Source organism: Streptomyces sp. NPDC059832 (genome assembly GCF_042731715.1).
GTDB lineage: Bacteria > Actinomycetota > Actinomycetes > Streptomycetales > Streptomycetaceae > Streptomyces.
Genome location: NZ_JBHWIY010000002.1, coordinates 345141 through 440162, shown reverse-complemented (window position 1 = coordinate 440162; position 95022 = coordinate 345141). Strand labels below are relative to the sequence as shown.

Below are 95022 nucleotides of genomic sequence, written 5' to 3'. Positions count from 1 at the left end.
GCGGAGAAGCACTCGATGGCGCCGATAGAGATGGGGGGGGCGCGTCATGGTCCCCGATCGCACCCCCCCCCCCACTGCCGTGTGCGCGGCCGGGCGGGCACCGTCCGTACCGCGGACAATGGATTGGACAAGAAAGCCGTGGACATACGCATCATGGAGCGGCAACCGTCTCAGTTCGTACGTTCGAAGGAGTCCCTGTGAAGGTCGGAATCGTCGGCGCCACCGGTCAGGTCGGCACAGTCATGCGCAGCATCCTGGCCGAGCGGAAGTTCCCTGCCGACGAACTGCGGCTCTTCGCCTCCGCGCGCTCCGCGGGCTCGACGATCGAGTGGCAGGGCCGGGAGATCACCGTCGAGGACGCCGCGACGGCCGACTACACCGGACTGGACATCGTGCTGTTCTCGGCCGGTGGCGCGACGTCGAAGGCGCTCGCCGAGAAGGTCGCCTCGCAGGGTGCCGTCGTGATCGACAACTCCTCCGCCTGGCGCAAGGACCCCGCGGTCCCGCTCGTCGTCTCCGAGGTCAACGCGCACGCGATCACCGACCGGCCCAAGGGGATCATCGCCAACCCGAACTGCACCACGATGGCCGCCATGCCCGTGCTGCGTCCGCTGCACGACGAGGCCGGTCTCCAGGCGCTGACCGTCGCCACCTACCAGGCGGTGTCGGGTTCCGGTCTGGCCGGCGTCGCCGAGCTGCACGGCCAGGCGTCCAAGGTCGTCGCCGACGCCGACAAGCTCACCCACGACGGCGAGGCCGTCGAGTTCCCCGAGCCGGGCGTCTACAAGCGTCCGATCGCCTTCAACGTGCTGCCGCTGGCCGGTTCGATCGTGGACGACGGCTCCTTCGAGACCGACGAGGAGCAGAAGCTCCGCAACGAGTCCCGCAAGATCCTGGAGATCCCGGAGCTGAAGGTGTCCGGCACCTGTGTCCGGGTCCCGGTCTTCGCCGGTCACTCGCTCCAGGTCAACGCCCGTTTCGCCCGTCCGATCAGCGTGGAGCGCGCGTACGAGCTGCTGAAGGACGCGCCGGGCGTCGAGATCTCGGAGATCCCCACCCCGCTCCAGGCGGCCGGCAAGGACGCCTCGTTCGTCGGCCGGATCCGGGTCGACGAGACCGTGGAGAACGGCCTCGCGCTCTTCGTCTCCAACGACAACCTGCGCAAGGGCGCGGCGCTGAACGCGGTGCAGATCGCGGAGCTGGTCGCGGCGGAGCTGAACGGCTGACGCCCGGGGCACGCAGCTGACGTTCGAGGCACGCAGTTGACGCTTGAGGCATGCGGGAAAGGGTGGCCACCGGTGTGCGGTGGCCACCCTTTCGTATGCGCGCACCCACCGCGGACCGGGCCCCCGCCGGAGCGCGCGACGTGGAAGGATGACCGGAAACGTCACATACCAAGGAGATGACCGCGTGCCTGGCACCAATCTGACCCGCGAAGAGGCACAGGAGCGGGCGCGCCTGCTGACCGTGGACGCGTACGAGATCGATCTCGACCTCTCCGGAGCGCAGGAGGGCGGCACCTACCGGTCCGTGACCACCGTGCGCTTCGACTCCGCCGAAGCCGGTGCGGAGACCTTCATCGACCTGGTCGCCCCGGCCGTGCACGAGGTCGAGCTGAACGGCAAGGCGCTGGACGTCGCGGCCGTGTTCCGCGACTCGCGCATCACGCTCCCGCACCTGGTCGCGGGCTCCAACGAGCTGAAGGTCGTCGCCGACTGCTCGTACACCAACACGGGCGAGGGCCTGCACCGCTTCGTCGACCCGGTCGACCAGCAGGCGTACCTCTACACCCAGTTCGAGGTGCCGGACGCGCGCCGGGTCTTCGCGAGCTTCGAGCAGCCTGACCTGAAGGCGACGTTCCGGTTCACCGTGACGGCGCCGGAGGGCTGGACCGTCATCTCGAACTCGCCGACGCCCGAGCCGCGGGACAACGTCTGGTCCTTCGAGCCGACGCCGCGCATCTCGTCGTACATCACGGCCCTGATCGTCGGCCCGTACCACTCGGTGCACAGCAGCTACGAGAAGGACGGCCAGTCCGTCCCGCTCGGCATCTACTGCCGTCCGTCGCTGGCCGAGTTCCTCGACGCGGACGAGATCTTCGACGTCACGCGGCAGGGCTTCGACTGGTTCCAGGAGAAGTTCGACTACGACTACCCGTTCGCCAAGTACGACCAGCTCTTCGTCCCGGAGTTCAACGCCGGTGCGATGGAGAACGCGGGCGCGGTCACCATCCGCGACCAGTACGTGTTCCGTTCGAAGGTGACGGACGCGGCGTACGAGCGGCGTGCGGAGACCATCCTGCACGAGCTGGCACACATGTGGTTCGGCGACCTCGTCACCATGGAGTGGTGGAACGACCTGTGGCTGAACGAGTCGTTCGCCACGTACACCTCGGTCGCCTGCCAGGCGTACGCGCAGGGCTCGAAGTGGCCGAACTCCTGGACCACGTTCGCCAACTCCGAGAAGACCTGGGCCTACCGCCAGGACCAGCTGCCGTCCACGCACCCGATCATGGCGGACATCCGTGATCTGGACGACGTGCTGGTCAACTTCGACGGGATCACCTACGCCAAGGGCGCCTCGGTCCTGAAGCAGCTGGTGGCGTACGTCGGCATGGACGAGTTCTTCAAGGGCGTCCAGGCGTACTTCAAGGCGCACGCGTTCGGCAACACCCGGCTGTCCGACCTGCTGGGCGCCCTGGAGGAGACCTCCGGCCGCGACCTGAAGACCTGGTCGAAGGCGTGGCTGGAGACGGCGGGCATCAACATCCTGCGCCCGGAGATCACCACGGACGAGAACGGTCACGTCACCTCGTTCACCGTGCTCCAGGAGGCCCCGGCCCTCCCCGCCGGTGCGAAGGGCGAGCCGACGCTGCGCCCGCACCGCATCGCCATCGGCTGCTACGACCTCGACGGCTCCGGCAAGCTGGTCCGCAGGGACCGCATCGAGCTGGACGTCGACGGTGCGCGCACGACCGTGCCGTTCCCGGCCGGTACCGCCCGCCCCGCCGTGATCCTGCTCAACGACGACGACCTCTCGTACGCGAAGGTCCGGCTCGACGAGGAGTCGCTGCGCGTCGTCACCGAGCACCTCGGCGACTTCACGGAGTCCCTCCCCCGCGCCCTGTGCTGGGCCTCCGCCTGGGACATGACCCGCGACGGCGAGCTGGCGACCCGCGACTACCTCGCCCTGGTGCTCTCCGGCATCGGCAAGGAGTCGGACATCGGCGTCGTCCAGTCGCTGCACCGCCAGGTGAAGCTGGCGCTGGACCTGTACGCGGCGCCGGAGTGGCGCGAGGCCGGGCTGACGCAGTGGACCGAGGCCACCCTCGCGCACCTGCGTGCGGCGGAGCCGGGCAGCGACCACCAGCTGGCCTGGGCCCGCGCCTTCGCGGCGACGGCCCGCACCCCGCAGCAGACGGACCTGCTGCAGTCGCTGCTCGACGGCAAGGAGACGGTCGAGGGCCTGGCCGTCGACACGGAGCTGCGCTGGGCGTTCGTCGAGCGGCTCGCCGCGACCGGTCTCCTCGAAGAGGACGAGATCGCCGCCGAGTACGAGCGCGACAGGACGGCGGCGGGCGAGCGCCACGCCGCGACCGCCCGCGCGGCACGCCCCACCGAGGAGGCGAAGGCGGAGGCGTGGGCCTCGGTCGTCGAGTCCGACAAGCTGCCGAACTCCCTCCAGGAGGCGGTCATCGCCGGCTTCGTCCAGACCGACCAGCGCGAACTGCTGGCTCCGTACACGGAGAAGTTCTTCGCCACGGTCAAGGACGTCTGGGACTCGCGCAGCCACGAGATGGCACAGCAGGTCGCCATCGGCCTCTACCCGACCCTCCAGGTCTCGCAGGCCACGCTGGACGCCACGGACGCCTGGCTCTCCTCGACGGACCCGAGCGCGGCCCTGCGCCGGCTGATGTCGGAGTCCCGCTCGGGCGTCGAGCGCGCCCTGAAGGCCCAGGCCGCGGACGCGGCGGCGGCCACGGCGTGACGCGCTGACCGGTGAGACAGTGAGGGGCGCCTCCCGTGACGGGGGGCGCCCCTTCGTTCGTGCTCCGGACGGCCTGGTGCTGGAAACCGCCCGTCGGGCGGGCGCGGTCGCGCAGCCGTCCGACGGGCGGGAGCAGGGGGCGCGGAGCCAGGGTGCTACGCGCCGGACTCCTCGTAGCGGCGGGCCAGTTCGGCCGCGCCGGACTCCGTCAGGCTGCCGTGCAGGCGCATGCGGGCGACACCGCCGTCCGGGAAGGCGTCGAGGCGGACGTGGGTGACGATCGCCTGGGCGCGGAGCGGGAAGCGGTGCGGGGTGTCGGGCTGGAGCCTGGTGCGGGGAATGATCTCGAACCACTCGCCGGTCTCGCCGTTGCGGCCCTGGAGTGCGATCCAGCCGGCCGCGTTGCCCTTGAGGTAGGCGGTGTCGATCTCGACCGCGCGGACCGCGCCCTGGGCGGGGAGGCGGAAGCGGACCCAGTCGTTGGTGTCGCGGACCCGGCGGCGGCGGTTCTCCCAGCCGTCGTCCATCTTGCGGGAGGTGCCGGGCAGGATGATCTGGGTCGGCGAGGAGTAGAAGCGGTCCGAGGCGTCCTCGTGACTGCCGCCGTTCAGCACCGAGATCAGGTCGAACGTGCCGAGCGTGGCGAGCCAGGACGGGTCGGGGAGGACCTCGCCGTGGACGCGGAGGCGGGCGATGCCGCCGTCGGGGTGCTGGCACAGGCGTACGTGGGTGCAGCGGCGGCCGCCGGTGATCTCGAAGCTGTTGGCGGCGTGGCCGCGTACGGGGGTCGGCGGGACGATCTCCTCCCACTTCACGTCGTCGGCGAGGAGTTGGGCGGGGCTGGGCGAGCCCTCGACCGCGGTGGCCTGGATCGAAACGCGCTGCGGGTAGTTGCCTCGGAAGTGGGCCGTGTCGACGACGATGCCGCGGATGATGCCGGGGGCGCCGAGCCGGATCAGGGCCCAGTCGTGCTCGTCGGGGGCCGGGAACGGGTGGTCCGCGTCCGCGCCGCGTCGGCGGCGGGTCTCCCAGCCGTCCATGATCTTGCCCTTGTGGCCGAAGTGCTCGGGGTCGAAGGCCGCGCGCTCCCGGACCAGGAGATTCTCGCGCTGGGCGAAGAACTCGTCGTTGGCGGCGATCACGCCCGCGCCGAGTCGGCGGTCGGCGAGGTCGACGAGTTCGGTGAAGGGCAGGTCGGTGCCGCGGTAGTCGGCGTACGGGTCACCACCGCCGTACGGGGCCGCGTCGTTGGCGTGGGGGTCGTCGTGGTGGTTCTCATTCTGGTCGAAGGTCATGCACCTACTGTCACGGCCCATGACCCATCAGGTCCATCGAAAGTTTTTGCATCGTTTATTCAGTTGAAGTGAACGATTCGGCGGCCGCGGTGAGCGCCGCGAGCACCCTGGCCACCGCGGGGCCCCGCTCGGCGCCCTGCCGCACCGCCGCCACCACATGACGGCGCGGCTGGTCGGCGTCGAGCGCGCGCATCACCACGCCGCCCCGGCTGTGCCGTTCCGCCGACGCCATCCGCGGGATCAGCGCCACCCCCAGACCCGCCTCGACCATGGCCAGGATCGCCGTCCAGCCGGAGGCGCTGTGCGCCTGCTCGGGCACGAATCCGGCGGCCTCGCACGCCGCCGTGGTGATCTGCGACCAGGGGCCCGAACCGCCGAAGATCCACGGGTCGCCGGAGAGGTCCGCCAGGCGGAGGGCGGGCGCGGCGGCGAGGCGGTGGTCCGCGGGCAGGGCCACGTCCAGCGGGTCGGCGAGCAGGGGCAGCACCGCGAACCGGGGGTCGCGGGCCGTCGGGGCGTGCGCGGCGAGGGACAGGGCGAGGTCGACGTCACCGGCGACCAGGAGTTCGTACGCCTGCGCGGCCTCCGCCTCCCGCACCCGTACATCGGGCCCCGGGCGCTCCTCGGCGCGCAGCCGCCGGATCGCCGGTACGACGAGAACGGGCACGGCCGTGGAGAACGCGGCGATCCGCACCTCGCCGGCCTCGCCGCGCAGATAGCCGGTCAGTTCGGCGTCGGCGCGCTCCAGTTGGGCGAAGACGGCCTCGGCGTGGCGCAGCACGAGATGCGCGGCGTCGGTGAGCCGGACGCGTCGGCCCTGGGCCTCCAGGAGCGGCACACCGAGCTGCCGGGAGAGGCTGGACAGTTGCTGCGAGACCGCGGAGGGCGTCATCAGCAGGGCCTGCGCGGTCGCGGTGACCGTGCCCCGGTCGCGCAGGGTGCGGAGGATGCGGAGCTTCTTGACGTCCCACTCGATCATGGCCGCAACCTACCCGGCGCCGAGGGCGGGGTGCCCGGCCGCGGACATGCGTGTGCGCCGCGCGGTACTCACGGAGTACCTGCGGCGCACCCGGGACGAGCGTGTGGGTACTAGGCCTGCTTCTTGGACTTGTCCAGGACCATGACCAGGCCCGTGATGACCAGGAACAGGACGATGGGTGCCACGACGTAGAGGCCGATGGTCTCCATCGCGCTCAGGCCGGGCCCCGGGTCGTCACCGTCGTCGCGGGTGAGCGCGAGCGCGGGGGACGACATGAGCAGCATCATCAGCGTCGTTCCGGCCGCGACGGCGCCGGCGCGCATAGCGTTCTTCTTGTCCACGGTGCAAACGTAGCGAACGCCCGCGAGGGGCGCGCGCCCGGGGGTGCCGTACGAGGTCGGGGGCGGATCACGGGCGGGGGTGAGGGCGGACTTCCGGGTGGTCTTCCGGGCGGTCCCCGCTCGGGCGGAAGACCTCCATCAGCCGGTGCAGGCGGGGTGCGGCGGCCAGCTCCTCCAGGGTGACCGGGTGGCCCTCCGCGTCGGCGACGGGCAGGCGCCAGTTGGGGTACTGGTCCCAGGTGCCGGGGAGGTTCTGCGGGCGACGGTCGCCGAGCGCGTCGGGCAGCCAGACGCCGGTCAGGCGGGCGGGGGTGCGCAGCAGGAAGCGGTGCACGGCGCGGACGGCACCCTCCTCGTCGCCCTCGCCCTCGGGGAGCAGTCCGAGCCTGGCGAGATACCCCAGCCATTCGGCGGTGTCGGCCGCGTCCGCCGTCAGCTCCTGGTGCAGGGGGTGGGTGAGCAGGCCCAGGCGGTGGCGGAGCATCACATGGTCGCCGGTCAGCCGGGCCGCGGTGGACGGCAGATCGTGCGTGGTGACGGTGGCGAGGCAGCCCTCGCGCCACTCCTCGGGGGCCAGTGGGCGGCCGGTGCCTGCCCAGTCCCGTTCGAACCAGAGGACGGAGGTGCCGAGCACGCCGCGCCGGGCCAGCGCCTCACGGACCCCCGGCTCGACGGTGCCCAGGTCCTCCCCCATGACGACCGTGCCGGCCCGGTGCGCCTCCAGGACGAGGACGGCGAGCATCGCCTCGGCGTCGTGGGCGACATAGGTGCCCTCGGTGGGCGGGCGCCCCTCGGGCACCCACCAGAGCCGGAAGAGGCCCATGACGTGGTCGATGCGCAGGGCGCCCGCGTGGGCGAGGAGCCCGCGCAGCAGTCCGCGGTACGGGGCGTAGCCGGAGGCGGCGAGGACGTCCGGGCGCCACGGGGGCAGGCCCCAGTCCTGGCCCCGGGCGTTGAAGGCGTCCGGGGGCGCCCCGACGGACATGCCGTGCGCGAAGGCGTCCTGCTGGGCCCAGGCGTCGGCGCCGCCGGGGTGCACACCGACGGCGAGGTCGTGGACGATGCCGACGGCCATGCCCGCGTCGAGGGCGGCGCGCTGGGCATCGGCGAGCTGACCGTCGGTCAGCCAGGCGAGCCGGCAGTGGAAGTCGACCCGGTCCAGCAGTTCGCCGCGGGCGCGGGCGGTCTCCTTGGAGCGGGGGTCGCGCAGCCCGGCGGGCCAGCCGTGCCAGTCGGAGCCGTGCACCTCGGCGAGGGCGCACCACAGGGCGTGGTCCTCCAGGGCCTGCCCCTGCTCGGCCAGGAAGTCGCAGTACGCGGCGCGACGGCCCGGGGTGAGGGGCACCCGATGCACGAGTTCGAGAGCCTGGCGCTTGAGCTCCCAGACGGCGTCACGGTCGATCAGGGCGCCCTTGTTGAGGACGGTGTCGCTGAGCGTCGCGGCGTCCTGGCGCAGGTCGTCGAGGGTGCCCCGGTCGGTCACGTGCCCGTACTCGGGGATGGACTCCAGGTGCAGATGCACGGGGTCGGGGAAGCGCCGCGACGAGGGGCGGTACGGGGAGGGGTCGGTGGGGCGGCCGGGCACGGCGGCGTGGAGCGGGTTGACCTGGACGAATCCGGCGCCGAGGGCCCGCCCGGACCAGGCGGCGAGGTCGGCGAGATCCCCGAGGTCGCCCATGCCCCAGGAGCGGGCGGAGAGCAGGGAGTAGAGCTGGACGAGGAAGCCGTGACCGCGGGCGGGCGGCCGGGGCGCCCGGGGCGGGGCGACGACGAGCGTGCCGGTCGCACTCCGGCCGCCGGTCGCACTCCGGCCGCCGGGGGCCCGTACGGCCAGCCGGTGCACCCCGAACGGCGGCTCGGCCCACCAGGCGGGGACCGCGGGCGCTCCCGCCCCCGCCGCGCCCACCGGATCCGCAGGCCCGTGGGCGGCGCCCCGTACCGAAACGGCCGGATCCGGTCGGTCGGCCGGAATGCGCATCCGCGGGGGCGGGGCCGAACCGGGGTCCTCGGGGCCGATGTCCAGCGTGGTGCCGGGCGGCAGGGCGGTCAGGGCGTCGGGCAGCGGCTCACCGGACCACACCACCACCGTCGGCGGAAGCAGCCGGGAGCGGGCCGCGGACTCGGCGGCGGCGAGCGATTCCCGTACCGCTCCGGGCGTGCCGGCGTCCACGCCGAGCGCGGCGAGCACGGCGACGACCGTCTCGTCGGGGACGGACACCGTCACATCGGCGGACGGGGAGTAGGAGGTGGCGACGCCGTGCAGTGCGGCGAGCCGGGACAAGCCCATTCAGACTCCTGGGAACTCCGTGCCCCACGCGCCGCCGGACGTGGCCGGCTCGCTGGTCAGCGGGGCATTTACGGCGAGCGGGGGCTCGCTGGTCAGAGGTGTGGCGTCGGCGAGCGGCGGCTCGCTGGTGAGAGGTATCGCATCGGCGAGCGGCGGCTCGCTCGTCAGCGGGCCGGGCGCGGGGGCCAAGAACGCGTCGGGCCACGGGGCGGCGGGGCCGGGTACCTGTGCGTGAAGGGCGGGGAGCAGAAGCTTCGCGGCGGCGGGCATGGCGGCCTCCTGGCCGTGGGGAAAGCAGGACACAGCAGGCCTACCCGGCGGGCTCGACCACAGACGTAGGCGTTATCACAACGAATTCAACGTGCTCTGGGTCACATTCCGTTCCCCGCAGGCCCGTTCTCCGTAAGTTGTCCGCTGTTTTCGGCCATCCGGCGTCATCTTTGGCGTCCACCACCTCGGCCTACCGGCCCCTGCCCCACCTGCCGCATCGGGCATTTCCGGCACACCACCCACGCGCATTGACACCCTCGCGCGCGGGTGGTGGGCTCGGAGCCCACCGGCGGTGACGAGGGAGACGAGCGATGCGGCTCAGGCGCGGAAAGCAGGCAGCGGCCATCGCGGTCGCCGTGCTCGGCGGACTGCTCTCCACGGGAGCACCGGCCGCCGTCGCGGCCCCTTCGGATCCCGGCTCCACCGCCGTCGCCACCCCCGACCGCACGGACGACGCCGCGCTGCCCGCCGTGTGGCCCCGGCCGCAGTCCATCGAGGCCGCCGGGGCGTCCGTACCGCTCTCCGCCGAGGTCACCCTCGTCGCCGGTTCGCACGCCGATCCGTACGCGGTCGACGCGCTCCGGAAGATCCTGCGGGACGCGGGCGTGCGGACCGTCCACGAGGCCCTGCCCGGCCGCGGGCCGCTCATCAGGCTCGGCGGCGACGGCGCCGGGGACGCGCTGCGCACGCTGCACGCCCCCGAGCGCGGCGATCTGCCCTCCGGGGGCTACCGGATCGCGGTCGGCCGGGTCGCGGGGCGGGACACCGTCGCCCTGGACGGTGTCGGCGAGGACGGCCTCTTCCACGGCGTGCAGACACTGCGTCAGCTGATCCGGGACGGAGGCGTCGCCGGGGTCACCGTCAGGGACTGGCCGGGCACCGCCGTACGCGGAATGACCGAGGGCTTCTACGGGCAGCCGTGGACCCTCCAGGAGCGGCTGGCCCAGATCGGCTTCATGGGGCGTACGAAGCAGAACAGGTATCTGTACGCGGCGGGCGACGATCCCTACCGGCAGGCCCGTTGGCGCGACCCGTACCCGGCCGACCGGCGCGCCGGCTTCCGGGCGCTGGCCGAGCGGGCCCGCGCCGAGCATGTGACGCTCGGCTGGGCCGTCGCCCCCGGCCAGGCCATGTGCATGTCCTCGGCCGACGACGTGAAGGCGCTGACGAAGAAGCTCGACGCGATGTGGGCGCTGGGTGTGCGCGCCTTCCAGCTGCAGTTCCAGGACATCAGCTACAGCGAATGGCACTGCGACAGCGACGCCGAAACCTTCGGCAGCGGCCCGCAGGCGGCGGCCAGGGCGCAGGCGCGGGTGGCCGGCGAGGTGGCGCGGCATCTCGCGGACCGGTATCCGGGTTCGCAGCCGCTGTCGGTGATGCCGACGGAGTTCTACCAGGACGGCTCCACCGACTACCGCGAGGCGCTCGCCGAGGAACTGGACGACCGGGTCCAGATCGCCTGGACCGGTGTCGGGGTCGTGCCGAGGACCATCACCGGCGGGGAGCTGGCCGGTGCCCGCGCCGCGTTCGGGCATCTGCTGGTCACGATGGACAACTACCCGGTCAACGACTACGCCCAGGACCGGATCTTCCTCGGCCCGTACACCGGCCGGGACCCGGCGGTGGCCACGGGTTCCGCGGCGCTCCTCGCCAATGCGATGGAGCAGCCGTCCGCGTCCCGCATTCCGCTCTTCACCGCCGCCGACTTCGCCTGGAACCCGAAGGGTTACCGGCCGCAGGAGTCCTGGCAGGCGGCGATCGACGATCTGGCGGGCGGTGACGCACGTACCAGGGACGCGCTGCGCGCGCTGGCCGGGAACAGCGCGGCGTCCGTGCTGGGCGGTGACGAGTCCGCGTATCTGCGGCCGTTGCTGGCCGCGTTCTGGAAGTCCCGCGCGGCGCACGACGCCACGGCGCGGGCCGACGCGGCGCGCAGGCTGCGGGAGGCGTTCACCGTGATGCGGGAGGCCCCGCAGCGGCTGAAGGGCCTGGCGGACGGGCGTCTGGACGACGAAGTGCGGCCGTGGTCGGAGCAGTTGTCCCGGTACGGCCGGGCGGGCGAGCTGGCCGTCGATCTGCTCCAGGCCCAGTCGCGCGGCGACGGCGCCGCCGCCTGGCAGGCTTCGCTGGCCCTGGAACCGGTGCGCAAGGCCGCGAAGGCGGACGGCGCCACGATCGGCAAGGGGGTCCTGGGCCCGTTCCTGGACCGGGTGCGCCGGGAGGCCGATGCCTGGACGGGCGCGGACCGCGGCGACGGTACGGTGACGAAGGCTCCGGGGAGCTACACGGTCCGGCTGGACCGGGCCCGCCCGGTGGAGGCCGTGACGGCGATGACCCTGCCCGGCGGCGGCACCTTGGCCGGCGCGGCGCTGGAGGCCCGGGTGCCCGGCGAGGGCTGGCGCCGCCTGGGCGCGTTGTCGGCGAGCGGCTGGACCCAGACGGCGGCGAAGGGGCTGCGGGCCGACGCGATCCGGATCAGCTGGCCCACGGGCGGTCCGTCGTTGCCCCCGGTCCTCTCCCGCACCCTGGCGCCGATGGCCCCGGGCGGCGATGTCTCCGGGAGCGCCCGGGTACCGGCTCCGCGGGTGCACGCGCTCGTGCCCTGGTTCGGCGACGAGCCCGCGGCCCGGCTCGATCTCGCGCGCGGCGAGACGGACGCCGAGATCGGCGGCGGGCCGCAGCGGGTCGAGGCGCGCCTCGCCGGTCGCCGCCCGGCGGAGGTACGGGGCGCGCTCACCGCGAAGGCGCCCAAGGGCATCAAGGTGGACGTCCCGAAGCAGACCAGGGTGCCGCGCGGTTCCCGTACCGACGTCCCCGTCGACATCACGGTCCCGGCGGGCACCCCGGCCGGGGAGTACGAGGTGCCGTTCAGCTTCGGCGACGAACGCAGCACGCTCACCGTCCGGGCGTTCCCGCGCAGCGCGGGCCCCGATCTGCTGGGCACCGCCACCGCGTCCTCGTCCGGCGACGAGACTCCGGACTTCCCGGCGGCGGCCGCCTCCGACGGCGATCCGGGGACCCGCTGGTCCTCACCGGTCGAGGACGGCGCCTGGTGGCAGGCGGAACTGCCGCGGCCCGCCCGGATCGGCCAGGTGGTGCTGCACTGGCAGGACGCGTACGCCACCCGCTACCGCGTCCAGGTCTCCTCGGACGGCCGCAGCTGGCGCACGGCGGCGACCGTCCGGGACGGCAGGGGCGGGCGCGAGTCGGTCCGGATGGACGCGAAGGACGCCCGCTACCTCCGGGTCCAGGGCGACGCCCGGGGCACCGAGTTCGGCTACTCGCTCTGGTCGGTGGAGGCGTACGCCGTCGCCGCGACGGAGTAGCGATCCGGGCCGTTGCCGCCCCGGGACGACGAAGGCCCGGATCTCTCAGGCAGAAATGCCGTCGATCCGGGCCATGGCGTCGTCCGCGCCGAACGGTTGCAAGTACGGCAACCAGCGCGGGTCGCGGTGTCCCGTGCCGATGATCCGCCAGGCGAGGCCCGTCGGCGGGGCGGGTTGCTGGTGCAGCCGCCAGCCGAGCTCCGGCAGGTGCCGGTCCGCCTTGACGTGGTTGCAGCGGCGGCAGGCCGCGACGACGTTGTCCCAGACGTGCTGCCCGCCGCGGCTGCGCGGAATCACGTGGTCGACGCTGGTGGCGGCGGCGCCGCAGTACATGCAGCGGCCCCCGTCCCGGGCGAACAGCGCCCTGCGGGTCAGCGGTACGGGTCCCCGGTAGGGAACGCGGACGAACCGCTTCAGGCGGACGACGCTGGGGGCCGGGACGGCCCGGGTGGCACTGTGCATGAAGGCGCCGGACTCCTCGAGACAGATGGCCTTGTTTTCGAGGACGAGGACGAGCGCGCGGCGCAGCGGTACGACGCCGAGTGGCTCGTACGACGTGTTGAGAACCAGGACATGCGGCACGGTGGATGCCTCCTTGTACGCCGGCGGCGCGTGGCTCGCGCCGGGACGATCCGATCTCAGTCTCTACTCCTGCCTGGTGGAAGCGCCACCACGTACGGGTAACGGGCCGGGAGGATTTTTGCCCCGGTCCCCCGCCGCTCGCGCCGCGGCCACAGGCGGAACGGGCGCTTCGGTCCCGCTGTCGCGGCGGCCCTTGGCCGGTGTGCGATCGGCCACAGAAGGCCGCTGCCGGCCCCTCCCCGCTCCTGCTCCCCACCTCCGGCATCCCCCCGTGAGACGCGTCTCTCCCCTCGGTCGCGACAACGGAGTACTCCCGATGCCCCGTTAGTGTGGTCGGGCCGCCGTCGCTTATCTGGAGGTCCCACCGTGTCCCTGTCCGCCCTGTTGGCCGCAGCCCCGTCACCCGAGCCCGGCAGCTCGTTGGACGAAGCCGCCAAGCAGGCCGGCGACGCCGCGGGCTGGGTGGAGGAGAACTGGTCCACCTGGCTGAACACCGGTCTGCGCATCATCCTCATCGCGGCCATCGCGATCGTGTTGCGGATCGCGATCCGGCGTGCTCTCACCAAGCTCATAGAACGGATGAACCGCAGCGCCCAGGCGGTGGAGGGCACCGCGCTCGGCGGGCTGCTGGTCAACGCGGAACGCCGCCGTCAGCGCTCGGAGGCGATCGGTTCGGTACTCCGCTCGGTCGCGTCGTTCCTGATCCTCGGCACGGCCGCCCTGATGATCCTGGGCGCGTTCCAGATCAACCTGGCCCCGCTGCTGGCGTCCGCCGGTGTGGCCGGTGTGGCGCTCGGTTTCGGTGCGCGCAACCTGGTCACCGACTTCCTCTCCGGTGTCTTCATGATCCTGGAGGACCAGTACGGCGTGGGCGACACCATCGACGCGGGCGTCGCCTCCGGCGAGGTCATCGAGGTCGGCCTGCGGGTCACGAAGCTGCGCGGCGACCACGGCGAGATCTGGTACGTCCGCAACGGCGAGGTGAAGCGGATCGGCAACCTCAGCCAGGGCTGGTCGACGGCCGGCGTCGATGTGACGGTGCGTCCCACGGAGGACCTCGACAAGGTACGTACGGTCATCACCGAGGCCGCCGCGGCGATGGCCAAGGAGGACCCCTGGAACGAGCGCCTGTGGGGGCCGGTGGAGGTCCTGGGCCTGGACGCCGTGCTCCTGGACTCGATGACGGTCCGGCTGAGCGCGAAGACGATGCCGGGCAAGGCGCTGGGCGTGGAGCGCGAGCTGCGCTGGCGGGTCAAGCGGGCCTTCGACGAGGCGGGCATCCGCATCGTCGGCGGTGTCCCGGCCCAGGCGGACGAGCCCTCCGCGGCCGACCCGGCGGCCGGCATGGCCGCCCCCTCGGCCTACGCCTCCGCCACGTCCCCCCAGTCCCTGGCCACGGCCCCGATCGCCCCGCCGAACATCTCGAAGTAGTACGCGCCGCGCGAGCGGCCGGCGGGCCGATGGGACCTCAACTCGGTTCGCCGACGACCCGGTTGGGCATGCGTCACCATGGACCCGGACATTCCGGAAGTGTTCCAGGTAACGCTTTGGTTGCCACCGCGGCGCTTCCCATTGACGGCCAGGTGACGCGCGCATACCGTCCTGTCACCGAATAGGAAACTTTCCTAACAGAGGGCAGGTGCAGCACTCATGGCCGGAACCACACCGGGTACCCCCCGCGTTCTGCGGGCCATGAACGACCGGGCCGCCCTCGATCTGCTGCTGGAGCACGGTCCCCTCTCGCGGACCAGGATCGGGAAGCTGACCGGGCTCTCCAAGCCCACCGCTTCGCAGTTGCTGGCACGGCTGGAGGCGGCCGGACTGGTCGTCGCGACCGGGACCGTGGCCGGGCGGCCGGGGCCCAACGCGCAGCTGTACGGGGTGAACGCGCGGGCCGCCCATGTCGCGGGACTGGATGTGAACGCCCGCCGGATCGTCGCCGCCGTCGCCGATGTGACCGGCGAGACGGTCGGACGGTTCGAGCTGCGCACCCCCGGGCGGCGCGCCGACGGCGTGGTGCGGCAGGTGGCGGACGCGCTGGACGGGGCGGTGAAGGACGCCGGGCTCACCCGTTCCGATGTGCACCGGGTCGTCATCGGCACCCCGGGCGCCTTCGACCCCGGTACCGGGCGGCTGCGGTACGCCTCGCACCTGCCGGGCTGGCACTCCCCCACCCTGCTGGAGGAGCTGGCCGCCTTCCTGCCGATGCCGGTGGAGTACGAGAACGACGTGAACCTGGTCGCGGTGGCCGAGCAGCGGCTGGGCGCGGCGCGCGGGCACGAGGACTTCGTCCTGCTGTGGAACGAGGAGGGGCTCGGTGCCGCCCTCGTCATCAACGGACGGCTGCACCGCGGCTTCACCGGCGGCGCGGGCGAGGTCGGCTTCCTGCCGGTGCCGGGTACCCCGCTGGTCCGTCAGGTCACCAAGGTGAACGCGGGCGGCTTCCAGGAGCTGGCGGGTGCGCAGGTGCTGTCCCGGCTGGGCCGGGAGCTCGGCATCGACGACGAGCTGATCCGCGCCCCCGGTACCCACCACGAGGTCGCCGCCCGGCTGCTCGCCCGCGCCGCCGAGGCCGCGGAGGCGGGCGAGGACGGCCCGTACCCCCGGCTGCTCGATCTGTTCGCCACCGGCCTCGCGACCGGTCTCGCCTCCATGATCGCCGTGCTCGACCCGGAAGTCGTCGTGCTGTCCGGCGAGGTGATCGCGGCCGGCGGGGAGCCGCTGCGCTGCCGGGTGGCGTCCGAGCTCACCGAGCTGGCGGCCTCACGTCCCCGGCTGATCGCCGGGGACGTGAAGCACCGCCCCGTACTGCGCGGCGCGCTGGAGAGCGCCCTCGCCACCACCCGCGACGAAGTCTTCGACACGTCCCGCTGACCCCTTCTCGGCCCGCCCTCTTCCTCCGCACCTCCGCCCCCATCCTTCACCGGGAGACCGCCATGTCCGGAAACCGCCGGAAGACGGCCGCCGCGTTCGCCGCGACCGCCGCCATATCTCTGCTCGCCTCGGCCTGTACGGGCCAGAGCAACTCCGGTGCCAGTGATGACCCGTCCAAGGAGACGACCATCAACTTCTGGCACGGCTGGAACTCCCCGAACGAGGTCAAGGGAATCCAGGCGACGGTCGACGCCTTCGAGAAGGCGCACCCCAACATCCATGTGAAGGTCATCGGCAACATGACCGACGACAAGATCAACCAGGCGCTGCGGGCGGGCGGCTCGAAGGCCCCGGACGTCATCTCGTCGTTCACCACGAACAACGTCGGCAAGTTCTGCTCGTCGAAGGCGTTCGTCGATCTCAACCCCTTCCTGAAGAAGGACGGGATCGACCCGGACAAGACCTTCCCCAAGGCGATGAACGAGTACACCCAGTTCGACGGGGTGCGCTGCACCGTGCCGCTGCTCGGTGACGCGTACGGCCTCTACTACAACAAGGACGCCTTCGAGAAGGCCGGGATCACGAGGCCGCCGAGGACCTGGTCGGAGCTGGCCGAGGACGCCAAGAAGCTGACGAAGACCAAGGGCGACTCGTACGAGCGGCTCGGTTTCATGCCGAACTACCACGGCTACGAGACGACGACCGAGCACTACCTCGGCGCCTGGGACCCGAAGTACTTCGACGCGGACGGCAAGTCGAACATCGCCAAGGACCCGTCGTTCGCCGCCATGCTCACGACCCAGAAGAAGCTGGTCGACGACCTGGGCGGCTACGAGAAGCTGGAGAAGTACCGCACGTCCTTCGGTGACGAGTGGGGTGCAAAGCACCCGTTCCACACGGGCCAGGTGGCGATGCAGCTGGACGGCGAGTGGCGGCTCGGGATGGCCGAGGAGACCAAGCCGAAGTTCGAGATCGGCGTCGCCCCGATGCCCGTCGCCGACGACCAGGCCGACACCTGGGGCAAGGGCTATCTGACCGGCACCATCGCCGGGATCGCCGCCACCTCGAAGAAGCAGAACGCGTCCTGGGAGCTGGTGAAGTTCATGACGACCGACACCGACGCCGTCGTGAATTTCGCCAATGCCATTCACAATGTGCCGTCCACCCTGGCAGCGCTGAAGTCCCCGAAGCTGAAGTACGACCCGCGCTTCAAGACGTTCCTGGACATCGCCGCGAACCCGAAGAGCACCACCACCCCGCCCTCGGTGAACGGCGGCGCGTACCTGGTGTCCCTGCAGAACCTCGGATTCGACATCGAGAAGGGCAGGCAGAAGGACGTCAAGGCGGGCCTGGAGAAGACCGCCAAGGAAATCGACGCGGCAATCGCGCAGGCGAAGTAGAAGCGCGATGACCACCTACACACTCCGTTCGAAGCGCCGCCGGTCGGCGCTGCGGACCGCGGCCTTCATGTCGCCGTGGCTGATCGGGTTCTGCGTCTTCTTCGCCTATCCGCTGATCTCCACCGTCTACTTCTCCTTCACCGACTACGACGGGTTCTCCGCCCCCGAGTTCAGCGGGCTGAAGAACTGGTCCTTCGTCTTCAACGACTACCCGCTGTTCTGGCCGGCGCTGCGCAACACGCTCTGGCTGGTCGTGGTCATGGTCACCTGCCGGGTGGTGTTCGGCCTCGGTGTCGGGCTGCTGATCACCCGGATCAAGACGGGCGCCGGGGTCTTCCGCACCCTGTTCTACCTGCCGTACCTGGCCCCGCCGGTCGCGGCGACCCTCGGCTTCGTCTTCCTGCTCAACCCCGGGACCGGGCCGGTCAATTCGATCCTCGGCGAGCTGGGGCTCCCCACGCCCGGCTGGTTCACCGACGCCGCCTGGTCCAAGCCGGCCCTGACCGCGCTCGCGGTGTGGGGGGTGGGCGACCTGATGGTGATCTTCATGGCCGCCCTGCTGGACGTACCGAAGGAACAGTACGAGGCGGCGGAGCTGGACGGGGCGACCTCGTTCCAGCGGTTCCGCTTCGTCACCCTGCCGAACATCTCGCCGATCATCATGTTCGCGGTGGTCACCGGGATCATCCAGACGATGCAGTACTACACCCAGCCATTCGTGGCCGGGAAGGTCGCCTCGGGTGTGATGGGCGGCTCCGGGCAGCAGTTCGAACCGGGCTATCCCGACAAGTCGACACTGACGCTTCCGCAGGTCGTCTACAACCTCGGTTTCCAGCGCTTCGACTACGGCTCCGCCTGCGTGGTCGCGCTCGTTCTCTTCGTACTCGCCATGGCGTTCACCGCACTGCTGATGCGACGCCGCAGCGGACTGATCCAGGCAGGTGAGTGACGTGGCGCAGGTACTCGACGCCGTCAAGGAAGCCGACCCCGCGACCGGCCCGGTCACCCCGGCCGAACGCAGGGCGCGCCGCAAGTCGCTGCTGAACTGGATCGCCGTGCACTCGCTCGGGGTCGCCGCCGCGCTCTTCTTCGTGCTGCCGTTCGTCTTCCTGGTGCTCACCTCGCTGATGAACGGCCAGCAGGCGCTGACCCGCGATCTGTGGCCGCACCCCTTCGAGTGGAGCAACTACCAGCGGGTGTTCGACACCGACGGCTTTCTGACCTGGTGGAAGAACACCCTGCTGTACGCGGGGCTCGGCACCGTCCTCACGGTCGTCTCCTCACTGCCCGTGGCGTACGCGCTCGCCAAGTTCCGCTTCCGCGGCCGGCATCTGTCGCTGATGCTCGTCATCTCGATGATGATGCTGCCGCCGCAGGTCGTCGTCATCCCGATGTACCTGTTCTGGGCGAAGCAGCTGGACCTGTCCGGCACGCTCTGGCCGCTGATCATCCCGATGGCCTTCGGCGACGCGTTCTCCATCTTCCTGCTGCGGCAGTTCCTGCTGACCATCCCGAACGAGTACCTCGACGCGGCGAAGGTCGACGGCTGCGGCGAGCTGCGCACCCTGCTCAAGGTCGTCGTGCCGATGGCCAAGCCGGGCATCGCCGCCGTGGCCCTCTTCCAGTTCTTCTACGCCTGGAACGACTACTTCGGACCGCAGATCTACGCCTCGGAGAACCCGGCCGCCTGGACACTCAGTTACGGCCTGGAGTCCTTCAAGAGCGCACACCACACCGACTGGAACCTGACCATGGCCGCGACCGTACTGGTCATGGCCCCCGTGATCCTCGTCTTCTTCTTCGCCCAGAAGGCATTCGTCGAGGGCGTCACACTGACCGGAGTAAAGGGCTGACCTATGAAGCTCGCAGTAGTTGGTGGCGGGTCCACCTACACACCTGAACTGATCGACGGTTTCGCCCGGCTGCGGGACACGCTGCCCATCGAGGAGCTGGTGCTCGTCGACCCGGCGGCCGACCGTCTGGAACTCGTCGGCGGCCTCGCCCGGCGGATCTTCGCCAAGCAGGGCCACCCGGGGCGGATCGTCACCACCTCGGACCTCGACGCGGGCGTCGCCGACGCCGACGCCGTCCTGCTCCAGCTGCGCGTCGGCGGCCAGGCCGCCCGCAACCAGGACGAGACCTGGCCGCTGGAGTGCGGCTGCGTCGGCCAGGAGACCACCGGCGCCGGCGGCCTCGCCAAGGCGATGCGCACCGTGCCGGTCGTCCTGGACATCGCCGAGCGGGTCCGCCGCACCAACCCCGATGCCTGGATCATCGACTTCACCAACCCGGTGGGCATCGTCACCCGGGCGCTGCTCCAGGCCGGGCACAAGGCCGTCGGCCTGTGCAACGTGGCGATCGGCTTCCAGCGGAAGTTCGCCCGGCTGCTCGACGTCACCCCGGCCGAGGTCCACCTCGACCATGTCGGGCTCAACCACCTGACCTGGGAGCTCGGGGTGCGCCTCGGCGGCCCCGAGGGCGAGAACGTCCTGCCGAAGCTGCTCGCCGAGCACGGCGACACGATCGCGGACGATCTCCGCATGCCCCGGGCGATCGTCGACCGGCTGGGCGTCGTTCCCTCGTACTACCTGCGCTACTTCTACGCGCACGACGCGGTCGTGCGGGAACTCGGCACCAAGCCGTCCCGCGCGGCCGAGGTCGCCGCGATGGAGAAGGAACTCCTCGCCATGTACGGCGATCCGGCGCTGGACGAGAAGCCCGCGCTGCTCGCCAAGCGCGGCGGCGCCTTCTACTCGGAGGCGGCCGTGGACCTGGCGTCCTCGCTGCTGGGCTCGGGCGGCTCCCCGGTGCAGGTGGTCAACACCTACAACAGGGGAACGCTGCCGTTCCTGCCGGACGACGCGGTGATCGAGGTGCAGGCCCGGGTCGACGGCACGGGCGCCACGCCGCTCGCCGTTCCCGGGCTGGACCCGCTGTACGCCGGTCTGATCGCCAACGTGACGGCGTACGAGGACCTCGCCCTGGAGGCCGCGCTGCGCGGTGGCAGGGACCGGGTGTTCAAGGCGCTGCTCGCGCACCCGTTGATCGGCCAGTTCGAGTACGCCGAGGCGCTCACCGACAAGCTGATCGCGCACAACCGGGAGCACCTGGCGTGGGCGTGAACGCTTTGGTCCTCGCGATCGACGCGGGGAACAGCAAGACCGACGTGGCGCTGATCGGTGCGGACGGGACGGTGCTGTCGACGGCCCGGGGCGGTGGTTTCCAGCCGCCGGTCGTCGGCGTGGAGGCGGCGCTGGACGTCCTGGCCCCGTTGCTCGCACAGGCCCTGGCCGGCTCCGAGCGGCCCGTCGACGGCGTGGAGCACGTGTCGGCGTGCCTGGCCAACGTCGATCTCCCGGTGGAGGAGACCCAGTTGACCGAGGCCCTGGTCCGCAGGGAGTGGGGCCGCACGGTCGAGGTGCGCAACGACACCTTCGCGATACTGCGCGCGGGGGTGGACGAGCCGCGCGGTGTGGCCGTGGTCTGCGGTGCGGGGATCAACTGTGTCGGCATGCTGCCGGACGGGCGGACCGCGCGGTTCCCCGCCATAGGCCGGATGTCCGGTGACTGGGGCGGCGGCGCCGGGCTGGCCGAGGAGGCCATGTGGTTCGCCTCGCGGGCGGAGGACGGCCGTGGTGAACCGACCGAACTGGCCCGCACCCTGCCCGCGCACTTCGGGCTCGGCTCGATGTACGCGCTGATCGAGGCGCTGCATCTGGGCCGGATCGAGTTCGAGCGCCGGCACGAGCTGGCTCCGGTGCTCTTCGCGACCGCGGCGGCCGGGGACCCGGTGGCGGGCGCGCTGGTGGACCGGCTGGCGGAGGAGGTCGTCGCGATGGCGTCGGTCGCGCTGGGCAGGCTGGACCTGCTGGGCGAGGAGGCGCCGGTGGTGCTGGGCGGCAGCGTGCTGGCGGCCCGCCACCCGCAGGTGGACGCGAAGATCACCGAACTCCTCGCGGTACGCGCCCCGAAGGCGGTGCTGCGGGTGGTGGTGGAGCCGCCGGTGCTGGGAGCCGCGCTGCTCGGCCTGGATCACACGGGCGCGCCCGCCGCGGTCCACGAGAGGCTGCGCGCACAGTACAGCTGACAGGTCGTTCCCGGCCAAGGGGCGTTCCACGGTGTTCTCACGCCGCGGGACGCCCCTTGCGCACGGGAACCGTTCAGTTGTCCCGGACGTGTTCATGAGTGGGGAGATCGGCCCGCACCGGGTACTGGTCCGTCGATCGGCTTGATCGGCGGCGCAGGCCTTGATCGAATGCGTGTGATCGCATCCATGGGCCGATGCACGATCCAGACGTTCCTGGTGTGGATGTCGGTCCCTGCGGCCATACTTCATGGCCGGGCACCAGTCCCCGATCGGCCGGGGGTCGGGCCACCGTCAGTGACCGAGGGGGAGGTCGAGTGACATACCCGCCGAATGTGCGCACGGCGCCGGAACACGAGCGGGCACAGCCGCCCGTGCCCGCGACCGTACCCGCTCCGCCGCAGCGCGGTGCGCTGTCCGTGACGGCCGACAAGGTGCGGGCCGCGGCCACCACCGAGCCGGGCAGGCTCCAGATCATCGGGGCCGTGCTGGCCCTGCTCGTCGTGGCGTTCGGGGCCGTGACGGCCTTCGAGATCGCCGACCGGGCGTCCGCCGCCGACGACGTGGTGGGCCGCAGCCAGCCGCTGAGCGCCGACGCGGCAGCCGTCTACCGCTCGCTGGCGGACGCCGACACCACCGCGGCGAGCGGCTTCCTTGCCGGGGCGCAGGAGCCGGCCGATGTCCACGCCCAGTACGAGAAGGACATCAAGGAGGCGTCCCGCCTCCTGGTGAGGGCCGCCGCCAACACGGACGCGTCGACGAAGTCCGGGCAGGAGATCACCACGCTCAACGTGGAACTCCCCCGCTACACGGGCCTGATCGAGCGGGCCCGCGCCAACAACCGGCAGGGTCTGCCGCTGGGCGGGGCCTATCTCCGGTACGCCAACCAGAAGATGAGCAATGTGCTGCTGCCGGCCGCCGAGCGGCTGTACGCGGCGGAGACCGGCCGGCTCGGCGAGGACAGCGATTCGGCCAGGACCTGGCCGTTCTTCTCGTTCGGGCTCGGTGTCGTGACGCTGGCCGCGCTGTTCTGGGCGCAGCGGCGCAACTACCGCAGGACGAACCGGGTGTTCAGCCACGGGCTGCTCGTCGCGACCGCGGCGTCCACCGTGGTGCTGCTGTGGCTGGCCGTGGGGCACACGGTGGCGCGGTCCGAGCTGCGTGCCGCCGATGTGAACGGGCAGCAGTCCCTCGATGTGCTCAACCACGCGCGGATCGACTCGCTGAAGGCGCGCGCCAATGAGAACCTCACGCTGGTCGCCCGTGGCGCGGTGCTCACCGCGGACGGCAAGCACGACAAGTACGAGACCGACTACAACACGGGCATGAAGGCCCTCGGTGAAGAGCTGCGGAGAGCCGGGCAGCTCGCCGGTGACGACGACGGGGGGAGCGGACCGGTGGCGAAGGCCGTCGATGCCGTCTCCGAGTGGCAGGGCCGTCACCGGACCGCCCGCACGGCCGACGACAGCGGCGACTACGAGGGCGCGCGGACGCAGATCATCGGGGCGAAGGACTCCACGGGCGAGTCCTTCGAACGGGTGGACAAGGCCCTGGAGCAGGCGCTCGCCCATGAGCAGGACGAGTTCACCCGGGCTGCGGAGGACGGGCGCGGGGCGCTGTGGGGTCTGCCGGCCGGGGCCGCGGCGCTGGCCGCGCTGGGGGCCGTGGCCGCGATCATGGGGGTCAACCGCAGGCTCTCGGAGTACCGGTGAGAGGGGTAGCGATGACCAGGAAGCGCGCGGGCGCGTGGTCCGCCCGGGTGAGGCTGCGCGGCTGGGGCGGGGTGACGGCCATGGCCGCGGCCTGCGCGGTGACGGCCTCGCTCACCCTGCTGCCGCTCTCCCACGGCGGCGCCGAGGCGTTCCGCGGGGACGTCGCGGGCCAGGGTGCCGCACAGGCGGTCCAGACCAGGGCCGACGAGTGCACGGACCCGGAGGCGAGCCTTCCACCGCGGTCCGACAGCGGTCCGAGCATCGAGAAGATCAAGGCGCGCGGAAAGCTGATCGCGGGCATCGACCAGAACAGCTTCAGCTGGGGCTACCGCAACCCGGAGAGCGGCAGGATCGAAGGCTTCGACATCGATCTGGTGCGGGCCATCGCCGAGAACATCCTGAACGATCGGAACGCGGTGATCTTCCGGGCGATCCCCACCAACAAGCGGGCCGAGCTCCTGGCGAACGGCACGGTCGACGTCGTCGTGCGCACGATGACGATCAACTGCAAGCAGCTGCAGAAGGTCTCGTTCTCCACCGCCTACTTCCAGGCCGGGCAGCAGGTCCTCGCGCCGAAGGAATCGACGATCACCGGGTACGACAAGTCCCTGGCCGGCAAGCGGGTGTGCACCGCCAACGGCTCGACCGCCTACGACGCGTTGAAGAAGCAGTCGTTCGGGGCGGTCTTCGAGGACCCGCACGACGGCACCGACAAGGACGAGAACCAGCTCACCGTCCCCAACCAGCTGGACTGCCTGGTGCGGCTGCAACTGGGCGAGGTCGACGCCGTGGTCACGGACAACGCGCTGGCGGCCGGCCAGGCCGCCCAGGACCCGGCGGTCGAGCTCAAGGGCGACAAGCCGTTCACCACCGAGTACTACGGCGTCGCGACGAAACGCGACGCGGACGATCTGGTGGCCCGGGTCAACCAGGTACTGGTCGACTACCGCAGGGGCGGCAAGGACAGCCGCTGGATGCAGTCGTACCGGGACTGGCTGCAGGACGGTCTGCCGGGGATAGCGGGGCCGCCGGCCCCCAAGTACCGGAGCAACTGACGCCGGGCCGGCCGGGTTGACGCGACGGAGCGGACCCGGCCGGAGAGACAGTGGCACTGATCCTGCCGGGACCCGTCCCGGCAGGAGGAGCGGAGAGGTGATCGATGGGCGTCGCGGGCCCCTTTCCCGGCCATGCGGCCGGGCCCCCCGTCCCGGTCATGGACCGGGACGAGGCGGACCGTGCGCTGGCCCGGCTCGGCGCGGAGCACGAGGCGATCGAGACCTCGCTCCTCGCCCTCCAGGACCACGCGGGCCGCCGGCTCCTGGAGGGCGCCGATCTGACCGGTGTCACCAAGGAACGCTGGGCCTCGACCGATCAGGCCATCACGCTGCTGTGGGGGTATTTCGACGCCTACGCGGGGGCGCTCGCCCAGGCGCGTGCGGTGCGGGCCCGCCGCCGCTATCCCAACCGGGACGATCTGGTGGCTCTCACCGAGCTGCTGCGCGGCCAGGGCGTCACCGTGGCACACGCCGCGGCGCGCCCCGATCCGTCGATCGCCGGTCCGGCCAGGCTCTCCGAGCGGTTCACGCTGGAGGAGCTGGTCGCCCGGATGAACGAGCTGTACGCCCGCTCGCTGGACATGGTCGTCGCCTCCGACTCCGTATGGTCCGCGCTGCCGGCCCGGATAGATCTGCTCGCCGCCGAACTGCACCGCACCCGTTCGCTGGCGCATTCCGTGGGGGTGCGGCCCGGTGAGCACCCGGCGGGCGACGACCTGGAGGCGATCACCCACGAACTGGCCACGCTCCGGGTGCAGGTGATCTCCGATCCGCTGGCGTTCTGGCTGCCGGGACCGGGCAGTTCGGCGCCCGGCGGCGGCCGCCCCGACACGGCGCGCTACGACCGGGCGGCCCGCGCCCTGGACGATGTGCGCCGCGAGATCGAGGCGGTGCTCGCGGTCCGGCAGGACGCCGAGCAGCGCCTGGTCCAGCTGCGCGACGTGCTCTCCCGCGCGGACCGCACCCTGACCGAGGCCCGGTCGGCGCGCGGCGAGGTGCTGGCGAAGATCGCGGCCTCCGAGGTGCCCGCGGTCAGCGGCCCGGCAACCGTGCTCCAGGAGCGGCTGGCCGCCGCTTCGGAGTACCGCAGGCATGCCCAGTGGCACCGGCTGTCCCCGCTCCTGGAGACGCTGGAGCGGGAGGCCGAGGAGGAATTGCTGCGGGCCCGCGAGTCGTTGACCGCGGTCACGGCCCCGCTGGCGGTACGGGCGGAGCTGCGCGGCAGGCTCGACGCGTACAAGGCGAAGGTCGCCCGGCACGGTCTGGCCGAGGACCCGCTGCTGATCGAGCGGTACGACGCGGCGCGCCGGATGCTGTGGAGCGCGCCGTGCGATCTGCGGGTCGCCGGACAGGCGGTGCTGCGCTACCAGGAGGCGGCGGCCGAACTGCTGTCCCAGCGCCGGGCACCGGGGCCGGAGGACCGGCGATGATCACAGGTGTGCGCAAGGTGGAAGGGCCGCTGCGGCGGCGGGGCGATCAGGGGGACCGACCATGAGTACGCAGTGCCAGCGCCCCGCGTGCGAGGGCAGTTACGAGGACATGGGCGGCGGTGAGCTGTACTGCGACACCTGCGGTCTGGCTCCGGTCGTGTCGCCAGTGGGGCCTCCCCTGTTCGAGCACAGCCGAGAACTTGGGGATGGGCTGGTGAGCTCGCCGCCGACCGGGATCGCGGGCGGCGGCGCGAACAGCCGGGGCAGCAGGGGCAGTAGGGGCAGCAACAGCAGTTCGCGGTCCTCGTCCCGGGCGTCCTCGCGTGCCTCGTCCCGTTCGTCGACCTCCCGGCGTTCGGTGTCGGGGCGGCTCTCGCGTTCGCTGTCCGGCTCCGCCACCTCCCCCTCGGTCTCGGTGCGTTCCTCCGGTTCGTCCTCGGGCGCCTCCGCCCGGGGCAGGCTGGGTGTGGGCCTGGTGCAGGTGCCGGACGTACCGCGTCCCGACCCGCGCTCGGCGGTGATGGAGAACCCGGAGGTGCCGGAGCGCAAGCGTTTCTGTTCGCGTTCCGACTGCGGGGCCCCGGTCGGCCGGTCCCGCGGTGAACGGGTGGGCCGCACGGAGGGGTTCTGCACCAAGTGCGGTCACCCCTACTCGTTCGTGCCCAAGCTCCACGGGGGCGACATCGTGCACGGCCAGTACGAGGTCGCGGGCTGTCTGGCGCACGGCGGGCTCGGCTGGGTCTATCTCGCGGTCGACCGCGCGGTCTCCGACCGCTGGGTGGTCCTCAAGGGCCTGCTCGACACCGGTGACCAGGACGCCATGGCGGCCGCCATATCCGAGCGCCGCTTCCTCGCCGAGATCGAGCACTCCAACATCGTCCGGATCTACAACTTCGTCGAGCATCTCGACCAGCGCACCGGCTCGCTCGACGGCTACATCGTGATGGAGTACGTCGGCGGCAAGGCGCTCAAGGACATCGCCAACGAGCGCCGCACCGCCACCGGGAAGCGCGATCCGCTGCCGGTCGAGCAGGCCTGCGCGTACGGCATCGAGGCGCTGGAGGCGCTCGGCCATCTGCACAGCCGCAACCTGCTGTACTGCGACTTCAAGGTCGACAACGCGATCCAGACCGAGGACCAGCTGAAGCTGATCGACATGGGCGCCGTCCGCAGGATGGACGACGACGAGTCGGCCATCTACGGCACGGTGGGGTATCAGGCGCCGGAGGTCGCGGAGGTCGGCCCGTCGGTCGCCTCCGATCTGTACACGGTCGCGCGGACGCTCGCGGTGCTCACCTTCGACTTCCAGGGCTACACCAACGTCTTCGTCGACTCGCTGCCGGACCCGGACAACATCGAGGTGTTCCGGACCTACGAGTCGTTCTACCGGCTGCTGGTGCGGGCCACCGACCCGGATCCGGCGCGGCGGTTCGCCTCGGCGGCGGAGATGGCGGAGCAGCTGACGGGTGTGCTGCGCGAGGTGGTGTCGCTGCAGACGGGACGGCCGCGCCCGGCGCTGTCGACGCTGTTCGGCACGGAAGTACGGGTCACGGACACGCAGTTGTTCCCCGAGCTGACGGACGATGTGTCACGGCTGGGGGCCCGCGCAGCCGCTCCGGCTCCGTCCGGCCGGTCCGGGCGGCGGCGCGGCGCGGCGGGGGGCTCCGCCCCGGCCATGACGCCGGTGACGGCCGCCGCGCCTGCGTCGGGCGCGCTGCCCGCTCCCGGGTACACCGCGCCGGGGGCCGGTCCACTGACCGCGCCGCCCACCCACGTCCGGGCCGGCGGCGCGCCGGGCCGGAGCGGCGAGGTCCTCGCGTACGGGCAGACGCAGGCCGCGATCCCGGCCCCCCGGGTCCCGGCCGGTACCCCCGGTGCGCCGTCGGGACCTCCCTTCCCGGCGGGCCCCCGGCTGGTCGGGCTGGACGCGCGGTCCACCTCGCTCGCGCTGCCCGTGCCCCGGGTCGACGCGAGCGACCCCAACGCGGGATTCCTCGCCGGGCTGATGACCACCGCCCCGTCCGAGCTGATCACCGCGCTGGGCGCCGTGCCGGCGGCCTCGCTGGAGACCCGGCTGCGTGAGCTGCGGGCCCGCCTGGAGATGAACGAACTGGGCGCCGCGGGCCAGACCCTGACGGCGCTGGAAGGCCAGTACCCGGACGACTGGCGGGTCGTCTGGTACCGCGGCATCACCTCGCTGGTGACCGGTGACAACGAGAACGCGGCGCTCTCCTTCGACGCGGTGTACGACGCGTTCCCCGGCGAGCCGGCGCCCAAGCTGGCGCTGGGGATCTGCGCGGAGGTCCTGGGCCAGCTGGACAACGCCGCCGAGTACTACCGGCTGGTGTGGACGACCGACCCGAGCTTCGTCAGCGCCGCCTTCGGGCTGGCCCGCGTGCAGATGGCGGCCGGGGACCGGGCCGGGGCCGTCGGTGCGCTGGAGTCGGTGCCGGAGGCGTCGATCCACTACACCGCGGCACGGGTCGCCGCGGTACGTGCCCGGCTGCGCGAGCGGGCCCCGGACGAGCCGCTGATCGCCGATCTGATGGCCGCCTCGGCCCAGGTCTCGGGGCTGGCCGGTTTCGGGCTGGACGCGGTGCGCCGGGAGCAGTTGTCGACCGAGGTGCTGGGTACGGCGCTCGACTGGGTACTCTCCGGTAGCCCCACGGCCCGGCCCCCGGCCCAGTCGCCCGCGCCTGCCGGGACGACCGGGCCGGGAACACTGCTCGGCAGTGAGCTGGACGAGCGGGGCCTGCGCTTCGGGCTAGAGCGTTCGTACCGGATGCTCGCCAGGCTTGCGGAGCCAGGCGATGAGAGGATCGAACTGGTGGAGCGGGCCAACCGTTTCCGCCCCCGGACGTGGGTGTGAAAATGTCGCAGAAGCCTCAGGAGACGGCCCTGTCGAAGTGCCCCGGCTGCGAGGAGCCGCTGGAGCCGGGGGACCTGTTCTGCGGTGCGTGCGGGTACGACCTGTCGGCCGTGCCCCCCGCTCCGCAGGACCACCCGACGATCGCCATGGCCGCACCGGCGGAGAATGGTGCGGCGGGCCGCGCTGCGGAGGTCCGCTTCGACCGGCGGGCCGAATCTGCCGGACCGGCTGGATCGGACGGACTGGCTGGACCGGACGGACCGGACGGATCGGCTGAATCGGATGGATCGGACGGGCCGACCGAATCGGCCGGACCGGGCGACTCGGGCGACTTCGAGCTGGCCGCGCCCGCGCCGGCCGGTACGCCGTCCGCCGGTACGCCGTCCGCCGATGTCCCGGCGCCCGCGCCCGACCCCCGTACCTCCGCCGCGGAACCGGTTGCGGCCACGCCGTCGGCCGGCACCCGACTGTGTGTGGCCTGCCGGGCCGGCAGTGTCGACGTCGACGGCTACTGCGAGAACTGCGGTCACGCCCAGCCGCGCGAGCGCGACCACATGGAGCAGGAGCTCGGTTCGGTGGCCGCCGTCAGCGACCGGGGGCTGCGCCATCACCGCAACGAGGACTCGTTCGCGGTGTCGACCACCGCCCTGCCCGACGGTTCGCCGGCCGTCGTCGCGATCGTCTGCGACGGCGTCTCCTCGGCCAGCCGCCCCGACGAGGCGTCGGCGGCCGCCGCGAGCGCCGCCAACGAGGCGCTTCTTGAGTCGCTGCCGCGCGGCACCCATCCGCAGCAGGCGATGCACGAGGCGATCCTCGTGGCCGCCGAGGCGGTCAACGCGCTGGCGCAGGAGCCCGGCCGGGCCATGGAGCACGACCGGCACCGCCACCAGAACGCCCCGGCGTGCACCCTGGTCGGCTCGATCATGGCGGGCGACCTGCTGGTCGTCGGCTGGGTCGGCGACAGCCGCGTCTACTGGGTGCCCGACGACCGCGCCAACCCGCCCGCCCGGCTGACCGAGGACGACTCCTGGGCCGCGCAGATGGTGGCGGCGGGCCTGATGAACGAGGCCGAGGCGTACGCGGACGAGCGCGCCCACGCCATCACGGGATGGCTCGGCGCCGACGCGTACGAGCTCGAACCGCACACCGCGTCCTTCAAACCGGACCGGTCCGGTCTCGTGGTCGTCTGCACGGACGGCCTGTGGAACTACGCGGAGTCGGCGGCCGAGATGGCCGCGGCGGTGCCGGCCGACGCACATCAACGGCCGCTGCACGGCGCCCAGGTGCTGGTGGGTCACGCGCTCGACGGTGGGGGCCACGACAACGTAACAGTGGCCCTGCTGCCGTTCGCCGTGGAGCCTCAAGGGGCAGGATCGGCCTGCGGTACCACGTGAGTCCCGTTCCGTAACGCTTGGTTCCAGTTCCGACCGCTCAGCCCGTCACCGCCGCCTTCGCCCGTTTTTCTTCGCTCACAGCTGTCTTCATCCGACACCTGGAGTCCCAAGGAGCCGACCAGATGGCCAACTTCTCCAAGTCGAACGTGCCGCAGTTCTCCGTCGAGGTGTACCAGAACGAGTACCTGCCGGAAGGCGGTCGCGAGGTCAACGCGATCGTCACGGTCACCTCGACCGGGGGCGGCACCACCGGCGGCGTCCCGCTGTCCGGTGCGGCCGTGCCGCCCCCGCGCGTTCCCGGACAGGCGCCGGGCGCCGCCGTGGTGATCATGGTCGACTGCTCGGGCTCGATGGACTATCCGCCGACGAAGATGCGCAATGCCCGCGACGCGACGGCCGCGGCCATCGACACCCTGCGCGACGGCACCTCGTTCGCCGTCGTCGACGGTACGCATGTCGCCAGGGAGGTCTACCCCGGCAACGGCAGGCTCGCCGTCGCCGACTCGCGGACCAAGGCCCAGGCGAAGGGGGCCCTGCGCGCGCTCAGCGCCGGTGGCGGTACGGCGATCGGCACCTGGCTGCGGCTGGCCGACCGGCTGCTCGGCGCGGCCGATGTGAACATCCGGCACGGCATCCTGCTCACCGACGGCCGCAACGAGCACGAGGCGCCGGAGGACCTGCGGGCCGCGCTCGAATCCTGCGCGGGCCGCTTCACCTGTGACGCCCGCGGTGTCGGCACCGACTGGGAGGTGAAAGAGGTCACAGCCATCGCCTCCGCGCTGCTCGGCACGGCCGACATCGTCGCCGACCCCTCGGGGCTGGCCACCGACTTCACGCAGATGATGGAGAACGCGATGGGCAAGGAGGTCGCGGATGTCGCGCTGCGGCTCTGGACGCCCGTCGGGGTCGAGATCAAGTTTGTGAAACAGGTCGCACCGACGGTCGTCGACCTGACCGGCCGGCGCACCGAGGCGGGCCCCCGCGCCGGGGACTACCCCACGGGCTCCTGGGGCGACGAGTCCCGCGACTACCACGTGTGCGTGCAGGTGCCGCAGGCCGGGATCGGGCAGGAGATGCTGGCGTCCCGGGTCTCGCTGGTCCTCCCCGACCCCGCGGGCGGGGCTCCGCAGACGCTTTCGCAGGGCCTGGTCCGGGCCGTGTGGACCGAGGACATGGTGGCGTCCACCTCGATCAATCCGCAGGTCGCGCACTACACCGGCCAGGCGGAACTGGCACAAGTCATCCAGCAGGGGCTCGATGCCCGCAAGTCGGGAGACTTCGACGGCGCGACCGCGAAACTGGGCCGCGCGGTGCAGCTGGCGTCGGCGTCCGGGAACGAGGACACTGCGAAACTGCTTTCGAAGGTGGTGGACGTCGTGGACGCGGCGACCGGTACTGTGCGACTGAAGGCCAAGGTCGCGGACGCCGACGAGATGACGCTCGAAACGCGCTCGACCAAGACCGTTCGCGTCAAGAAGTGAACACAGAGCCGTACAGCGAGTAACCACAGAGCCACACAGTCGAGCCGCCCGGCCCGGAGCGATCCACCGGGAGGCGAAGAGCAAGAAAAATCGCCGGCCCCGGGGCCGGCCCAGGAGAGGGGGAAGCGCCGACATGCCGACCTGCCCGAACGGACACCAGTCGGGTTCCGATGACTGGTGCGAGGTCTGCGGCCATCGCATGACCGGCGCGGGCGCGCCTGCGGGCGCGGTCCCCCCGCCTCCGCCGCCCGCTCCCGGATACGGCTACCCGCCGGGCCCGGGATCCGACGCGACCCAGCAGGCCGAGCTCTGCCCGCAGTGCCGGACGCCCCGCGAGGCGATGGCGCCGTTCTGCGAGGAGTGCCGCTGGAACTTCCTCACCAACACCGCGACGTCGTACACGCCACTGGCCCCGGCCCACGGCGTTCCCGGCCCGCCGCCCGGACTCAACCTGCCGCCCGGCTTCCAGGCACAGCAGCCGCCGGCTCCGCCGCAGCAGCGCGATCCGTTCGAGTACCAGGGCTCGCGGCCCTCGCAGATGAACCGCCCGGCCGAGCCGCTCTCCTCCGAACAGGGAAACCGCCCGGGTCCCCCGGCGCCCGGTCCGGGTCCGCAGTCGCACCCGGCCCCCGGCCCGCAGTCGCCCCCGCCGCCGTTCCAGCAGCAGGGTCCGCCGCCTCCGCCCGCCTTCCAGCAGCAGTCGGCGCCGCCCTCGCCGTTCCAGCAGCAGTCCCCGCCGGCGCCGTTCCAGCAGCAGTCGGCGCCGCCCGTGTTCGAGCAGCCCGGTCCGCCGGCTCCGCAGCCGCCCGCCCCGCCGCAGGGACCGCAAGGGCCGCAGGGGGCGCAGGGGCCGCAGGGCGACGACGACTGGATGCTGTCGCCGCCGTCCCGTACCCAGGCCCCGCAGCAGCAGCCGGGACCGCCGCAGCACGAGCAGCCGCCGTTCCCGGGGCAGGGCCGGAACCAGCCGCCCGCGAGCTGGACCGCGGTCATCGCCCCGGACCGTGAGTACTTCCTGGCGATGATGCAGCGCAGCGGTCCCGAGGCGACCGGGCTGAACCTGCCCGCGTACTCCCCGGAACAGCAGCTTCCGCTGTCCGGCAACCAGATCACCATCGGTCGCCGCAGGCAGAGCACCGGCGAGTCCCCCGACATCGATCTGTCCGTGCCGCCCGAGGACCCGGGCGTCTCGCACCAGCACGCGGTGCTGGTGCAGCAGCCCGACGGCAGCTGGGCCGTGGTCGACCAGAACTCCACCAACGGCACCACGCTCAACGGCGCCGAGGACCCGATCCAGCCCTATGTCCCCGTCCCGCTCCAGGACGGCGACCGGGTGCATGTCGGGGCGTGGACGACGATCACGATCCGCCGGGGCTGATCCGCTTCACACGGTGGGCAGTGGCCAGGCGTACGGCCCCTCGGGGTCGTCCAGCCAGGCCCACTGCCGCCCGTCCGTGACCGTGATGCCGAATCTCTCCCGCTCGGGGCGCTTCTCGCGCCGCCAGAGGGAGTGGGCCTCGCGCGGATCGAGGGAGCCCTCGGTCAGCGCCAGCATGAACCGGAAGAGATCGTTCTCGCTGACCCGCCTCGGCACCGAGCCGGTGTGCGGGCGCCGTGCGGTCTGCGCCGGTGTGCCGCGCAGCGGTACGAAGTAGGCGGCCGTGTGCAGGAACCGGCCCTCGGCGTACTTCCCGTGCGCCCCTTCCCGTACCCGCAGCGCGATCAGTCCGGTGGCGAACGGGGCCAGTATCCGGGCGCCCGGTACGCACTGCTCCAGCCAGGGCCGCGGTACGCACGGCAGGGTGCAGGTCGCGATGATCCGGTCGTACGGGCCGCGCCGGGGCCAGCCCCGTGTCCCGTCCCCGGTGATCACCGCGGGGTGGTACCCGGCCGCGGCCAGGTGCCGTCGGGCCGACTCGGTGATCTCCGGGTCGAGGTCGACGGTGGTCACGGCGTCGTCGCCGAGCCGGTGGGCGAGCAGCGCCGCGTTGTAGCCGCTGCCCGCGCCGATCTCCAGGACCCGGTGTCCCTCCCGTACGTCCAGCTCTTCGAGCATCCGGGCCATCAGCGACGGCTGGCTGCTCGACGAGATCAGTTCGCCGTCCCGGATCCGGGTGGCCAGCGGCCCGTCCTCGTACGCCCCGCGCAGCCACCGGGCCCGCCGGTCCGGGTCGGGGTCCTCGCACCACAGGCGGTCGTAGCCGCCGGCCACGAAGTAGTAGGGCACGAACAGATGCCGCGGCACCTCCTCGAAGGCGGCCCGCCAGCCGGGATCGCCCAGCGCCCCGCCGGCCACGATGCCCCGCACCATCGCCCACCGCTCCTCGGCGGCGGCCGCGGCGAACCGGTCGGTGTGCGCGTCCATACCTCCACCTTCCTGCGCCGGGGGCCCGGGGGCCAGGAAGCCGGGCGGGCGGGGGACTGTCGGGTAGTCCTAGGACCCGGGTCCTCGGCCGGTGCGTCTGCGACGATGGACGGGTGACAGAGATTCCGCGCGACACGCTGCAGGAGCAGACCTTCTACGAGCAGGTCGGCGGCGAGGAGACCTTCCGGCGCCTGGTGCACCGCTTCTACCAGGGGGTCGCCGATGACCCGCTGCTCCGGCCGATGTACCCGGAGGAGGATCTGGGCCCGGCCGAGGAGCGGTTCAGGCTGTTCCTGATCCAGTACTGGGGCGGGCCCCGTACCTACGGCGAGCAGCGCGGACACCCCCGGCTGCGGATGCGGCACGTCCCGTTCCGGGTGGACCGGGCGGCGCACGACGCCTGGCTGAGCCATATGCGGGTGGCCCTCGACGAGCTCGGGCTCGCGCCGGAGCACGAGCGGCAGTTGTGGGACTACCTGACCTACGCCGCGGCCTCGATGGTGAACACCCAGGGCTGAACCCCCGCCCGTTCACCGCCGCCTCCGGCGCGGAATTCGGTCCTCCCTCACCGATAAACGGTCACAATCGCATCAAGTACGTACGCAAGCGGTTTCCAAGAACCCCTGCGGCTTGAAAGCATCCATGCAACGCCGGGGGGCGTGTGTGTGCTGAGGGCCCAGGGGGGCGTGAGTGACGGGGTTCGTCTTTCTCCGGGTGCGGGCCCATCGGCTCCTGCTCTCCGCGGCCGTCCTCGCCGTGCTGTTGACCACATCGGTGCTGGCCGCGCTCACCGCCTTCTCCGGCTCCGTCGGCGACGCGGCGCTCCGCCACGCCCTCACCCACCGTTCGGCGGCCGCCGCCTCCCTCGTGATGTCCGCGCAGGTGGCGCCCGCGCAGCGGGACGCGGCCGACGTGATCGCCCGCAGAGCGGCCCGCGAGGCCTTCGACGGCCTTCCGGTGACCGTCCGGACGCTGGAGACCTCGGGGGCGTACGCGCTGCCGCGCGATCTGCGGGCCCCCCGGGCCCGGGGCGGCGAGCCCGATCTCACCCACTTCGCCTCGCTCGACCGCAGCCGGGTCCGGATCGCCGCGGGCCGCATGCCGGCGTCGGGCGGCGGGAAGCCCGGCGATCCCGTCCAGGTCGCCCTGCCGCGGACGGCCGCCGAGGCGCTGAAGCTGAAGCCCGGCGCGCGGATCACCGTCACCGACCGGCTGACCGACAAGCCGCTGCACGTCCTGGTCACGGGCGTGTACGAGGTGTCCGACCCGGCCGATCCGTACTGGCAGCTGGACGAGCTGGGCGGGCGCGGCATCCGCAAACTCGCCTTCACGACCTACGGCCCGCTGCTCACCGGCCCCGGCACGACCGGTTCCGGTCGGGTCAGTTCCGGGACGATGTCCTGGCTGGCCGCCGCCGACTTCCGCACGGTCACCACGGACCGCATCGACTCGCTGCACCACGCCGCCACGGCCGCGCCGAAGACGGTGACCTCGGCCTCCGAGTTCAAGAGCGGGGCCACCGCGCGGACTTCGCTCCCCCGGGTGCTGGAGCAGATCGACCGGGCGCTGCTGGTCTCCCGCTCGACGCTGATGATCGTGGCCGTCCAGCTGGTGCTGCTCGCGGGTTACGCGCTGCTGCTGGTGGCCCGGCTGCTGAGCAGCGAGCGCGACGGGGAGACCCGTGTGCTGCGGGCCCGGGGCGGCTCGCGCGGCCGTATCACGGCGCTCGCCGCGATCGAGGCGCTGCTGCTCGCGCTGCCCGCCGCGCTCGTCGCCCCGCTGCTCGCCGGGCCGCTGACCCGGCTGCTCGCGGGACGCGGCGCGCTGTCCCGGATCGGGCTGCGGCTCGACGGCGGCACCACCGCCACCGTCTGGCTGGTCGCCGTGGTCACCGCGTTCGCCTGCGCGCTGGCCGTCGTGGCGCCCGCGCTGGCGGCGGGTGCCGGGGAGCGTCGGGGCGGCCGTGCCGCATCGCTGCCCGCGCCGCTGCGGGCCGGTGCCGACCTCGGCCTGCTGGTGATCGCGGCGGTGGCGTACTGGCAACTCGACCGCCGGGCCTCGGATGTCGGCGGCGGTGCGCTGAGCGGGGACCGGCAGGGCCGGCTCGGCGTCGATCCGCTGCTGGTCGCGGCTCCCGCGCTGCTGCTGCTGGCGGGGACCGTACTGACGCTGCGGCTGCTGCCGCCCGCGGCCCGGCTCGCGGAGCGCGGTGCGGCGGGCGGCCGGGGGCTGATCGCGGCGCTGTCCGGCTGGCAGTTCAGCCGGCGCCCGCTGCGCAATGCGGGGCCCGTGCTGCTGCTGGTCCTCGCGGTGGCGATGGGCATGCTGGCCGTCGGGCAGCGCGCGTCCTGGGACCGTTCGCAGGGCGACCAGGCGGACTTCAGGGCCGGTGCGTCGGTGCGCGTGCTGACCGGTGCCGACGACGATCCGGCGAAGTCGGGCCGGTACGCGCGGCTGCCGGGGGTACGGGACGCCGCGCCCGCGTTCCGCGCGACCACGGAACTCTCGGGCGACCGCACCGCCGCGGTCCTCGCCCTGGACACCGCGCACGCCACCGAACGCATGCTGATCCGCGACGACCTCGGCGACCGGCTGCCCGAGCGGCTGTTCGACCCGCTCGACCCGCCGAGGACCGCGCGGGCCGGGCTGGCGCTGCCGGAGAACAGCGAGCGGCTCCGGTTCGACGTACGGATCACGACGGCCGGGGCGCACGCGGGGAAGGGTGACGATCCGGTCCTGGCCGTGCTGCTGGAGGACCGCTACGGCCTGCCCTACCGGGTGTCGGCCGGAACCGTGCCCGTGGACGGCAAGGCGCATCCGGTCGCCTTCGCGGTGGCGGCCGCGGGTGACCTCGCCGTGACCGGCTTCGAGCTGAACGGCAACCGGCCGACCGGCCGGGGAGAATCGCACCGGCTCGACGTCGGCGGCCTGCGGACCGTGACGGCCGACGGCACCGAGCGGCCGGTCCCGGTCCCCGAGGGGTTCGGCTGGCACGCCGAGCTGACCGCCACCGGATCCGGTGCCGAGGCGCGGCCCGGCGAAGCGGTGGACGCGACGGCCTCCGCGAAGAGCCCGCTGGCCTTCGGGTACGACACCGGCTCCGCCCCGAACATGTGGGATTACACGCCCTCCTTCTCCGTACGGGTCACCGCGCCCCGCCCGGAGGCGCCGATGCCGAAGGCCGTCGTCACCGACGCGTATCTGATGGCCGCCGGAGCGAAGAAGGGACAGAGTGTCGATGTCACGCTGGCCGGCGAGACGGTCCGGGTGAGGATCGTGGACGTGGTGCGCCGGCTGCCGACCACCGGCACCGGCGCGGACGACTCCGCTCCCGGGCGCGTCAAGGACCGCGACGGCGGGGCCCTGCTGCTCGACTTCAGGGCCGTCGGCCAGGTCTTCGCGCAGCGCCCCGGCGCCGTGCTCACCGCCAACGAGTGGTGGCTGAGCACCGCTCCCGGACAGGCCGCGAAAGCCGCCGCCGCGCTGCGCGCGCAGCCCGACACCGAGCCGGCCCAGGTCCTGGTGCGGGACGAGATCGCGCGGGAGCTGGTCGGCGATCCGCTGGGCGCCGGGCCGCAGTCCGCGCTGCCCGCGGTGGCGGTGGTCGCCGCGGCCCTGGCGGCGGTCGGCTTCGCGGTGAGCGCGGTCGGCGCGCAGCGGGAGAGGTCCGCCGAGTTCGCCGTGCTGCGGGCGCTGGGCACCCCGCGCCGACGGCTGACCAGGATGATCGCCGTCGAGCAGGGCGTGCTGATCGCCATCGCGCTGCTGGTCGGGACCGTGCTCGGGGCGGTGCTGAACCGCGCCGTCGTACCGCTCGTCGTACTGACCGGACAGGCCACCGCGCCGGTGCCCGGGGTGCTGGTGCAATTGCCGGCCGGGCAGATCGCGGCGCTGCTCGCAGGCGTCGCCGCGCTGCCGCTGGTGATCGTCGTGTCCCTCGCTCTGCGCGGCGCCGACCCCGCGGCCTCGCTGCGTGTCCAGGGGGACAACTGACATGACTCCGCGTTCCGTTCGAGACGGCGGCGCCCCCGCCGGTGCGCCCTGGGTCCGTACCCGGCTGCGCACCGCTCCCGGCACGGCCTGGGCGCTGGGCCTGCTCGTACTGCTGACCTCGTGCCTCGCGGCCGCCTTCCCGCGCGCCGTCGAGCAGTACGCGGACGAGGGGCTGCGCCACGACATCGCCGCCGCGGACCCCCGGCACAGTGTGCTGGAGCTGAACAATCCGCAGCCCGAACTCCAGATCCCCCCGGAACAGCGCGAGGCGGACGTGCGCGAGACGGCGCTGGCGTCCGTCCATCACAAGGTGCGGTCCGCGCTGCCCGCCGCGGTGCTGCCCGGCACCGCCGATTCCGCGTACGGGTTCCGCACCGGCAAGCCGATCGCCGCGCAGGACCGCTGGCTGCCGCGGCCGGACCTCGTCGACCCCCAGCTGAGCTACTCCACCCTCTCGGACCTCCCGGGCCACGCCACCCTGCGTGCCGGGAAATGGCCCGCCGTCCGCGGCGAGGTCACCGAGAACACGCCCGAGGTGGAGGGCGCGGTCACCGAGGAGACGGCGAAGGCGCTGCGTGCGAAGCCCGGCGCGGCCATCACCGTACCGACCCAGGACGGGAAGCGGCTGACCGTCCGGATCACCGGCATCGTCGCCCCGAAGCACCCCCGGACGGCCTACTGGTCGGCCCAGCCACTGCTCCGGACCCCGGCCCTGGTCCCCGAACCGAATCTGTACCCCCCGCGCAACTACTGGACCGCGGCCGTCCTGCTGCCGCCGGACGCCGCGCCCGTGCTGCTCGCCACGACGGGCGAGCCGGAGATGTTCTGGCGGTTCGCACCGGACGCCTCCGGCCTCACCGCCTCCGACGTAACGGGGCTGCGTTCGTCGCTCGCCTCGCTGGAGGGCGGTCCCGGGCTGGTCAGGATGCGCGCGGTGGCCGGCGACAACGCCACCTTCACCACCGATCTGGACAAGATCCTCACCGGGTACGACACCCTGCGTACGGCGATCGACCCGGTCGTCACGGTCGCCGCCGTGGGCATCGGGGCCGTCGCCGGCGTCGTGCTGCTGATGATCGCCGGGCTGATCGGCGGGCGGCGCCGCGCCGAACTGGCGCTGCTGCGTGCGCGCGGCGGATCGCTGCGCGGCATCGGCGGCCGGCTGTTCGCCGAGACGGTGGTGATCGCGGTGCCGGCGGCGGCACTGGGTCTGCTGATCGCCGTGGCGGTCTTCGACCGGGCCCGGCTGTGGCCCTCCGTCGTCGGGCCGGCCGCCGTCGCCGCGCTGGTCTGCATCGCCCTGCCGCTGGGTTCGGTGCTGCCGCACCGCAGACCGCGACTGCCCGGAGCCCGCGACGACCTGATGGACGCCCGCCCGTCCCGGCGGCGCACGGTCGCCGAACTCACCCTGCTGGTGCTGGCCGTCGGCGCGGTCGTCGGCCTGCGCCGACGCGGCACGGGCGGCGACGGCGGCAGCGACCTGCTGGTCAGCGCCGCCCCCGTACTCGTCGGGCTGATCGCCGCCCTGGTCCTGGTACGGCTCCTTCCGCTGCCGCTGCGTCTCGCCTCGCGCGCCGTCGCCCGGCGGCGCGGTGCGGTCGGCTTCCTGTCGCTGGCCCGCGCCGGGCGGGGATCGGCGGGCGGCGCGCTGCCGCTGCTGGCGCTGCTGCTCGCGCTGACCACGGCGGCGTTCGGCGGCTCGGTGCTCGCGGGCGTCGCGGACGCGCGGGACCGGGCGGCCCTGCACACGGTCGGCGCGGACGCCCGGATCAGCGGCGTGCTCGACGCCGTGCCGCTGCCGGAGCGGCTGATCCGTGAGGTCCGGGCGGCGCACGGCGTACGGGAGGTGGCGGCGGTCCAGGTCGTGTCCGGCGTGCCGCTGCCCGCCGACCAGGACGGGAACGGCCGCATGAAGAGCGCCACCGTGCTGGGGGTCGACCCGGCGGCGTACGCCCGGCTGGCCCGGTCGACGGGCCTCGGCCCGTTCCCCGCCGACCGGTTGAGGGCCGCGGGCGGCGCGGCGGCGAAGGGGGCCGCCCCGTCGAAGGACGCGGTGCTGCCCGTGATCGCGTCGCCGTCCGTCGCCGCGGAGCTCGGCGACCGGCCGCGCGAGCTGTCCACGCCGGCCGGGGACCTCACGGTGCGGGTGGCCGGCGTCGTCCCGCGCACCGCCGCCGTCCCCGACAGCGACTTCCTGATCGTCGACGCCGCGTCGCTGACCCGCAAGCAGACCACCACCCTGCTGGTCACCGGCGGCTCCCCGGACGCGAAGGCGCTGCGGGCGGCGGCACGGCACGCGGGCGAGGGCTTCTCCGTACGGCTGCGCTCGGAGGAGCGCGCGGCGTTCGTCGACACCCCCCTGCAGCGGGGTGCCTGGGCGATCTACGCGGCGGCGATCACGGTCGGCGCGGGCTACGCCCTGATCGCCGTGCTGCTGTCACTGCTGCGGACCGCCCCGGAACGCACGGCCCTGCTGTCCCGGCTGCGGACCATGGGCCTCACCTCCCGGCAGGGCAGGCGGCTGCTCGGCCTCGAATCGCTGCCGCAGGCCCTGCTGGCGGCCTTCGGCGGGGTGCTCGTCGGCTGGGCGACGATCGCCCTGCTGGCGCCGGGTGTCGATCTGCTGGGCCTGGCGCTCTCCGCCGGGCCCGGCTCCACCGCACTCGACACCGCTCCGCTGCGGGCCGACCCGTGGTCGCTGACGCTCCCGGCGCTCGGCGTGGTCGTCCTCACCGCCGCGGTGGCCGCCGTCCAGGCCCGGTGGGCCGGCCGCCGCGGACCGATCACCGAACTCAGGTCAGGAGACCCCCGATGACGTCGCCCGACACCACGCTCGCCGAGCTCGAACAGCGCGCCGCGACGCGCCGCGACCGGCCCTCGTACGGGCACGACGCGCTGATCGCCTGCGACCGGCTGGTCCGCATCTTCTCGGCGGACGGGGTGGAGGTGCAGGCCCTCCAGGGCCTCGATCTCCTGGTCACCGAGGGCGAGTTGATGGCCCTGGTCGGCGCGTCGGGCAGCGGCAAGTCGACCCTGATGAACATCCTGGCGGGCCTCGATGTGCCGACGGCCGGTTCGGCGAAGGTGGCGGGCTGCGATCTGCTGTCGATGGGGCCGAAGGAACGGCTCCGCTACCGGCGGGACGTCGTCGGGTTCGTCTGGCAGCAGACCGCCCGCAATCTGCTGCCGTACCTCACCGCCATCCAGAACGTCACCCTGCCGATGCAACTGCGCGGCCGGGGCCGGGTCCGGGGTGCCGAACGGGCCGCCCGCGCCGAAGAACTGCTCCGGATCCTGGAGGTCGCGGACTGCCGCGACCGGCGCCCGCAGCAGCTCTCCGGCGGCCAGCAGCAGCGGGTGGCGATAGCGGTCGCGCTCGCCAACAACCCGTCGGTGCTGCTCGCCGACGAACCGACCGGCGAGCTCGACTCGGCCACCGGCGAGCAGGTCTTCGCGGCGTTCCGCCGCGCCAACGAGGAGCTCGGCACCACGATCGTGATCGTCACGCACGACCAGGCGGTGGCCGACGAGGTCCGCCGCACGGTCGCCATCCGCGACGGCCGTACCTCCTCCGAGGTGCTGCGCCGCACCGAGGTCGACGCCGCGACGGGCCTGGAGTCCCAGGTGGCCCGGGAGTACGCGATGCTCGACCGGGCGGGCCGGCTGCAACTGCCCGCCGACTACACGGAGGCGCTCGGCATGGAGCACCGCGTGATGCTGGAGCTGGAGCACGACCACATCGGGGTCTGGCCGGACGACCAGCCGCGCCCGTGACGGGTGTTGGTGGTGCTGGCCCCAGGTCGCTTCGGCCGGGTGGCCCGATGTTCTCGCACCGCGTACGCCCCTAGCGTCGTGCGGGAGTCATCCACCTGATCCGAGGAGCACGATGCGCGTCGCCCCACTGCTCACCGCCGGTCTCGGCCTGACCGGCTTACTCGCGGGCGGTGTGCCCGCGTCGGCCACCCCCGCCACCCCCGCCGCACCCGCCCACCAGCGGCTCGTCTGGGGCCCCTGCTCGCCGCAGCAGCAGGAGCTGAACGAGGCGGGCGCACAGTGCGCGAAGGTGACCGTTCCCCTCGACTACGCCGACCCCGGCGGCCCGACGATCGAGATCGCGATCTCCCGCATCGAGGCCGGCGCGAAGCACGGGAAGCGGCGTGGCGTCCTGTTGTCCAATCCGGGCGGTCCGGGCGGCACCGGGCTCGCCAACACCCTCTATCTGCGACCCGCGTTGAAGGACGTCGCGGACCGCTACGACCTGATCGGCTTCGATCCCCGCTTCCTCGGCGAGTCCACCCCCATCACCTGCGACCCCGCCGCCCCGACACCCCCGCCCGGCCCGACCACGACCCGCCGCGAGGACTTCGAACGGTCGGTACGGTCCGCCCGCGACACCGCACGCCGCTGCGAGGAGCACGGGGACAACGCCCGGCTCCTCCCGCACGCCACGTCCAGGAACGTCGCCCGCGACATGGACGCGATCCGCGCGGCGCTGGGCGAGCGCAGACTGTCGTACTACGGCGTCTCGTACGGTGCCGATCTGGGCGCCGTCTACACCCAGATGTTCCCCCGCCGCGCCGACCGCATCGTCATCGACTCCTCGACCGACCCGACGGCCACCCAGTACGAACTCTTCCAGCGGGCGGGCAGGCCGCTCGAAGAGGCACTGGACGCCTGGGCCGGATGGACCGCACGGCACGACGGCACCTACCGGCTCGGCAGGACGCCCGCCCAAGTGCGGTCGAATGTGCAGCAGCTGCTCGACGGGGCCGAGCAGCGCCCGGTCACCGTCTCCGGCATCCGGCTCGACGCGCCGTTGCTGCGGCTGGTGCTGAGACAGCTCATCCAGCACGAGGAGTACGACCCGGCGCTCGCCGGTACGGTGCGCGACCTGACCGATGCCGCCGCGGGCAGGCCGGTCGAGCCCGGTCCGGAGCTCGCCGCCATGCTCGAACTGCTCGCGTCGCCCGAGCTGGCGGACAGCATGCTGGGCGGGGCCCTCTTCATGTGCGGCGACAACGGCTGGCCGGCCGGTGGCTGGCCGAAGAACCCGGCGACGTACTGGAAGAACATGGAGCGCAGCCGCGCCGCCCAGCCCGTCTTCGGCCCGCTCGTCAACAGCATGATGGCCCCGTGCGCGTTCTGGACGAGCACATCCCGTGAACCCGCCACGGTGATCGGCAACGACGTACCCGTGCTGATGCTCCAGGCCCGGCGCGACAACAACGTCCCCTACGAAGGGGCACTGGCTCTGCACCACCGGCTGACCGGTTCACGGCTGGTGACGGCGGACATCCGCTCGCACGGGGTGTACGGGCGCGGACTCGACGGCCTCACCCCCGTCCCCTGCGCCGACGAAGCCGTCGACGACTATCTGCGCGACGGCACACTGCCCGGCGCCGACCTGACCTGCCCCCGCACCGGGGAGGACCGGTGATCAGCAGACGTACGGGCCTGGCGGCCACGGCGGCCGCCCTGCTCACCGGAGCGTCCGGACCCGCGGCGACGGCCGCCGCACCCCACCGCTCCCCCGGCCTCCGCGGCCGTCTCCAGAGCGATGCGGACGCGATCCTGGCCACCGGCGCCACCGGCGTACTGGCCGAGGTGCAGAGCGCCCACGGCCGGACGACGGCCCGTGCCGGATCCGCCGGCCTGCGGGCCCCGCACCACCCGGTCCCCTGGGACGCCTACTACCGGATCGGCAGCGACACCAAGACCTTCACGGCCACGCTCGCCCTCCAACTGGCGGGTGAGGGGCGGCTCGCGCTCACGGACACCGTCGAGCGGTGGCTGCCCGGCGCCGTACGGGGCAACGGCAACGACGGCCGCAGGATCACGATCGCCGATCTGCTGCGCCAGACCAGCGGGCTGAACGACTATCTCGCCGTCTCACCGGACTCGGCCGATGCGTTCACCCCGGACGGCTACCGCCGGTCGCGGTTCCGCACCACGGCCCCCGAGGACCAGCTGAAGGCGGCTCTGAGCCGGCCGCCCCTGTGGGTGCCGGACGCCGAACTCCCCGCCCATGAACGGCGCTGGGGCTACTCCAACACCAACTACGTGGTGGCGGGCCTGGTCATCGAGCAGGTGACCGGCAACTCCTGGGCGCAGGAGATCCACGACCGGATCATCGAACCCCTGGGCCTGCGCCACACGTTCACACCGGGAACCTCGCCGTACGTCCCCCGCCCCACGGCCACCTCGTACACCTGGTTCCCCGGCTGCGCCAGGCCGACCGACACGACGCTGACGTCCGGCGGCGGGGCGGACGGCTCCGTCATCAGCACCACCCACGACCACGGTGTCTTTCTGCGCGCCCTGATGAGCGGCCGGCTGCTGCGCCCGGCCCAGCTGGCCGCGATGAAGGAGACGGTCGTGGCCGAGGACTGGAGTCCGGCGCCGGGAGTCCGTTACGGACTGGGCATCGCCTGGCGCCCGGTGGCGGGGAGCAGCGGCGGGATCTGGTTCCACGGCGGAACCCATCTGGGGATCGTCTCCGAGAGCGGGGTGACACCGGACGGTGCGCGGGCCGCGACCAGCGCCACGTTCACCCTGCGGATGGGCGATCCGGCACAGGACGCCCAGGACCTGGCCGCGCTCCGGCTGGTGGACCGGGCCCTGACCGGCTAGGTCCTGTCAGTCCATCCGTCTGTCCGTCTGTCCGTCCGTCCGTCCATCCGTCCATCCGTCTGTCCGACGGATCCTGTCGTCGGGCCGGTCGCTCAGCCCGCGCCCACCGTCACCGCGAGCGGGCCGAGCCCGCTGTCCGGGCCGCGCAGGGCGATGGAGCCGAACGGGGTGCGCAGCCGCAGCCAGGCCCCTGCCGCGAGCAGGGCGACCGGGAAGTCCGGCGACGGGCGGAGGAAGCCGAGGGACTGGGCGGCGTGCACGGCCCGCAGCGGAAGTTCGGTACCGGCGACCGTGCGCGACCAGATCTCGCGGCCGATCAGGTCCCGCTCGGCCCGGGTGCGCCGGTCCTCGGGCAGGGCCTCGTCGCGGGAGCGGAACTCCGCCACCGCGGCGGTGACCGCTGTGCGCAGGGAGACCGGGTCGGGCAGGCCCGGCAGTTCGTGCCAGCCCCCGCGGGGCGGGAGGACACCCGTCCACGGCGGCCCGGTGACGGGTGCGGGCAGGGTGCCCGGACCGGCTGCCGTGCCCTCGACGTCGAGGGATTCGAGGAGTTCGCCGGCGGACACGGTGATGTCGAAGTCGTCCGGCACGGCCAGCCGCGCCGCCCGGATCGCCAGGACCTCGAACGACGGCGGCCTGCCGAACACGGCCAGCGCACCGCCGCCCGCCTGCATCCGCACCGCGGCGGCCCGGTCGTAGTGGAGCAGCCGGCCGAGGAAGGCCGCGAGATCCGCGGCCTCCCTCGGGTCGGCGAACTCCAGCGACCGTACGGGCACCGTCATGCTGCGGCCGGCTCCTCGGCCAGGTACTGCTGGAGGTAGAGCTTCTCCTCGGCGGAGATCCGCCGGGGCCGCTCCTCGGCCAGGTTGTACGGCACGACGACGGTCGAGGCCCGTACGTACACCTGGTCCGGGTCCTTGATCTCGTACGCGATCGTCAGCGACGCCGCGCCGATCTTCGTGACCCACGACTCGACGGTCACCGGCTCGTGCCGGTGGACCAGCGGCCGCACGTAGTCGATCTCGTGCCGGGCCACGACGGAGCCGCCCGAGAAGGACGGCGAACCGTCCCCCGGCGCCAGCCGGAACATGAAGTCGATGCGTGCCTCCTCCAGGTAGCGGAGGAAGACCACGTTGTTCACATGGCCGAAGGCGTCCATGTCCGACCAGCGCAGCGGGCAGTTGTAGATGTGACGAGCCAAGACGATCAGCCTCGCGTGAGCTTCTTGTACGTGGCGCGGTGCGGGCGGGCCGCGTCCGCGCCGAGGCGCTCGACCTTGTTCTTCTCGTACGACTCGAAGTTGCCCTCGAACCAGTACCACTTGGAGTCGCCCTCGTACGCCAGGATGTGCGTGGCGACGCGGTCCAGGAACCAGCGGTCGTGGGAGATGACCACTGCGGCGCCCGGGAACTCCAGGAGGGCGTTCTCCAGCGAGGACAGGGTCTCGACATCGAGGTCGTTGGTGGGCTCGTCGAGGAGCAGCAGGTTGCCGCCCTCCTTGAGCGTCAGCGCCAGGTTGAGGCGGTTGCGCTCACCACCGGAGAGGACGCCGGCCGGCTTCTGCTGGTCCGGGCCCTTGAAGCCGAACGCGGAGACGTAGGCGCGCGAGGGCATCTCGACCTGGCCGACGTTGATGTAGTCCAGCTCGTCCGAGACGACGGCCCAGAGGGTCTTCTTCGGGTCGATGTTGGCGCGGGACTGGTCGACGTAGGAGATCTTGACCGTGTCGCCGACCTTGATGGAGCCGGTGTCCGGGTTCTCCAGGCCCTGGATCATCTTGAACAGCGTGGTCTTGCCCGCGCCGTTCGGACCGATGACGCCGACGATGCCGTTGCGCGGCAGCGTGAACGAGAGGTCGTCGATGAGGACCTTGTCGCCGAAGGCCTTCGAGAGGTTCTCGACCTCGACGACGATGGAACCGAGCCGCGGGCCCGGCGGAATCTGGATCTCCTCGAAGTCCAGCTTCCGCATCTTGTCCGCCTCGGCCGCCATCTCCTCGTAACGGGCGAGACGGGCCTTGGACTTGGTCTGCCGGCCCTTGGCGTTGGAACGGACCCACTCCAGCTCGTCCTTGAGCCGCTTGGCGCGCTTCTCGTCCTTGCGGCCTTCGACCTTGAGGCGGGCCTGCTTCTTCTCCAGGTACGTGGAGTAATTGCCCTCATAGGCGATGGCGCGACCGCGGTCGAGTTCGAGGATCCACTCGGCGACGTTGTTCAGGAAGTACCGGTCGTGCGTGACGGCGATGACGCAGCCCGCGTACTTCGAGAGGTGCTGCTCCAGCCAGTTGACCGACTCGGCGTCGAGGTGGTTGGTGGGCTCGTCGAGGAGCAGCAGGTCGGGGGCCTCGATCAGCAGCTTGCAGAGCGCGACGCGGCGCTTCTCGCCACCGGAGAGGTTGTTGACCGGCCAGTCGCCGGGCGGGCAGCCCAGGGCGTCCATGGCCTGCTCCAGCTGGGCGTCCAGGTCCCACGCGTTGGCGTGGTCCAGGTCCTCCTGGAGCTTGCCCATCTCGTCCATGAGCGCGTCGGAGTAGTCGGTCGCCATGAGCTCGGCGACCTCGTTGAAGCGCTTGAGCTTGCCCATGACCTCGGCGGCGCCGTCCTGGACGTTCTCCAGGACCGTCTTGGTCTCGTCGAGGTGCGGCTCCTGCATGAGGATGCCGACGCTGAAACCGGGCGTCAGGAACGCGTCACCGTTGGAGGGCTGCTCCAGGCCCGCCATGATCTTCAGCACCGTGGACTTACCGGCACCGTTGGGACCCACCACACCGATCTTCGCCCCGGGCAGGAAGCTCAGCGTGACGTCGTCAAGGATCACCTTGTCGCCGTGCGCCTTGCGCGTCTTGCGCATCGTGTAGATGTACTCAGCCAAGAGAAACCGTCCGGCAATCGATGTGTGGGCAGATACACCCCATCTTGCCTGACGGCCACCTCTTGACGGAAACCCGTATCAGCAGGGACCTGTGACCTGCCCCTACGCCGTCCCCGCGCGTAGCGGATCCGTCACCGGTCGTCGCCGGATCCCGCACAAGGCGGCGGGCGCGACGACATCCGCGGTCTCCGCGGGTCGGCCTTGGTCTCTTCGGTACGTCCGCGCAGCACGTCCGCCCGATGTGGGGCCCTCGGCTCCCGGCGGCGGCCTTGGGCCGGCGGTCATGCGCATCCGACCGCGGTGAAGCCCCGGACCGATGTCCGGGGCTTCACCGGAGGGTGCGGGCTTCGCGACTCTGCACGGGCCTGTCCGTCCGGGTTCACGGTCGTTCGGGAGCCCGGCCCATGGGCTGCGAGCAGGAGCACCGACCGGCCGCCGCCCCGCCGCTCACTGCCCGTACGCGACCAGCAGGTTGGTGGCCGGAACCACCACGAGTCCGCCGCCCGCGCCGAGGCCGGTCAGGGGCTCGGACACGTTCTGCTCGTCGGGCTCGTTGATCGGCGCGCCGACGTCGGTGGACCAGACGGACTGACCGGTGGCTCCGTTGAGCGCCCACAGCCGGCCGGTCCGGGAGCCGACGTAGACGTAGCCGTTGACGACGATCGGAGCCGTGCTGATCTGGCTGTCGCCCTCGAACTTCCAGCGGGTGGCCAGGGTGCGGCTGTGCCGTTCCTGGAGGACACCGTCGTCGACGAAGTAGCCCTGGCGGCCGTCGAAGGCCGGGGCGGGCGACCGGCCGGAGGCCTCGTAGGTGCCGCGGACCTGCCCGTCGGTGGTGTTGAGGACCGAGGGGGTCATCCCGGCGGCGTCGCGGACCCAGACTCCGCCGTCGGCGAGAACAGGGGTGCGGCCCCCGCCGCCGGAGCAGTCCGTCCGGTGGTGCCAGACCGGGGTGCCCGACTTGGGGTCGAAGGCGTACGTCTGCTCGCAGGCGTAGGAGACGTAGACCCCGTCGGCCGTGACGGCGGGCGAGCTGTTGTCCCCGTTCGCGACGGGCTGGGTCCAGAGCACGGCGCCGTCGGCCGCGTCCACCGCGTACAGGGTGCCGCCCGAGCCGACGCCGCCCGTGTACACCACACCGCCGACGAAGGTGGGCGGCGAGGTGAAGGAGGACTGCCCAGGCAGCGTGACGGTCCAGATCTTCGCCCCGGTGGCCGGGTTGAACGCTGTCAGCACGCCGTCGTAGTTCTGGGCGTACAGCCGACCGCCCCCGTAAGCGAGCGCGGACCACCAGTAGGTGCCACCGAGGTCGACGGGCTCCCAGGCGTTCTCGCCCGTGGCCGCGTCGATGGCGTGGAGGATGGTGCCGTACCCATCCGGCGAGGCAGCGGTGGCGAAGACGCGCCCGCCGGCCACGATGGGGTAGGAGACGTTCCCGCCCAGATCGCGGGACCACTTCTGGCTGAGCGGCGGCGCGCCCACGGCGGTATCGACGAGACTGCCGTCGTGCCGTGCGTTGATCTGGTAGGTGGTCGAGGCTCCGGTCTGCACCGGTTGCGCACCGACCGGTGCCACGAGCACGACGACCGACAGTGCCGCACCGAACACGACGGCGATGGTTCTTCGAAGATTCACTCGGACATCCCCCATCATCCGGCATCGCCGTGGCGATGCGCACAGGGCGGACCGGCCACCCGGATCCGGTGGCCCGCTTCGGGCCCAATAGTCCCCTGCGGATGCCTCAACCGCCTCTTATTTTCCGGCAGTTGAACCCCACCTCCCGGCATGCGACGGCCCCGGCACGCGTCTGCGTGCCGGGGCCGTCATCGGGTGGACGTGACCGTCCGCCCGTCGCTCGTCACTCCGCCGTCAGCCTGCGGAGGGGCGGTGCGGGGTCACTGCGCGGAGGGCTGGGCCTTGCGCTTGCGGAGGAGGAAGACCGCGCCGCCGCCGACGACGACGAGAGCGATGGCAACGCCACCGATGACCGGGGTGGCGCTGGAGCCACCGGTCTCGGCGAGGTCGCCCGAGCCACCGGTCGAGGAGCTGCCGCCGGACGTGGCCGGGGTCTTGTCCCCACCGGTCTGGGTCTCGGTGCCGCCCGTGGCGCTGCCGCTGGTCTTGCAGTCCAGGACACCCTTGAACGTCTTCGTGAAGCCACCGGGGCCGGTGATCGTGAAGTCGTACGCCTGGTCCTCGGCGACCGGGACGGTGATCGTCTCGGACTTGCCCGCCTCGATGGTGTGCTTCACACCGGCCAGCTCGAAGGTGAAGGCCTCGTCGCCCTCGTTGGCGGCGGTGACGTCCACGCCGCCCTTGGCGCAGTTCTTCTTCGCCGAGACGGCCGGGATGGCGCCCTTCTTGGCCCAGGTCCCGGTGGCGGTCGCGGAGACCGTGGTCTCGCTGGAGCCGGCCAGGATCATGGTCTGGCTCTTGGTCACACCGGCGAAGGCCCGGCCGACCGGCACCGAGGTGGTGGCCTGGACCGTCAGCGAGGCGGTGCCGTCGGCGGCGCCGTCCGGCACGTCGAAGTAGAGCTCGGCGCCGTTGGCCGCGGCGCTGACGGGCTTGCCGGCCTTGTCGGTGACCTTGACACCGCTGGCGGCGTCGGCGGGCGGGGTCACGGAGACCTGACCGGCGTTGGTACGGACGGTGACCGGACCGAGCCGCTCACCGGACTTGCCGGAGACCGCGGCCGGGTCCAGGGCGAGGGACGCCTTGGGCTCGGCCTGGTCGACGGCGCTGTGCTCCAGCCAGTCGGCGAGCTTCTCGGCCTGGGCGTCGGAGGCCTCGACGTCGACGTTGTCCGAGTAGCGCCAGATGGCGACCTGGGTGCCCGCCGCCGCGGTCTTCTCGGTGAGCGGCCCGGTGCCGGCCTCCTTGGCGAGCGCCGCGAGGTCGTCGACCTGCGGGTAGGAGTGCTCCAGGATCCAGCGGATCTTGCCGGCGTTCTTGTTGCCGCCGAGCGAGGTCTGGTTCCAGGGGGTCTCCAGGTACTTCGCCTGGTCCTGGGTGGGGTTGTGGATGTCGATGCAGTACGTCTTGAGCTGGCCGCCGCCGTCGACGGTCATCTCGAAGAGGCCGGCGGGCAGCTGCTGGTCCCTGCCGTCCGCGTGCAGTACCGCGCGGTCGAAGGTCTTCAACCCGTCCAGCACCGCGGCCGCGCCACCCTGGTGCTGCGGCGTCTCGTCGGCGACCGCGCTGCCCGCACCGACGAGGGCGCCTGCCATGACCAGACCGGATGCCACCACTGATGCGGCCAGCCGGGCTATGCCGCGCCGCCGTGGAGAATTGGCCGTCGTCTCCAAGGACGACGAAGCGGTCGCTGAAGAAGCAGAAAACACAGAATTCCCCTCCGGGCGGGACCCTCCGCGCCTGATGCGCGTGTGGGGACTGCCCCGCCAGTCGACTCAAGTGCCCCGTGAGTACTGGGGAATCCTAAGGACGAAGCGATGAACAGTCCCCCGTCATACCGTCGTACAACCATTCCGAATCGGAATCGTTATCGCCGGTATCACTCGCGTTCGTCTCCCCGGCCCGCCCCTGACCCGTCTCCCGGCCCGTTCTCGACCCGTCACGGCACCGACGCGAGCTCCTGCGCGGCCTTCTGACGCCCCGTCGACCGCCTGCTCCTGGAGCGGTCCGGCTGCCGGGACTCACCGGGGCCGTCCGGCCCGGCGAACCCCTCCGTCCCGGCGCCCCCTTCCGGTCCGCCCGGTCCGCCCGCCCCGGGTCCGCCCGCCCTGTCCACGCTCCCCACCCGTGCCGTCAGCGCGGGCTCCCCCCTCATCACCCGCCGGAACGCGGCAGTCCCCCGTGTCAGATCGTGGCCCACCGCGACCGCCTCGATGTCCACGAACGTCCGGCGCTGCCCCTCCCGTTCCTCCTCGCGCACCTTCAGCCTGCCGTGGACCACCAGTGGTTCCCCGACGGAAACGGAACCGGCCAGGTTCAAGGCCAGAGTCCGCCAGGCCCACACGGTGTAGAAGCTGGTGTGCCCGTCCGTCCAGAGCTGTTTCTCGCGGTCCCAGCGACGCGGCGTCACCGCGAACCGGAATCGCGCCATTCCGCCGGTCGCGGTCTCCCGGAACTCCACGCCCGTCGCCGCGTTGCCCACCAGTGTCACCAAGGTGTCGCTCATGACTCCGCCTCCCCTTCGGCCTTCGGATCGGTGATCGCGTCCACGCGGTCACTGATCCCAGGTTGAAGGGGAGGCGGAAATCCTGCTGGGGCCTGTGGACTACCCGCCGGTTGTGGAAATCTCCGTCACCGCCGCGTACCTCTCCCGCACCTCGCGGTACCGCACGAGTTCGGCGGCCACCGGATCGAGCACCCGGGCCCGGCCGCAGGCCGCCGCCGCCTCGCGCAACTGCCGCTCGGCCTCCTGCCCGTACCGCCGCGCCGGCCCACGTGCCGCGGCCGCGCACGACCACTCCACCAGGGGACCGCCGACGACCCCGGCCAGCATCACCAGGGCGGGCGTGAGGAATCCCGGTTCGAGTACGCCGACGATCTGGCCGACCAGCCAGAGACCGCCGAAGATCTGCAGCAAGGTCATCGACGCCTGCGCCAGCACCGCGGCGGGCCACCACTTCGGCCGCGGCGGCTTCCCGCCCACACGGCCGCTGTGCGCCACGCCGGAGGCCCCGGCCACGCCCGTCGCCACCACCGCCGAACCGGCCGGGGCGTGCTCGGTGCCGGCCCTTTCCGCCAACGCGTCGAGCGCCTCCGGCAGCCCGTCCGCACCGTGCACCGCGGCCTCGCGGACCGCCTGCGCCCAGGGGCCCGGCAGCCCGTCGGCCGCCTCGTCCGCCACCGTCCGTACCGCCTGCTCGACGCACTGCCGGGCGGTGAGCTGCTCCTCGGGGGGCTCGGGCTGCGCCGGGCGCTCCAGGCTTCCGGGGCGCCGGGTGGACTCGTACCAGCGCCACAGCCGCAGCCACGGCGTACCGCACGCCCGTCCGGCGTTCCTGCGCCACTCGCGCTCAGCCGCCTGGCCCGCCGCGGCCGCCCCGACGGCTTCCGCCAGCCGGTCGGCGAACTCCTCGCGGGCCCCTTCCCCGAGACCGGGGCGTCCCTCGGCCACGTACACCGGGCGGAGCCTGGCCGCGGCGGCGTCCACGTCCGCGGAGAGCCGGCGCGCCGCCGCGGTGCGCTCCTGGACGAACCGGCCGAGCACCTCGCGCAGTTCGCCGACGCCGTCGCCGGTGAGCGCGGACAGGGACATGACGGTGGCGCCCGGTTCGCCGTGTTCGCCGAGCGCCATGCCGTCCTCGTCGAGCAGCCGGCGCAGATCGTCGAGGACCTGGTCGGCTGCGTCGCCCGGCAGCCGGTCGATCTGGTTGAGGACGACGAAGGTGATCTCGGCATGCCCGGCGAGCGGCCGCAGATAGCGCTCGTGCAGGGCCGCGTCCGCGTACTTCTCCGGGTCGACCACCCAGATCACCGCGTCGACCAGCGCGAGCACCCGGTCGACCTGCGCCCGGTGTTCGGTCGCCGCCGAGTCGTGGTCGGGCAGGTCGACGAGGACGAGGCCCTGGAGCGCCTCGTCGGTGTCCGCGCCGCCCTGCTGCGGCCTGCGCCTGAGCCGTCCGGGAATGGCGAGCCGGTCGAGCAGTCCGGCGGCCCCGTCGGTCCAGGAGCAGGCGATGGGGGCGGCGGTGGTCGGCCTGCGCAGCCCGGTGTCGGAGATCTGGGCGCCCGCGAGGGTGTTGAAGAGGGTCGACTTGCCGCTGCCGGTGGCCCCGGCGATGGCGACGACGGTGTGCCGGGAGGAGAGCCGCTGCCGGGCCGCCGCTTCGTCGAGCACACGTCCCGCTTCGGCGAGGGTGTCGCCGTCGAGCCGGGCCCTGGACAGCCCGACGAGTTCACGCAGCGCGTCGAGCCGCGGCCGGAGCGGGCCGCCGGAAGGCACGTAGGCCTCGACCTGGGGCGGCCGTGCGTCGTCGTCCAGGGCGGTCCCGGGCTCCGGGTCCGCCGCCTTGGCCGCCGCCCGCCGGGCGATGAGCCCGTCGTTCCAGTCCCGGCCCGCCTCCGGGATCCGGCCCGCCCCGGGGGCCCGGCCCGCCTCCGGGATCCGGCCCAGCCCGTCCGCGACCCGGTCCTCGTGGGAAGCGGGACTCCCGATCCGGCCGGTTCCCTCGTCAGTGACGGCAGTCATCGCTGCCACCTCTCCTTCTGCAGTACGGACAGCGCGGCGATCAGTTCGGCCTGCGGCTCCGGGGCCACGTCGAGCGCGTCGAGCGGTGCGAGCCGCCGGTCGCGCTCGCCGTTCAGCACCCGGTCGAGGCAGTCGGTGAGCAGCACCCCGCCCTTGTCGCGCAGCCGCAGCGCGCCCTGGGCGCCGATCCGTTCGGCGAGCTGCTCCCCGGCGCCCCGGGTGCGGCGTCCGCCGAGCAGTGCGGCGGCCAGCAGCGCCGCCACGGTCTCGGTGTCGGGCGCGGCATTGCGTTCCAGACGGCGCACCTCTTCCTCGGCCAGCTCCTCCAGGACCCGCCACCAGCGCCGTACGGCCATGGTGATCCGGCCCCGGATATCCTCGGCGGGTCCCCATCCCCCGGCCTCCCGGCCGACGTCCTCGAAGCCGAACTCCCTGGCCGCGGGTTCGCGTTGCCAGGTCGTACGGATCTGTTCGTCGGCGGCGGCCACGGCGCACTGCAGGAGTGCGGAAAGGCTTGCGACCAGCGCTTCGAGGAGTTCCCCGGAGGTGCTGTACAGCGGGTATCCGCGCCATCTGGTCCGGGCGCCCCCGGCGAGCACGCCGCCGCTGCGCAGCCTGCGCCGGACCCGGGCGCCTTCCGCGCGGTAGGCGTCCTCGACCACGCCGGTCAGCCGCACGGCCGCCGCGTACTGCGCCGCGACCGCCCCGGCCAGCTCGGGCATCCGCACGTCCAGCGAGTCGATGACCCCGGCCGCCGTACGCCCGACCGCCTGCTGACGGGCTGCCGGGTCCTGGGCGCGGTGGCTGAGCCAGGCCCGCAGCGGGGCGACGGCGGTCGTGGGCAGCAGCCCGCTGCCGCCACCGGCCGATTCGGGCAGCTCGGGAATGGTGAAGCGCGGCACCTCACCGAGGCCCGCCCGGGTGAGCAGCGCCCCGTACTGCCGCGACACCTCGGCGATCACCTGGTGCGGCACCCGGTCGAGGACGGTGACGAGCGAGGCGTCGTACTGCTTGGCGGTACGCAGCAGATGCCAGGGCACCGCGTCCGCGTACCGGGAGGCCGTGGTCACCATCACCCACACGTCCGCGGCGCAGATCAGCTCGGCGGCCAGCATCCGGTTCCGCACCACGAGCGAGTCGATGTCGGGCGCGTCGAGCAGCGCGAGCCCGCGCGGCAGTCCGGGCGAGGTCTCGACCCGCAGCGCGGTTCCGTTCTCCTCCTCGCTCCCGTCCAGTCCGCCGAGCCCGTCGAGGTCGTCGCACCGGCCCGGCTCCCCGGACTCCTCCGGCGGCAGCCAGACCCGGGTCAGCTGCGGCAGTACGCGCACTCCCGCGAACCAGTGGTGATCATCCGGATGGCAGACGAGCACGGGTGTCCGGGTGGTCGGCCGCAGCACTCCGGCCTCGCTGACCGGTCGTCCCACCAGCGAGTTGACCAGCGTCGACTTCCCCGCCCCGGTCGACCCGCCGATGACCGCGAGCAGGGGTGCTTCAGGATCCCTGAGCCGGGGAAGCAGATAGTCGTCGAGCTGGGCGAGCAGCTCGCTCCGGGTCTGCCGGGCACGCGCGGCCCCCGGCAGCGGAAGTGGAAGACGCACGGCAGCGACACGGTCGCGCAGGGCGGAAAGTGCGTCGATGAGCTGAGGCCGTACGTCCAAGGTCACCACATGCGAAGAATGCCCAATTTTGGCGCCTTTTTGAAGCGTATAGCCACCTCTGCGCGCCGGTTCTCTCCCAGGAACCAAGTCGGGACAGACGGGACGAGTGGGGCGCAGGCATAACGAGTGCACAACACCCGGGGCGCGAGGCGCGAAAAGCGCTGCACGAATCCCACCTACCTGCGATTATCGGTTCGCTTCACCGAACCTCCACATCGTGCCACGCAGGTGAAGCAACCAGGACGAGGCGATCGGAGCCCTATCCTTGTCCCGGCAGGTCACCGACCGGCCCGGCCCCAGGGCTTCAGGCCGCCGAGGCCACCACCCGGCCCCCGTAGCTCAGTGGATAGAGCAGGCGCCTTCTAAGCGCTTGGCCGCAGGTTCGAGTCCTGCCGGGGGCGCACAGCGCGCGTGATCACGAGGCCCTCCGCACCGGGGGGCCTTTTTCTCGGCCCGGGGCACGCCAGCGAGCGCGGCGTAGCGGCGGCGTAAGGCTGGACGCGGCTGCCGGCGGGGCGGGCGACGGGCCGGTCGTCAGGCACGCAGGACGATCGGGACCGCAGGACGATCGGGCACGCAGGACGATCGGGCACGCAGGAAGATCAGGACCGCAGGAAGATCGGGCGCGCAGGAAGATCAGGACCGCAGGAAGGTCAGGACCGCGAGGACCCTGCGGTGGGTCTCGTCGGCCGGCGGGAGGTCCAGTTTGGCGAGGATGTTGCCGATGTGCTTGCCCACCGCCGCCTCGGAGACGACCAGTTCGCGGGCGACGGCGCCGTTCGACCGGCCCTGGGCCACCAGGGCGAGCACCTCGCGCTCCCTGGCGGTGAGGCGTTCCAGCGGATCGCGGCGGCGGCGCAGTAGTTGGCGTACGACCTCCGGGTCGACGACCGTGCCGCCGTCGGCGACCTCCCGCAGCGCGTCGATGAACTCCTCGATCTGGCCGACCCGGTCCTTGAGCAGATAGCCGACGCCCGAACCGTCCCCGGAGTCCAGGAGGTCCGCGGCGTAGGTGCGTTGCACGTACTGGCTCAGGACCAGTACCGGGAGGGTGGGCCGGCTCTCGCGGAGCCGGACCGCCGCGTGCAGGCCCTCGTCCTGGAAGCCGGGTGGCATCCGGACATCGGTCACGACGATGTCCGGTCCGTGTTCGGCGACGGCCGCCACGAGCGCTTCCGCGTCGCCGACGGCGGCGACCACCTCGTGGCCGAAGCGGCCGAGCAGACCGGTCAGTCCCTCGCGCAGCAGCACGCTGTCCTCGGCCAGGACTACGCGGAGCGATCGGTCCACTCGCAAGGAATCTCCACACGCAATCGGGTCGGGCCCCCGGCCGGGCTGGACAGCGCAAGTCTGCCATCGAGCACGGACACCCGGTCGGCCAGGCCGGTCAGCCCGCTGCCGCCTCCGGACGTGCTCGCCCCGCCCCGTCCGTCGTCGCGGATCTCCAGGAACAGCCGGCCTCCGCGGTGGCCTCCGCGGACCTCGGCGCGGCCCGCGCCGCTGTGTCTGGCGACGTTGACCAGCGCCTCGCAGACCACGAAGTACGCGGCCGCCTCGACGGCTTCGGGGAGTCTGCCGGGCAGTTCGACGTCCAGCCCGACGGGGATCACGGAGCGTTCGGCGGCGTCGGCGACCGCGGCCTGGAGGCCGTAGTCGGCCAGGACCTGGGGGTGGATGCCGTGGATCAGTTCGCGCAGTTCCGCGAGCGCCTTGCCGGCCTCCTCGTGGGCCCTGGCGAGCTGGTCGGCGAGGGGGCCCGGCGGGGCGTCCAGCCGGGCCAGGCCGAGCATCATGGTGAGGGCGACGATGCGCTGCTGGGCGCCGTCGTGCAGATCGCGTTCGATGCGGCGGCGCTCGGCCTCGAAGGCGTCGACCAGGCGGACCCGGGAGCGGGTCAGTTCCATGACCCGCTCGTCCGGCCCGGCGGGCGCGGGGGTGAGCAGGAGGCGGGTCAGCTCCGCCCTCGCCCCGGCCAGCACACCCAGGGCGTAGCTGCCGAGCACCAGGAGGACGAGTCCGCCGGCCGCCGTCGCGAAGGCTTCGGGCCGGGTCGTGACCGTCCACAGCTTCACCACCCGGAACTCCGTGCCGTCCCCGTAGACCTCCATCAGTACGGGGGTGCTCAGCATCGCCAGCGGTACGGCCGTACAGACGGCCACCGCGAGGGCGTCGAGCGGCCACAGGACCACGGCGAACAGCAGCGCGTACCCGAGCTCCCACCAGGTCGCCCGTTCCCGGAACCGGCAGGCCGCCCAGCTCCGCAGCCCCGGTTCGGCCGGCCGGCGGTGCGGGTCCGGGGCCGGGACGGGGCCCATCAGGCCGAGCCTGCGCCGCTCCAGGGCCGCCACCGGAATGCCGGTCAGGGCCAGGAGTGCGAGCAGCGGCAGCCCGATCAGTACGACGGAGAGCGCACCGCCCACGACCGCACCGGTCACGGTCACCACCAGGACGACCGCGCCGGTCAGGGCACCGCTGATCAGGTAGCCGGCCGACCGCCAGGGCCAGGAGGACAGCGGGTAGCGGGGCGACGGCAGGGCCTGCCACACGGTGCGGGGGTGCATGGCCTCACCGTAGGAGGAGGTCACCGGGGCGGAACATACCCGCTGCCCGACTCCCGGGGGTGGGGCCGGCCCCACCCCCGTTCCCGTGCGGTCAGCGGTTGAACGACGATCCCAGCGTCGCGGACGTTCCCACGGTGCCCAGCGTGCCGTGGCCGAAGGTGAACGAGCCCTTGGCCGTCAGGCCCGCCGCCGTGGTCGGGAAGACCCACAGGGAGCCTGCGTCGCTGTTCTCGCCGGGGGCGCCGACGGCCAGTTCGCTGCGGCCGTCGCGGTTGGCGTCGACCAGCTTGGCGGCGCCGCCGAACAGGTCGCCGGCCTCGGCCGCCCCGGGGACGTCCGCCGTGTCCTGGTTGAAGCCCACCGTGCCGGTCCCCGTCGGGCCGGACGCGGTGCCGGGGAGGACCAGGACCGAGCCCGCGTCCTTCTTCGTGCCGATGTCCTCCTGGGCGACGCCGACGGCGATGTCGCCGTAGCCGTCGCCGTTCATGTCGCCGATCGACAGGGACGCGCCGAATCCGTCATGCACTTCGGCGGCGCCGGGGACACCGGCGCTGTCCTGGTTGAAGACCTTGGCCCGGTCGCCGCGCGGCCCGGTGGCGCTGCCCGGTACGTAGGTGATCATGCCGCCCAGGGCGAGCGGGTAGTCCAGATCGCTGTCGTAGCCCTCGACCGTGCGGCCCACGACGAGGTCGGCGTACTTGTCCCCGTTGATGTGGCCGGCCGTGATGGTCTCGCCGCCCTGGAGGCGGTAGCCGTTGGGCCGGTTGACGGTGGTGTAGTCCTCGGCGAGGCCGGTGGCGCCGCCGTTGCGGATGAGGATGCGCCGGGCGTCGTACTCGTCGCCGTCGTGGACGACGGCGGCCAGGTCGTCGCGGCCGTCGCCGTTGAAGTCGCCCGCGGCGATGTCCATGTAGCGCAGATCGTCCATGTCGGGGATCTTCCGGGCGGGGGCCGCCGCGCTGCCGTCGCGCTTGAACGGGCCGGACAGGACACGGATGTTGCCCAGCCCGAGCGTGACGATGTCCATGGCGCCGTCGCCGTCGAAGTCGCCCACGGCGGTCTGGGAGCCGACCCCGTCGTACTCCTGATCGCCGGTCAGGAGGGTCGCGCCGCCGGAGAGCCCCTTCTCACCGCCCCAGATGACGGTGAGCGAACCGGCCTGCTTGAACGTGCCGATCTTCTCGTTGCCCGCGCCGACCACGAGGTCGCTGTAGCCGTCCTTGTCGAGGTCGGCGGAGACCATGGAGCTGCCGAACGCGTCGCCGCTCGCGGCGGCGTCCGGTATTCCGGGCGAGTTCTGGGTGAAGACCTGCTTGGTGGAGGTCTGCAGTCCGTTCTTGGAGCCGTACACCACACCCACGTATCCGGCCTTGGCCTTGCCGTCGACCGTGGCACCCGGCGCGGTGAACGCGAGGTCCGGGTAGCCGTCCCCGTTGAAGTCGTCGCGGCGCGGGGCCGGTGCGGGCACCGCCCCGTTCGCGGACGCCGACACCGAGGTCGTGGCGCGCGCGGGCGTCGACGCCTGGGCGGTGGAGAAGGTGGTCACGGCGGTCGCCACGGTGATGGCGAGGACCACGGTGGTTCCTAGGGCACGGGATGCCACGTGGACTCCTTCGTTCGGGTTTCGGAAGGTTCGGGTGAACAGTGCGGTGCGTCGGTGGAGCACCGGCACCGCGCAGTCTCAGACAGGCGGCGGCGCGCGACGGTTGCCTCCCCGAAGCGACCGTTACAGCTCTGCCACGCGAACGACCGGCGAACGCCGGGCGACGAAACGCGGTCGCCGCGGCCGGAGTTGAGCAGCAGGAGGCGCGCCACGACCCTCCGGGGCCCTGTCCGGCCGGGCCCGCTCCGTGTCATGGTCGGCTCCATGGACGCTTCCGAGGCTCGGCCCACCCGGCAGCTGCTGGAACGGTTCACCGCCGATGTCGGTCGCGTCGTCGGCCTGGAGGCCCTCTGGGCGCACGGGTCACTGGCGTTGGGCGACTACCGGCCCGGACGCAGCGACCTCGACCTCGTGGCCCTGGTGGGCGCGCCGGTCAGCGGCCCGCAGCGGCAGCTGCTCGAAGAGCTGCACCGCACGTTGATCTCACAGGTGCCGGAGGCGGCCGGGCTGCACTGCTCCTACGTGGTGCGTGCGGAGCTGCCGGACGCCGGGCGCGACCATGTGACCTGGGCGCAGTCCCGGCTGTTCGAGCGGCCGGTCACGCCGGTCAGCCGGCGGGAGCTGTGCACGGGCGGGCTGGCGCTGTTCGGTCCGGGGCCCGCCGGGATCGTCGCGGAGGTGACCGACCGGGAGCTGGCGGAGTTCGTCCGGGGCGACCTGAAGGGCTTCTGGTATCCGGCGAGCGCCCGGCCCTCGCTCTGGCTGAGGGACATCTGGGTGGACCTCGGGCTGCTGACGCTCGCGCGGGCCTCGGTCACCCTGCGGGACGGACGGCTCATCACCAAGGGGCAGGCGCTGGAGGTGCTGACCGAGTGGGGTGCGCCGGCCGAGGTGGTCCGCGACATCCACCGGCGCCGGTACGGCACCGGTCCGCACCGCACGTCCGATGCGTGGCGCATCAGGCGCGGCCGTCTCGCGCGGGCCTTCGTCCGGACCGGCATCGAGCACACGCTGGCGTCCCACCCGGGCCCTTGACGAGCGGCGCGGAACGGCGGTCGGCAACAGGCACGCCGCCGGACCATTGACTGCGCCCGCAATCCCCGTCTAGCTTCCGAGCTACCTCATTGAATCCTTTCACGGTGTGGACACCGCGCTCCACCCGCGCGTGCCACCGCTGAGGAGCCTCCATGAACCAGCCCGCCAAGGGCCCGCCCCCGGCCCCGGTCCCCGTCGCCCCGGTCCTGGCGCTGAAGGGCGTGAGCAAGTCCTTCGGCGCCGTACGCGCCCTGCACGACGTGTCCCTGTCCCTCCTCCCCGGCGAGGTCCACGCGCTCGCCGGGGAGAACGGCGCGGGCAAGTCCACCCTCATCAAGACGCTCGCCGGCGTGCACCGCCCGGACAGCGGGCAGTTGCTGCTCGACGGGGAGCCCGTCGTCTTCCACGGGCCCGCCGACGCCCGCGACGCCGGGATCGCCGTCATCTACCAGGAACCGACCCTCTTCCCCGACCTGTCGATCGCCGAGAACATCTTCATGGGCCGCCAGCCCCGGCGCGGCCTCGGCCGGATCGACCGCCGCGCCGTGCACGCGGCCACCGCGGGGCTGATGCGCCGGCTCGGTGTCGACCTGGCGCCCGACCGGCCGGCCCGCGGGCTCTCCATCGCGGACCAGCAGATCGTCGAGATCGCGAAGGCGCTCTCCTTCGACGCCCGGGTCCTGATCATGGACGAGCCGACGGCCGCGCTCACCGGCGGCGAGACGGCCCGGCTCTTCTCCGTGGTGCGGACGCTGCGCGACGAGGGTGCGGCCGTGCTGTTCATCTCGCACCGGCTCGACGAGATCTTCGAGCTGTGCGGGCGGGTCACGACGCTGCGCGACGGCCGCCGGATCTCCTGCGAGCCGCTGGCCGGGCTGACCGGGGACGATCTGGTGCGCCGGATGGTCGGCCGCGATCTGGACGCTCTCTATCCGAAGCAGGACACGGCGGTCGGCGAAGTCGCCCTGTCGGTCGGCCGGCTGACCCGCGAGGGCGTCTTCCGCGATGTGTCGTTCGAGGTCCGGCGCGGGGAGATCGTCGCGCTCGCCGGGCTCGTCGGCGCCGGACGGACCGAGGTCGCCCAGGCGGTCTTCGGCGTCGACCGCGCGGACGCCGGGGAGGTACGGGTGGACGGCACCGTACTGCGCCCCGGATCGCCCACCGCCGCGATGGCCGCCGGACTCGCGCTCGTACCTGAGGACCGCCGTCGGCGCGGGCTCGTCATGGAGCTGTCCATCGAGCGCAACATCGGCCTCACCGGCCTCGGCGACGTCCGCAGGCGCGGGCTCGTCCGCCGCGCCCTGGAGCACGACCGGGCCGCCGACTGGGCCGTGCGCCTCCAGCTCAGGTACCACCGCCTCGCCGACGCCGTCGGCGTGCTGTCCGGCGGCAACCAGCAGAAGGTCGTGCTCGCCAAGTGGCTCGCGACCGAACCGTCCGTACTCATCGTCGACGAGCCGACCCGTGGCATCGATGTCGGCACCAAGGCCGAAGTCCACCGGCTGCTCTCCTCGTCGGCGGCGGACGGGCTCGCGGTGCTGATGATCTCCTCCGACCTGCCCGAGGTGATCGGGATGGCCGACCGGGTGCTCGTCATGCGCGAGGGCCGGCTCGTCGCCGAACTCCCGCGCGGGAGCGCCACCGAGGAGACGGTCATGGCCGCGGCGACCGGACTGGGCGAAAGGGCGGTGGCATGACCACCACCGTCGAAGGCCCGCCGGACATCGGCTCCGGGGCTCCGGCGCGCGGCGCCTCCTCGCTCGTGGACGCGGTGTTCCGGGCCCGTGAGATCTCGATCGCCGGGGCGCTCGTCCTGCTGATCCTCGGCACGTACGTCGCCAACCCGCGGTTCCTGTCCGACCAGGGCATCAAGGACCTGCTGCTCAACGCCTCGATCCTGGTGCTGCTCGCGGTCGGCCAGTCGGCCGTCGTGATCACCCGCAACATCGATCTGTCGGTCGGTTCCGTCGTCGGTCTCTCCGCCTTCGCCTGCGGCAGGTTCGTCGCCGGGACGGACCACGGTGTGCTCGCCGTGATGCTGCTCGGCGTCGCCGTCGGCGTGGTCTGCGGGCTCGTCTCCGGCGCCCTGGTCAGCTTCGGCGGGGTCCCGGCGCTCGTCGTGACGCTGGGCATGCTCTACATCATCCAGGGCGTCGACTACTGGTGGGCGCAGGGCGACCAGATCGGCGCCGCCGAGGTGCCCGACCCGATTCTGGGGCTCGGCAGCGGCAGCGTCCTCGGCGTGCCGTATCTGCCGCTGATCGCCCTGGTCCTGCTCGCCGCGACCGCGTACTTCCTGCGCAACCACCGCTCGGGCCGGGAGCTGTACGCGATCGGTTCGAGTCCCGAGGCCGCCGTGCTCGCCGGGGTCCCGATCCGCCGCCGGATCCTTGCCGCGTACGCCTTCTCCGGGGCCGTCGCCGGTTTCGCCGGGGCCCTGTGGCTGGCCCGGTTCGGCACGGTCGTCGCGGACAACGCGCACGGCTGGGAACTGACCGTCGTCAGTGCCGTCGTCGTCGGCGGTGTCGCCATCACCGGTGGTACGGGAACGGTCTGGGGCGCGGCGCTGGGCGCCCTGCTGCTCACCACCATCGGCAGCGTCCTGGTCGTGCTGAAGGTCGACTCCTTCTGGCAGGGCGCCCTCACCGGTGCGCTGCTGCTGCTCGCCATCAGCGTCGACCGGATCGTGAACCTGCGGATGACCGCCGCACTGAGGAAGAGGAGCGCCCGGCATGGGAACGGCGCCTGAGAGGCTGTCGGGTGACCTCGGACCGGAAAAGCGGACGCGGTCTGGTGCGTGCGATTCCAAGGCGGAGGAGGGAGGCGACGCGGAGCGTCGTCGACCGACGACAACGCGGGAAGCGTGCGTGCCAGGGCGTGGCCGCCCGGTCCGAGGTCACCCGACAGCCTCTGAGACGCGGAAGGCGGCGGACGCCGCCCGGACGACGGGCAGGGACGCCGGTGGCCGCGTACGGAGCCTGGCGCTGCGCTGGGACACCGCGGTAGGCGTGCTCCTGGTGGCGGTCCTCGTCATCGGCCTCGGCTCCACGGACGGCTTCGGCTCCGGCGAGAACCTCGCGTTCGCCTTCAACGACATCGCCGAGGTCGCCATCATCGCCCTGCCGATGACGCTGCTCGTCGTCGCCGGCCAGGTCGATCTCTCGGTCGCCTCGATGCTGGGCCTGGGCAGCGCGCTGACCGGTGCGCTGTGGAACGCCGGCTGGGCCTTCGAGACGATCGTGCCGGTGGTGCTGCTGGTGGGCGTGGCGGGCGGGCTGCTCAACGGCTGGCTGGTCACCCGGGTGGGGCTGCCCTCGCTGGCCGTCACCATCGGCACCCTGGCCCTCTACCGCGGGCTGGCCTCGGTGGTGCTGGGCAGCGACGCGGTGACCGACTTCCCGCGGACGTACGCGGACTGGACGGTCGACACCACCACGGTGCCCGGCACCTTCGTCACGTACCCGGTCCTGCTGTTCGCCGTCCTCGCGGTGCTCACCGCGATCGTGCTGCACGCCACGGGCCTGGGCCGTTCGCTGTTCGCGATCGGTGCCCAGGAGGAGGCGGCGTACTTCGCGGGCATCCGGGTCAAGCGGATCAAGCTGCTGCTGTTCGTCGTGACGGGGTTGTTCGCCTCGTTCACCGGTGTCCTGTTCACCCTGCGGTACGGCAGCGCCCGCGCCGACAACGGGCTCGGCTTCGAAATGCTCGTCATCGCCTCCGTGCTGCTCGGCGGCATCGACTTCGACGGCGGAAAGGGCACCCTCTTCGGCGCGGTCGCCGGGGTGCTGCTGATCGGGGTGCTGAAGAACCTCCTGACGCTCAACGACATCGCCAACGAGGTGCAGGTGATCGTGACCGGCCTGCTGCTCGTGGCCTCCGTCCTCACCCCCCGGGTGATCGCCGCTGTCGTCGAACGACGGCACCGGCGCGCCGCGAACGCCCAGTCCTGAACTCCCCTCCCGCAACCCGTCGAAAGGCACACCGTCGCCATGATGCTCCGCACCGCCGCCGGACGCCGCGCCGTCGCGACCGCCGCCACCGCCGTGTCGCTCGCTCTCGCCCTGAGCGCCTGTTCCGGCACCACGAAGAACAGCGCGGACCAGGGCTCCGCGAAGGCCGGGACGACGGCGAAGGCCGATCCGGACGCGCCGCTGAAGAAGGGCCTGAAGCTCGCCTTCCTGCCCAAGCAGATCAACAACCCGTACGAGAAGATCGTGGACAACGCGGGCATCGCGGCCGCCCGGGAGTTCGGCGGTACGGGCAAGGAGGTCGGCCCGTCCGACGCCGGGGCCTCCTCGCAGGTCAGCTACATCAACACACTGATCCAGCAGCGCCAGGACGCGATCCTGGTGGCGGCCAACGACCCCAACGCGGTGTGCGGCCCGCTGAAGCAGGCCATGAAGAAGAACATCAAGGTCGTCGCGTACGACTCCGACACCGCGAAGGACTGCCGCCAGCTCTTCATCAACCAGGCGAGCTCCGAGGAGATCGGTCGCAGCCTGGTCCAGCACCTCGGTGAGCAGATCGGCTTCCGGGGCAGGATCGCGATCCTCTCGGCCACCCAGAACGCCACCAACCAGAACACCTGGATCGGCTTCATGCAGGACGAGTTGAAGCTGCCCAGGTACAAGAACATGAAGCTGGTGAAGGTGGCGTACGGGGACGACGCGGACCAGAAGTCGTTCCAGCAGACACAGGGCCTGATGCAGGCGTACCCGGACCTCAAGGGCATCATCTCGCCCACCACCGTCGGCATCGCCGCCGCCGCCCGCTACCTGAGCGACTCCTCGTACAAGGGCAAGGTCGTGCTGAACGGACTGGGCACGCCGAACCAGATGCGCAAGTACGTCAAGGACGGCACCGTCGAGCAGTTCTCGCTGTGGAACCCGGAGGAGCTGGGCCTCCTCGGTTCGTACGCCGCCGCCGCGCTGGCGTCGGGGCAGATCAACGGCACCGAGGGGGAGAAGTTCAAGGCGGGCAGGCTCGGTGCGTACACGGTCGGCAAGGACGGCGAGGTCGTCCTCGGCAAGCCGACCGTCTTCGACCGCGGGAACATCGACAGGTTCGACTTCTGAGCGGCGTGACGTCCGGTGGGCCGGTTCCTTCGCGCGAAGGGACCGGCCCACCGGCCCAGGCCCTGTCGTCGAACCGCGCGGCAGACGGCAGTTCGACGACAGGGCCTAGAACTCCGCCCCGACCACGGCCAGCAGGGCGAACGCGGCGAGGGACAGGACCGTCCGGACCCGGTGGAGCCTGTTCCAGGGGGACTCGAACGCCGCGCGGGCCGCGCTGTCGTCGCCTCCCTCGGACTCCGCGAGCGCCTTGTTCAGCGGGATGTTGCCGGCGATCGTGATCAGGTGGCCGGCGACCGCGCAGACCAGCGCCGCGACGGCGAGCGCCCGGTCCGGGCCGCCGTCGCCGCCGAGGACCACGGCGGCCGGGAAGGCGATCACACCGAGGAAGAGGACCAGGAAGGCCGGACCCGGCACCTTCTCGTTGAAGCGGCGCATGGCGGCCGTGAACCGCTCGTCGGGCAGCGCCGCGATGCCCGGCATGATCGCGATCAGGAACGTCAGCATGAATCCGGCGTAGAGGCCCGTCGTGATCACGGCGAGCGCCAGGAACAGGGAGGAGGACATGGTGGCCATCATGTCCTCGGCGGGCACGTGGCCGCTCCCCGTTCAGTCCAGTTCGCCCTCCGGCGCTCCCCCAAAACCGCCGTCGCCCGAGCCGCCCTTGAGCCGGTCGGCCTGTCCGATCATGGTCGCCAGCTTCCGCACCGACTCGTCCTCGGTCCCGGACGCCAGCTTTCCTGCCCGCGAGGCGAGTTCACCGAGTCCGGGCGCGCCCGGCAGCTGTTCGCCGCGCAGCGCCTCGGCGAAGTACGCGGCGACCGCGGTCACTTGGAGGCGCTTGCTGTCACCGCCCCACAGCGGGCCGTCGATCGCGTTCGTCCCGACCGTGCCCTGCTGCTCGTGCGGCGCCCGGGTCCTGGGGTCCAGCCAGCGCACGGTCGCCGTCGCCACATGGCCAAAGGCGCCCGCCCTGAGACGTACGGCGTAGAGCGCCGTCACCGTGTGGCCGGGGCCGACCTCGCCGCCGTCGACGCGGTCGTCGCGGAAGTCCTCGTCGGCGACCTTGCGGTCCTGGTACCCGATGAGCTTGAACTGCTCGACGGTGTCCCGGTCGAAGGCGACCTGGGCCTTGGCGTCGCGCGCCGTCAGTTCGAGGTGTGCGGGCAGCTGGTCGACGAAGACCTTGCGGGCCTGGTCCTCGTCGGCGATGTACGTGGTGTGGCCGTCGCCCTTGTTGGTGAGCCGTTCCATCAGCGCGTCGCCGTAGTCGCTGCCGACGCCGACCCCGAAGAGGGTGATGCCGTAGTCGCGGCGGGCGGAGCCGATGCGTTCCAGGATGGCATCGGCGTCGGTCTCGCCGGTGTTGGCGAGGGCGTCGGAGAGCAGGACGACCCGGTTGTTGGCGCCCTCGACCCGGCCGTCGACCGCCTCTTCGTAGCCGCGGCGGATGCCGGCTTCGACGTTGGTGGAGTCGGTGGCCTCCATGGAGTCGACCCGGTCGCGGATCCTGCCGCGGTGGTCCCGCAGCCGGGTCATCGGCAGCAGGGTCCTCGCCTCGTCGCTGAAGGTGACCAGGGAGACCGAGTCGTCGTCGCGGAGTTCGTCGGTGAGGATGCCCAGCGACTTCTTCACCAGGTCGAGGCGGCCGGTCTCGGCCATCGAGCCGGAGATGTCGACGACGAAGGTGAGCGCGGCGGGCGGGCGTTCGTCACGGGCGGGGGCGGCCCGGGTGGCCAGGCCCACCCGCACCAGCGACCAGTCGCCGCCCTTGCCCCCGGCGCGGGCCCCGTCGACGTTCACGGTGAAGCCGTTGCCGTCCGGGCGCCGGTAGCCCTGGCGGAAGCTGTTGACGAACTCCTCGGGCCGCACGGTGGACGGGTCCGGCAGGCCGCCGTCGCCGAGGGTGCGGCGCGCATAGCCGTACGAAGCGGTGTCGACGTCCAGGGCGAAGGTGGAGAGGTAGTCGGGCGGTGCGGACTCCCGCAGCCCGTCCTGCTTCTTCGCCCCCTCGCTGTCGGCGGCGCCGCCCGACGCGGCGGGTGCGGGCGCCGGGAGCGGGCCGCCCCCGCCCCGGCCCTCGGAGGCGCTCTTGTTCCCGGTCGACGTCCCCGAGCACCCGGTGAGCAGCACCCCGCCCGCCAGCAGCACCCCGAACGCGCCCTGCCATGTCCGCACGTACCGTTTCGCGTACTTGCCTGTCCGGCGTTCCATCGCCTGCCCCCAACGTCGTCGTGCCAGCACTTGTGAATGTGACGTGCGAGACGGCGCCTGGGAGCGGACGAAGACATTGCGGATGGGTCTCGATGCGGCAACGGGGGCCTGGAGAGCGGCGGAACGTCAAGCTCAGGACACGATGTCCTTACGACTGAACCCGCGGAAGGCGAGGGCGAACAGGATCAGGGCATACGTCACCGAGATCGCCGCGCCCTTGACCATGCCGCCCCATTCGATGCCGGGCTGGAGCGCGTCCGCCCAGGCGAACTGCCAGTGCGCGGGCAGGAATTCGCGCCAGGACCCGAGCGCGGTGACGGCGTCCAGCACATTGCCGACGATGGTCAGCCCGACCGCGCCGCCGACCGCGCCCAGCGGGGCGTCGGTCTTCGTGGACAGCCAGAACGCCAGCCCCGCGGTGACCAGTTGGGACACGAAGACGAACGCGACGACGAGCGCGAGCCGTGGCACGGTCTGCGAGGCCGCGAGCGCTCCCCCGGTGGGCAGTTCGAGCGGCCCCCAGCCGTACGCGACGGCTCCCGCGGCCAGCGCGACGAGCGGCAGCAGCACCATCGCGGCCAGGCTGAAGCCGAGGGCCACGACGAGCTTGCTCCACAGCAGCCTGGCCCGTGGCACGGGCGCCGCCAGCAGATAGCGCAGCGACGACCAGCTCGCCTCGGAGGCGACGGTGTCCCCGCAGAACAGCGCGACCGGGACCACGAGCAGGAAGCCGGCGGAGACGAACAGGCAGGTCGCGGCGAAGTTCGCGGCGGACGCGGTCGCGGTGTCCATCAGGGTGATCCGGTCGCCGGCGCCGCCCCGCGAGTCCGGGGTGCCGCCGATCGCGAACGCGATGATCAGGATGAACGGCAGCGCGGCCAGCACCCCGCCCATGAGCAGGGTGCGGCGCCTGCGCAGCTGGCGTACCGCCTCGACGCGCAGCGGCAGGGTGTGCCGGGCGCGGTAACCGGGGGCTTCGGCGCTCCCGGTGAGTTCGACTGCGGCACTCATGCGGAGCCTCCGGAGATCAGGGTGAGGAACGCGTCCTCCAGGCGGCGGTGCGGTCCGGCACCGGTCACCGGCACGTCCAGCCGGACCAGTTCGGCGATCAGCCCGGACGAGGTGGCGCCGTCGAGCCGGACCAGCAGTCCGAGTCCGTCGTCGGTGCGGACCGCCGAGCCGATCCCGGCCAGGGCGGCGATCTTCTCCACGAGCGGTTCGGGGACCTCCTGCGCGGTGGTGACGAGCAGCATGTCGCCGGAGCCGGTGATCTCGGCGACCGGGCCCGCCTGGACGAGTCGGCCGCGGTCCATGACCACGAGGTGGGTGCAGGACTGCTCGACCTCGGAGAGCAGGTGGCTGGAGACGATGACGGTCCGGCCCCCGGCCGCGTAACGGATCATCACGTCACGCATCTCGCGGATCTGGGGCGGGTCGAGGCCGTTGGTCGGTTCGTCGAGGATGAGCAGGTCCGGCAGGCCGAGCATGGCCTGGGCGATGGCGAGCCGCTGCCGCATGCCCTGCGAGTAGGTACGGACGGCGCGGGCCAGGGCGTCGCCCAGCCCGGCGATCTCCAGGGCCTCCGCCAGGTGCGCGTCCTCGGCGGGACGCCCGGTGGCCTGCCAGTACAGCTCCAGGTTGGCGCGCCCGGACAGGTGCGGCAGGAATCCGGCGCCCTCGACGAACGAGCCGACGCGTGACAGTACGGGTGCGCCCGGCCGGATGGCCTGTCCGAAGACCCGGATCTCGCCGTCGTCGGGGGTGATGAGCCCCATCAGCATGCGCAGCGTCGTGGTCTTGCCCGCACCGTTGGGACCGAGGAGGCCGAGCACCTGCCCCTTCTCGACCCGGAAGGACAGTTCCTTCACGGCGTACCGGTCACTGGACCTGGCGTACTTCTTCGACAGGCCGGTGATCTGAAGGGGTACGTCGGCGAGCGCCGGGTCGGGTGCGGGCGTCGCGGTGCGGCGGCGGGCGGTGAGCAGCAGCAGGGCGGCGATCACCACGGCGGCGGCCGGGAGCCCCCAGGTCCACCAGGGCAGGGTGGCGGGCGCGGTCTTCAGGCCGGGGGCGGTGGGAAGGCTCAGCGGGCCGGCCGGGGTCACGGTGTACGTCGTCGGCTCGGCCGGTGAGGCGTAGCCGAGGTCGGTGGCGGAGAGGACGAGGCGGAGCCGGTGTCCCGCGTCGAACCGGTGGTCGATGGCGGGAAGGGTCAGCCGGATCTCCTTGCCCTGCTGGTCCGGGGTGATCCGGAAGGGGGCGACCAGCTGGGAGGGCAGCAGCTGCTGCTTGCCGTCCGGCGACACGTCGTACACCTTGCCGAACAGCACCGCGTCGCCCTGCCGCGCCTCGACGTCGACCCGGACGGTCGGTGAGCCGGTGACGCTCAGCGTGCTGTCCAGCGGGGCCGAGTCGAAGCGGGCGTACTGCCCGGGGAAGTCGATCGAGAGGCCGACGCCGAGCGAGGAGAGCTGGGCGAGACCGCCGCCGACTCCGGGGACGGCGGAGATGGCGGGCGGGTTGGCGCCGGCGGGGTTGCGGAAGGTCTGGGTGCGACGGCCCAGGTCGATGCTCTCGGCGCCGTTGTCCAGCCCCGGGTAGGTGTCGCTGCTCGCCCCGCGTACCAGGGTGGCCCCGTCGGTGGAGTCGATGCCTCCGGTGCGCGTGACGCGGAAGCCGGGCCCGGTGTCGGTGCCCTTGTCGTCCTTGAGGTACCGGTCGAACCAGTCGCCGATCCGCCGTTGGACGCGGTCGGTCTCCGGGTTGCCGCCGTCGTGCCCGCCGGCGATCCAGTCGACGGCGACCGGTGCGCCGTTGCCGCTGATGGCCTTGGCCATGGCGTCGGCCTGGCCGAGCGGGAAGAGGGAGTCGGACTGTCCCTGCACGATGAGCGCGGGCACCTCGATGCGGTCGGCGACGGCGCTCGGTGACCGTTCGGTCAGCAGGGCGCGCGCGGCGGCGTCCGGCTTTCCGCTGACGGCGACCCGTTCGTACATCTCGCAGAGCCGCTTCTCGAACTTCTGGCAGCCGCCGCCGGTGGTGACGAAGATTCCGGCCCAGAGCTTCTTGAAGACCCCGTCGGGGAAGAGCGCGTCGGCGAGGTTCCAGTACGTGATCTGCGGTGCGACGGCGTCGACGCGCTTGTCGTACCCGGCGGCGAGGAGCGAGACGGCTCCGCCGTAGGAGGCCCCGGTGATCCCGACACGGGGGTCGCCCTTCGCGTCGAGTTCCACCTCGGGCCGGTCCGCGAGCCAGTCGATCAGCCGGGACACGTCCTTGACCTCGCGGTCGGGGTCGTTGAGCCCGATGTCGCCGCCCGACCTGCCGAACCCGCGGGCGGACCAGGTCAGCACGGCGTACCCGGAGCGGGCCAACTGCTCGGCCTGCGCCCGCACATCGTCCTTGCTGCCGCCGAAGCCGTGCCCGATCAGCACGGCGGGCCGGCGCCCGCTGCCCCCGGCGGTGAAGTACGAGGTGTCGATGGACACCCCGTCGGCCTTCATCGTCCGGTCCTGGCGGTGCACGCCGGGCCCGCTGTCGTCGGCCGCGGCGTTCCAGGTGCCCGCGCCGGCCAGCACGGCGAGCGCCGCCAGGCCCGCGGCCCACCGGCCGCGTCCGCGGTGCGGCAGCCGCCGCCACCGGGACCTGCTCGCTTCGGGAGTCTCCATGATGCGACCCTAAGCGGGCCGCCGCGGCGCACGGCCCGCCACTGGGCGGAAGTCTCCGGCCTCCTTGCGGCGTACGGCGTCCGGCGCCCGTACTCCATGCGCGGTATGCCGGGCCGTTCGCGTGCGCAGAGCCGCCGGATGCGGAGCACGTGGCACCGGGAACAGCGGCGGGCGGCTCACATGGTGTTGACGATGAGGCCGATGTGGGTGAAGTAGTTGAGCCCGCCGAAGAGCAGGAACGCCAGACCGGCCAGTCCCCAGACGACCCCGGTCACCGGAGCCATCCAGCTCGACGGCCGGCGCAGCACGAACGGGAACAGCAGGGCGCCGATGCCCACCAGGACATACAGCCCGGACATGAAGCTCGCCTCCAGGATCGGCCACCGCGCGAACTCCCCGGAGATGGGTTCCTCGGGCGGTGCGGCGAAGAGGGTGTACTTCCAGCCCGCGGCGGCGATTCCGAAGCAGGCGAGCCCGAGCCCGAACACGAAGACCGAGATGGGCATGGCGACCCGGGCCGATCGGACGATGCGGTCCGCGCTGTTGAGTTCGGCTCCGCGTCTCCAGAGGTAGAAGGACGCGGCGAAGAGGAAGACACCGAAGGCGAGCGCCGGTTCGCCGAAGATGATGTTGTCGAACGGGAAGCCCTGTCCGGCGAGCGGCCAGGTCAGGGTCATGTGGAGGCCCGTGGTGACCAGGGTGAAGCCGAGGGCCCCGAACGCGAGGACCCAGCCTTCGGGGTTGATGGTGCGTCCGGGCGTGAGGAGCTGGCGCCCCAGCGCCACCACGAGCAGCAGCCCCGCGCCGGCGGCCACCGACATGATCGTGTTGTACGTCGGCATCCTGGCCCAGTCGATCTTCAGGCCGGATGCCGCCAGGGGGATGACATGGTGGATCATCCCGGGAGCGTATCGATGGATATGCACCTGATGCGGCATTTGCCTGCTCACCCGAGTCGCACATACGCGGCATGTCCCCGCGTCCCCGGCCGTGCGGCCCGGCAGCGGCTCAGGCGGCCGATACCGGGAGCGGGACGCCGCCCGGCGGGTACGGCGACTCCGTGGGCAGCAGTCCTGCCGCGTCGTCGAGCCGCCCGGCACGCACCAGTTCGTGGACGTGCCGGGCGAGCGGGGTGACGTCGCGGATCGACACCGTCCACTCGTCCGCGTACCGCCGTGATGCCTCGCCGGAGAGCCCGAGCTGGAGGGAGCGGTACGGCAGCCGGTCCAGGCGGAGGTCGCGCTCGGGGTCCCACTGGACGCGGGCCGGGGCGCGGCGCAGGTTCCGCCGCCAGGTGTCGCGGTCCGGGTGGACTCCCCTGACGTAGTGCGAGAGTTCGGCGTTCCCCAGGGCCCAGTCGAAGCCCTCGCGGGTGATCTCGACGGCCAGGACGGTCTCCTGCCCCTCCTTCACGGACCAGCCGCAGCGATACATCATCCACAGGAAACTCGGCTTGATCCATGTCATGCGGTCGCGCTTCCAGGCGTCGGGGAAGCGCCCGTCACGCACGGCGGGAAGGCCGATGAGGGGTGCGTACGCCTGGTACACGGTGACGGTGGTGTCCGTGTACTGGGCGCGGATCTCGTACTGCGGCCTGGTCGGAGCGGTCATGGCCCCCATCAGAGCACCGGCCCGCCGGGCGCGGCGAACGGTTTACCGGTGCACCGGAGTCCGGGATTCCGCCGGGTGGTGAACGGTCGTGTCACCGGTGGGGGCTGACATTCGTCATACGGAGCTCGGTACACCCGGCTCTGCCGGGCACCGGGCCCCGGCGGCCAGTCTGTACATATCGAGAGCGGGGCCGCGAAGGCACCCGCCGGTACGGGAGAGGAACCCCCGATGACCAGCCCGGCAGCCACAGTCACCGCCCCTGTCGCAGATGCTCCGGCCGCCACCGCCCCGCTCGCGCCGCGCAAGACTCTGCTGGACAGCCTGATGCCGCTGCTCGTGGATGTGGGGGTGCCGCTCGTCTCGTACTACGCGCTGAAGGCGGCGGGCCTGAGCACCTTCGCCGCGCTGGCCTGGAGCAGTGTGCTGCCGGCCCTGCGCACCGTGTGGGGCGTGGTGCGCAAGCGGCAGCTCAACGGGCTGGCGGCGCTGATGGTGACGGTCAACGCGGTCAGCCTGGTGACGAGCCTGGCGGTCGGGGACCCCCGGCTGATGCTCGCCAAGGACAGCGGGGTGAGCAGCGTCATCGGGCTCGTCATCCTGGTGACCGCCCTGAAGGGGCAGCCGATGATGAGCGCGGGGGTGCGGCCGATGCTGGTCAAGGGCGACGCGGCCAAGGACACCGCCTGGCAGCGGCTCTCGGCCGGGTCGGCGGCGTTCCGGCGGGCGGAGATCCGGTTCTCGGCGGTGTGGGGTGCGGCGCTGCTGGGCGAGTGCGTGGTGCGGGCCGTGGGCGCGTACACGGTGCCGGTGGAGACGATGGTGTGGCTCGGCACGGTGATCATGGTGGCGACCCTGGTGCTCGCGTTCCTGGTCTCGGGGCGGGTGGGCGCGGTCCCGATGGAGCGGATGATCGCCGAGGAGGCCGGTGCCGCGAAGGCGGCGGACACCGTGCGCTGACGGGCCGGGGCCGGAGAGGGTCCGGAAAGGGGCCGGAAAGGGGCCGGAGAAACAGAAGAAGCCGGGGAAAGGGAGCCATGACGGCTCTCTTTCCCCGGCTTCTCTTCGGTCCCGGCCCGGGACGCCCCCGGCACGGTCATGCGACGTGGATACCCTGCCCCGCTCAGTAGGCGGAGTTGACGTTGTCGATGGAACCGTAGCGGTGCGCGGCGTAGTTGGAGGCGGCGGCGATGTTGGCCACGGGGTCGTAGACGTTCTTAGAGGTGCCGCTGACGTGGTACGCGTTGAAGGTGGGGTCGATGACCTGGAGCAGCCCCTTGGACGGGATGCCCTTGGCAGCGTTGGAGTCCCAGTTGTTGATGGCGTTCGGGTTGCCCGCGGACTCACGCATCAGGTTGCGGTGGATACCTTCGTACGTGCCCGGGATGCCCTTCGCACGCATGACCTCGAGCGCCTGCTTGATCCACATGTCCACGTTGCCGCCGGCGGCCTTGGCGGGGGTGGCGGCCGAGGCACTCGGGGCGCCGGCGACGGTGCCGGCCACGATCGCCGCACCGGCGGCGAGCATGCCCAGCGAGGCCTTCTTGGTGCGGGTCATGCGGGCGAACTTCTCGGGCATCGCGGTGATCTGCATTCGGAATTTCCTCTTTCGTCGGTGGGGCGATGCCAAGAATTGTTATGCCAAGAGGAAATCCAGGTCAATGATGGCCTTTTACTAAAAGTAATCGTATGTGGCGTCGGAAATGATCCAGGAATGCGCACGACAGCCCGGACGACAGCGTCGCCCCTCTACTATTCCGCATCATAGTGACGCCCGTCACGTGGCCCACCACACACGGCAAACGCTCCAAATCGCCACAAGAGTGGCGCGCGCCACGTGGCCTGCGTCATATAAAGAGCGGTCCATTGACTCACCGTAATGCGAAATAAGCACACCGCATTGATTGCGAGTGGTGAATCGTCTGCCCGCCGCCGGCCCTGCGACGGTCTCCGCCGGGCGCTCGCCGGCCGCCCCGGGGGGCGGCCATGACCTCAGAGGTAATTGAGCGGATGCCGGGCCCGTCCTTACCGTTCGCAGACCAGAGCGACCGCATGACAACGACAGGAGGACCCAGTGATGTCGTCCCAGAACGCGAGTACGGTCCCGGCGACGGGCACCGCCCGCTCCGACGGCCTTCTCCGGGCTGCCCTCGTGGCAGATGTGATCCTCACCGGCGCGAACGGCATCGGCTATCTCGCGCTCGCCACCGTCCTGGACTCGTTCCTCGGCGTGCCGCTCCCCGTCCAGTACGCGGTGGGCGTCTTCCTCACGGTGTACGCGCTGTGGGTGCTGACCGTCTCGCGGCAGGAGGACATCAGCCGCGGCGCGGTCACCGTCGTCATCGCCCTGAACGCGGCCTGGGCCGTGGCCGGTGTCGTGGCCGTCGCCCTGGACGCGCTGACCGCCACGACGGTCGGCAACGGCTGGATCGTGTTCCAGGCCTTGGTGGTGGGGGCGATGGGCGCGGTCCAGTACGCGGGGCTGCGGCGCATGTGAAGCGCGGGGCGAGGGCCCGTACGGACACGGCGACGGCCCGCACGGACGGGGGATGCGTCCGTACGGGCCGTCGGCCGGGATGAGGGATCAGTGGTTGCGGGGGAAGCCCAGGTCCACGCCCGCCGGGGCGTCGGCCGGGTCCGGCCAGCGGGTGGTGACGACCTTGCCGCGGGTGTAGAAGTGCACGCCGTCGTTGCCGTAGATGTGGTGGTCGCCGAAGAGCGAGTCCTTCCAGCCACCGAAGGAGTGGTAGCCCACCGGCACCGGGATCGGCACGTTGACGCCGACCATGCCGGCCTCGATCTCCAGCTGGAAGCGGCGGGCGGCGCCGCCGTCCCGGGTGAAGATCGCGGTGCCGTTGCCGAACGGCGAGGCGTTCATGAGGGCGACGCCCTCCTCGTAGGTCTCGGTGCGCAGGACGCACAGGACCGGGCCGAAGATCTCGTCCTTGTACGCGTCCGAGTCGGTGGACACGTTGTCGAGGAGGGAGAGGCCGATCCAGTGGCCGTCCTCGAAGCCCTCGACGGTGAAGCCGGTGCCGTCCAGAACGACGTCGGCGCCCTGGGCCGCGGCGCCCGTGACGTAGGAGGCGACCTTGTCGCGGTGGGCGGCGGTGATCAGCGGGCCCATCTCGGAGGCCGGGTCGTTGCCGGGGCCGATCTTGATCTTCTCGGCGCGCTCCTTGATCTTCGCGACCAGCTCGTCGGCGATGGAGCCGACCGCGACGACCGCGGAGATCGCCATGCAGCGCTCACCGGCGGAGCCGTACGCGGCGGAGACGGCGGCGTCGGCCGCGGCGTCGAGATCCGCGTCCGGCAGCACCAGCATGTGGTTCTTCGCGCCGCCGAGCGCCTGGACGCGCTTGCCGTTGGCGGAGGCGGTGGCGTGGATGTACCGGGCGATCGGGGTGGAGCCCACGAAGGAGACCGCGGCGACGTCCGGGTGGTTCAGCAGCCCGTCGACGGCGACCTTGTCACCGTGCAGGACGTTCAGCACGCCGTCCGGCAGACCGGCCTCGGCGGCCAGCTCGGCCAGCAGGTTGGCGGCCGACGGGTCCTTCTCGCTGGGCTTGAGCACGAAGGTGTTCCCGCAGGCGATGGCAAGCGGGAACATCCACATCGGCACCATGGCCGGGAAGTTGAACGGGGTGATGCCCGCGACGACGCCGAGCGACTGACGGATCGAGGAGACGTCGACCCGGCTGGAGACCTGGGTGGACAGCTCGCCCTTGAGCTGGGTGGTGATGCCGCAGGCCAGCTCGACGATCTCCAGACCGCGGGCGACCTCGCCCAGCGCGTCCGAGTGCACCTTGCCGTGCTCGGCGGTGATCAGCGCGGCGATCTCGTCGCGGTGGGCGTCGAGCAGTGCCCGGTAGCGGAACAGGACCGCGGTGCGGGCGGCCAGCGAGGACGTGCCCCAGGTGGCGTAGGCGTCCTTGGCTGCGGCGACCGCGGCGTCGACCTCTTCGAGGGAGGCGAGCGCGACCTGGGTGGTGACGGCGCCGGTGGCCGGGTCGGTGACCGGGCCGTAGTTGCCCGACGCGCCCTCGACGGTCTTGCCACCGATCCAGTGGTTGACGGTCTTCATGACAGAACTCCTTCAGAGGTGGTGGCGTCGGTCGGCGACGTGGCGGTCGTACTCTTCCCGGGCTCTCACGGCCGACGGCCGGGTGGCCGTTTCGGCTACGGGAACATCCCACCACGCCTGTGCCGGAGGGGGGCCCGACACAATGTCTGCCGTTTCGGTCTCGACGTAGACACAAGTGGGACGGTCCGCGGCCCGCGCCTCGGCGAGGGCTTCGCGCAGGTCACGCACGGTCTTGGCACGCAGCACCCGCATGCCGAGGGAGCCGGCGTTGGCCGCGAGATCGACGGGGAGCGGCGGGCCGGTGAACGTGCCGTCCGCGGCGCGGTGCCGGTAGGCGGTGCCGAGGCGCTCGGCGCCGACCTGCTCGGAGAGGCCGCCGATGGACGCGTAGCCGTGGTTCTGGAGGACGACCAGCTTCACGGGGAGTTCCTGCTGCACCGCGGTGACGATCTCGGTGGGATTCATCAGATACGTGCCGTCGCCGACGAGCGCCCAGACGGGGCGGCCGGGGGCGGCCAGCTGGACTCCGATCGCGGCCGGGATCTCGTAGCCCATGCAGGAGTAGCCGTACTCCACGTGGTACTGGTGCGGGGAGCGGGCCCGCCAGAGCTTGTGCAGGTCGCCGGGGAGCGAACCGGCCGCGTTGATCAGGATGTCGTCCTCGGTGACGAGGGCGTCGAGCAGGCCGAGGACCTGGGCCTGGGTGGGCCGGGCGTGCGGGTCCTCGGCGGTGAACGCGGCGGTGACGCGCTGCTCCCACCGCTCCTTGGCGTCGGTGTACTCCGTCTCGTAGGCGGGGTCGACGCGGTGGTTGCGGGCGGCGAGCGCGGCGGTGAGCGCTTCGAGGGCGGCGCGGGCGTCGGCGACGAGCGGGAGGGCGCCGAGCTTGTGGGCGTCGAAGCCGGTGATGTTGACGTTGAGGAAGCGGACCGCCGGGTTCGAGAAGAGTGTGGCGGAGGCGGTGGTGAAGTCGGAGTAGCGGGTGCCGATGCCGATGACCAGGTCGGCGGTGCGGGCCAGCTCGTCGGCGGTCGCGGTGCCGGTGTGGCCGATGCCGCCCACGTCGGCGGGGTGGTCGTGGCGCAGCGAGCCCTTGCCGGCCTGGGTGGAGGCGACGGGGATGCGGGTGGCGGCGGCGAACGCGGCGAGGGTCTCCTCGGCCGCGCCGTGGTGGACCCCGCCGCCCGCCACGATCAGCGGCCGGCGGGCACCGCGCACCGCCCGTACCGCCCGGTCGAGTTCGTACGGATCGGGGGCGGGGCGGCGTACGTACCAGACGCGCTCGGCGAAGAACTCCTCCGGCCAGTCGTACGCCTGGGCCTGCACGTCCTGTGGCAGCGCGAGCGTCACCGCGCCCGTCTCCGCCGGGTCGGTCAGGGTCCGCATGGCCTGGAGGGCGGCCGGTACCAGGGCCTCGGGGCGGGTGATCCGGTCGAAGTAGCGGGAGACGGGGCGCAGGCAGTCGTTGACGGAGACGTCGCCCGCGGACGGGACCTCCAGCTGCTGGAGCACGGGGTCGGCGGGCCGGGTCGCGAAGGTGTCCCCGGGCAGGAGGAGGACGGGGAGGCGGTTGACGGTGGCGAGGGCGGCGCCGGTGACGAGGTTGGTGGCGCCGGGGCCGATGGAGGTGGTGACGGCGTGCGCGGAGAGCCGGCCCGACTGGCGGGCGTAGCCGACGGCGGCGTGCACCATGGCCTGTTCGTTGCGGCCCTGGAGGTAGGGCATCGCACGGCCGGACTCGACGAGCGCCTGACCGACCCCGGCGACGTTGCCGTGGCCGAAGATGCCCCAGGTGGCGCCGATCAGGCGCCGACGCCTGCCGTCGCGCTCGGTGTACTGGCGGGACAGGAAGGACACCAGGGCCTGCGCCGTGGTGAGGCGGCGGGTACTCATGGGCGTGCCTCCGTCCCGTAGAACGGCAGTCTGGGGTCCACCGGCTGCGAGGGCCAGGTGTCGCGGATCCAGCCGTGGTCCGGGTGGTCGCTGATCAGCCACTCCCGCTGCTCTCCCGGGCCCGCCATCACATTGAGGTAGTAGAGGGTGCGGCCGGGCGAGGCGATGGAGGGGCCGTGCCAGCCGTCGGGGATCAGGACCGCGTCGCCGCTGCGGACCTCGGCGAGGACATCCGTACCGCCGTCCCGGGAGGGCGACACCCGGTGGTAGCCGAGGCCGTCGTGCTCCACCTCGAAGTAGTAGATCTCCTCCAGCACGGACTCGGCGCCGGGGCGGTGCTCGTCGTGCTTGTGCGGTGGGTAGGACGACCAGTTGCCGCCGGGGGTGAGGACCTCGACGGCGATCAGCCGGTCGCACTCGAAGGTGTCGGCGGCGGCGAAGTTGTTGACCTGGCGGGAGCAGTTCCCGGAGCCGCGCAGCTCGACGGGCACCTCCGGCGCGGGGCCGTAGCGAGCGGGGAGTCGTCGCTCGCACTTCGCTCCTGCCAGGGCGAAGCGGCCTCCTGCGCCGGAGGCGATCTGTGCTCGGGCGTCACGCGGTACATAGGCGAAGTCGGATACCCCGCTGAACACGCTTTCCCGGCCCAGCAGTTCAAAGATCTCACCTGAGGAGTGCACCGTACAGCCACCGGTCAACGGCAGAACGATCCACTCGCTCTCCCCGGTGACGAGCGTGTGAACTTCACCGGGCCCGAGCTCCAGGACACGCAGACTCGACCGGTCCCAGCCGGCCCGCTCCGGGTCGATGTCGAGGGTGCAGGAGCCGCTCGCCGTGCTCCCGGCCTTCAGGTGGTGGCGCGGTTCGTGGTCCGTCGTCATGTTCTCGGCTCCATTTCTCTCGGCTCCAGCAGCGAAACAGCCGTGTCGACGGCCGCGGCCACCTCTCCGTCGGCCGGATAGAGCAGCGAACGCCCCACCACCAGCCCCTGGACGGTCGGCAGCCGCAGCGCCGTGCGCCACTTCTCGAACGCTCCGTCGAGGTCGTCGCCCACCTCCCCGCCCAGCAGCACCGCGGGCAGCGTCGACGCCTCCATCACCCGGGCCATGTCGTCGGGGTTCTCGGTGACGGGGACCTTGAGCCAGGTGTACGCGGACGTCCCGGCCAGCCCGGACGCGATGGCGATCGAGGTGGTGACCGCCTCCGCGCCGAGGTCGTTGCGGACATGGCCGTCGGTGCGGCGGCAGAGGAACGGTTCGACGAAGACCGGCAGCCGGTGTGCGGCCATGGCGTCGATGGCGCGGGCGGTGGCATGCATGGTGTCGAGCGAGCCGGGGTCGTCGTAGTCGATGCGGAGCAGCAGTTTGCCCGCGTCGAAGCGGAGGCGGGCGAGGTCCTCGGGGCGGTGGCCGGTGAACCGGTCGTCGAGTTCGAAGGCCGCGCCCGCGAGTCCGCCGCGGTTCATCGAGCCGATGACGACCTTGTTCTCCAACGCGCCGAGGAGCAGCAGGTCGTCGAGGATGTCGGCGGTGGCGAGCACTCCGTCGACGCCGGGGCGGGAGAGGGCCAGGCGGAGCCGTTCCAGCAGCTCGAAGCGGTTGGCCATGGCCAGTGCGCGGTCGCCGACGGCGAGGGAGCCACGGGCCGGATGGTCCGCCGCGATGATCATCAGCCGTCCGCCGCTGCCGACCAGGGGGCGTCTGCGGCGGCGCGCGGCGGCCTCGGCGACGGCCTCGGGGTGGCGCATGCGCAACTGGACGAGTTCGGAGACGGAGGAGGCCGTGGGCGTCATGGGGTGGCTCCGGTGGGACGGGAGGTGACGGCGCCTTCGGTCAGGGCCGCTTCGACTTCGTACGGGAACGGCATGGCGGACGAGCAGGCGAGCCGGGAGGCGACGATGGCCCCCGCGGCGTTGGCGTACCGCATGATGCGCCCGGTCTCCCAGCCCGCGAGAAGCCCGTGGCAGAGCGCCCCGCCGAAGGCGTCGCCGGCGCCGAGGCCGTTGACGACTTCGACGGGCAGCGGCGGCACTTCGGCCACCGCGCCGTCGCGGTGGACGGCGAGGACGCCCTCGGGACCCTGTTTGACGACGGCGAGTTCGACGCCGGCGCCGATCAACGCACGGGCTGCCGTGTGCGGTTCGCGCTCGCCGGTCGCGATCTCGCACTCGTCGAGGTTGCCGACGGCGACGGTGGCGAGGGCCAGGGCCTCGCGGTAGCGGACGGTGGGGCCGTCCTGCGACGCGTCCTGCGCGGTGTCCCAGAACATCGGGCGCCAGTCGAGGTCGAAGACGGTGATGCCGGAGCGGTCGCGGGCGCGCAGTGCGGCGAGGGTCGCGGTCCGGCTCGGTTCGGCGCACAGCCCGGTGCCCGTCATCCAGAAGACCCGGGCGGACCGGATGGCTTCGAGGTCCAGCTCCGAGGTGTGGATCTCCAGATCGGGGGCCTTGGGCTGCCGGTAGAAGTAGAGGGGGAAGTCGTCGGGCGGGAAGATCTCGCAGAAGGTGACCGGTGTCGGATACGCGTCGACCGGCGTCACCCACCGGTCGTCCACCCCGAACTCCCGCAGCTGGTGGTGGAGATACTCCCCGAAGGCGTCCCGGCCGGTGCGCGTCACCACCGCCGTCCGCCGGCCGAGCCGGGCCGCCGCGACGGCGACATTGGACGGTGAGCCGCCGAGGAACTTCCCGAAGGTGTCGACCCGGGACAGTGGCAGACCGGTCTGGAGGGGGTAGAGATCCACACCGATGCGGCCCATGGTGATGACGTCGTACCGCTCAGGCATAACCATCCCTTCGACCGGCGTCCGGGGTGACTGCCCCAGGTCTAGCCCTCCCCCGGAACCGTGTCAATGCTTTGTCCGGACATACGGACGAATGATTGACACCCGCTCCCCCGGCGGGAAGTCTTGACGGCATGACCTCCTCCGCAGGGGCCCCGGCCCGTATCCGTATCGGTTCGGCACCCGACTCGTGGGGGGTGTGGTTCCCCGACGATCCGCTCCAAGTGCCCTGGCGGCGCTTCCTCGACGAGGTCTCCGCGGCGGGTTACGAGTGGATCGAGCTCGGCCCGTACGGCTACCTGCCGACCGACCCGGCCCGCCTCGCCGACGAGACCCGCCGCCGCGGGCTCTCGGTCTCGGCCGGGACCGTTTTCACCGGATTGCACCATGGACCGGACGTCTGGGACCGGACCTGGGCGCATGTCGCCGACATCGCGGCACTCACCCGGGCGATGGGCGCCGGGCATCTGGTGGTCATCCCCTCGTTCTGGCGCGACGACCGGACGGGCGAGGTCCTGGAGGACCGCAGCCTCACCGCGGAGCAGTGGCGCGACCTCACCACCCAGACGGAGCGGCTGGGCCGGGAGGTGCGCGACCGTTTCGGGCTGCGCATCGTCGTCCATCCGCACGCCGACACCCATATCGACACCGAGGAGAACGTCGGCCGCTTCCTCGACGCCACCGATCCGGATCTCGTCTCGCTCTGCCTGGACACCGGGCACTACGCCTACTGCGGCGGCGACAGCGTCAAGCTGATCGAGACCTACGGCGAACGGATCGGCTATCTGCACCTCAAGCAGGTCGACCCGGAGGTCCTGGCCCAAGTCGTGGCGGACGAGGTGCCGTTCGGGCCGGCCGTGGCGCGCGGGGTGATGTGCGAACCGCCGGGCGGGGTGCCCGCGCTGGAGCCCGTGCTGGCCGCCGCCCGCGGGCTGGACGCCGATCTGTTCGCCATCGTCGAGCAGGACATGTACCCGTGCCCGCCCGACAAACCCCTCCCCATCGCCCGCCGCACCCGGGAGTTCCTCCGCTCCTGCGGCGCGCCCCCACGGCCGGGGCGCCCTGACACTCCGAAGGGTCCTCGGAACTGACACCTCCGGCCCCGTACCCGTACGGCGGCGAGCACCTCGCGCCCGCCGCCACACAGGGCCCCCAGGGCCCCCCTCGCCCGAATGCCGTACAGCGCCATACACCATAAGATTCGGACAAATTAGGAGATATGTACGAGAGATAGAGGGAGTCCGCGTGAACTGGTACAGCGACCCCGACAGTCCGTCACCCGCCACCCCTTCCGCCCGACGGCCACCGTCCGATGTGACGCACCCCCAGGGCCCGCCGGCTCCACCGCAGCCGCGCCCCGGACTGTGGAAGCGATGCCTGTGGGGCGGGGCAGCCCTCTGGCTGCTGACCGCGGTCGTCACGTACACCACCCGGAACACCAACCTGCTGCCGACCCTCATCCTGCTCGGCAGCTTCCTGGTCCCGGCGGTCTTCGTCCTGTGGGCGTACGAACGGCACGGCCGCGACCTCGGCGCGAGCCTCATCCTCGGCTGCTTCCTGACGGGCGGGATCCTGGGCGTGCTCGGCGCCTCCGTCATGGAGTCCTACCTGCTGCACCCGTCCCTCTGGATGTTCCTGGGCGTCGGCCTGATCGAGGAGGCCGTGAAGCTCCTGGCGCTGATGTTCGTACTCCGCCGCCACCCCGGCATCCACGGCATGCGGGCCGGGCTGGCGCTCGGCGCGACGGTCGGGTTCGGGTTCGCCGCCTTCGAGAGCGCGGGCTACGCCTTCAACGCCGCGGTCACCATGAAGGGCATCGACCTGCGCGCCCTGCTGGAGACCGAGGTGCTGCGCGGGGTGCTCGCGCCGTTCGGGCACGGGCTCTGGACCGCGATCACCGGTGGCGTACTCCTCTCTTTCCGGAAGCCGAACGGGCGTTTCCGCCTCGCCGCGCCCGTGATCGGCACCTATCTCGGCGTCGCCGTGCTGCACTCGCTCTGGGACTCGATGCACGGCATCGCGATCTGGCTGGTCGCCGAGATCACCGACACGGGCCTGAGCCGTGCGCTCTTCGCGCAGGGATACATCCCGGCCCCCACCTCCGAGCAGCAGCATCTGTTCACCCTCTTCTCGGTCGGCGGCATCGTCGTGACCACGCTCGTCGCGCTGACCTGGCTGCGGTCGCTGGCCCGCGGCGCGCAAAACGCCGGAGCGAGCCAGGGGCGCGGCACTCGCATTGATACCCCCTAGGGGTATAGTGTGGAGCGTGTTGGGGCGCACGGGGCTTCCCGGGCCTCCCCGACGCCGCAACCCTTTGTGCTCGTCGAAGAGGAGAACACCATGACCGCCGAGACCCAGCTCCCCCAGGCCACCGGTTCCTGCTGCTCCCCCAGCGGCTCCTGCCACGACGGTGCGGACGCCGGCGCGCGGGCGGGCGACGTGACCACCGTCTACCAGGTGTCCGGCATGACCTGTGGACACTGCGAGGGCGCCGTCTCCGAGGAGATCTCCGGTATCGAGGGTGTCACCTCGGTGAAGGCCGTGGCCTCCACGGGCCAGGTGACCGTCGTCTCCGCGACCCCGCTGACCGACGACGCGGTGCGCGCCGCGGTCGACGAGGCGGGCTACGAGCTCGTCGGCCGGGCCTGAACACCATCGGGGCACTCCCCGATACGCCGGACGCATCCGCGTCACCCCCTTTGCCGCCGGGCCGGACCGACCAGCAGATACTGGTGGGGCACGGCCCGGTCGGCATTTCAGGAGTTCGGACATGCACAGCGCAACAGAAGCCGGGACCCGGGCGGCGGAGGCTTCGACCGCTGAATTCACGATCGGCGGCATGACCTGCGCCTCCTGCGCGGCCCGCGTCGAGAAGAAGCTCAACCGGATGGACGGCGTCACCGCCACCGTCAATTACGCGACCGAGAAGGCCAAGGTCGCCTTCGGCCCGGAGACCGGCCTCGCGGATCTGATCGCCACGGTCGAGAGGACCGGCTACACGGCGCAGCCGGTGCACCCCCCAAAGCCACCCCCGCCCGCCCCGCCGACCGGCGATGACACCCGGGCCGGCACCGAAGCCGAGGACGACGACCCCGACGAGCGGAGCGCCGCCCGAGCTCTCGCCCTGCTGCGGCAGCGGCTGATCGTCTCGGCCGTCCTCGCCGCCCCCGTCGTCGTGCTCGCGATGGTCCCGGCCCTCCAGTTCGACAACTGGCAGTGGCTCTCGCTCACCCTCGCCGCTCCCGTCGTCGTCTGGGGCGGACTGCCCTTCCACCGCGCGACCTGGACCAATCTCCGGCACGGCGCGGCCACCATGGACACCCTGGTCTCGATCGGCACGCTGGCCGCCTTCGGCTGGTCCCTGTGGGCGCTCTTCTTCGGCGACGCGGGCATGACCGGGATGCGGCACGGCTTCGACCTCACCGTCTCGCGCGCCGGTGACTCGTCCACCATCTATCTGGAGGTCGCGGCCGGGGTCGTCACCTTCCTCCTGCTGGGCCGCTACCTGGAGGCGAGGTCCAAGCGGAAGGCCGGTTCCGCCCTGCGCGCGCTGATGCACCTGGGCGCGAAGGACGTCTCCGTCCTCCGGAACGGTACGGAGGTACGCGTCCCCGTCGCCCGGCTGGCCGCGGGCGACCGCTTCGTCGTCCGCCCCGGCGAGAAGATCGCCACCGACGGCACCGTCGTCGAGGGCGTCTCGGCCGTGGACGCCTCGATGCTCACCGGTGAGTCCGTGCCCGTGGAGGTGGGCGTCGGCGACTGTGTCACCGGGGCCACCGTGAACACCTCCGGCCGGCTGGTCGTCGAGGCCACCCGGGTCGGCGCCGACACCCAGCTGGCCCGGATGGCGAAGCTCGTCGAGGCCGCCCAGAACGGCAAGGCCGAGGTGCAGCGCCTCGCCGACCGGATCTCCGCGGTCTTCGTGCCCGTGGTGCTGGTGATCGCGCTCGTCACCCTGGTCGCGTGGCTGCTCGTCACGGACGACGTGACCGCCGCGTTCACCGCCGCCGTGGCCGTACTGATCATCGCCTGCCCCTGCGCCCTGGGCCTCGCCACCCCCACCGCCCTCATGGTCGGCACCGGACGCGGCGCCCAGCTCGGCATCCTCATCAAGGGCCCCGAAGTCCTGGAGACCACCCGCCGCGTCGACACGATCGTCCTCGACAAGACCGGCACCGTCACCACCGGCCGCATGACCCTCCTCGACGTCCACACCACCGAAGACACCGACGAAACCGACGTACTCCGCCTCGCCGGCGCCCTGGAACACTCCTCCGAACACCCCATCGCCCAAGCCGTCGCCACCGGAGCCGCCGAACGCACCACCACCACCCCCCTCCCCACCCCCGAGGACTTCGCCAGCATCCCCGGCCTCGGCGTCCAGGGCGTCGTCGAGGGGCACCGGGTGCTGGTCGGCCGTCCGCAGCTGCTCGCCGACGCGGGCATCGACACCCCCGACGCCCTGTCCGGCGCCGTCGCGGACGCGGCGGCCGAGGGCCGTACCGCGGTCATGGTCGCCTGGGACGGGCGGGCGCGCGGCGTCCTCGCCGTGGCCGACAAGATCAAGGACACCAGCGCGGAGGCCGTCGCCGAGCTCCGCGCCCTCGGCCTCCGCCCCGTTCTGCTGACCGGCGACAACCGCGCCGTGGCCGACGCCGTGGCCCGTGCCGTCGGGATCGACGAGGTCCACGCCGAGGTCCTGCCCGAGGAGAAGGTGCACGTCATCGAGGGGCTGCGGGCCCAGGGCCGCTCGGTCGCGATGGTCGGTGACGGGGTCAACGACGCCGCCGCCCTCGCCACCGCCGACCTCGGCCTGGCGATGGGAACCGGCACGGACGCCGCGATCGAGGCGAGCGACCTCACCCTGGTTCGTGGAGATCTCAAGGTGGCAGCCGACGCGATCCGGCTGTCCAGGCGCACCCTGACCACCATCAGGGGCAACCTGTTCTGGGCATTCGGTTATAACGTAGCCGCCCTGCCCCTTGCGGCATTTGGCCTGCTCAACCCTATGATTGCGGGAGCGGCGATGGCATGCTCCTCAGTCTTCGTCGTGACGAACAGCCTGCGGTTGCGCGCCTTCACGTAATTTCCACAAAGAGATCCAGATCACATGGATTTCGGGGTAACCATCCGGCGGGTTCGTGAGTCTAAGAGTGCGATGCCAAGGATGTCTTGGGGGACATCCATCGGAGGGTCTTGGGGGACGCTCCGGGGCAAGCGTTGGCCGGGGCACGTGCACCGGGGAGCTTTGAGCGGCCCTCCCGTGCGTACGTACCCCGGCGGACCGCACCAGAAGGACAAGTGAACAGCGCAGTTCGCAGTAGCTGAGGAACGCAGGAGCTCCGGCTCCCACAGACGCCCGGCCGGATCCCGTGGGGGGAATCCGCTCCGGGACATGGGAAGCGCCTCGCTGTCGGCCCGTGGGGGGATCGATGGCGGGGCGCTTCTCGCTGTCGTCGGACGCTCGACGTGCCGCCGCCGGGTACGCAAATCGCCCCGGACACCGCGCTCTGTGCGAAAGCGCGGTACGCGGGGCGAAGTCGACCGGCCTCGGCGGCCGGGGGTGTGCCGAGGCTCAGCGGGCCTCGACCGGGACGAAGTCGCGCAGGACCTCTCCGGTGTAGATCTGGCGCGGGCGGCCGATGCGGGAACCCGGCTCCTTGATCATCTCGTGCCACTGGGCGATCCAGCCGGGGAGCCGGCCGAGCGCGAAGAGCACGGTGAACATCTCGGTCGGGAAGCCCATGGCCCGGTAGATCAGACCCGTGTAGAAGTCCACGTTCGGGTAGAGGTTGCGCGAGACGAAGTACTCGTCGGAGAGCGCGTGCTCCTCCAGCTTCAGCGCGATGTCGAGCAGCTCGTCGGACTTGCCGAGCGCGGACAGCACGTCGTGGGCGGCGGCCTTGATGATCTTGGCGCGCGGGTCGAAGGACTTGTAGACGCGGTGGCCGAAGCCCATCAGCCGGACGCCGTCCTCCTTGTTCTTCACCTTGCGGATGAAGGAGTCGACATCGCCGCCGTTGGCCTGGATGCCTTCGAGCATCTCCAGCACCGACTGGTTGGCGCCACCGTGCAGCGGGCCCCACAGCGCCGAGATACCGGCGGAGATCGAGGCGAACATGTTCGCCTGCGAGGAGCCGACCAGACGCACGGTGGAGGTCGAACAGTTCTGCTCGTGGTCCGCGTGCAGGATGAGCAGCTTGTCGAGCGCGGAGACGACGACCGGGTCCAGGTCGTACTCCTGGGCGGGGACCGAGAAGGTCATGCGCAGGAAGTTCTCGACGTACCCGAGGTCGTTGCGCGGGTAGACGAAGGGGTGGCCGATCGACTTCTTGTACGCGTACGCGGCGATCGTCGGCAGCTTGGCGAGCAGCCGGATCGTCGAGAGGTGGCGCTGCTCCTCGTCGAACGGGTTGTGGCTGTCCTGGTAGAACGTGGACAGCGCGCTGACGACCGAGGACAGCATGGCCATCGGGTGGGCGTCGCGCGGGAAGCCGTCGAAGAACCGCTTGACGTCCTCGTGCAGCAGCGTGTGCTGGGTGATCTCGTTCTTGAAGGTCGACAGCTCGTCGACCTTGGGAAGCTCACCGTTGATGAGCGTGTACGCGACCTCGAGGAACGTCGAGCGCTCGGCGAGCTGCTCGATCGGGTAGCCGCGGTAGCGCAGGATGCCCTGCTCACCGTCGAGGTAGGTGATGGCGGATTTATACGCTGCGGTGTTGCCGTATCCGCTGTCCAGCGTCACCAGGCCGGTATTGGCCCGGAGCTTCCCGATGTCGAAGCCCTTGTCGCCGACGGTGCTGTCGATCACCGGGTAGGTGTACTCGCCATCGCCGTACCGCAGTACTACAGAGTTGTCGCTCACGTCATCCCTCACCGACGTAGTGCCTCTTCTTCGAGGTTCCCTGACTGTCTCCACCCTCCCCCATTTGGCTCAGGAGAGTGCACTCGGGGTCGTCCATTGGACCTACTCGCGGCACTGAGTGCCGCGAACTTACTCATCCTGCCCCCTCGGTTCCGGTTCCGGAAGGGCTGCGTGATGTTTCCCACCGATTTGATCGATCATTTTTTCCGCCGATCCTCCGCCCGAGCCCCCTGACAACCGGTAATCCAGCGCCGTACAGCGTCTGCCTGCGGAAACCGTGCGGACCGCCTGGCCGATCGCCTGCCGCGAGCCGACCAGCACGACGAGCTTCTTGGCCCTGGTCACAGCGGTGTACAGCAGGTTCCGCTGGAGCATCATCCAGGCGCTCCTGGTAACGGGGATGACGACGGCCGGGTACTCGCTGCCCTGGGAGCGGTGGATCGTCATGGCGTACGCGTGGGCCAGCTCGTCCAGCTCGTCGAAGTCGTAACCGATCTCCTCGTCCTCGTCGGTGAGGACCGTCAGCTTCTGTTCGTCCAGGTCGAGGGCGGTGACGACGCCGACCGTGCCGTTGAAGACGCCGTTCTCGCCCTTGTCGTAGTTGTTGCGGATCTGGGTGACCTTGTCGCCGACCCGGAAGACCCGGCCGCCGAACCGCTTCTCGGGGAGGTTCGGGCGGCCCGGGGTGATGGCCTGCTGGAGGAGTCCGTTGAGCGTGCCCGCGCCGGCCGGGCCCCGGTGCATCGGGGCGAGGACCTGTACGTCGCGCCGCGGGTCGAGGCCGAACTTGGCGGGAATGCGGCGCGCCGCGACGTCCACCGCGAGCACGCCGGCGTCCTCCGTCTCCTCCTCCACGAAGAGGAAGAAGTCCTTGAGGCCCTGGGTGAGGGGCGGTATCCCGGAGTTGATCCGGTGGGCGTTGGTGACGACGCCGGACTGCTGGGCCTGGCGGAAGATCGTGGTGAGCCGGACCGCGGGGACGGGGCTGCCGTCGGCGAGCAGATCGCGCAGCACCTCCCCCGCGCCGACCGACGGCAACTGGTCGACATCCCCGACGAGCAGGAGGTGGGCGCCGGGCGCCACCGCCTTCAGCAGCTTGTTGGCGAGCAGCAGATCCAGCATCGACGCCTCGTCGACGACGACCAGATCGGCGTCCAGCGGACGGTCCCGGTCGTACGCGGCGTCGCCGCCCGGCTTCAGTTCGAGCAGCCGGTGCACGGTGGACGCCTCGGCCCCGGTCAGCTCGGAGAGCCGCTTGGCCGCCCGCCCGGTGGGCGCGGCCAGCACCACCTTGGCCTTCTTGGCCCGCGCCAGCTCCACGATCGACCGGACGGTGAACGACTTCCCGCAGCCGGGCCCACCGGTCAGCACCGCGACCTTCCGGCTGAGCGCCAGCCGGACCGCCGCCTCCTGCTCGGGGGCCAGATTCGCCCCCGTACGCGTGCCGAGCCAGGCCAGCGCCTTGTCCCAGTCCACGTCCGCGAAGGCCGGCATCCGCTCCTCGGGCGTCCGAAGCAGCCGCTGGACCTGGGCGGCGAGGGCGATCTCGGCGCGGTGGAAGGGCACCAGATAGATGGCGGTGACGAGCTCGCCGCCCTCGGGCGACGGCACCTTCTCCCGTACGACGCCCTCCGGGTCCTCGGCCAGTTCGGCGAGGCACTCGATGACCAGCCCCGTGTCGACCTGGAGCAGCTTCACCCCGTCCGCGATCAGCCGCTCCTCGGGGAGGAAGCAGTGCCCCTGGTCGGTGGACTGCGAGAGCGCGTACTGGAGCCCGGCCTTGACCCTCTCCGGGCTGTCGTGCGGGATGCCGACGGCCTGGGCGATCTTGTCTGCGGTGAGGAAGCCGATGCCCCAGACGTCGGCGGCGAGCCGGTAGGGCTGGTTCTTCACGACGGAGATCGACGCGTCCTCGTACTTCTTGTAGATACGGACGGCGATGGAGGTGGAGACGCCGACGCCCTGGAGGAAGACCATCACCTCCTTGATCGCCTTCTGCTCCTCCCACGCAGCGGCGATCATCTTCGTGCGCTTGGGGCCGAGGCCGGGGACCTCGACGAGCCGCTTCGGCTCGTTCTCGATGATGTCGAGGGTGTCGACGCCGAAATGGGTGGTGATCCGGTCGGCCATCACCGGGCCGATGCCCTTGATCAGGCCGGAGCCGAGATAGCGGCGGATGCCCTGGATGGTGGCGGGCAGGATCGTCGTGTAGTTCTCGACGGTGAACTGCTTGCCGTACTGCGAGTGCGAGCCCCAGCGCCCTTCCATCCGCAGCGACTCACCGGGCTGCGCACCGAGCAGCGAACCGACCACGGTGAGCAGATCGTTGGCACCGCGACCGGTGTCGACGCGCGCGACCGTGTATCCGTTCTCCTCGTTGGCGTACGTGATGCGCTCCAGCACACCTTCGAGGACGGCCATGTTGGACATGCCTCGACGGTATCGGTTCCCTCTGACAACACGTCCCCGGCCTCCGAGGCCGGGGACTGCCGCGAGTGCCCCTCGGCGCGGCTTCACGGACTCCACCTTCACCACGTCCGGCACCGTGGCGATCCGGCGCTGGGTGGCCTCGTCGAGCCCCCGGCGCTGCTGGTTCATGCCGTCCCGCGAGACGCACCGCCCGCGTGTTGAAGCAGTTGTGGTTTCCGCCGGTGAGGGTGATGCCGTGCAGGAGCGCATCGGGGACGGACGCACCCCACCCCGACCCGCGCTTGCCGGGAACCTGCACGGTTCCCGGAAAACGAAACGGGGCCCGGTCGGAAGACCGGACCCCCCTCGCTTTCCCCCACCGTCAGGGCTTCCCGATCCCCCCAGATCCCTCCCCGGAAGCACCCGACGCCAGATACGACTCGACAGGACGCCGAACGGTTGCACGTCTTGACGATCTCTTTGCCTTGGTGGCAAAGCGCCTTTTCAGCAGGCGTGTTCGGCGTACCGGGACGCGACCTCGGCGAGGACTTCGGCGCCGTCCCGGGCCCAGAGGTCCTCGTTGAAGATCTCCACCTCGATCGGGCCGTCGAAGCCGGTGGCCTCGACCAGGGTGCGGAACGCGCGGAAGTCCACCGCTCCGTCGCCGAGTTGACCGCGGCCCACCAGGACGCCGGCCGGGAGCGGGGTGATCCAGTCGGCCAGCTGGAAGGAGTGGATGCGGCCGCCCGCGCCCGCGCGGGCGATCTGCGCGGGCGCCTGGTCGTCCCACCAGATGTGGTACGTGTCGACGACCACCCCGACCTGTTCGGCGGGGAAGTGCTCCGCGATGTCCAGGGCCTGGGAGAGCGTGGAGACGACGCAGCGGTCCGAGGCGAACATCGGGTGCAGCGGTTCGATGGCGAGCCGTACGCCGCGTTCGGCCGCGTACGGAGCCAGTTGGCCCAGGGCGTCCACGATGCGTTCACGGGCGCCGCGCAGGTCCTTGCTGCCCTCGGGGAGGCCGCCGGAGACCAGGACCAGGGTGTCGGTGGACAGGGCCGCCGCCTCGTCGAGCGCGGCGCGGTTGTCGTCCAGGGCGCGGGCCCGTTCCGCCGGGTCCAGGGCGGTGAAGAAGCCGCCGCGGCACAGGCTGGTGACGGACAGGCCGGAGTCGGCGAGGAGTTGAGCGGTGCGCTCGATGCCGTACGACTGGACGGGGGCCCGCCACAGGCCGACCTTGTCGATGCCCGCCTTGACGCAGCCCTCGGCCAGTTCGGGCAGCGACCACTGCTTGATGGTCTCCTGGTTGATGGAGAGACGGCCGTCGCTCATCGGGTGCCTCCGTTGACCGTGAGCAGGGCGCGCATCCGGGATTCGGCCAGCTCCGGGTCGGGGAACAGGCCGAGCCGGTCCGCGAGTTCGTACGCCTTCGCCAGATGCGGCAGCGAGCGGGCGGACTGCAGGCCGCCGACCATCGTGAAGTGGTCCTGGTGGCCGGCCAGCCAGGCGAGGAACACCACGCCCGTCTTGTAGAAGCGGGTGGGCGCCTGGAAGAGGTGGCGGGACAGCTCGACCGTGGGGTCGAGGAGGTCGCGGAAACCCTGGGTGTCACCCGTGTCGAGGACCCGTACCGCGTGCGCCGCCAGCGGGCCCAGCGGGTCGAAGATGCCGAGCAGGGCGTGGCTGAAGCCCCGGTCGTCGCCCGCGATCAGCTCGGGGTAGTTGAAGTCGTCGCCGGTGTAGCAGCGGACCCCGCTCGGGAGACGGCGGCGGACGTCGATCTCGCGCTCGGCGTCCAGGAGCGAGATCTTGATGCCGTCGACCTTGTCCGGGTGCTCCGCGATGACCTTCAGGAACGTGTCGGTCGCGGTGTCCAGGTCCGAGGAGCCCCAGTAGCCGTCCAGCGCGGGGTCGAACATCGGGCCCAGCCAGTGCAGGACGACCGGCTCCGACGCCTGGCGCAGCAGGTGGGCGTACGTCTCCAGGTAGTCCTCGGGCCCCTTCGCCGCCGCGGCGAGCGCGCGGGAGGCCATCAGGATGGCCTGGGCGCCGCTCTCCTCGACGAGCGCGAGCTGCTCCTCGTACGCGGACCGCACCTCGGCGAGGGAGGCGGGGCCGGTGAGCTGGTCGGTGCCGACGCCGCAGGCGATGCGGCCGCCGACCGCCCTGGCCTCGGCGGCGGAGCGGCGGATCAGTTCGGCCGCGCCGGCCCAGTCCAGGCCCATGCCGCGCTGGGCGGTGTCCATCGCCTCTGCGACGCCCAGGCCGTGCGACCAGAGGTGGCGGCGGAAGGCGAGGGTGGCGTCCCAGTCGACGGCGGCCGGGGAGTCGGGGCTGATGTCGGCGTACGGGTCGGCGACGACATGGGCGGCGGAGAAGACCGTGCGCGAGGCGAGCGGGCCGGTGCCGGGAGCCAGGTCGAGCGGGGTGGCGCGGGGTTCGTAAGGGCCCTGCGGGAGGTGGATGGTCACTCAGATCAGCTCCGATGTGCCGTGCGTGGGGCGGTTCGTCACAGCGACAGCTCCGGTACGTCGAGGCGGCGGCCCTCGGCGTGGGACTTCAGGCCCAGCTCGGCGAGCTGCACGCCGCGGGCGCCGGCCATCAGGTCCCAGGTGTACGGCTCGTCGAGGACGATGTGGCGCAGGAAGAGCTCCCACTGGGCCTTGAAGCCGTTGTCGAAGACCGCGTTGTCGGGGACTTCCTGCCACTGGTCGCGGAACGGCTCGGTGACCGGGAGGTCGGGGTTCCAGACCGGCTTGGGGGTGGCCGAGCGGTGCTGGACACGGCAGTTGCGCAGGCCCGCGACGGCGGAGCCGTGGGTTCCGTCGACCTGGAACTCGACGAGCTCGTCGCGGTTGACGCGGACCGTCCAGGAGGAGTTGATCTGCGCGACCGCGCCGCTCTCCAGCTGGAAGATGCCGTACGCGGCGTCGTCGGCGGTGGCGGCGTAGGGCTTGCCCTGCTCGTCCCAGCGCTGCGGGATGTGCGTCTGGACGTGCGCCTGGACGGTGGAGACCCGGCCGAACAGCTCGTGGAGCACGTACTCCCAGTGCGGGAACATGTCGACGACGATGCCGCCGCCGTCCTGCGCGCGGTAGTTCCACGACGGGCGCTGGGCCTCCTGCCAGTCGCCCTCGAAGACCCAGTAGCCGAACTCGCCGCGCACGGAGAGGATCTCGCCGAAGAAGCCGCCGTCGATGAGGCGCTTCAGCTTCAGCAGGCCCGGCAGGAAGATCTTGTCCTGGACCACGCCGTGCTTGATTCCGGCCTCACCGGCCAGCCGGGCCAGCTCCAGGGCGCCCTCGACGTCCGTGGCGGTGGGCTTCTCGGTGTAGATGTGCTTGCCCGCGGCGATGGCCTTCTTGATCGCGTCCACGCGGGCCGAGGTGACCTGGGCGTCGAAGTAGATGTCGATCGTGTCGTCGGCGAGGACCGCGTCGAGGTCGGTCGACCACTCGGTCAGGCCGTGCCGCGCGGCGAGCTCCTCCAGCGCGTGGGCGCGGCGGCCGACCAGCACGGGCTCGGGCCACAGCACGTCCCCGTCGCCGAGGTCGAGGCCGCCCTGCTCGCGGATCGCGAGGATCGAGCGCACCAGGTGCTGCCGGTATCCCATGCGACCCGTGACGCCGTTCATGGCGATGCGCACTGTCCTGCGTGTCACGAAACTTCCTCCAACAACCGTAGCAAGCGCTTTCTATTCGGGATGACGCTAGCCTGCCGACAGCGGCCCGGACAAGAGGGCCCGGCCCAAAACCCTCGGAGGAAAGCGATGACAGTCACCCTGGCGGATGTGGCGGCTCGCGCCCGGGTGTCGCCGGCCACCGTCTCCCGCGTGCTGAACGGCAACTACCCGGTGGCCGCGTCCACCCGCGAGCGGGTCCTGCGCGCGGTGGACGACCTGGACTATGTGCTCAACGGGCCGGCGAGTTCGCTCGCGGCGGCCACGTCGGACCTGGTCGGCATCCTGGTCAACGACATCGCGGACCCGTTCTTCGGGATCATGGCGGGTGCGGCGCAGACCGAGATCGGCGGGCCCGGGGACGGCTCGGGCCGGGCGGGTGGCGAGAAGCTCGCCGTCGTCTGCAACACCGGCGGCTCCCCCGAGCGCGAACTCACCTATCTCACCCTGCTCCAGCGCCAGCGCGCCGCGGCCGTCGTGCTGACCGGGGGCGCCGTGGAGGACCCGGCG

70 protein-coding genes and 1 tRNA gene (1 of these 71 cut by a window edge) are annotated in these 95022 nt (G+C 71.9%); 36 read left to right on the top strand and 35 right to left on the bottom strand.

Features of this window, described 5'->3' with window-relative positions:
* Positions 1-197 precede the first annotated feature (197 nt).
* Together ACFV8T_RS04340 and pepN are read left to right on the top strand one after the other, a co-directional pair.
* On the top strand, positions 198-1226 hold the full coding sequence (locus ACFV8T_RS04340) for an aspartate-semialdehyde dehydrogenase (RefSeq protein WP_385324374.1): 1029 nt from the start codon (positions 198-200) through the stop codon (positions 1224-1226).
* Positions 1227-1410: 184 nt separating this feature from the next.
* The gene (gene pepN / locus ACFV8T_RS04335) at positions 1411-3987 is read left to right on the top strand and encodes an aminopeptidase N (RefSeq protein ID WP_385324371.1); all 2577 of its coding nucleotides are present in this window, start codon (positions 1411-1413) and stop codon (positions 3985-3987) included.
* A gap of 155 nt (positions 3988-4142) precedes the next feature.
* Here pepN and alc read toward each other — a convergent pair whose 3' ends face one another.
* From alc to ACFV8T_RS04310, 5 genes are all read right to left on the bottom strand, one after another.
* Positions 4143-5282 (bottom strand): allantoicase, encoded by a 1140-nt coding sequence (gene alc, locus ACFV8T_RS04330; protein ID WP_385324370.1) that lies wholly within the window; start codon positions 5280-5282, stop codon positions 4143-4145.
* Between the two features lie 55 nt (positions 5283-5337).
* The gene (locus ACFV8T_RS04325) at positions 5338-6261 is read right to left on the bottom strand and encodes a LysR family transcriptional regulator (RefSeq protein WP_385324368.1); all 924 of its coding nucleotides are present in this window, start codon (positions 6259-6261) and stop codon (positions 5338-5340) included.
* Positions 6262-6371: 110 nt separating this feature from the next.
* Positions 6372-6602, bottom strand: a complete 231-nt coding sequence (locus ACFV8T_RS04320; RefSeq protein ID WP_124717671.1) for a hypothetical protein — start codon at positions 6600-6602, stop codon at positions 6372-6374.
* A 67-nt stretch (positions 6603-6669) separates the two neighbouring features.
* Positions 6670-8889 (bottom strand): 4-alpha-glucanotransferase, encoded by a 2220-nt coding sequence (malQ, locus tag ACFV8T_RS04315; RefSeq protein WP_385324366.1) that lies wholly within the window; start codon positions 8887-8889, stop codon positions 6670-6672.
* A complete protein-coding gene (locus ACFV8T_RS04310; protein ID WP_385324363.1) occupies positions 8890-9159 on the bottom strand; it encodes a hypothetical protein in 270 nt (89 codons plus the stop codon).
* A 311-nt stretch (positions 9160-9470) separates the two neighbouring features.
* Between ACFV8T_RS04310 and ACFV8T_RS04305 the strand changes: the two genes are divergently transcribed.
* Positions 9471-12485 (top strand): beta-N-acetylglucosaminidase domain-containing protein, encoded by a 3015-nt coding sequence (locus ACFV8T_RS04305; RefSeq protein WP_385324360.1) that lies wholly within the window; start codon positions 9471-9473, stop codon positions 12483-12485.
* 45 nt (positions 12486-12530) lie between these two features.
* Here ACFV8T_RS04305 and ACFV8T_RS04300 read toward each other — a convergent pair whose 3' ends face one another.
* Positions 12531-13067, bottom strand: a complete 537-nt coding sequence (locus ACFV8T_RS04300) for an HNH endonuclease (RefSeq protein ID WP_385324358.1) — start codon at positions 13065-13067, stop codon at positions 12531-12533.
* A 366-nt stretch (positions 13068-13433) separates the two neighbouring features.
* On the opposite strand from ACFV8T_RS04300, the gene ACFV8T_RS04295 reads away from it, so the two are divergent.
* From ACFV8T_RS04295 to ACFV8T_RS04230, 14 genes are all read left to right on the top strand, one after another.
* On the top strand, positions 13434-14498 hold the full coding sequence (locus tag ACFV8T_RS04295) for a mechanosensitive ion channel family protein (protein ID WP_385324356.1): 1065 nt from the start codon (positions 13434-13436) through the stop codon (positions 14496-14498).
* Between the two features lie 219 nt (positions 14499-14717).
* Complete coding sequence (locus tag ACFV8T_RS04290) at positions 14718-15941, top strand: ROK family transcriptional regulator (protein ID WP_385324355.1); 1224 nt, start codon at positions 14718-14720, stop codon at positions 15939-15941.
* A 62-nt stretch (positions 15942-16003) separates the two neighbouring features.
* On the top strand, positions 16004-17341 hold the full coding sequence (locus tag ACFV8T_RS04285; RefSeq protein WP_385324352.1) for an ABC transporter substrate-binding protein: 1338 nt from the start codon (positions 16004-16006) through the stop codon (positions 17339-17341).
* A 7-nt stretch (positions 17342-17348) separates the two neighbouring features.
* Positions 17349-18290, top strand: a complete 942-nt coding sequence (locus ACFV8T_RS04280) for a carbohydrate ABC transporter permease (protein ID WP_385324350.1) — start codon at positions 17349-17351, stop codon at positions 18288-18290.
* Between the two features lies 1 nt (position 18291).
* On the top strand, positions 18292-19194 hold the full coding sequence (locus tag ACFV8T_RS04275; protein ID WP_329838480.1) for a carbohydrate ABC transporter permease: 903 nt from the start codon (positions 18292-18294) through the stop codon (positions 19192-19194).
* Positions 19195-19197: 3 nt separating this feature from the next.
* Positions 19198-20463, top strand: coding sequence for a 6-phospho-beta-glucosidase (locus ACFV8T_RS04270; protein WP_385324347.1), 1266 nt, complete (start codon positions 19198-19200; stop codon positions 20461-20463).
* The gene (locus ACFV8T_RS04265; RefSeq protein WP_385324344.1) at positions 20454-21428 is read left to right on the top strand and encodes an N-acetylglucosamine kinase; all 975 of its coding nucleotides are present in this window, start codon (positions 20454-20456) and stop codon (positions 21426-21428) included. Before ACFV8T_RS04270 ends, ACFV8T_RS04265 begins: the two co-directional genes overlap by 10 nt.
* A 314-nt stretch (positions 21429-21742) precedes the next feature.
* Positions 21743-23137, top strand: a complete 1395-nt coding sequence (locus tag ACFV8T_RS04260) for a hypothetical protein (protein ID WP_385324342.1) — start codon at positions 21743-21745, stop codon at positions 23135-23137.
* Positions 23138-23148: 11 nt separating this feature from the next.
* Positions 23149-24192 carry a glutamate ABC transporter substrate-binding protein gene (locus tag ACFV8T_RS04255; protein ID WP_385324340.1) on the top strand — a complete coding sequence of 348 codons (1044 nt, stop codon included), beginning with the start codon at positions 23149-23151 and terminating at the stop codon, positions 24190-24192.
* A 104-nt stretch (positions 24193-24296) separates the two neighbouring features.
* Positions 24297-25622, top strand: coding sequence for a hypothetical protein (locus tag ACFV8T_RS04250; protein WP_385324338.1), 1326 nt, complete (start codon positions 24297-24299; stop codon positions 25620-25622).
* A 61-nt stretch (positions 25623-25683) separates the two neighbouring features.
* On the top strand, positions 25684-28491 hold the full coding sequence (locus ACFV8T_RS04245; RefSeq protein ID WP_385324335.1) for a tetratricopeptide repeat protein: 2808 nt from the start codon (positions 25684-25686) through the stop codon (positions 28489-28491).
* Between the two features lie 2 nt (positions 28492-28493).
* A complete protein-coding gene (locus tag ACFV8T_RS04240; protein WP_385324333.1) occupies positions 28494-29885 on the top strand; it encodes a protein phosphatase 2C domain-containing protein in 1392 nt (463 codons plus the stop codon).
* 122 nt (positions 29886-30007) lie between these two features.
* Entirely contained in the window at positions 30008-31366 is a 1359-nt protein-coding gene (locus ACFV8T_RS04235) for a VWA domain-containing protein (protein ID WP_385324330.1), read from the top strand.
* A 133-nt stretch (positions 31367-31499) separates the two neighbouring features.
* Complete coding sequence (locus ACFV8T_RS04230) at positions 31500-32744, top strand: FHA domain-containing protein (RefSeq protein ID WP_385324327.1); 1245 nt, start codon at positions 31500-31502, stop codon at positions 32742-32744.
* Positions 32745-32750: 6 nt separating this feature from the next.
* On the opposite strand, the gene ACFV8T_RS04225 is transcribed toward ACFV8T_RS04230, so the two are convergent.
* A complete protein-coding gene (locus ACFV8T_RS04225; protein WP_385324324.1) occupies positions 32751-33731 on the bottom strand; it encodes a methyltransferase domain-containing protein in 981 nt (326 codons plus the stop codon).
* 113 nt (positions 33732-33844) lie between these two features.
* Here ACFV8T_RS04225 and ACFV8T_RS04220 point away from each other — a divergent pair, with 113 nt between their 5' ends.
* The 6 genes from ACFV8T_RS04220 to ACFV8T_RS04195 all read left to right on the top strand — a co-directional run bounded on the left by ACFV8T_RS04220 (position 33845) and on the right by ACFV8T_RS04195 (position 44354).
* Positions 33845-34249: a globin gene (locus ACFV8T_RS04220; protein ID WP_266419070.1), complete on the top strand. Its 405-nt coding sequence runs from the start codon at positions 33845-33847 to the stop codon at positions 34247-34249.
* A 172-nt stretch (positions 34250-34421) separates the two neighbouring features.
* Positions 34422-37724: an FtsX-like permease family protein gene (locus ACFV8T_RS04215; protein WP_385324321.1), complete on the top strand. Its 3303-nt coding sequence runs from the start codon at positions 34422-34424 to the stop codon at positions 37722-37724.
* Position 37725: 1 nt separating this feature from the next.
* Complete coding sequence (locus ACFV8T_RS04210) at positions 37726-40539, top strand: FtsX-like permease family protein (RefSeq protein ID WP_385324318.1); 2814 nt, start codon at positions 37726-37728, stop codon at positions 40537-40539.
* Entirely contained in the window at positions 40536-41498 is a 963-nt protein-coding gene (locus tag ACFV8T_RS04205) for an ATP-binding cassette domain-containing protein (RefSeq protein ID WP_266419063.1), read from the top strand. The genes ACFV8T_RS04210 and ACFV8T_RS04205 overlap by 4 nt, the downstream gene beginning before the upstream one ends.
* A 112-nt stretch (positions 41499-41610) precedes the next feature.
* On the top strand, positions 41611-43161 hold the full coding sequence (locus ACFV8T_RS04200; RefSeq protein ID WP_385324315.1) for an alpha/beta hydrolase: 1551 nt from the start codon (positions 41611-41613) through the stop codon (positions 43159-43161).
* Positions 43158-44354, top strand: a complete 1197-nt coding sequence (locus ACFV8T_RS04195; protein ID WP_385324312.1) for a serine hydrolase domain-containing protein — start codon at positions 43158-43160, stop codon at positions 44352-44354. The genes ACFV8T_RS04200 and ACFV8T_RS04195 overlap by 4 nt, the downstream gene beginning before the upstream one ends.
* A 92-nt stretch (positions 44355-44446) precedes the next feature.
* On the opposite strand, the gene ACFV8T_RS04190 is transcribed toward ACFV8T_RS04195, so the two are convergent.
* The 8 genes from ACFV8T_RS04190 to ACFV8T_RS04155 form a co-directional block, all read right to left on the bottom strand.
* On the bottom strand, positions 44447-45136 hold the full coding sequence (locus tag ACFV8T_RS04190; RefSeq protein ID WP_385324309.1) for a hypothetical protein: 690 nt from the start codon (positions 45134-45136) through the stop codon (positions 44447-44449).
* A complete protein-coding gene (locus tag ACFV8T_RS04185; protein ID WP_385324306.1) occupies positions 45133-45555 on the bottom strand; it encodes an acyl-CoA thioesterase in 423 nt (140 codons plus the stop codon). Before ACFV8T_RS04185 ends, ACFV8T_RS04190 begins: the two co-directional genes overlap by 4 nt.
* A 5-nt stretch (positions 45556-45560) precedes the next feature.
* A complete protein-coding gene (gene ettA / locus ACFV8T_RS04180) occupies positions 45561-47225 on the bottom strand; it encodes an energy-dependent translational throttle protein EttA (RefSeq protein ID WP_385324303.1) in 1665 nt (554 codons plus the stop codon).
* Between the two features lie 447 nt (positions 47226-47672).
* Entirely contained in the window at positions 47673-48860 is a 1188-nt protein-coding gene (locus tag ACFV8T_RS04175; RefSeq protein ID WP_385324300.1) for a PQQ-binding-like beta-propeller repeat protein, read from the bottom strand.
* 260 nt (positions 48861-49120) lie between these two features.
* Positions 49121-50569: a Cys-Gln thioester bond-forming surface protein gene (locus ACFV8T_RS04170; protein WP_385324297.1), complete on the bottom strand. Its 1449-nt coding sequence runs from the start codon at positions 50567-50569 to the stop codon at positions 49121-49123.
* Between the two features lie 230 nt (positions 50570-50799).
* Positions 50800-51366 carry a single-stranded DNA-binding protein gene (locus ACFV8T_RS04165; RefSeq protein WP_385324295.1) on the bottom strand — a complete coding sequence of 189 codons (567 nt, stop codon included), beginning with the start codon at positions 51364-51366 and terminating at the stop codon, positions 50800-50802.
* Between the two features lie 99 nt (positions 51367-51465).
* Complete coding sequence (locus ACFV8T_RS04160; RefSeq protein WP_385324293.1) at positions 51466-53385, bottom strand: GTPase; 1920 nt, start codon at positions 53383-53385, stop codon at positions 51466-51468.
* Positions 53382-55043, bottom strand: coding sequence for a dynamin family protein (locus ACFV8T_RS04155; protein WP_385324767.1), 1662 nt, complete (start codon positions 55041-55043; stop codon positions 53382-53384). The genes ACFV8T_RS04160 and ACFV8T_RS04155 overlap by 4 nt, the downstream gene beginning before the upstream one ends.
* A 328-nt stretch (positions 55044-55371) precedes the next feature.
* Between ACFV8T_RS04155 and ACFV8T_RS04150 the strand changes: the two genes are divergently transcribed.
* Positions 55372-55444: transfer RNA gene (locus ACFV8T_RS04150), tRNA-Arg, on the top strand.
* Positions 55445-55679: 235 nt separating this feature from the next.
* On the opposite strand, the gene ACFV8T_RS04145 is transcribed toward ACFV8T_RS04150, so the two are convergent.
* The 3 genes from ACFV8T_RS04145 to ACFV8T_RS04135 form a co-directional block, all read right to left on the bottom strand.
* A complete protein-coding gene (locus ACFV8T_RS04145; protein ID WP_385324291.1) occupies positions 55680-56339 on the bottom strand; it encodes a response regulator in 660 nt (219 codons plus the stop codon).
* The gene (locus ACFV8T_RS04140) at positions 56312-57604 is read right to left on the bottom strand and encodes a sensor histidine kinase (RefSeq protein WP_385324288.1); all 1293 of its coding nucleotides are present in this window, start codon (positions 57602-57604) and stop codon (positions 56312-56314) included. Before ACFV8T_RS04140 ends, ACFV8T_RS04145 begins: the two co-directional genes overlap by 28 nt.
* Positions 57605-57695: 91 nt before the next feature.
* Entirely contained in the window at positions 57696-59207 is a 1512-nt protein-coding gene (locus tag ACFV8T_RS04135; RefSeq protein WP_385324285.1) for an FG-GAP and VCBS repeat-containing protein, read from the bottom strand.
* Between the two features lie 264 nt (positions 59208-59471).
* Between ACFV8T_RS04135 and ACFV8T_RS04130 the strand changes: the two genes are divergently transcribed.
* The 5 genes from ACFV8T_RS04130 to rhaS all read left to right on the top strand — a co-directional run bounded on the left by ACFV8T_RS04130 (position 59472) and on the right by rhaS (position 65317).
* Positions 59472-60242, top strand: coding sequence for a nucleotidyltransferase domain-containing protein (locus ACFV8T_RS04130; protein ID WP_385324282.1), 771 nt, complete (start codon positions 59472-59474; stop codon positions 60240-60242).
* 152 nt (positions 60243-60394) lie between these two features.
* Positions 60395-61939, top strand: coding sequence for a sugar ABC transporter ATP-binding protein (locus ACFV8T_RS04125; protein ID WP_385324280.1), 1545 nt, complete (start codon positions 60395-60397; stop codon positions 61937-61939).
* Positions 61936-62991, top strand: a complete 1056-nt coding sequence (locus ACFV8T_RS04120; protein ID WP_385324278.1) for an ABC transporter permease — start codon at positions 61936-61938, stop codon at positions 62989-62991. The genes ACFV8T_RS04125 and ACFV8T_RS04120 overlap by 4 nt, the downstream gene beginning before the upstream one ends.
* A 229-nt stretch (positions 62992-63220) precedes the next feature.
* Positions 63221-64192, top strand: coding sequence for an ABC transporter permease (locus tag ACFV8T_RS04115; protein WP_385324764.1), 972 nt, complete (start codon positions 63221-63223; stop codon positions 64190-64192).
* Between the two features lie 39 nt (positions 64193-64231).
* Positions 64232-65317 (top strand): rhamnose ABC transporter substrate-binding protein, encoded by a 1086-nt coding sequence (rhaS, locus tag ACFV8T_RS04110; protein WP_385324276.1) that lies wholly within the window; start codon positions 64232-64234, stop codon positions 65315-65317.
* A 105-nt stretch (positions 65318-65422) separates the two neighbouring features.
* Here rhaS and ACFV8T_RS04105 read toward each other — a convergent pair whose 3' ends face one another.
* The 6 genes from ACFV8T_RS04105 to ACFV8T_RS04080 all read right to left on the bottom strand — a co-directional run bounded on the left by ACFV8T_RS04105 (position 65423) and on the right by ACFV8T_RS04080 (position 72807).
* Complete coding sequence (locus ACFV8T_RS04105; protein WP_385324761.1) at positions 65423-65890, bottom strand: DUF1772 domain-containing protein; 468 nt, start codon at positions 65888-65890, stop codon at positions 65423-65425.
* A 33-nt stretch (positions 65891-65923) separates the two neighbouring features.
* Positions 65924-67528, bottom strand: coding sequence for a von Willebrand factor type A domain-containing protein (locus tag ACFV8T_RS04100; RefSeq protein ID WP_385324274.1), 1605 nt, complete (start codon positions 67526-67528; stop codon positions 65924-65926).
* A gap of 132 nt (positions 67529-67660) precedes the next feature.
* Positions 67661-68539, bottom strand: a complete 879-nt coding sequence (locus ACFV8T_RS04095) for an ABC transporter permease (protein WP_385324272.1) — start codon at positions 68537-68539, stop codon at positions 67661-67663.
* Positions 68536-71106, bottom strand: a complete 2571-nt coding sequence (locus ACFV8T_RS04090; RefSeq protein ID WP_385324758.1) for an alpha/beta fold hydrolase — start codon at positions 71104-71106, stop codon at positions 68536-68538. Before ACFV8T_RS04090 ends, ACFV8T_RS04095 begins: the two co-directional genes overlap by 4 nt.
* A gap of 266 nt (positions 71107-71372) precedes the next feature.
* Complete coding sequence (locus ACFV8T_RS04085; RefSeq protein WP_385324270.1) at positions 71373-72095, bottom strand: DUF981 domain-containing protein; 723 nt, start codon at positions 72093-72095, stop codon at positions 71373-71375.
* Between the two features lie 109 nt (positions 72096-72204).
* The gene (locus tag ACFV8T_RS04080) at positions 72205-72807 is read right to left on the bottom strand and encodes a DUF4291 domain-containing protein (RefSeq protein ID WP_385324267.1); all 603 of its coding nucleotides are present in this window, start codon (positions 72805-72807) and stop codon (positions 72205-72207) included.
* A 228-nt stretch (positions 72808-73035) separates the two neighbouring features.
* Here ACFV8T_RS04080 and ACFV8T_RS04075 point away from each other — a divergent pair, with 228 nt between their 5' ends.
* Complete coding sequence (locus tag ACFV8T_RS04075; protein WP_385324264.1) at positions 73036-73764, top strand: VC0807 family protein; 729 nt, start codon at positions 73036-73038, stop codon at positions 73762-73764.
* A gap of 163 nt (positions 73765-73927) precedes the next feature.
* On the opposite strand, the gene ACFV8T_RS04070 is transcribed toward ACFV8T_RS04075, so the two are convergent.
* Positions 73928-74398 carry a transglycosylase SLT domain-containing protein gene (locus tag ACFV8T_RS04070; protein ID WP_385324262.1) on the bottom strand — a complete coding sequence of 157 codons (471 nt, stop codon included), beginning with the start codon at positions 74396-74398 and terminating at the stop codon, positions 73928-73930.
* Between the two features lie 483 nt (positions 74399-74881).
* On the opposite strand from ACFV8T_RS04070, the gene ACFV8T_RS04065 reads away from it, so the two are divergent.
* Positions 74882-75301: a hypothetical protein gene (locus tag ACFV8T_RS04065; protein ID WP_385324259.1), complete on the top strand. Its 420-nt coding sequence runs from the start codon at positions 74882-74884 to the stop codon at positions 75299-75301.
* A gap of 87 nt (positions 75302-75388) precedes the next feature.
* On the opposite strand, the gene mmsA is transcribed toward ACFV8T_RS04065, so the two are convergent.
* Genes mmsA through iolC form a run of 5 tightly spaced genes read right to left on the bottom strand, consistent with a single transcriptional unit; the run spans position 75389 to position 81562 of the window.
* Complete coding sequence (gene mmsA / locus ACFV8T_RS04060; protein WP_072488819.1) at positions 75389-76888, bottom strand: CoA-acylating methylmalonate-semialdehyde dehydrogenase; 1500 nt, start codon at positions 76886-76888, stop codon at positions 75389-75391.
* A 12-nt stretch (positions 76889-76900) separates the two neighbouring features.
* Entirely contained in the window at positions 76901-78781 is a 1881-nt protein-coding gene (gene iolD / locus ACFV8T_RS04055; RefSeq protein WP_385324256.1) for a 3D-(3,5/4)-trihydroxycyclohexane-1,2-dione acylhydrolase (decyclizing), read from the bottom strand.
* On the bottom strand, positions 78778-79659 hold the full coding sequence (iolB, locus tag ACFV8T_RS04050; protein ID WP_385324253.1) for a 5-deoxy-glucuronate isomerase: 882 nt from the start codon (positions 79657-79659) through the stop codon (positions 78778-78780). Before iolB ends, iolD begins: the two co-directional genes overlap by 4 nt.
* The gene (locus ACFV8T_RS04045) at positions 79656-80570 is read right to left on the bottom strand and encodes a deoxyribose-phosphate aldolase (RefSeq protein WP_385324250.1); all 915 of its coding nucleotides are present in this window, start codon (positions 80568-80570) and stop codon (positions 79656-79658) included. The genes iolB and ACFV8T_RS04045 overlap by 4 nt, the downstream gene beginning before the upstream one ends.
* The gene (gene iolC, locus ACFV8T_RS04040) at positions 80567-81562 is read right to left on the bottom strand and encodes a 5-dehydro-2-deoxygluconokinase (protein ID WP_385324248.1); all 996 of its coding nucleotides are present in this window, start codon (positions 81560-81562) and stop codon (positions 80567-80569) included. Before iolC ends, ACFV8T_RS04045 begins: the two co-directional genes overlap by 4 nt.
* A 131-nt stretch (positions 81563-81693) precedes the next feature.
* Here iolC and ACFV8T_RS04035 point away from each other — a divergent pair, with 131 nt between their 5' ends.
* The 4 genes from ACFV8T_RS04035 to ACFV8T_RS04020 all read left to right on the top strand — a co-directional run bounded on the left by ACFV8T_RS04035 (position 81694) and on the right by ACFV8T_RS04020 (position 86645).
* Complete coding sequence (locus ACFV8T_RS04035) at positions 81694-82650, top strand: sugar phosphate isomerase/epimerase family protein (protein ID WP_385324245.1); 957 nt, start codon at positions 81694-81696, stop codon at positions 82648-82650.
* Positions 82651-82873: 223 nt separating this feature from the next.
* Positions 82874-83809 carry a PrsW family intramembrane metalloprotease gene (locus tag ACFV8T_RS04030; protein ID WP_385324756.1) on the top strand — a complete coding sequence of 312 codons (936 nt, stop codon included), beginning with the start codon at positions 82874-82876 and terminating at the stop codon, positions 83807-83809.
* Positions 83810-83899: 90 nt separating this feature from the next.
* On the top strand, positions 83900-84208 hold the full coding sequence (locus ACFV8T_RS04025) for a heavy-metal-associated domain-containing protein (protein ID WP_385324244.1): 309 nt from the start codon (positions 83900-83902) through the stop codon (positions 84206-84208).
* A 121-nt stretch (positions 84209-84329) separates the two neighbouring features.
* Positions 84330-86645, top strand: a complete 2316-nt coding sequence (locus tag ACFV8T_RS04020) for a heavy metal translocating P-type ATPase (protein WP_385324241.1) — start codon at positions 84330-84332, stop codon at positions 86643-86645.
* A gap of 489 nt (positions 86646-87134) precedes the next feature.
* Here ACFV8T_RS04020 and ACFV8T_RS04015 read toward each other — a convergent pair whose 3' ends face one another.
* The 5 genes from ACFV8T_RS04015 to ACFV8T_RS03995 all read right to left on the bottom strand — a co-directional run bounded on the left by ACFV8T_RS04015 (position 87135) and on the right by ACFV8T_RS03995 (position 94494).
* Positions 87135-88424, bottom strand: a complete 1290-nt coding sequence (locus ACFV8T_RS04015; protein WP_072489174.1) for a citrate synthase — start codon at positions 88422-88424, stop codon at positions 87135-87137.
* A gap of 129 nt (positions 88425-88553) precedes the next feature.
* Positions 88554-90854 carry an ATP-dependent RecD-like DNA helicase gene (locus ACFV8T_RS04010; RefSeq protein ID WP_385324239.1) on the bottom strand — a complete coding sequence of 767 codons (2301 nt, stop codon included), beginning with the start codon at positions 90852-90854 and terminating at the stop codon, positions 88554-88556.
* A 483-nt stretch (positions 90855-91337) separates the two neighbouring features.
* Positions 91338-92165 carry a sugar phosphate isomerase/epimerase family protein gene (locus ACFV8T_RS04005; protein ID WP_385324236.1) on the bottom strand — a complete coding sequence of 276 codons (828 nt, stop codon included), beginning with the start codon at positions 92163-92165 and terminating at the stop codon, positions 91338-91340.
* The gene (locus ACFV8T_RS04000) at positions 92162-93304 is read right to left on the bottom strand and encodes a dihydrodipicolinate synthase family protein (protein ID WP_385324235.1); all 1143 of its coding nucleotides are present in this window, start codon (positions 93302-93304) and stop codon (positions 92162-92164) included. The genes ACFV8T_RS04005 and ACFV8T_RS04000 overlap by 4 nt, the downstream gene beginning before the upstream one ends.
* A gap of 38 nt (positions 93305-93342) precedes the next feature.
* A complete protein-coding gene (locus tag ACFV8T_RS03995) occupies positions 93343-94494 on the bottom strand; it encodes a Gfo/Idh/MocA family protein (RefSeq protein ID WP_385324232.1) in 1152 nt (383 codons plus the stop codon).
* A gap of 108 nt (positions 94495-94602) precedes the next feature.
* Here ACFV8T_RS03995 and ACFV8T_RS03990 point away from each other — a divergent pair, with 108 nt between their 5' ends.
* On the top strand, positions 94603-95022 hold the 5' portion of the coding sequence (locus tag ACFV8T_RS03990) for a LacI family DNA-binding transcriptional regulator (RefSeq protein WP_266418956.1). Its footprint extends 645 nt past the window's final position; the window shows 420 of its 1065 coding nt (coding positions 1-420); its start codon is at positions 94603-94605; its stop codon lies off the right edge, out of view.

Coding starts and splice junctions, on each gene's coding strand:
- alc (WP_385324370.1), bottom strand. CDS start 5,282: ATGACCTTCGACCAGAATGAGAACCACCACGACGACCCCCACGCCAAC.
- ACFV8T_RS04325 (WP_385324368.1), bottom strand. CDS start 6,261: ATGATCGAGTGGGACGTCAAGAAGCTCCGCATCCTCCGCACCCTGCGC.
- malQ (WP_385324366.1), bottom strand. CDS start 8,889: ATGGGCTTGTCCCGGCTCGCCGCACTGCACGGCGTCGCCACCTCCTAC.
- ACFV8T_RS04310 (WP_385324363.1), bottom strand. CDS start 9,159: ATGCCCGCCGCCGCGAAGCTTCTGCTCCCCGCCCTTCACGCACAGGTA.
- ACFV8T_RS04305 (WP_385324360.1), top strand. CDS start 9,471: ATGCGGCTCAGGCGCGGAAAGCAGGCAGCGGCCATCGCGGTCGCCGTG.
- ACFV8T_RS04290 (WP_385324355.1), top strand. CDS start 14,718: ATGGCCGGAACCACACCGGGTACCCCCCGCGTTCTGCGGGCCATGAAC.
- ACFV8T_RS04285 (WP_385324352.1), top strand. CDS start 16,004: ATGTCCGGAAACCGCCGGAAGACGGCCGCCGCGTTCGCCGCGACCGCC.
- ACFV8T_RS04280 (WP_385324350.1), top strand. CDS start 17,349: ATGACCACCTACACACTCCGTTCGAAGCGCCGCCGGTCGGCGCTGCGG.
- ACFV8T_RS04270 (WP_385324347.1), top strand. CDS start 19,198: ATGAAGCTCGCAGTAGTTGGTGGCGGGTCCACCTACACACCTGAACTG.
- ACFV8T_RS04255 (WP_385324340.1), top strand. CDS start 23,149: ATGACCAGGAAGCGCGCGGGCGCGTGGTCCGCCCGGGTGAGGCTGCGC.
- ACFV8T_RS04250 (WP_385324338.1), top strand. CDS start 24,297: ATGGGCGTCGCGGGCCCCTTTCCCGGCCATGCGGCCGGGCCCCCCGTC.
- ACFV8T_RS04245 (WP_385324335.1), top strand. CDS start 25,684: ATGAGTACGCAGTGCCAGCGCCCCGCGTGCGAGGGCAGTTACGAGGAC.
- ACFV8T_RS04240 (WP_385324333.1), top strand. CDS start 28,494: ATGTCGCAGAAGCCTCAGGAGACGGCCCTGTCGAAGTGCCCCGGCTGC.
- ACFV8T_RS04235 (WP_385324330.1), top strand. CDS start 30,008: ATGGCCAACTTCTCCAAGTCGAACGTGCCGCAGTTCTCCGTCGAGGTG.
- ACFV8T_RS04230 (WP_385324327.1), top strand. CDS start 31,500: ATGCCGACCTGCCCGAACGGACACCAGTCGGGTTCCGATGACTGGTGC.
- ACFV8T_RS04225 (WP_385324324.1), bottom strand. CDS start 33,731: ATGGACGCGCACACCGACCGGTTCGCCGCGGCCGCCGCCGAGGAGCGG.
- ACFV8T_RS04210 (WP_385324318.1), top strand. CDS start 37,726: ATGACTCCGCGTTCCGTTCGAGACGGCGGCGCCCCCGCCGGTGCGCCC.
- ACFV8T_RS04205 (WP_266419063.1), top strand. CDS start 40,536: ATGACGTCGCCCGACACCACGCTCGCCGAGCTCGAACAGCGCGCCGCG.
- ACFV8T_RS04200 (WP_385324315.1), top strand. CDS start 41,611: ATGCGCGTCGCCCCACTGCTCACCGCCGGTCTCGGCCTGACCGGCTTA.
- ACFV8T_RS04190 (WP_385324309.1), bottom strand. CDS start 45,136: ATGACGGTGCCCGTACGGTCGCTGGAGTTCGCCGACCCGAGGGAGGCC.
- ACFV8T_RS04165 (WP_385324295.1), bottom strand. CDS start 51,366: ATGAGCGACACCTTGGTGACACTGGTGGGCAACGCGGCGACGGGCGTG.
- ACFV8T_RS04160 (WP_385324293.1), bottom strand. CDS start 53,385: ATGACTGCCGTCACTGACGAGGGAACCGGCCGGATCGGGAGTCCCGCT.
- ACFV8T_RS04140 (WP_385324288.1), bottom strand. CDS start 57,604: ATGCACCCCCGCACCGTGTGGCAGGCCCTGCCGTCGCCCCGCTACCCG.
- ACFV8T_RS04130 (WP_385324282.1), top strand. CDS start 59,472: ATGGACGCTTCCGAGGCTCGGCCCACCCGGCAGCTGCTGGAACGGTTC.
- ACFV8T_RS04125 (WP_385324280.1), top strand. CDS start 60,395: ATGAACCAGCCCGCCAAGGGCCCGCCCCCGGCCCCGGTCCCCGTCGCC.
- ACFV8T_RS04120 (WP_385324278.1), top strand. CDS start 61,936: ATGACCACCACCGTCGAAGGCCCGCCGGACATCGGCTCCGGGGCTCCG.
- rhaS (WP_385324276.1), top strand. CDS start 64,232: ATGATGCTCCGCACCGCCGCCGGACGCCGCGCCGTCGCGACCGCCGCC.
- ACFV8T_RS04105 (WP_385324761.1), bottom strand. CDS start 65,890: ATGGCCACCATGTCCTCCTCCCTGTTCCTGGCGCTCGCCGTGATCACG.
- ACFV8T_RS04100 (WP_385324274.1), bottom strand. CDS start 67,528: ATGGAACGCCGGACAGGCAAGTACGCGAAACGGTACGTGCGGACATGG.
- ACFV8T_RS04095 (WP_385324272.1), bottom strand. CDS start 68,539: ATGAGTGCCGCAGTCGAACTCACCGGGAGCGCCGAAGCCCCCGGTTAC.
- ACFV8T_RS04085 (WP_385324270.1), bottom strand. CDS start 72,095: ATGATCCACCATGTCATCCCCCTGGCGGCATCCGGCCTGAAGATCGAC.
- ACFV8T_RS04080 (WP_385324267.1), bottom strand. CDS start 72,807: ATGACCGCTCCGACCAGGCCGCAGTACGAGATCCGCGCCCAGTACACG.
- ACFV8T_RS04075 (WP_385324264.1), top strand. CDS start 73,036: ATGACCAGCCCGGCAGCCACAGTCACCGCCCCTGTCGCAGATGCTCCG.
- ACFV8T_RS04070 (WP_385324262.1), bottom strand. CDS start 74,398: ATGCAGATCACCGCGATGCCCGAGAAGTTCGCCCGCATGACCCGCACC.
- ACFV8T_RS04065 (WP_385324259.1), top strand. CDS start 74,882: ATGTCGTCCCAGAACGCGAGTACGGTCCCGGCGACGGGCACCGCCCGC.
- mmsA (WP_072488819.1), bottom strand. CDS start 76,888: ATGAAGACCGTCAACCACTGGATCGGTGGCAAGACCGTCGAGGGCGCG.
- iolD (WP_385324256.1), bottom strand. CDS start 78,781: ATGAGTACCCGCCGCCTCACCACGGCGCAGGCCCTGGTGTCCTTCCTG.
- iolB (WP_385324253.1), bottom strand. CDS start 79,659: ATGACGACGGACCACGAACCGCGCCACCACCTGAAGGCCGGGAGCACG.
- ACFV8T_RS04045 (WP_385324250.1), bottom strand. CDS start 80,570: ATGACGCCCACGGCCTCCTCCGTCTCCGAACTCGTCCAGTTGCGCATG.
- iolC (WP_385324248.1), bottom strand. CDS start 81,562: ATGCCTGAGCGGTACGACGTCATCACCATGGGCCGCATCGGTGTGGAT.
- ACFV8T_RS04035 (WP_385324245.1), top strand. CDS start 81,694: ATGACCTCCTCCGCAGGGGCCCCGGCCCGTATCCGTATCGGTTCGGCA.
- ACFV8T_RS04025 (WP_385324244.1), top strand. CDS start 83,900: ATGACCGCCGAGACCCAGCTCCCCCAGGCCACCGGTTCCTGCTGCTCC.
- ACFV8T_RS04020 (WP_385324241.1), top strand. CDS start 84,330: ATGCACAGCGCAACAGAAGCCGGGACCCGGGCGGCGGAGGCTTCGACC.
- ACFV8T_RS04010 (WP_385324239.1), bottom strand. CDS start 90,854: ATGTCCAACATGGCCGTCCTCGAAGGTGTGCTGGAGCGCATCACGTAC.
- ACFV8T_RS04005 (WP_385324236.1), bottom strand. CDS start 92,165: ATGAGCGACGGCCGTCTCTCCATCAACCAGGAGACCATCAAGCAGTGG.